This is a genomic window from Streptomyces sp. AM 4-1-1 (genome assembly GCF_029167625.1).
Taxonomy (GTDB): domain Bacteria; phylum Actinomycetota; class Actinomycetes; order Streptomycetales; family Streptomycetaceae; genus Streptomyces.
This window is the reverse complement of sequence record NZ_CP119146.1, coordinates 115,343-228,840: the sequence shown is the minus strand read 5'-3', so window position 1 is coordinate 228,840 and position 113,498 is coordinate 115,343. Positions and strand designations below refer to the sequence as shown.

Sequence of the window (113,498 nt, the reverse complement as noted above, 5' to 3'; positions counted from 1 at the left end):
GACCAAGTCATATTGTCCGGTATGCCCGTTCTCCGGGGTCTGCTCGCCCCAGCCGGACCACCTGAAGCGGCTGCGGAAGTACCCCGACCTCGCGGCGCGCGTGCTACGCCTGGCGTACCTGGCGATGGCCCTGAACGACAACATGTCCCTCTACAAGGACGACACTCTGTTCAGGCGGGTCACCGACAACCAGAATGCCGAGGCGCTCGGCCGGTTCAACGCCCGGCTGGACGAGGAGACGTGGGCGGTCTACCGGCTGCGGCGTGCCTACACCCCCGGCCGCCGGCCCGAGTGCAAGACCGCTCACGGTGACCATTGCGCCAAGCCCGAGTGCCGCGACAGCGGCATCAAGGGCACTGTCTACCGGTCCGTGGAGACCGTCCGCACCGGCAGCCGCACCGAAGTGGGCGCCTTCCTGCACAACGCCGCCACGGCCCTGGACCGCCCGGTCGAGCACTCCACGACAGCCCACGGCGTCGGCATCGACCGTGTCCGCACTCGCGTCCGCCCGGACTCCAAGACGTACGGCACGGTCGAGGACTTCTACGTGACCGCCCCGGCCGGCGTGCAGGACAAGGCCCGCCCCGGTTTCGCCGGGGTGTGGGCCTCGATGACCACCGACCAGTAACCCCACCCTTGCGAGGAGAGATGACCACCCGCACCCTGTCCCCGGCTTCCTACGACAGGCTCACCGCCACGGTCGCACGCGACACCGGAGAGCGGCACACGGCCGCCCTGTGGATCCACGCCGCGGCCCTCGTCCGCCACGCCTACGACCACGGCCTGGCCCCGGCCGACGACCGCCCACCGGGCCCGGACGGCCTGCTGAAGTCCCTGGAGAACCTCGCGAACTGCCACCCTGCCCTGGCCCCGCTCGCCGATCCGGCGGTACTGCCCCTGTGGGAGCAGCCGCTCGGCGCTGCGGCCTGGGCCGCCGTCGAGGAGTTCTGGGACCGGCACCCTGCCCTCGAAGACGAGCGTCGCGTGGACGGCTACGCGCTGGGCGACGCCTACCAGTTGCTATCCGAGGAGGCCCGCAAGGGGCGCGCCCTGTGTCAGACGCCGCCCTGGGTCGCCCGTCTCCTGCTGCGCCTGTCGCTGGAGCCGGCCATGGAGGAATGGGGGCCGGCCGACGTCCGGATGATCGACCCCGCCTGCGGGACCGGGCACCTCGCCGTGGCTGCATTCCACATGGTCCGCGTCCCGCCGGTGCACGGCCGCCGGCCCAGCCCGGTCGGGCACGGGCCACGGGCCGTCGAGCGGGCGCTCGCCGCGGTGTCTGGTGTGGACCTCGACGCGTACGCCGCCGCACTGACCGCCTACCGGCTCCTGGCGTGCTCCGCGCACGTCCTCGGCGTGGGCCTGGACCGCGTCCCGGCGTCGTGGCCCGTCAACGTGGCCGCCGCCGACTCCCTGCTGGACCGCACCGAGCCCCTGCTGGCAGCCGGCGCCTACCACGCGTGCGTGGCCAACCCGCCATACATCACCCCGAAAGACTCCGCCGTCCGCGACCAGGTCCGCGCCGCGTACCCGCAGGTGGCGGCCGGCAAGTACTCGCTGGCCCTTCCCTTCACCGCGCTGATGCTCGAGTACCTGGCCGCCCCGGGAGGCTTCGTGGCGCAGCTGACCGCGAACTCGTTCATGAAAAGGGAGTTCGGCAGGCGATACGTCACCGAGTTCCTTCCTCGCTTCGACGCGCGCTGGATCATCGACACCTCCGGCGCCTACATCCCGGGGCACGGAACACCCACCTGCATCCTCGTGCACCGGGCCCGGCCGCCGGTCGGCGAAACGGTCACGGTGATCCGGGGCAACGGCGGAGAGCCCCACGTTCCCGAGGACCCCGCGCGAGGGCTTGTCTGGAGAGCGATCGAGGACGCGGTCGACAGTCGGCTGGCCTGGGACCGGTTCCAAGCGGGTGCGGACTTCGCCCGGCTCAGCGGGGAACCCACTCCATGAGATGTTGCGTATTCGCATTTCCCTGTGTACTGTGATTCTCGGGTCGGGCCAACTCCCCGCCACATCAACCCACTTGACGAGCGCCGCTCCAGACGTCGCGCCGTCTCAGCGCATCCAGGGGACTGATACTGATGAAGCGGAACAAGCCGCTCATAAAGCGCCGCAAGGCCGGGACGCAGAACGAGCGGCGGAGGCCGTACCGGTGGCAGGAGAGCGCCACTTCCTACTGGGCGCTGGCCGTGCCCCAGGCATTCACCGGGACCGACCAGACCGTCCTCGACATGACCGGAGCGGTGCCCGCGGGCGCAGACGAATCAGACCCCGACGACCCGCGCTACGGCTCCTCGCTGCGCTGGCGGCTCGACCGCGACGGCCAGACCCAGTTCGTCTACGGCACACAGGTGTGGGGGCGGTACCGGAGCGAGAGCCCGTCGGCCTACGGCAAGCACATCTCTGAAGGTTTCCGCCGGTCACTCCCCACGTCGTCGGACGTCTACCACGTATTCGTCGCGGCCCGGCCGGGATGCGAACGCGGGACGCGGTGTCCACTCACGCGGCACTGGTACACGGCCATCGAGGCCGACCTGTCGACACATCAGCCGGACCGATGCCCGATGGGCGTCCTGAACGACGGGCCGCCCTGGCGCTTGATCGGCCGTACCGTCCCTGACGGCCGCCACATCTACTGACGTCTCTCGGCACAGTGCTCGGGGCCGCCCTGGCAGCTCCCTAGGCTCCGGTCGGCCCGGTCCCTGGGTCTGACTCCCGCCCACGGTCCACCGTCGCCAAGCCTGCCGTTGAGGCCCCCTCCGGCCGCTCTTTTCTTCCACCACCGCAGAGGCGACGTGCTGCGCCTCGCATTACCCCAGGAGCCTCCATGGGTACCACCCGCACCCGCCTGCCCGGCGTCACCCTCCGCGACGCGGCCCCCGCTGACGCCGACGCCGTCATGCGGCTCCTCGCCGACGTGAACCCCGACGATCCCGACGCGTTCGAGGACGTCCGGCCGAACCTGTCTCTGCCTCAAGAAGGACCCCTCTCCCACTTCCGGGCCCTGATGGTCGTGGCCGAAAGCAATGAAGGCGAGACGCTCGGGGCCCTCCTCGCAGGTCCCCCGCTGTGGCTCTTCGGCCATCCCGGCGTCGACGTGGCGCTGGCGCACCTTCTGGCGGAACGCATCGCGATGATCACCGCGGTTGCCGTGGCCCCCGAGCAGCGCGGGCGAGGCGTCGGGTCCGAACTCGTCCGGCATTCCGTACGTCGCTTCACGCGCGCCGGCTACGGGTTGCTGACGCTGAACTGCTTCCCTGGGCTGGAAAGCTACTACCAGGGACTCGGCTTCTCGATCATGGACGACCTGAACGTGTCCCTCGGCCCCCTGAACGCGGTCGGGCACCGGTGGGGCGACACCCGGGTGGCCGCCCGGCCCCTGGACCGGTACACGACCTTCGCGGACGTCCCTGGCCTCACCTCCCCGGTCGTCTCGGGCATCCTTCCCAACACCCGGATGGCCCGTGGCGCGTACTTCGACGGGGCACAGTTTCGCGCCTGACCCGATCACGGCCCGGGATGCCTGCCCTCCCGGGCCACAGAATTCACGTACGGATGCAGGTGTCGGCCGGGCATCCACAACCAAGGAGGAACTGATGCCGGATGTCGACGGCAAGAGCCGCAGCCCGTGGGGTCGTTGGTCGCTCCGATGGGGCCTACCGAGTGCGGTCGTCGCCCTGGTGAGCGTGTGGGTACTGGAGCCCGCGAGCCTTGTCGGCGCGATCATCGCGGCTGGGGTGGCACTGGGGGCGCTCCTGGTCTTCGTCGGCACGATGCCCCGTCGGCAGCCGCCGACCGAGCGGCGGGCGCGCAGGGGCGCCGGCGAGTAGGAAGGCTCCGGCGCCCCGGTCGGTGCGCTGCACACATGGGAACTCGGTTGGTGGGCCCGGGCAGGTGATTGCCCGGGCCACCGTCCCGAGGCTGGCCGCGGGCGCGTTTACACCACGATGTTGCGTATTCGTGTTTCAGTGTGTAGATTGATTGCATCGCTGGCGGCCTCCGAGGCCACGCAGCACAACCCCCTTACTGCTCTGGAGTGCTCCATGCTTGCTGTCGTCCACGAGGTAGAGGTAGACGCCGCCCTTCTCGCCTACCGGAGGGGCTGGGCCGACGTCTGGCTGACCCTGGTGGACGTCACCACCGACTTGTTGCACCTGGCCAGTCACATGCGCGCCGACGTCGAACGCTGCCTCGACGGCGACGCGAAGGCGCGGCTCGACGAACGGTCCCTGGCCGCCATGCCGAACCTCGACCCGTCCGTCGCCCCGATCCACAACACGGACGACTCCGCTGCCGGGGACCACCTCTTCGACGTGTACGTGCACGCCAGCGACGCCGCCGCCGCCCTCCGCGTGCACATGGCGGACGACCCCTACCCCACCTTCTCGAAGGCGCTGCACGTGCTGCTCAACGATCTGCGCGCCTATGCCCAGAACCTCGGTCTCGACTTCGACGACGTCATGCGCGCGGCATCCCAGGCCCACCGGGTCGACCAGCGCAAGGCCAAGTAGCCGGACACCGCCCTGGCGCCGCAGCCCGCGGTGCCGCCGTCCCACGAACGATCCCGTCAGGAAGGACTTTCACCATGACCACGCCTCTGATCTCCTCCACGGACACGGAATACCCTCCCCGCGGCTCGATACGGATGTACCTCGACCGCGGTGAGCATCCCGCGACCCGGATGCCGCTCCTCGGTGCCGATCTCGACAACCTGCCCGCCGTCTGCGGAGGTTGCGCCAACACGGTGTTGAGGCAGCTCGACGACGGTCGAGAGCGTCTCAAGTGCGGGATTCGGGCTCCCGGAAGGCGCAGGGGCCGCGGCCCCGATCTGCGTGGCTCCATGCCCGCGTGCGTGAGGTACGCCGCGTCCACCGCACCGCGCAACTCCTGACCTGTCTGGCCGCCGCGCCCGGGTTCCCTCCACCGGAACCCACGCCGGTCCCGTACGCCGAGAGGCGGTGGGCTCCGGGCGCGGCAGGTTATTCCGCAACCGCCCTCGGAGACGTGATCATGCTGCCCGGCCTCGCCCAGCACATCGACTTCCAGGCCGCCCACGACGACTACACCCGCGGGTTCCTCGTAGTGAGCAAGGCCGACCACTCCACCATGTACGGCTACGTGTGGGAACACACCCTCTCGGACGGCACCACCACGTGGGTCGCCCAGCCGGACGCGGCCAACGACGCTTCGCGCATCCCCGGGTTCCAGTCCCGGGAGTGGGCCGGTGAGTTCCTGTACGAGCGCGAATGGCCCAAGTTCATCCGTCGCGAAAACGCCGAGGCCGACACCCTCCGGCAGCCGGGGTGCACCGAGCGCGCTCCGTGCGGGACGTGCTCCCTGTGCGAACCCGACCTGGCCTGCCGCGGAATCCTCTGAAAGAGCCGGGTGCCGCTCGAACTGCATCCGTCACCCCAACGTGCAGGTCCGAGGGCCGCGAACGACGCCTTCCGCTCGCGGCCCCGGCCTCGGCTTCCTTTCCTGACCACAACACCCCACCCATGCCCTGGAACCCTCATGTCCGCTGATTCCACTGCCAACCTCGTGACCGAGGCCATCGACCAGGTGCTCACCCACGGGGCACGCAAGTGCACCGATCCGAGCTGCGCCCGGCACGCCGGTACGACCGACTGCCCCCCGATCTCCATCAGCCGTAGCCCCGGCTCCGTCCTCGGTGAAGCGGTCGCCGAGGCCTGGCACGCCGCCGCCGGCGGCAGTCGGCTCGACATCCCCGCAGGGGTCGTCGCTGCCCTCGCCCTGTGGCCCCAGAAGTCCCCCGGTGCCGAGGCCGCCGACACGATCGCCGCATACATCGCCGCGCAGCCCTCGCGCGTGCTGGTCCGAGGCCTGGCCGATAGCGCCAACTTCTACTGGGGCCTTCGCCCCGACCTGTGGACCGCTGCCCGCCCGCTGTTCGACTGGACCAGGGAGGACCTACACGACACCCACCTCGCGGGCGTACGCGCCGTGGCCCGTGCCGCGCTGCGCCACGGAGTCCTTCAGCACACGGGAGACACCGACCCCGCCGAGCGGTCCCGGACCGACCTCATGTCCTGGGTCATCACGAGCCTGCGCCACCACCACTCCCGGCGCAGCCTCGGCGAGTACCACACACCGCCCGACATCAGCGATCTGATGGCCAACGTGCTGGCCGAAGGCAGCACAGGAAAGCGACCCCGTCAACGCGGCGAGTGGGCGCTCGAGCCGACCGCCGGCACCGGAGGACTCTTCCGCTCCGCCGCACAGGACCTGCGCCGCGACGGAGAGGACCCGGCGGAACGCGGCTGGGTCATGCTTGAACTCGACCCCCTGGCCGCCGCCGGAGCCGCCGTCAACACCCTCGTCTGGGAACTGGGCCCCCGTGCGTTCGTCGGCTGTGGAGACGTTCTCGCGCAGCCCGACCTGGCCGAGGAAACCCTCGCTCAGGCGCGCGACATGGCCCGTCACTGCGACGACGTCAAAAAGCTGATCGGCTTCGCGATCGCCACCCGCACCACCAACCAGCTGCTGGACGCCCTTACGGCCAGCAGGTAGCCGCTCCGCCCGTCCCACAACCCCGTGGGCCGGGCTCGGAGGAGGAACCGTGACGGAAACCCACGACCACAGCGAAACCCAGGGCGTAGCCCGGGCGCTGCGCGTCGTCCTGCCCGCTCCCAGTCGTACCCGTGTGTACACGCTGTCCTGCGGATGCCCCGACGCCGAGGGCGATCTCTCCTGGTACATCGACACCGAGGCCCGGTCCTACGAACTCGACCTCTCTTCCGCCGCAGCCGGCGCGAGGCAGGTCCGGCTGACCAGTCGACCGCTCATCGGTGACGGCACCACCTGGAGCGAGGAGTTCCTCATCTGCGACGCCCCGGCCGACTGGGCCCACCCCCTCGCTCGTCTCGTCGCCCGGCTCACCCTCTCCGACCGCAGCCCCCTCTCCCTCGACTGAGCAAAGGACCCCCCGTGTCGAACCGCACCGCCATGACCGGTTGCCTGCCAGCCTTCGGCCGGCACCGCGGCTATCCACCGCGCTACGGGTGGCTGCGCAAGGTCTACGACGCCCTGCTCCAGGACCCAGCCGCCCTGCGCCGCCCCGACGCGACCGTCGTGCTCGGCGTCGGCAAGAGCATGGTCCCTTCCATGGCCTTCTGGTCCCAGGCCTTCGGGCTGGCCGCCCGCAACGGTCAGGACCTGGTCCCCACCGACCGCGCCCGCTGGCTCCTTGAAGACGAGACCGGCGCCGATCCCTACCTTGAACTCGACAGCAGCCTGTGGCTACTGCACTGGTGGTTGGTGAGCGCCGAGCAGTGCCACGTGCCCAGCTGGCGGTATCTCTTCGGATACTCCCCGCTCAGCCGGTCCAACCGCGCGGAGACGCAGGGGCGCCTGGCGGCCGCCGCCGAAGCGGCCGGGCACAGGACCCCGGCCTCGTCGGTACTCGCCTCGGACATCGCCTGCCTGGTAACCATGTACGCTCCCGGCGACCACACCGCCGCGAACATCGAGGACGAGCTCTCCAGCCCTTTCCGCACCCTCCACCTGCTCGATTCCGAGCCTCCCGCCGACCGCACAGCCGACCGAAGCCACCTCGTGGCGCTGCTGCGCACGGCCGGCCGCCACTGCCCCGCGCCCGTTCAGGCATACGCGAGTCTGGACTTCGCGGCCCGGACCGCAGGCCCTGTGGCCGGCTCCATCAGCCTGGCCCGGCTCGCCTCCGACCCCCTCGGGCCAGGCCGACTCCTTCTCACCGGCACCGCCGACCTCCGCCGCGCCCTGCATCAAGTCGCAGATCGGCAAGCGGATCTGGCCGTCGTGCAGTCGGGCGACGGGCAGGAGACGCTCGCCTATTCGTGCTCGCCAGCTCTCCTCGCCGAGGATGTCCTGGCCGACGCCTTCCCCGCGCTGCGGCCGGCCCCCAGCAGTGCTTCGGAGAAGGGGAGTTCTCCAGCCCGGTCCTGATGGACTCCGGCTTACCGCAGGCGTGACCCGGCTCCGGAGAACACAACAAGCAACGTTGCTTATTCATAGTTCTATGTGTACTGTCATCCGTGTTGGTGGCGCTCGCCTCCCGGCTTGAGCGCCCCGCCTTTCCCTACCGACGAGACAGGCCAGGAGACACGCATGCGCATCAAGACCGGCGGGCAGCACCAGGGTTGGACCGTGGTCCACCAGGCGCGGCGCGAGTGGCGCGGCTCCTTCGAGGGCGTGTGGCTCGGTGTTGACGAGTCCACGGGGCACTGGATCGTCGGCCGCCAGCACGACGGGCAGTCGATGGACGACGGCTTCGACGCGGATGGCAACTGGTCCACGTCCCGGCACTTCCGCGACGGCAACGCGTACCTCAACATGCGCCGAGCCCTGGCGGCGTACGACGAGGAGGCCAGGAACGCGAGCGACGTCTGGGACGGAATGTGGGACCAGCGTGCCCACGAGGCCGTCGCCCGGCACCTGGCGCACCGCGTTCCCTTCCCCGCGCCGGTCCAGCTCGCGGCCGGATGGATCGGGCGCGGCCTGACCGGTTTCCACCCCCCGATGGGGTCGACGATCCCGCTCGACGGGCCGGTCGCCAAGTACGAGCTGGTCCGCTACCTCCAGGGCCAGACCCGGTTCGACGAGATCGTGACGGAGCCGGGCTCGGTCTCCGAGCAGGAGGCGTACCAGCTGATCATCAACGCGACGGGGCCAATCCGGTTCGTTTGCCGCGGGGTGACCTTCTACCTGAGCAAGTGAGCCAGGCGGCACGGGCGCGGTGCCGCCGCGAGCACCGCGCCCGTGCCGCCGGACCACAGGCCGCCAGCCACCACGTACACACCGAAGGCGAGGACGCTGCCCCTTGGGGCGGTCGAGACGAAATGGAACACAAGAACATCACCGGCCACGACGGCGCCGTTCACGAGGGCCTGCTCAACAGCCACACCGGCTTCCTGATTGACGTGGCCTGCGACGCGGGCCGGTACTCGGTCGTCCACCACTACGAGAAGCTCGATCCAGCGCGCGTCACCGACGCCCCGCTGTCCTGCCCCGCATGCGTTGCCGCGAACTCCCCCGCCACCGCCCAGCTGCACCGCGGACGTCTGGCCCACCGGTACGCCGAAGACGTCCTCGCCCTCGCTGACAGCCGCAAGCGCCCGCCCGCCCAGGACGACGAAGGGCTGCGGCTGGCCTTCGTGTCACTCGGCAGCGGAGAACCCGCCGCCCCGGAGCCTTTACGAGCTGATCAGGGAGCATGTGAGCGACATGCTGACCGATCGGGCCCTGGCCGTGCCGGAAGGGGTCCCAAGGGTCCTCGTGCCCTACAAGCGGTACACCGGCGGCACGGTCCAAGCCCCCGTCGCCCCTGGGGACCGCCTCATGCACTACAGCGCGGCCGGCGGGTACTTCCAGTACGTCTGGGTCGATGGGCTCGACGATTCTCCGGACGGAATCGTCGTCACGGTCCACGAGAAGGACCGGCGTCCGGTCACGTACTCGGCGTTCGAGCTCGGCCGACGGTACTCGAAGCTCGACTGGGCGCCGCTGCCCTAGCAGGCGTCGCCGAGCATTGATCGAAGCTGACGACCGCGGTCTGCCCGCCACCAGCCCGGGGCAGGCCGGGCACGTCATGTCGCCGCTGCTGCCGCCTCCGGCCCGCAGGCGCGCGCTGGAGTAGCGCCCGTCCCTCGCAGCCAGGGCAGCACCGCATGCTGGGCGCCGCCCGAGACGGGCCCCCGGGCCGCCGCGTTTCACTTCCGGATCCCGGCGAGGCGCCGTCGCCGCCACTCCGCCCGCCACCCGGCGTCTGCAGAGCACTCCGCGATGTCCCCGGCCGGTTCCGGCCTGCTCGCCCGCGGCGCGCCCCGGGATCCCCTCGTTCCCTCACACCACCGCAACGGATACGGCCCCCGACCGTCCCGTCACCGGGCCGCACCCTCGCCCGAATCCGGAAGCGCCCCACACCATGACCACCGACCGCCCGCACGTCGTCTTCCTCGCTCCTTCCGATCCCGCCCGGCCCCAGCCCGGCCGGGCCAACGACGGGGAGGCGGACCGCTCGGAGGACGCGGTCCTGACCGCCTATCTCTTCCACCTGACGGCCAAGGGACACCGTGTCCTGCGGCACCGCGTCGTCACGGATCCCGCTCTGGCGTCCACCGACCTCTTCGACGCGACCGCCGGAGAACTGGTGATGGCCTGCCACCGCTCCCACTATCGCGCGCTCGTCACCGCGTACGGGGTGATCAGCGACTGCGAGCGGCTCTTCTCCCCCGCCCACCGTGCGCTGCTGTTCACCATGGAGCCGGGCCCGGTCGCACGGGAGTTCCTGTCCCACCACAAGATCATCGCGATCTGGCCCGAGGGCGAGACCTTCGTACGCGCGGCCCCGGCAGCCGAGGCATGCGGGGCGTGAACCGCCAGAGCTTCGGGCCGCCGTCGACGAGAGCGGAGGAACGCGCCTGGCGCGCAGCCGGTCTCCTCGTCGACGTCGCCGGGCGCGCACTGCCGGCCACGGTCCGGCCCTGCGCCTTCTGCGACGGCGCGGACATCGGCGACACCTGCCCGGCGTCCCTGACCTGCCCCACGTGCAAAGCCGCGCCCCGACAGCGGTGCCGCCGGCCGAGCGGCCACACCGCCGAGCAGTGGCACATCGGACGCGTCCGCGCCGCGGACCTGGAAGACCAACGCCGCGAGGAAGACGGCGACACCACCCTGCCCGCCCGCTGGGCCGACACCCAGCCGGCGCCGCCCCCCTCACGAGGAACATGATGACCACCGACCACACCCACAACAGCTTTGCGGGCACGTCCCTTTCGCCAGGTGCCCCGGACCGGCCTCGTACGGCCGGAACCTCCACACCCCGCATCACCCCCGCCCAGCGCAGCGCCCTCCTCGCCGGGGCCAAGGACCCTCTCGGGCTGCTGCCCAAGTCCGTCAACCTCCGGACCCTGGCGTCCCTCGCCGATGCCGGCTACGTCGGCCTGGACCAGAGCCGCGACATCCTTCGTGGGCAGGAGGCGACGCGGGACCAGCTGGACGTCTGGGGCGGCGCTCTGACCGAGGCCGGCTGGCAGCGGGCCCGCGCCGAGGGCGCGGGCAGGTTCCGGATCGTTATCGTAGGCTGCGGAAAGGCCAAGCAGGACCGCCGCGTGACCGCCGGTGCGATGTACGTCGGCACCTTCCACGGCTCCTGCCGGGAGACGGCCAAAGCCCTGCTTCAGGACGGCGGCCGCCAGTACATCCTTTCCGCCGCCCACGGGCTTCTGGACCTGACCACGGAGATCGACCCGTACGACATCACCGTGGGCGACCCCGGCAGCGTCAGCGCGGACTTCGTGCAGGCGCAGGTCCGGGAACGCGGCATCGAGTCGGCGGAGGTGACGGTACTGGCCGGCAGCAAGTACGTGGCCCTCGCCCGGCAGTCCTGGCCGGGCCTTGAGGCGCCGCTCGCCGGAGCCGGCGGGATCGGGGAGATGAAGCAACGCCTCTCCCAGATCCGTCTCGCCGCGCGGGCCGAAGCCGGGCAGGAGCGGTGAGCGCGCCGCTCGGGCCCGCTCCGGCGCGGTGGGAAGCCATGGCTGCCGGCGGCGCCGAGGGCTGGGCTCAGCGGTGGAGCGGCGGTGTACCGACGTGGGTGCACACGTCGCAGGGCGGCTTTGACCGGCGCCGCTACGAGGTGGTCGAGCTGGCGGAGGCGCCCGCCCGGGAGTACATCCAGGCGAACCACTACCTGTCGGGGTGGCCGCCGGCGGTCCACCGGTTTGGGCTGGTGGACCTCGAGGCAGCAGGGGGCGACGACGGCCAAGCGGTCGACGGCCACCTGCTGGTGGGTGTCGTGGTCCTGGGTGTTCCGATGAGCCGCCGGGCTCTGACCAGGGTTTTCCCGTCGCTGGAGCCTTATACGGAGGCGTTGGAAATGTCGAGGGTGTGCCTGTCCCCCTCGGTGGCGAGCAACGGGGAGAGTTTCACGGTCGCTGCGGCTCTGCGTCTTGCCGCGGGCCACGGGGTGCGGGGGGTGGTCACCTACGCGGACCCTGTCGCACGGCTTCGGACCTTGCCGGATGGGCGCACCGCCGGCTCGCCCCGAGGGCACCTGGGTGTTATCTACCAGGCCCTTTCCGCAACGTATACGGGCCGCAGCACTGCGAGGACGGTCATCGTGCTGCCGGACGGCCAGGTGCTCCCTAGTGGAGTACGCGCGGGTTCGTCAGAGGCGGTCTGGCCCGGCGAAGCAGCATTTCAGCAGGCAGAGACCCCCTTCGGGGACATTCACTCGTTGGTGTGAGATGTCAGCAGTAACTCGCAGATTCTGCGTGTAGTCCCTGTAATTTTCCGGTTCGTGTCAGATTCCGAAAGTCGCGTGCTGACCCTGGTACGCCCGGGGGCGGACGCCGCCGAGGTGGTGGATCCGGCCGCGGTGTCGGTGGAGTCCGGGCTGGCGGACGTCGTCACCCTGCAGCGCCGCCGGCAGGCCCGCATGTCCGCCGTCGACGAGGAGAGCTTCTTCCTCGACACGCTCTCGGAGTACCAGTGGGCCCGAGACGCGGCTGGGCTGGCGCCGACGACTCTCGACGGCCTGCTCAAGCCGGTGGTGGAGGTCTGCGAGTACTACGGCACCGTGCCATGGCAGCTCTCCCCGCGCGAGGTCGACCGCTACTTCGCCGGACCGGGCAAGCGGGCGACCTCGACGTTGCGCGGCAAGATCGACGCGTACTTCGCGTTCCTCGAGCAGCGGTACGCCGGCGAGATCATGCGGCGCTTCGGCGCCGCCGTCGAGTCGCCGATCGATCCGTTCAACCGGCCGCGGCACCGCGGGGACTTCGGCTTGCGGATCCCGCCGTCGCAGAAGGCGATGCGGGACTTCCTCGGCCGGTGGCGCGAGGACCTGCCCAACGCCCGGAAGTACCTCGTCGCCTGCCGCGACTACGTGATGACCAAGGTCGCCTACCTCTCCGGCGTCCGCGCCGCGGAGCTGTGTGGCGTGTGCATGGGCGACCTGCACTGGGAGCACGGCCAGTGGGGGCGGTTCATCGTCCTGGGAAAGGGCGCGAACGGTTCAGGCCCGCGGCCTCGCGAGGCGTACATGTTCCAGGAGGGCCGGGCCCTCCTGTGGTGGTATATCGAGGAGATCCGGGGCGAGTTCGGCGATGACGTCGATCACCCGCGGGCGCCGCTGTGGCCTTCCGAGCGCAAGCCGACCGCAGTTTCCGCGCTGAACCTGCCGATCGCGCCGGCGATCGTGCCGTCCACGTTCCGCAAGGCGCTGCACACGGCCGCTGCGAGCTACCTGACCGGTCCGGTCGCCGACCTTTTCCCGCACCTGCTGCGTCACGCATGCGCGACCCACAACTACGAGCGCGGGATGACGTTGTGGGAAGTGCAGAAAGTCCTCGGACACGACTGGGCAACCACGACACTTCGGTACATGGCGACCGCGCACGCCGACCCTGAGCACGCGAACCTGACCGCGAGCTCCCGGGCGGCCCAACGACTGGTGATGGATAAGGGGAACCTACGGTGAAGTGGAACCTTCGGATGGTGGCCGCGCAACGGGATCTGTGGCGGCCGACCGAGGTGCTGGCCGCCTTCCAGCAGGTGGGGTTCAACCCGTCGCTGAGCAAGGTCGCGGCCCTGTGGGGCGGGACGCCGGTCACGGTGCGCCTGGAGGACCTGGACATGATGTGTGCCGCGCTGAACTGCACGGTCGCCGACCTGCTCCAGGCCGAGCCGCTCGCCGGCGCCCAGGCGGCACCGGAGTCCGGCCAGCGGGCGGTCGGCGCCGAGGAACAGCATGCGGCGGGCCCGGTCCGGCCGGTGCCGCACAGCCGTCGGGGCGCCGGGCCACGCTCGCTCCCGCCGAACTGAAAGGCCGACCGGTGGCGGTGGAACGGGGAAAGGGGCTGGCGCGGAGTTGCCCGGTGTGCCTGGGGTGGCTGGTGGTGCACTGGTACCGGGTCTGCGACGGGTGCCGACCGTGGAAAAGGAAGCATCCCGAGCTCGGAACGTGCCCGCGATGCCGGCACGAGGCTCACCTCAACCCTGACGGGTTGTGCAAACCGTGTTTGCAGGCGATCCGGGCCGAGGACGACGCCGAGTGGGCCCTGGGTCTGGAGGAAGCACGGCCGCGGCCGGTCCAGCTCATGGTCGGCGGCACGTACGGTGATCGGTCGGCGGACGCCCGGCCGCTGCGCCGGCCCACGAAGACGGGACTCAAGGTGGGGCAGGGGTGGTGGATCAAGCTGCGGAAGCAGCGCGCCGCCCCGGCCGGGCCGCTGGTGCTCCAGGCGCAGGTGTGCGGCCAGCTTGCACTGTTCACGGTGCCCAGGGTGCTGACCGACACCACGGTCAGCGCGATCGTCGGTCGGCCGGTCGCCGGGTGGGAGGAATGCCGCCTGGTGATCGAGGCGATGGCGGCCGAACACGGCCTGTCCGTGGGCTGGCAGCGCGCAATCGCCGAGATGGTCCGCCTCGCGCTGGCCGTTCGGGAGGCGGAGGGCGCCGTACTGCTGCCCGAGCCGATGCTGAGGGACCTGCCGTCCAATGGGGACGCGGTGCGCCTGGTCCTGCTGCGGGCCGGACTGCTGGACCAGGCGCCGGAGCCGATGCGGTTCTCCACCACCAACCAGCCCACCACCACCTACATCACCGCCCCGGCACCGTTGCCGCCGTCCGCAGCGCGGTCATGCCGCGACTGCGATGCCTGGATGGCCAGCGGCAAAAGAGGCTTCCGCTGCAATCCGTGCCGTCACTGGCGCGAGCTGCACCCAGTGGGCCGGTGCGGACGGTGCTTGCGGGAGGAGCTGCCGCTGCGCGGCGGCCGGTGCCGTACCTGCCGCCTCTACCGGCATCTGGACGACGCAGGCCCGGCAGCGGCCGAGGCCACCCAGCTGGTCATCGACCTTCCCCATGGGGCTCCCGGCCAGGCCCAGCTGATCCCGGACGCTGAGTCCGCACAGGTGAATGACGAGGACGAGGCGGTGTCCTCCCTTCATGCCGCCCGCGGGCAGGAGCCGCTCTTCGGCATGCGGCGCGACTGGTCGCCAGTTATGGTCCATCTGCGTCGCCGCAGCTACAGGGACCTGCGGTTGACCAGCGCAGCCCGTGCACTGACCGAGGAACTCGACCGGCTACGTCGCGGCCAGCAGGACCCCGCGTACCGCAAGGACATCCGCACCCTGACGATCCTGGTGTACTGGCTCGGCGCCGAGGCGGTCTTCCAGGAGCGCGACGTCCACGACCTCGCGCGGCTCGACCCCAACCTCGCGGCCAAGCGAGTCTGCCAGTTCCTCGACGCCCGCGGCCTGCTGGCCGAGGACCCCGAACTGCACCGGGACGCCGACCAGGTATGGATTGAAGCCACCATCGGCAAGCTGCCGCCGACGGTCGCCGACGAGGTCCGGCTGTGGGTGCAGGTCCTGCGTGGCCAGGGCCGGCGCGAGCACGAGGCCCGCGGCTACGACGGCATCCGCCGCTATCTCTTCGCCCTCGAGCCGATCCTCACCGCCTGGACCAACAGCAGCGTCACAACGTTGCGGCAGATCACCAGCGACCACGCCACCACCGCCGTCGACGACCTGACCGGGAGCGCCCGCCGCCAGCTCGCCATCAGCCTGCGCAGCCTGTTCAAGGCCCTGCGCCAGGAACGCGTCGTCTTTCGCGACCCCACCCGCACGCTCCCCGTCGGCGACCTCAAGGGCATCCCGAAGTCCGTGCCCTCGGACCTCTTGGCCGGGCTCCTCGACCGCGCCGCGACCCCGCTCGGCCGGCTCGTCGTCGCCCTGACCGCCGTCCACGCCTTGCCCGGCCATGAGATCCCCACGCTGCTGACCGGCGACCTCAACCTCGCCCACGGCACCCTCGAAGCCCGCCGCGGCCTACTGCGCCACACCCTCTACATTGAGGAGTTCACCCACACCCTCGCCTCCGAGTGGCTCACCTACCGCCATCGCCGCTGGCCAGCCTCGACCAATCCCCACCTGCTCGTCAGCCAGCGCACCGCACTCGACCCCGACCACCCCCCGGTCAGCATGAGCATGCTCCACAGGCATCTGCCCAAGGGGTTCACGCTGGACGGCCTGCGCCAGGACCGAATCCTGAACGAGGCGTTCGAGACAGGTGATCCGCTGAAGCTCATGCGCCTGTTCGGCATCACGGAGAAGACCGCCATGCACTACGTGGGCGCGGCTCATCCTGAGAAGACCTCCCAGCTTCCCCGGTGACGGCCGGTGCGAGAACGACAAGAGATGGGTGTGGGTCTCGGCGGAGCCTGGCTTTCCGTGTCCCCCGCGTTGCCGAAACTCGGTCGTTCTTCAGCCAACGCCCTTGCTGGCGGAGGAAGATGAGAACCTGGTGCCAGGTCGAGGGCCGCGCCGTAAGCGCCGAAGGGTCGGGGCTGGGGAAAGAGCAGTGTAATCAGCCCACGTGGCGGCGCGGCGCAGCTCGGGCCCGGCCGCTCAATGTCATTCCTGGGAGTAGCAGTGACCGGAGTGTTAGGCACAGACTCGGCACTCAAGCGAGCTCGGCTGGCTCAGAACCTGACGCAAGAGGAGGCGGCTGATCAGCTGAACGAGATCACGGGTGGTGCGACGGACGCGAGCCTGCTCAGCGCGTGGGAGTCGGGGCGCAAACGCACGGGGGTGAGGAACCGCCGGGCGTTGAGTCAGCTCTACCGGAAACGCTCCGAGGTGCTCTTCGCCCACCAGGACGGGCGCGATACTGCCAGTGCTCTGGAGGCCACCGGAACCGACGTGGTCGTGCGGGTGCTTACCCGGTACACCGATCTCGTCGAGGCAATGGTCGAGGTCGTGGTCGGCGCGCGTGAACACCTGGTGGTCACGGGGTCCCGCAGTCGGGAGAAGGCGTACCTGGCGGCGATCGAGACAGCCGTGGCGCAGCAGCCCGATCTGGTGCACTACCGGGTGCTGTACGGGCCGCCGCGTCACCGCGGGTTGTCCGAGCACCTGGTGCGGCTGCTGGAGCTACGCGACCCCGGCGAGCGTCGTAACGGTGTCAAGACGCTCCACATCGGACTCGTCGAGCCGCTGGAAGCGATGGAACGCTACTTCGTGGCCTCGGAGACCGCGGCCGTGGTCCCGCTGCCGAGTTTCCACGGGGCCGAGGGGTTCGACTGCGGGGTCTTATTGGGTCGCGAGGCCGCGGTGGGACTGGTGCAGCATGGGCGGGAGGCGTGCGCGTCCGCGCGGCCGGTGGAGACGTTGGAGGCCGTTCGCGCGCTGCCGGTCCGGCACGGCGCAACGCCAGGACTGGGAGAAGCGTGAAGAAGGACTTGGTGGCCCGTGCCGCTGCGCGGTCGGCGTCCGTGATCGAGCTGGCCCAGGAGCTGATCCGCAGGCCCAGCCGCGGGGGAATCGACGACTACGCGCCGGTCCTGACCGTTCTGGAGGACTGGCTGAGCAGTCGCGCCCTGCCGCACCGGCGCTTGCACGACGAGGCGGGACAGCTGGTGGGGCTGCTGGTGGAGATCGCTGGAGGCCAGCCGGGCCTGTGGTGGACTCTGGACGCCTGCGTGGACACCGCCTCCTTCGGCGACGAGGAAGCGTGGACGTTCCCGCCGACGGCCGGAGACATCGTCGACGGGTTTCTGCGCGGCCGGGGTTCCGCCGACTCCAAGCTCGCCGCCTCGATGTTCTGCCACATCGCCGCCGATCTGCTGCCCCATGCCGAAACGCTGCGTGGTGGTCTGGCGGTCCTCCTGGACGTCGACGAACACACTGGCGGCTTCGGCGGAGCCCGCGCGTACCTCGCCGACCCGGAGGCCCCCATCCCGGCGGGGGTGATGATCGGCTACCCCGGCCTGGACGATGTCGTCGTCGGGGGCCGGGGCCTGTGGCGCGCGACCCTCACGGTGTTCGCCGACTCCGGGCACTCCGGCTCCAGCCGGAGCGTTCTGAGTGCCGTTTCTCGTGCCGCGCGCCTGGTCCAGCTCCTGGACACCGCCGACCTGCCCGGCCCTCCGGCGGCGGACGCGGCGTTCGGGCTGCCGCCGAAGCTGTCGGTCACCGCGATCCATGGGGGCGAGGGCTTCTCCGTGGCAGCGGACCGATGCGACCTGAACGTCGACGTGCGCACGACCCCGGGCTTCGACGCCCACGATGCCGAGACGCTGGTCCGCAAGGCCACCACTGAGCTCGACGCCGAGCTGCCCGGCCCCGCGGCCACCCGGGTCACACCGGTCGCCAGCTGGCCGCCCTTCCAGTTGCAGCCGCACGAGCAGCCCGCCGCCGCGCTGATGGACGCTGCAGCCTCCTTGGGCCTGGCGGTGCGGGCCAAGACCGCCGGCCCGTCGAACATCGGCAACCTGCTGGCCGGACAAGCAGGTGGCATCCCGTCGACCGCCGGATTCGGGGTCCCGTATGAGGGCCTGCATGGCATCGACGAGCGCGCGAGTCTTGCCGAGCTCCCGCAGGTGTACGCGGTCTACCACCGCGCCGTCCTCGACCTCCTGGAGCCACGCTGACTCCGGCACCTCCTAGTCGAATACCAGTTCCGTTCCAGGTCGGGTTCTACGAAGTCCCCAACTTCTGCTCTGTTGGGTGGGGTTGGCGCGCGGTGTCATAGAGGAGTTCGAGAGGCCGTACGGGAGCTGCCAGACACCCCGGGCGGCCGGCGGACATCCGAAGCGCGACGACTACCGGAGGTACTCCATGGACACCACCGCCACGACCGCCGAGACCGAGACCTACACCGCGCCCGTGCTGAGCGCGCTGGGCACCGTCACCGGCGCCACCCTCGGCTCCGCCGGCAACAACAACGCGGACGACACCCAGTACTGGCAGTAGTACGGCGCCCCCAGCGGGGCGTGATCGGGTGAGCGAGCGCCCGGAGCGTCGGCCGATGGCCGGCGAGCCGGGCGCTCGTTCGGTGAACAGCGGCAGACCAGTACACGGACGAGCGGATCGGGGTGGCCACCATGCGGTTCATTGCCGGAACATTCGATACGGGGCGGGGCAGTTGGGCCGGGAGCGACTGGCGCCCTCGGGAAGCCCAGGACGTTTTCGCCGACGACGCGGCGCGGATCTGGGCGACCGGGTTCGAGCCGGGCGAGGTCCGCCGCGGCTCGGGCCAACGCGGCCAGGCCGAGCTCTTCGCGATCGGATGCTGCCTGGCCACCCGTGAGGAGTTCTCCGCGGCACGCGCGGCCGCCGAGCGCGGTGCCTGGCCGGCGGCTATCCGCCTTCCCGGCTCCTGCCTCACCGTGGTGCGCGACCGTACCGGCCTGCGTATCGCCGGTGACCGGGCGGGGACGGTGACCGTGTACTGGATCCCGGTCCCTGAGGGTGTGCTGTGGGCGACGGCGGCTGCCCCGCTTGCCGCGTTCGCCGAGGCCGAGCCCGACCCGGCCGTGCTGCTGAGTGCGTTCATGGTGCGCGGCGTCGACGTCCTGGCCACCGATAGCCACTTCCGCACGGTGCGCCGCGTCCCGCCCGGACACATCCTCGTCCTGACCCCCGGCCGGCAGCCGCGAACCGAAGCCGCACCGGCTCTCACGGCCAAGACGTCCTTTGAGGAAGGCGCTACGGCGGTACGCGAGACCATCACCGCCGCCGTCGGCCGGCGGGTAACCAGTTCGGGCCCGATCTCCTCGGATCTCTCCGGCGGCGTCGACAGCGGCACCGTCACCAGCCTGGCCGCCGCCCGCGGGCCGCTGCTGGCCGTCACCTACACCGACGCGCGCATGAGCCAGCAGGACGACATGCGCTACGCCGAGCGCATCGCCCACGACCACCCGCAGATCACCCATACGACGATCGACGGCACCCGGGCCGGCGTGCAGCACTTCGACGGCCTTCAGGACCCGGCGATCCTGCCGTTCACCGACACCCCTTCGTTCACGCTCGGCCTGCTGGCCATCAAAGCCGCGCAACTCGCCCCGGCCACAGCTCACGGATCCCGGGCACACCTGACGGGCCGCGGCGGCGACGATGTCCTGGACGCGGTCCCGACCATGGCCATCGACCAGTACCTGGCCGGGCACCGCAACCAGGCGCTGCGCCGTACCGCGGCGTTCGCCCGCACACGCCGCGCTGCCCTGTGGCCGGTACTCATGCAGGCTGCCCGCACGCAGCGCACCTCCTACCCCCAGGCCCTCGCCGCCCTCGCGGACACGATCAACGCAGGGCCCGAGCGCACCGCCTTGCGCGGTCCCGGGACGTCGGCCGTGCAGATGCTCACCTGGTGCGGAAGCGGCGCCGCGATGACCTGGCTCACCGGCGCCGGCCGGGCGGTGGTCGCCGACCTGGTCACCGCCCGCGCCCAGAGCGCCCGGCCGGACACCACCCCCGGCGCGCTCCACGAGCGGCTCGCCCTGGAACTGATGGGCGACGGCCACGCCACCTTCGACCAGATCAGCCGCCAGCAGTGGGGGCTGCCCGTCCACGCACCGCTCCTGGACGACCTCGTCGTGGACGCCTGCCACGCGATCCCCGGCTACGCCCGCACCCAGCCCGGCGACTTCAAGCCCCTGGCCCGCGCAGCCTTCACCGGCCACGTCCCCGACTACCTGCTGCACCGGCGCACCAAGACCGCGTTCACCAGCAGCCTGTTCGCCGGACTGCGCACCAACGCCCCCGCCCTGCGCCGCATCCTCGACCGCTCTCTCCTGGCCCAGGCCGGCCTGCTCGACGCATCGAAGGCACTGGCCTCCCTGGACAGCGCCGCCCGTGGTGAACCCGCGCCCCTGGCCGCGCTGCACGCCCTGATCGTGACCGAGCTGTGGCTCGCCACGCTGCCCACCGCCCGCACCACGTGGTGGGAGACGACCACCGCCCACGCACATGAGGTCACCCGATGAACGCGCGCAACGGCGTCTACGCGGCGCCCAGCCCTGACGGCATCGCCCTGATGGACATCCGCGCCGGGCGCGGCCAGTGGCGCTTCCTCGACCCGGTCGGCGCCCGCCTGTGGCAGAAGATCACCGACGGCACGCCCCCGGCCGCGGCCGTCGACGACCTCACCGCCTACTGGCACGGCAAAGGCGCCGACCCCGCCCAGGTCCGCACCGACCTCACCGCGCTCGCCGACGACCTGGAACGCGCCGACCTCCTCCACCACGCGGCCCCCGCCGCACAGCCCGACCGCACCGAGGTCCGGTTCACCACTCTCGTCCGCGTCAGCACTGCCCAACAACTGGCCGGACACGCCGGGCTGTTCGTGGCGCTCCTCCTGCTCCGCCTCCTGCCTATCCGCATCGCCGTCGCCGGCGCCCGCGTGGTGACCTTCCTGCCAGGGCGGGCCGCGCTGCCCCAGGAGGCGGAGGCGGCCTTCGCCGCGGTACGCCGGGCCGCCCGCTTCTGGCCCGGCCGCGCCGCCTGCCTGGAGGAATCCCTGGCCGCGCACTTCGCGGCCGCGCTCACCGGACACCGCGTGCGCTGGGTGGTCGGAGCCCGCTTCATCCCTCAAGGGGCCCACGCCTGGATCGAAGCTGGCACCGCGATCATCGGGCAGGACGAGACCGACCGCGTCTGGCCCTACGTCTCCGCTCTACAGGTGGAACGCTCGAACTGAAATTCGCCACCCTTCGCCACCACAACCACCCGTATGGGTGAGGCGTTGCCCAGGATGTGACAGACACCGCGCACCGCAGCGCCACCCGCGAGACCCTCACGCCCCCCGCCCCGGGGCGACGGCTTCGGCTGCCGTGGCCAGGCCGCCGCCCCACCGGTGGTGATCCCATCCCGCAGTACACGGTCAGCGCCGAGCGCCACGACAACGCCCTCGCCGACGACTTCACCACCATCGCCAGGCGCCTGCCCGCCCTGGCCGCGACCGCGCTCCGCCTGGCCTGGGACGCCGACCGGCGCGCCGTCCTGCTCACCGCCATCCTGCAGCTGGCCACCGGCGCCATCACCGCCATCGGCCTCTACGCCACCCGCGGCGCTCTTGCCCCCCTGCTCGCCACCGGGCCGACCGCCGACCGGATCCAGACGGCTTTGCCCTCACTCGCCCTGATCACCGGCGCCGCCGTCGGCCGCTCCCTGGTCGCCGCCACCACCCTGGCCGTCACCGCCCGCATCGGCCCCCGCGTGGACGCGATCGCCGAACTGCGCTACCTGAACGCCGCCACCCGCGTCCCGCTCGCCGCATACGACGACCCGGCCTGGTGCGACCACAGCGAAGCCGCCAACCGGGCCTCCAAGGACGCCCACTTGATGATCGACGCGCTCACCGCCCTGACCGCAGCACTCCTCGGCCTCCTCGCTGCCGCCGGCATCCTCACCGCCCTCCACCCCGTACTTCTCCCGCTCCTACTGCTCGCCGTGATCCCGCGCGGCGCAGCCGCCGTCCGCGGGGCGCGCGCCGCCCACCTCGCCGAGCGGCACACCCTCTCCGACCGCCGCCTGCGCCACAACCTCATCTACTGCACCGCCGGCCGCGCCACCGCCCTCGACGTACGGGCCAACACCATGCGCAGCTGGCTCCTGGGCCAGTTCACCACCGTCACCGACCGGCTCACCGAGCACGCCGCCCGCATCGGCCGCACTACCGCCCGCTACCAGCTCCTCGGCGACACGATGGCCGGAGGCGCCGCCCTCGTCGTCTACGGCGCCCTGCTCGCGCTCGTGCTCGGCGGCCATATCCCGGCGGCCGCAGCGGGCACCGCCTTCATCGCCGTACAGTCCTGCCGCCTGCTCCTTGGCCAACTGGTCACCGGCATCAACTCCACCTACAAGACCGGCCTCTATCTCGGCGACTGGTCCACCTTCCTCACCGACGCCGAACACCGCGCCCAGCTCCCCACCACACCCGTGCCCGTGCCCGACCGCCCGGCCGTCATCGCCGCGCACAACGTCACCTTCCGCTACCCCGGCAGCGAGCTGCCCGTCCTCGAGAACATCAGCGTCACCGTGCGCCGTGGCGAGGTCCTGGCGATCGTGGGCGCGAACGGCGCGGGCAAGTCCACCCTCGCCAAACTCCTCGCCGGCCTCTACAGCCCCACCACTGGCACCGTCACCTGGGACGACGTGGACCTGGCCACAGCCGACCCCGAGCAGGTGTGGTCGCGTCTCGCGCTGCTGCCCCAGGACATCGCCCGCTGGCAGGTATCGGCCCGCGAGAACATCACCCTCGGCCAAGGCGATGGTGATGATGAGACCGTGATGGCCGCGGCCCGCGCCTCCGGAGCCGACGATGTCATCGCCTGCCTGTCCGACGGCCTCGACACCAACCTCGCCCCCTCACAGTGGGGCGGACGCGACCTGTCCGGCGGGCAATGGCAGCGCCTGGCCGGGGCCCGAGCCTTCCACCGCAAGGACGCACCCGTCCTGATCTGCGACGAGCCGACCTCCGCCCTCGACCCCCGCGCGGAAGAAGCCGTCTACGACCGCATCCGCGCACTGAGCGAGCAGCGCACCGTCATCCTGATCACCCACCGCCTCGGCTCCACCCGGGCCGCCGACCGCATCATCGTCCTGGACGGCGGACGCCTCCTGGAGGAGGGCACCCACGACTCGCTCCTCGCAGCCGACGGCGAATACGCCACCCTCTGGCGTACTCAAGCGCGGACCTACGCCGGCCAGCCCCAAGGGTGAGCCCGTCCGTCCGGCGAGAGCCCTCCGGCGAGGGCTCTACGCTGGTCACCGTGGCAGATATCAGGAACACCAAGGCGTTCAAGGCCCTCGCGCCCCAGACGGAGGCCGAACTCCTCACCCGAGGGCTGGACGTCGTCTCCGTAGCGGTGACCAACGTCCTCGCTCACAACGTCACCATGGTCGCGGACCGGCTCGGGATCCAGCCCCGCTCGGCCCTGCGCTACATCGAACCCTCCGCGGTGGCGGATCAGATCGCCAAGGCCAGCGCGGTGGACACCGACGGCGCCCACACGGTCCACGGCGTACGGCCGGTCCGCGTCGACGACCGGACAGCCTTTGTGCCCCGCTGGGTCTGCTCCCGCCCGCTCATGGCCTTGGCCCAGGCAGTCAAGTACGCCTCCAGCAACGGCGATTCCCGCACCGTGCAGCACGCCACGGACCTGATCTTCGAGATCGGCCTCGCGATCGGAGCAGACTCGACGAGCGACAGCACGGGACTTCCGCTCGGCCTGCTCGACGAAGCCGCCAGCATCATCGAACAGGTCGCGGGTCACATCGAGACCGACGGATGGAGCGTGTGTCCCTGCGGTGAGGACCACGGCCAGACCGAAGCCGACACCAAGGTCCCCGGAGTCATGCGCGCCGACGCCGAGCTCATCAGGAAGATCCGGGCCAAGGGCGACGCATAACGGCGCCTACGCCAGACAGACTGCCCGGGTCAGCGGCCGCCGTCGCGGGTGGCGATCATGTCATTGAGGTTGCGGATCTGGCGCTGCTCGGCGTCTTCCACGAGCTCGCACCGCCAGTCGTAGTGCACGCGGTAGAGGGACTCGGTGGCCACCGGCACCGCCGAGCCGTCGAGGGGGACGGTGGCCAGGTGAACGCTCCCGCCGTACAGGGCCACACAGGTCAGGACCGCACGCAGGTACTCGTGCCCGTGCTCCTCCAGGCCCACGGTTCCGTCCTTGTGGGCGTGGGCGACCTCGTGCAGGCCCACCGTGCGCGTCTCGTCGACGTCCGTGAAGGCCGGCGCCGGGTCGAAGACGTGATGCGGGCACTGGCTCACGGAGGTGTCGCGGACGGCGACCGTGATGTTGATATCGGTCCGTGAGCCCGCGGCCCCGGTGGTGTTGATGATGTCGACGAGGCGGTCGCGGGTTGCCGCTGCCTGCGCGTCGATCGTGGTCCACAGCGGGCCGAGACGGTGGCTCTCCAGGTGGAGGTAGAGGCTGATCATCAGCTCCGCCTCGGCCTGGGTCATCGTGACCTCGGGCAGCAGGTCCTCCGGGACGGCGGACGGGCGCAGCGGGGAGGGCCGGAACTTCGGGCTCGCGGTCTCCGTGCAACTCAGCGGCAACCCCTCGATGGAAGGCCGCACCGCCACCACGTCGGCAAGCTCCACCAGCCCGGTCGCAGGGTTCGCCCAGGTGCCGCGCATCGCAGGCCGAGACCGGTCGGCGTAGGTCTCCATGATGTGCATGCGGTACCAGGCCGGTGCGGCGTCGTCCCAGTGCTTCCAGAGGATCTCGACGGTGGCCGGGTCCTCGGGGCTGCACTCACCGAAGACCCACTGCACCTCCTCGAATGCGGCCGACGGATCCTCGGGAGGGACCCACAGGCCGAACTCGTTCCAGGCCCAGGGTGCGTCATACTCCTCGCCACAGGACTGCGCCACCATCTGGAGATAGTTCCGACTCGTCTCCCGCAGGGCGACGGCGTCGTCGCCGGTTTCGGGGAGGCGGGGCTGATTACTCACGGCAGCTCTTCCTGGAGGCGAGGGGACGTGGTCAAAGGACCGCGGCCAGCCTACTGGCGTGAGGCGGTCGATCTGGCCGGACTTCACCACCCGTTCCTATCGAGTGACGGCATCCCAGACGGGCATCTGGAACACCGCGACACCGGGCAAGTCACCGCTCGAACCCGCCGCGGAACGCGGCAGAAAAGAGCCATCCCCGCGCGGGTTCCGCACCAGGGGCGTCCAGGAATCTGCGAACTCGCGCGCTTCGGCCCGGTCTATCGCCAAGTTCGTCACCGGAGACCGTGGTGCTGACGGGTTCGAGCGCCGCATCATGGCGCTGGGCGCCTCGCAGCGCCCTGCGGGGGCCGACCGGCGTGCCTGGCTGCGCACCGCGTTGGAACAGATCGGGGCCAGGCGCCAGAGGCACCCGGGGACATATAGGTATGCCCTGCCCGTTGGCCGTACTCGGGCCGAGCGGTCGAGGGCGGTCTTCGGCATGCCAGCACTCCCCTACCCGAAGTGGGCAGATGCCCGTCGACCCAACTAGAGCATGTTGCGTATTCATGAATCAATATGTAGTGTGGTTGTCGTGATCGAGCGACGTACCGCTCTCACGCACACCACCATCTTGAAACCTCACCCAGAGGAACGACCGTGGACACGTCCATCCCCGACCGCAAGGCTGCTCGCTTCACCGCAGCCGCGGAATCCGGCGTCAACATGAACCCCGCACGCGAGTGCACCCTCGCGGACCGCGCCGCATGGGCCCACGCGGCGCTGGAGGCCTACAACAGGCAGGCCCCCAAAGCCCTGTTGCCCGTTCCCAAGCTGGCCGAGCGCGTACGGCTCGGCGTCCTCGCGGCCGAGGCCATGGCCCAGATCGCCTTCAGCATCCCCGACGACCGGGTCGTTGACGACCAGGAAAGCGCCGATCGCGTGATCGGAGATCTGGTCGCTCAGGTCTTCTGCCTGACGGACGGGCGGGTCACCGCCCATGAGCTCCACCAGGCCGCCGAGGGGCTGCGCAGCGAGGCGTACCCCGTGAAGCTCGATGTCCTGTGCGCCGTCGCCGCCGCCGGGGCCGAACGAGAGGCCGCCATGCTCGCGGCGCTCCTGGACGCGGCCGAGTCCTTCGGGTGCGACGTCCCCGGCATGGTCGACAGCGCTCGCAACTACTTCGAAGACCTCAAGGCAGAGGACGAGGAGGCCGAGGCGGCGCACGCCTGAGCCAGACCCGGGAGCGAGGACTCGGCCCCGGCGGCCGCGCTCGCTCCCGGCTGGGTCGCCACGGAACACACCCGATGAAACTGATCATCCCCGCCTTCGACCAGCACTACCGCGTGTCCGCCACGGACTACAACTGGACCAACCCCGGAGAGATTCTCACCATCGGCACCGACGACGCCTTCGTCGGCCTCGACAGCCGCCGCTACACCACGCACGGCCGCGTCACCGCACTCGATGTCACCCGCGCCGACGTCAATACCAAGATCATCAGCTTCCTCACCCAAGACGGCTTCTACGTGCCCGGACGTGAGCGGCAGAGCACCGAGACCCGCAGGCGCATGGGCGAACTCTTCGGCCTGGCCCGCGGCTTCGAGGTCGGCACCGTCATCGGCCTTCACCGCGGCCGGCCCCGCCGCCACGACGCGCCCCCGAACTGACCCGCTGGGCGCGGCCCATCCGCCAGCGCCCGCCGCCCCCAGGAAGGGCCCCATGGACACCATGCCCCCGAACACCCGTACCCAGCAGCACTGGTACCTCGCCACCCTCGGTCACGAGGCGCTGTTGCGGGAGCTCGCCCCGCTGGATCTCCCCGCCTCCGCCACCCACGATCCGCTCACCCTCGCCGGACGGTGCCTGATCGCCGACCCGATCGGCTACCCCGAAGCCCATCGAGCCGCAGAACGGGTCCTGGCCCCGCTGCGCACCGCCCAGACGTTCACCACCACCGTCCCGGACGAGGACAACGCCCTGGAGCACACCGGCGTCGTGCCGGTCCTTGAGGAGCGTCAGGCCGGAGCTGTCACCGGCTGGTACGCCGAACTCCTTCTCTTCGAGCACAGCTCGCTGCTCGACAAGGCCGCCTACCGCCTGTCCCGGATGCCCGGAGACCCGACCTGGATCATCGACAGCGACTTCCAGCGCAGCGGCCGCCCCGGGATGCTGCGGCCCTTCGGCTCCCGGCGCCCGGGCAGCAAGCGGACCCTCCTGCCGCCGTTCGTCGCCGAGCTCGACCGCCTCATCGCGCAGGGGCCGGAGAGCGCGGCGTGACCCTGTACGGCATCCCGCCCGCCGGACTGCGCCGCGCCATGGCGCCCGAAAGCGGGCGGGACCACGCCCACGCCATCGCAGACACCGCGCACGCCTGGTGGACATCCAACCGCGGGGGCTCCGGCGACCGGGCCATCGCGGTCGGCACCCTGGCTGCGCTCGCCCTCTGCGCGCCCTCACGACCGGACGGCCCCGACTACGGCCCGCTCCTGCTCCCCCTCGACGACGAACAACTCGTCGACACCCTTCGAGCGGGATGGAACTCGTTCTGGACCTACGACCCGGACCTGACCGAGGCCGCCCGCCCGCTCCACGACTGGCTCTCCCGCCCCACCGACAGCGACGTCCGCGGCCTGGCCGACTACGCCCGGATCCTCGTGCGCGCAGGGCTGCTGGAGTACTGCTCCGACACCGCCCGCGCCGAGTCCGACGATGTCCTCGGCCTGCTCATCACCCGGATGCGCAGCTACAGCGAACGGCAGTCGACCGGCGAGTTCTTCACTCCGGCGGCGGCTGCCAACAACGTCGGCGACATCCTTCTCTCCACCGACCGCAGGCCCGGCGATCTGCTCCTCGAACCCGCGGCTGGGACGGGCACGATGACCCGGGCCGCCGCTGCCACGATGCGGTACTTCGGCGCCGACCCCGCCGAGTACCGCTGGTGGCTGAACGACCTCGACCCACTCAACGCCGCGTGCTGCGCCGTGAACGCGCAGCTCTGGAGGCTCGGCCCGCACGTGACCGTCTCCTGCGGCGACGCCCTGAAGCATCCCCGGGTTCTGGAGCAGGCCGTACAAAGGCGCGCCGAGCGGGCGAGCGCCGAGCAGAAGGCCCGGCCGGTGCTGTACCCCACCACGACCCGCCCGCCGTTCTGGCCGTGGCAGTTCGTTCCACCCTCCTGACCCGGCGCGGCGGCCGTGCCGCATCCCGCGGCCGGCCGCCGCTCACCTCCTCATCCCTGCACGAAACGGAGCCCTCTCATGGCCATCAACTCCACACCGCCGCCCGCCATCGCCACCTTGGTCCCCGACTCCGAGGGACACGGGACGGTCCTGCGGATCGTCTACGCCCATCACCTGGACGGCGAGTCCCTGGCCTTCCAGCTCTTCCACCGGTACGCCCACCGCTTGCAGGCCGGCACCCAGCTCCCGGACGAGATCACCCGCGCCGAGGTGATGGCCCTCCTCGGCGAACAGGGCGCGGACTGTGCCGAGGGCTGGCACTCCTCTGCGAACGAGCCCACCGAGGAGGCCTCGGACGAGGCGTGGCAGTGGGTCCGCGCGCAGGTGAACCGCCTGTTCCCCGGCCTGTCCTGGAAGGTCGAGCCCGACCGTGGCATGAACATCCCTGGTGTCGACGCCGACAAGGTCGCAGACATCGTGATCCGGGCGCGCCCCCTGGCATCGGACGTGACCCGCCCCGCGACCATGTTCGATCCCACGCTCACCTACTACGCGGACGGAACGCACGTGGTCATGCGGGCCCGGGGGACGGAACGCTCCGGGCACACCTTCGGCATGGCGGAGGGCGCCGCCCCGTACGCCTTCCAGGCCGTGCGGTGGGATGACGGCGGCGCTGACCTCATCGCCCCGCACGTGCTGCATCGCGTCGAGGGCCAGACCCAGGACGGCGCGGCTTAGGCGACCGCAGGGGCCGGCGTGCGGAGGGCCGCGCCGCCGCTCCTGGGCTTCTCCGGCGACCAGGTTCGCCGAAAGGGAGACACAACGGGGCAGGGTGGTCAGGTACTTGTGACGACCCGACCCAGGAGCGAGTGTTGCGTACTTTTATTTCAGCATGTATTGTAGTTGTCATGAGGGCGGGAAGCCGCCCCACACCAAGCCAATTCCGAAGGAGCCGCTTCGCGCGGCTCGCCCTGGCCGTGGCTCTCCCCTCGGCGGCCGGGGCCGTGAGGCCCGGACCGACACCCCCCGTCCGGTCCGGGCCTCGCCCCCTCACCGAGGCCCCAAGGAGACGACGTGACCATACGGACGAACACGGCCTCAGCCCTGAACAGGGCTCCGGCGTATCGCCTCCAGCTTGTCTTCGATGCCGGGCCCACGATGTCAATGTGGGGACCGCTGCTGCGGGAACTGCGCCAGTCCCTCGCCCGGAGTAGCCCTTTCCAGAGTGTGACGGTGGCCGTTCTCAAGGCCGATGGCACGCTGCGAGGACGACAGGGCGAGGATGACCGACTGGTGACCCTCGTGCTCAGCAACTGCTCCGGCCCTCAGTGGCACCCCGGCCCGGCCGGTGAACGCTGGTACAAGACTCTGCGCAGCTGGGCGCGTGTGCGCCCGGTGGCGGTGGTTCAGCCGCTGCCGGAGCGCATGTGGCAGCGCACGGCGCTGCCCGGGACGCCCGGGAGCATCTACGCCCCGGCCGCCGGAGCCGCCAACTCCGAACTGCGCTTCGCGGCGTACGACAGTGCGCCCGACACGGGGGCGGACAGCATCCCTGTGCCGGTTCTGGAACCCGCCTCTCCTTGGCTGGAGAACTGGTTCGCGCTCCTCGGCGGCGGTATCGAGGTCCCGGCGGCGGTCGCTTTCATTCCGCCCGCACTTCCGGCCGAAGGGACCGCCTCTCTGACGGGGCTCGCTGCTGAGGAACTGGTCCTCCGCTTCCGCGCCACTGCTTCCCCCGAAGCGGTCCGTCTCGCGGGGTACTTGGCGGCAGGCGTCCCCCACTTGCCGGTGATGCAGTTGGTGCACCGCTCGATCGGGACGGCTCCGTGTCCGAGCCACCTGGCCGAGGTGATTCTGAGCGGCCTGCTCCGTGCCGTCCCCGGTCGCCCCGGTACTTACGCATTCCGAGACGACGTTGCCTCCGTGCTGCTGCGCACAGTGCCGCGTTCCTCGCTCGCTCGCACGGTGGCTCTGCTGCGGCAAGCTGAGCCGTCGATGCGGCGCGCCCTGGTGAGCGCGGAGGCTTCGCGACTCGTCGGCTAGGGACGCGGTTTCCGCATCCACTCGTCGGCGTCACCGTTCGCCGCCCTCTTCACCCCTCAGCACTGCCTGGGGCCGAACAATCCTCTGCTACCTCTTCTCTTCACCCGCTGTGTTCGGGGCGCTGGGCGTGAACCGCCCGTCCCGGCATCAAGCCATCCGCTCACCTTCGGTGACCCGCGTTGCCCTACGTGCCCTTGCATCCGGGCGCGCGGCCACTGTCAGACCCTTAAGAGAGGATCACCCTCATGACGACTCTTCCCGCCGCTCAGGCGCAGTCTGCCGTGTCCAACCGCATCGAGTACGAGGCCGCGCTCCAGCTCCTGCGCGAGGCCTCGCAGGCGTACTACGGTGAAGGCGACAGCGTCCTGGACGACGCTTCGTACGATCAGCTCCGACGGTCGGTGCAGGCCTGGGAGGAGGAGAATCCCTCCGAGGTCTCCCCGGACTCCCCCACCGGGCTCGTGGCCGACGGTGCAGCGCCCGTCGGCGACGTCGCGCACACCACTCGTCTCCTGAGCCTGGACAACGTCTTCGACGCCGAGGGCCTGGTGACATGGGGCGCCTCGGTCCAGCGCCGTCTGGGCCGCGCGCCGCAGGGCGGGTTCACTGTGGAGCCGAAGATCGACGGTGCTGCCGTGGCCGCTCGGTATCGCGACGGCCGTCTCGTGCAGATCATCACCCGCGGTGACGGCAGTCACGGCGAGGACATCAGCCACGTCATCGGCCAGATCGACGGCCTCCCCGAGCGTCTGGCCGAGCCGGTCACCGTCGAGGTCCGCGGCGAGGTCGCCTTCACACAGGAGCAGTTCGAGAAGGCGAACGAGGTCCGTGCCGCTCACAATGCGCAGGTCTTCGCCAACCCCCGCAACGGTACGGCCGGGACGCTGAGGGCGAAGGACCGGCCGTACCGGCTCCAGATGACGTTCTGGGCCTACGGCGCGGTCGAACTGGACGGCGTATCGTTCCTGCCCGGCGGAGCCATGCACGCCGAGACCCTGGCCGCCGTGGCCGCAGCCGGCATCCAGACGACCGCGGACTCCCCGGCCGGGCTCCACGTCGTCGCCGACCTGGCCGCAGCACAGGAGCGGGTTGACGCGATCGCCGCCATGCGTGCGGATCTGCCCGTCGGAATCGACGGGGTGGTGATCAAGATGAACGACACGGGAGAACAGACGGCGGCCGGGTTCGGCTCCCGCTTCCCTCACTGGGCCATCGCGGTCAAGCTCCCCGCGGTCGAACGGCAGACCGTCCTGGAGGACGTCGTGTGGGAGGTGGGCCGCACCGGGGTCCTCGCGCCGACCGCGATCCTCACCTCGGTGGAGATCGACGGTTCCAACGTCACCCGGGCCACCCTCCACAACCCCGCCGACATTCGCCGGCGCGACCTCCACCTCGGCGATACCGTGACGGTCTACAAGGCCGGCGACATCATCCCCCGGGTGCAGGGGGCCGTGGTCCAGCTGCGTCCGGAGGGGGCGCGCGAGGTGCCGCTGCCCGAGGTCTGCCCGAACTGTGGTGGCGAGATCAACAAGGCGCAGAAGCGGTGGCGATGCGCAAAGGGCACCGCGTGCGCGCTCCCGGCGTTGATCGAGTACGCCGCGCAGCGCGAGATGCTCGACATCGACGGCCTCGGCAAGACTTACGTGGCGGCCCTGGTCGCGTCCGGCAACGTGGACGACGTTGCCGACCTGTTCACCTTGACGGCCGAGCAGCTCACCGAGGCGTCCAAGAGTGCCAAGCGGGCCGTCAAGCTCGCCGAGCAGATCGAGGCGGCCAAGACACTCCCTCTCAGCCGGGTCTTCTGCGCACTGGGCGTGCTCGGCACCGGGCGCAGCATGTCCCGGCGCATCGCCCGGCACTTCGGGACCATGGACGCCATCCGGCAGGCTGATGCTGCCGCTCTGCAGGGCGTCGAGGGCATCGGCCCCGAGAAGGCCCCGGTCATCGTCGAGCAGGTTGCCGCACTGGCGCCGGTCATCGACAAGCTGATCGCGGCGGGCGTCAACATGACCGAGCCCCAGGGGGCGCCGGCGGCGGAGGGTGCAGGTCCGCTGGCCGGGAAGGTCGTGGTGGTCACCGGCAAGATGAGCGGGCGACTGGAGGCCTACGGGCGGTCCGAGATGAACGCCCTGATCGAGAAGGCCGGCGGCCGCGCGGGCAGCAGCGTCAGTGCGAAGACGTCCATCCTCGTCGCCGCGCCGTCCACCGGAGGCAAGCCCAGCTCGAAGGCAGTCAAGGCGGCCGCGCTCGGCGTCACGGTCCTCACCCCCGAGGACTTCGCCGACCTGGTCGCCGACTACTTGGCCTGACGCAAGGGGCCGGGGCGGGCGTCGCACGGTAGGCGCGATCCCGTCTCGCCCCCTGCGCGGTCCAGCGCATTGAACGGCCGCGTCATGGACGGGTGCTCGCACCCGCCAGGCGCGGGCCCCACTTCACTCGATGTTGCGTATTAGTATTTCAATGTGTACTGTCATGTCATCGCCTGGTGCTCGGCACCCACGACCTCTCCTCAAACACCCCACGTCCAGGTAGGGATGACATGCACTCGAACATGCCCGAGTTGTCGGATTCCGAGCTTCTGGCGATCGCCGCTCGTGCCACCAAGCGGACTCCGGTCAAGCCCAACGACCTCCTGATCCTCACCGAACTCCAGCTGGAGCTGTACCGGGAGCTGCACGCCGCTGCCGGTCAGTTGGTACGGCCGCCGGTCGCGGCAGAAGTCCCACCGGCATCCTCGGCGCGAGTACGGGGCGCCCTCGATCGCATCCTCACCGAAGAAGAGGAGATGGCCGTCTTCCGGCAGGTGTACGACCACCTGGCAAACGCGGCACTGGGCGACCAGCGGGCGGCGGATCAGCTGCTGACACTGTCCGGTGGCCAGCACGGCCCGGGCAGCGCGTTCCTCAAGCGCATACTGCGGTTCGCGGCGGCCGACGCGTACCCGAACACGGTCCAGATGCTCGTTCTCGACTTCCTGAAGACGACGGACCAGCAGACCCTTCGCGCGGTGCTGGCGCAGCTCGCGGGCATGGAATGGGCACTCGATCCGAACGACAGGCACCAGCGGATGATCATCGACCCGCCGGACGCCGTCGTCGATGACGCCGACGCCGAGGTCCGCCGGTTCCGCGAGCTGGGGCTGCGTCCCGGTGACTCCACCCCGGGCCGGAGTCTCGCACGCGCGGACAACGCGGCCTGGGAGACTCCCGACCAGCACCACATCCGTACGTGGCGCCGCCGGTACGTGGAAGCCCACAGGCAGAGTCTCGACTGGGCGCGGGCAAAGGCCGAGGTGTACCGCCGCGAGCGCGAGCGGCTGGCGCCCTACGGACATCCGGACGGCCTGGAGGCGGCCGTGGTGACGCAGCTGCGCCAGGAAGCCGACCGGGCCTCCTCCGCCCGCCTCTTCCAGATCGGCGACTCCCTCGGCCAGATGGCACTGCGCCGCGTGGTGCGGCGGACGGAGAAAAGCACGACCCCGTTCGATCCCGCACACCTTCCCGCCTCGCGCGGCATGCTGTTCCTCGACACCCCCCCTCGCGCTGCCCAACGGCCGACGCATCGTCGGCTACGTGTGGGGCCCGTGGTCGCCCCCGGCGGAAGAAGGCTGGTTCCTTCTGCGTCCCGACCGGCTCCTGGAGCCGGTGGAGCCTCCGTCCGATAACGCCCCCTGGACGTGGGTCACCGCGCTGACGTGCGACGAGTCGCTGCTACAACTGCCCTTCTCGCCGTACGAGACCTTGCTGGCGCGCCCCGGCGAGGTCCTGGAGCCCGAGACCCGGCTTCGCGACCCGCACCACCCTGAGCGGTACCTGAGCGGATCGGGCCGCCAGGGCGGCCAGGAGCTGATGCTCCGCCACGTGCGGGCCCTGTGGGAACTGCTGGCCCAGCACAAGCGGTCCACGGTGCGGGTCCTGGCCCACCAGGTTCACCAGCTCAAGCCCAGCAAGCGCGAGGCCGAACGGCGACGGGGCATCTGCGACTCCGGCCAGGTCGAGAACTGGTGGGTGGACCCGGACGCGGGCGAGCGCTTCCGGGAGGAGCAGCCGAGCCAGGCACGCGATGGCGGAACCGGCCGCACGCTGGCGGTCCGCTACTGGAGGGAGGAGCACGAGCGCCAGCAGTGCCCGAACTCCCACCGGCACGCCCTCCTGGAGACGGAAAAGCCCGGTAGCTGCCCGCACTACGAGATCACCATCCCCGAGCACCCCGTAGGGCCCGCCGACGCTCCATGGTCCGACCGGCTGCGCCGCGCCCGGCTCCGCCCCCCGGCGACGCCCCGGAGCGCCGCGAACGCCTGACAGTCCCCCTTGTGGCCGGGCGGGCCCCGTCCCGCCCGGCCACAGGTTGCACGACCCGTGCACCAAGCCCAGCAGCCCGATCGCCCTCAGCCGAGGAGAGCCATGTCCGAAGACCTCCGTCCCCGCACCTTCCAGCACCGCCGTTGCCAGCCGCTGCACACCGTCTACGGGTTGGTGGCGCTGCTCGCCGGCTGTGGCGTCCTGGTGGAGCAGCCCGTCATGTGGCTGTTCGTCGTCCCGCTCGCTGTTCTTGTCGTCGAAACGCGTCGGCTCGCCCGGCACCGGGCGTGCGCCGTCCTCCGCAGGCGGGACGAGCGCAAGGTAGCCCCGGCTCGCGCCCACTGGGTGTGGGGCGCTGCCGCGGCCGTTCTGGACGCCGCTCTGGTGGCCGGAGCCTTCGCCGTCTGCACCGTGCTGCTGCTCGGCCATGGTGAGGTGCTCGTCCTGCGCGGACGGGCAGCGGACTACCTGGCCCTCGGCGCAGGGGCGGTGTTCGCCGGCGCGCATGCCCTCACGCACCGCATGTCCGCCCGGACCCCGCAGACGCCGCGGCCCGAGGCGTGAGAAGTGCCCCCGTCACTGCGTGCCGGGGCATCGCCCGGCACTCTCTTTCCTCAAGTCCTCGGGGGACCGTCATGCTGCGCTTCGACCCCACACGAGCGGCTCGGCCGTGGTGTCTCTGTTCCGCGTGTGGGTGCTCCCTGCGCGATGCGGGCCCCGGGCGCCGACCGGAGCCCGCGGAGCTGGCCGGCGCATTGGAGGAGATGTTCGCCGGCGTCGGTCTGGATCCGGCCGGGCTGCCTGCACAGGTCGAGCCGCCCGGCACGGGAGAGGTGATCACGGTCTTCGGTCTGCGATGCGACCGCATCGACGGCTGCTGATCGCCGGTGTTGTTCCCGGGCGAACACGCCACTGCCGCTGTCGAACTGGACGGCGAATAACGCGACTTCTCCCGGTGGATCGACACCTTTCACGCCGAGAACGCGGACGCAGCCGCCAGGGCCGCGCGAGCGCAGATCGAAGGCGGGGCCACCAACTCACAGGTGTTGCCTATTGGCGTTTCGATATGTACAGTCATGCATGTCGGCGCCCCACGCTATCGGGTTCGGGATCGTCAACAGTCACCCCTCCGCTCAGGCAGTGTGAGCCAGGACGGCTTCAACCCACCACACCCAGGAGGTCTTTCATGGCAGGCGTCGAAGACACCTTGAGCGAGATGATCCGAGAGAGCCCCTGTTCAGTACTCAATCGCACCCAGGCCCTCCACCACGTCCTGGTGGTACTCGGCAGCGGATACGACTGGCGGGGCGGCGAGGTCGTGCGACGACACGGCCGGGACAGACGCGACTGCCGCAGCACGCACGAGCAGTTCAAGCTCCCCGCCGATCACGTCACCCTCTTGCGCGAACACGGGAGGGCAGTTGAGCAGCAGTACGTCGACGGAACCTGTCCCGCCGAACACCTTCGTACACATGCCGCAGAGCTGGCCCGCACACCCGGCCCGCTCGAACAAGACCCGTACCCGGCCAGTCCCGGCGCTCCGCTGTTCAACGTTCCGGCGGACGCCGCTGCCGACTGGGTCGAGGCCGCCCGCGAGATCGCCGCCGCCGTTGTCCCCCTCTGGGAGACGCCGTCCGACTACGAGGTGGCCGTCCACGCCTCCCTCACTCCCGAGCAACGGGCTTGGGTCGACGGCCAGCGCTCGCGTGCACTCGCCCTCCTTGAGCGCCGCTTCGGCCCCGAGGCGCTCCCCGCAAGCAGAAGCTGACCCTCGGCCAGCGGCGGAAATCCGTGAACCCTCACTAGTTGCTTATTCAGTTTTCAATGTGTAATATGACTATTCGTCGGGTTCGGCGGCGCCGCCCCCAGACCTGACCCACTCCCCTTCCTCCCACCAGCTCAGGAGACGGCTGTGCCCACCCGCATCATGACCCGCACCCCCGAGCGCCGCGTGCCCAACCAGCGCGGCCTCCAGACCCGCCAGAAGCTGCTGGACGCAACGATCGAGCTTCTCGCCACTCGGCCCTACCGCGACATCAAGGTGATGGACATCGCCCACGTGGTGGGCACGTCGCCCGCGACGTTCTACCAGTACTTCGCCGACATCGAGGGCGTCGTCCTCGAAGCGTCCCGACTCCTGGTCGAGGAGACGAACGCGGCGCTCGCCGGTTTCGAGGACGGCGCCTGGTCCTCGGACGGACTGCCCGGCGCCACTCGGCTCGTCGACGCCGTACTCGACGGCTGGAGCGGTCACCTCCCGGTCATGCGCGTGCTGACCGCCGTCGCGGCCGAGCGGGACCCCCGCTTCGTCAAGGCGTACTTCGCGGCCACCAGGCCCCTCGTCCGGGCCCTGACGGCGGCCGCGCCTAGCGGCGAGGGCAAGGAACTGGTCCACGCCCTCGTGTCCGGCCTGACAGCCGCCGCCGGACACGAGAACGCCGGAAGCGTCCAGGGACTGACCAAGCGCCAGCGACGCCGCGGGCTCGCCCGCCTCGTCCACGCTGCCGTGACCACCACCGGCGCCTAGAGCCGCGCTCCCCCACCAGCCCGGCCGCAACCCCAGGGGGAACACCGTGATCCAGCCAGCCTCTCTCGCCATCGGCTTCGGCCTCGGCATTCTCAGCGTCCTGATCCGCGCCCTTGCTCTGCGCATCTGGCCGCGACGCTGCCCACTTCCCCTCTCGGTCGCCTCACCGAGCCCCGAACTCGTCACCGCCCTGTCTGCGGCCGTCGCCGAGCGCTACCCGAAGCACGGCGGGTTCGACTACGCCGCCATCAGCGTCTTCGAGCACGACGCACCGGGAAACACGGTGCACCTCTACCCCTCGCGCGGCCCCCACCGGGGCGCCATACGCCTGGATCCCAGCGATCCGAGCACCCCTGACGGCAGGGCCGCCCAACTGATGGCCGAGATGAGCCTGCCTCACGTCGGCGTCCTGGTCATCCCGCTCGGCCCCCGCTGAAACGGCCCGCGCCGCCCCACCTCCGAGGTGGCGCCCGGCCGGCCCTCGTGCCTGCCAGCCTTCGCAACCCGCCCCCTTCCCCTCACCGATCCCCGACCCGTCAGCGAGAAACCGTGACCAACCCTTCCCCCCAGCTGTTCAAGTACGGACGCTGGCTGTTCGACATCGACGGAGCCATGCGCCTCCTGGAGGAACGCCCCCGCGCCGCAGAGCAGACCCCCGTGGACGACTGGTCGGCCGCCTACCATCTGAGCTTGCTCAGGCCGGACTACGACGGCCCGGCCTGGTGCCCTGTCTTCGGCCCGGACCAGTCCCACTTCAGCGCCGAACACGCGATGGGCACTGACATCAGCCAGCCGGTGATCATCGCCACCTTGGAGTTCGACAGCGGCCCGGCTCGCCTGCTGATCGACGGAGTGCACCGCATGTACCGGGCGATGGTCAAAGGCCGCCCAACGCTCCCCGCGCACGTCCTGACCGTCGCCGAGACCGCGACGATCCGCGTGCACTGACGCCGCCCTCCTCACCCTCGGGAGTTCCCCTTGACCTCCATCGGCACCGCCCGTCATTTCCAGCCCCACGGCGCCCCCGGCCACGTATGCCGCGATCACAACCGGGCGGTCCTGGCCCCGGCCGTCGCCGTCGAGGCCCTCCGCCAGGGCCTCGGGCCCGACCTGACCGACGCCCAGCTCGACCAGTGCGCCGAGATCGCCGAGCGCAACCCGCTGTCCGAAACCTCCCGCGCTGCCGTCCGTGCCGCGCTGGAGCCCGCACTGTCCGTGCGCAACTCCCCGGCGACCGTGCACCATCGGCTGCTCAACCTCTCGCCCGGGCACCCGCTGCGCGTCCGCGTCGGCGACACCGAGTACTTCCTGGTCCCCATCCCCATCACGCTGTGACCCGCCGCCCGCACAGTCGGCGGGCGGCCCGAATCAGACACCTCCAGAAAACGCGTCCGGCCCCGGCCGGACGCGTTTTGGCATGATCCCCCTCGACCGAGATCCGGTACCTGACCTAGGGGGAACCATGTTCACCATGCGCCTGCGCCACGCCCTTCCGACCGTGCTCCTGGCCGGCGCGGTCCTGGTCTCCGGCTGCGCCGACTCCGACAGCGGCCCTAAGCCCGACGGCAAGCCGACGAAGAGCGCCCCGGGTGTCCGGCCTTCGCCCTCCACGGTGCTGCCGGACAGCATCGCGAAGCCGGGAACCGCGCTGCCGCTCGGCGACGGGGCGTGGACGGTGACCCTGCAGGGCTTCGAGCGGCTGCCGGCCGGCGCTGTGCCCGGCGTGCCGGCCGACGCGAGCGCGTACACGGCGCGGGTGACCGTGGCCAACCAGCGGGCACAGGTCGCGACCGCGCCGCGGACCGCCGTCACCGCCCGCTACGGAGCTCTCGGCCGCACCGCTGCCGAGGCCACCGACAGCAGCGCATCCTCTTCCAGGGACGAGCCGCAACAGGTGCGCCCCAACGGGTCCGTCGACAGGGACGTGCAACTGGTGCTTCCCGACCAGGCCCAAGGCCTGCCGGTCACGGTGACCCTGGAAGCGACCGAGGAGGGGCTGGCCGAGCCGGAGCCGCTGTTCTTCGAAGGCGCTCTGCCGGGCACCGCCGCCTCCCCGGCCATCCAGGCGCCGCAGGGTGCGCCGACCGGTCAGTCGGTCACGCCGCTCGGGCAGTGGAACGGCCAGGTGCGCGTGAGCAAGGTGACGGTGAGCCGTGAGGGTGCCTCACGCACCGGCAGCGTGGAGCTCAGCGTGGTCAACCGCTCCGGCGACCCGATGCCGGGCCTGGGCACCACCCTGCGGATCCTGACCGGCCAGGACCTGCACCTGGCCGCCACCGTCCGTCCGGTGTACGGCTACCGCGACGCCGCGATCGCCCCGTACCGCAGCGCCACGCAGACCGTCTCCTTCCGTGTCCCGGAGTCGGCCGTCGGCGGCCCGGTGACGGTCGAGGCAGTCGACGCGGGCGGCTCCAAGGCCACCTTCGAGGGCACGCTCGGCTGAAGGAACCCAGAAAATTTCGGGCGGACTGTCACACCGTCGGACCTCGCCACACCTGTAGCAGGTGAACAGTGCCCTCTCCGACCCGAACAGGACTCCTTTACATGGCCCCTCGCCTTCTGGCCGCCGGCCTCGTGCTCGCCGGCGCACTTGCCGCCTCCGCCTGCGGACCGCTCACTCCCCCCGGCTCCTCCGCCGATGCCGCCCCCGCTCGCGGCCCGGCCGGAGATGGAACCGCGCTGGCCCATCTGAACAACCTGACGGTCCAGGCGCGGACCTCGCTCGCCGACTACAGCCGCGACGCCTTCGGACCGGCATGGAGCGATGCGGGCACAGTCGAGATGTCGGGGAACTCCTGTCCGACGCGTCAGGACGTCCTGGCCCGCGACCTGGACGACATCGTTCGGGCCGAGGACGGCTGCACCGTCATGTCCGGCGTTCTTCGCGACCGGTATACGGGCCGGACGATCGATTTCAAGCGCGGCCCTCGCACGTCCATGGCCGTGCAGATCGACCACGTCGTCCCCCTGGCGCTCGGGTGGCAGTCGGGGGCCCGGGAGCTGACCGCCGAGCAGAGGCTGAACTACGCGAACGACCTGGAGAATTTGGTTGCTACCGACGGTCCGACGAACGCCGGCAAGGGCGCCAAAGATGCCGCATCGTGGATGCCTCCGCGCGCCGAGGCGCACTGCTGGTACGCGACCGCGCAGGTCCGCGTGAAGACCAAGTACCGCCTGTCGGTCACGCCGTCGGAGAAGACGGCCCTGCGCACCGCCCTGGAATCCTGTCCGGCCGAGGCGGCCCGCCGATGAAGCCGGCCGCACAGCCGCTGCCCTTCGACGCAGACCGCAATCGGTGGGACCACGCGGTCCGGGAAGCCGCCCGGCTCCACCACGCCGTGCGCGCCGAGCTCGGTGGCCGACTCCCGGACCCGGCCACCGAGAAGGCCGCCGTGGAAGCACTGCTGCTGATACGCGAGCGGACCGGGGGTGGCTGGCTGCGCTGGATGTCAGGGCCGAACCGCACGGGTGCGCTGCGTGAGGCGGGACTCTTCGACCCGGAGCAGCACCGGCTGGGGCGCTGGGCGTGCCGGATGGTGTGGGGGCGTCGCGCTGCCCTGCGCATCTGGACGCTCGGAGGCCTCGACCTCCCCCGCCCTCTCCCGGTCGGCCGGACCGCGCTGTTCACCGCGACCGCCTTCGCCGCTCTGGGCCCGGCGACCTCCCTGCTGCCGGCGGCCACCGGTCTCCTCGCGGCCGGCGCGGTCGGCGTGGCCGCGGCCGTCGGACTGCCCGCGACCACCAGGCGCCTCACCCGACGTCGCGTGCGCGCGGTCGAGACGGGCGAGGCGTACGCGGCGGTCTTCTTCCGGCTGCTGGCTGACGAGCAGCGCTTGCGCATGCTCGCCGAGCGCAGCGAGCGCTATGAACTACTGCGCGTGGCGGCGGTACTGCCGCGGCTGGTGTGGGACGCGGCCGGGCCGGTGCCGCTGGCGGCGGACGACGTGGAAGCCCGCGGCCTTCTCCTCGGATACGCGCAGTCGCTCGCGCTCCTGGTCGACCAGGCCGTCGAGGTCGAACGGCAGGAGGAAGCGGTGGAGTCGGCGATCCGCGACGACCGCGCTGCCGCCGCGCCCGTCAGGCCCGCGCTGCCCGAAGGGCTGCTGCCCCGGCACGTGCTGGACGAGGCACGGCTGGAACTGGAGGAGTTGGAAGCAGGACTGCGCCATGCCCGGGAGGTGCTGGGCGGCGCCCACGACGACGGAGCTCGGACTGCAAGGAGCGGAGAGAGCGATGAGTGAGCACGAGCAGACCGGCCGGCGCGTCCCGTGGCGGGAGGTGAATCCGGAGGCCTACGACGAACTGAAGCGCACCTGGGGGGTGATCGGGCACAGCAGCGTCCTGATGGTGCTCAGCCTGAGCCTGATCGGCACGTCGCTGACGCTGGGCTACCTGCACTGGCCCGGCTGGCTGGAGACCTTCGCGCGTCTGGGGACCAGCGGCGCGGCGGTGGGTTGCGGCGCGGTCGGTCTGTGGCGACTGGTCCGGGCCCTGTTCCGGTCGGTGCGGGCGGTCATCCGCACGCGCCGGCGCGGCGCCGAAGGCAAGGCGCAGGGGGAGACCGTCGAGGAGTCCGTGACCGAGGCCGCCCCGACGGCCGAGTCGTCCTGAGGGAGGGGGCACCGTGTTCCGGTCGGAGAGCTTCGCGGTCGGGTTCCTCATCGGCGCCGTGGCCTGGTGCGTGCCGTACGTGCGTGGCCTGGGCCGGCGCGGGGTCATTCGAGGGCGCGCTCTCGGGCGTCGCAGACGGCCTCCCACTCGGCGAAGGTGGAACACTGCTCGGCGGTGCGCGCGCGGCGGGCCCGGTCCGCCTCCGCGAAAGAGGCAAGAATCCGGTCGCGGATGACGAAGCCGGGGGGATCGGGCTCCGCCACGACGGGCGGCGACAGGCTGGTGAGGCGGGCGCGGACTGCGTCCATGGCCGCCAGGAAGGCCGCGTTGGGCGGAACCCCGCAAGGCGTGTCCTCGCCGATGTCGAGGGCGGCAGGCCCGTCCTGGGTGGCGGTCTCGTTCCAGCGGGCCATGATCACGCTGGCCGGCGAGGCCGGCCGCCGGGGCACGCGCCAGACCGAAAGGTCGGCGGTGATGTCGGCGGCGGAGAGGCCGCTGGTGATCCAGGGCCGCAGGGCGAAGGCGAGGCGGCGCAGGCTCTCGCCCTGGGTCCAGGGCACCCTGGGGCGCACCCAGGCGGCGACCGAGACGGCGTGCGCGGCCTGGCCGGGAGTGGCCCGGTAGGGCTCGGGTACTTCGTGTCGGCGGCGGGGTTGCGGCCGCGAGCCGCGGGTCGCGCTGGTGTTGTTCTTCTTCCCTTTCATCTCAGCTTTAGGAGGTGGGGGGTTGGTCTTACAGGAAGGGGTGTCACGGCGATCGCGGCGGTGGGCAGGGCGGGCGCGTCGGCGGGCGTCGGCGATGGCCATCTGGCGTCCGTGGTCGGTGAATCCGATGTGCCGGGCGTGGTAGCCGTGGCCGGAGACGCGGTGGCCGAGGGCGTCGTCCCAGGCAGGCGGGACGACGGCGGCGTAGATGGTGGCGGTGCCGGCCCATTCGCCGCTTCCGGCGGGACGGGTGTTGGTGCGGCTTCCGTGGACGGTCCAGACGAGGAGACCGAGCTCGCGCAGGACGGCGATGTGCCGCTCGAGGGTGCGTCGGCTGATGCCGAGGCGGCGCCACATGGTGTCGCGGCAGTAGGCGACGTGCCCGTCGGCGTTCAGGCGGGTGGCGAGGTCGCGTGCGACGCGCAGCGTGGTGTCACCGGCCTTGGGGTGCAGGCGTTGGGTGATGGCCCAGGTGGCGGCGCGCAGGAAGTCACCGCGCCGGGTGCGCCGGGACGCAGTGGTGCCGATCTCCTGGTCCGCGTGCGCACAGACCGGGGTGAATCGGCTGTTCGGGGATATTCGGTTTTGTCCGCGCGGAGGGCACGGCGGAGCGGCGGCTGCGTGGACCGGCGCGTGGGCATGCTGCATCATGGGCAGGGCACGCCCTCCTTTCGGGCATGCGCGAGCCCCTCTTCGGTGGGGCCGGGTTCTTCGGGAACCAAGGTGATCCGCCCTGGCAGGGGCGGTGCTGCCCGGTCTTCGGACCGGGTTCTTCACCGGGCGGGCTGGACACTCGCCCGGTGGTGGCAGAGTGCGGCGGGCGGGCCGAGGTGCTGGACACACCGGGGCTTGCTGCCGCGGGGCAGCCCACGGGGGACTGCCTCCTGTCAGGTCATGCGTTCATCGGTCTCCAGGGTGGCGGGCGGTCACGGCGGTCAGTGGCCCATGCCGGCGCCGCCGTCAACGGGCACCACGGCACCGGTGATGTAGGCGGCCTGCTCGGAGGCGAGGAAGGCGACGGCCGCGGCGATCTCCTCGGCGCGGGCGAGTCGGCCGAGCGGGATCTGGGCCTTGAGGTTGTCGAGCTGCTCGTCGCTCAGCTGCTGGCTCATGGACGTTTCGGTGAGGCCGGGGGCGACCACGTTGAAGGTGATGCCGCGGGAGCCGAGTTCGCGGGCCATGGAGCGGGCGAAGCCGACGAGGCCGGCCTTGGAGGCGGCGTAGTTGGCCTGGCCGCTCTCTCCGCGCAGGGCGACGGCGGAGGAGATGTACACCACGCGGCCCTTCTTCGCGCGGAGCATGCCGCGCGAGGCGCGCTTGGTGACGCGGAAGGCACCGGCGAGGTTGGTGTCGACGACGGAGGTGAAGTCGTCCTCGCTCATACGCATCAGGAGCTGGTCCTTGGTGATGCCGGCGTTCGCGACGAGAACCTCGACAGGGCCGTGCTGCTCCTCGGCCTTCTTGAACGCGGCGTCGACCTGGTCGGTGTCGGTGATGTCGCAGCGGACGGCGAGCAGGCCCTCGGGGGGTTCGCCCGAGCGGTAGGTGACGGCGACGCGGTCGCCGGCCTCGGCGAGGTGACGGGCGATGGCGAGGCCTATGCCGCGGTTGCCGCCGGTGATCAGGACTGAACGGGACACGGAATGGCGCCTTTCTGTACTACTCTGTGGGGCTTTGTCGTCAATCAGCTGGCCCGGCGCGCGCCGGAACGGGTGAGGTGTCCGCTCATCGCCGCGGCGGTGTCCATCACGGCGGTCACGTACCGGGCGCGGGTGGCTGCTCTTCGCATGGGCCCGTCCTTGGCCAGCAGCGCCACAGAACCGGCGACGGCCGAGCCGTACCAGACGGGCGCGGCGATCATGGTGCGGCCCGGAAGCGGCGAAGGACTGATCGCGTGACCTTCCTCACGGACGTACGCGGTGTCGATCTTGTTGGCGCCGACGGAGCCGAGACAGGCGAGGATCGCCATCCCGGCGGCATCGGTCTCCAGCGGCGCTGACTCAAGAGAACGCAATGCGATCTGAGGGGATGTGAGGATCTCATCAGCGTGTGGGCCGTATGCCCGTTCTGCGCAGATCCTCATCGGAGTGCCGATCAGGTGCGGTCGGTAAACAAATGCGACCTGGCCTGTTCTCGACTGTAGTGTGACGATCTCGGCCCTCACGGCAGGGGAGGGCGTGCCGGCCTGGAGGGGCTGGGAAGGCGTCGAAGGGGAGGGACTGTGCAGCGCGTCAGTCAGCGCGTATCGAGCGCGCGGCCCCCGCTGTTCGACGGCGCCCTCCCGCATCAAGGCTTGCAGATACCGGTGAGCGGTCGGCGCGGGAAGCTCCGCGGACTCGGCGACCGAGGCCAGAGGGTGTTCACCCGGCCCGAGGCAGACCAGCGCTCTGAGCACCGCCATGGTGCGTGCCACGGTGCCGCCGGTGCGGTCGGGCGGGGTGGCAACGGGATGCAGCAACGCGAACTCCCCCTCGCGGTTGTGGAGGACCTTCGCGTCTCCCACAACGCGGATTCGATCCAGTGGACGATTCTTACCGGCCAAGATCCTGCTCACCAGGCTCTGAATTTTCCGGTCCTCGAATTTCAGGAGCGAGCGCTTCCGGTATATCGCGGAGTCAGCACGGGGATGACGACACGGGGAAAGGTTCGAAGTTGAATCAGAAGGAGGCGTTGCAGCAGCTGCTGCAATGGAAGCGCAAGCAGATAGACCCGGTCGAGCTCGGCTGGCCCAAGCGCACCGGCCGGGGCCGGCGCGCGCGCGGGCTGTCGCAGGCCCAGGTGGCGCAGGCATTGTTCGTCACGGAGAAGACCTACGCCGAGTTCGAGCGCGGAAACACATCCCAGCCGAGCACCTTGTTCCTCGACAACGTGGCCAAGGTGCTGAACATGGAGGAGCGCGAGCGGACCGCGCTCTACGTCTACGCGATCGGCTACGAGCCCCCGTTCCCCATGGATCCGTGCGCGGGGTCGAACGTCGACCCCGCGTGGCAGGTGGCCGTCAACGGTGTGTCCGGGCAGCCCTGTTACATCAACGACGTCGCCTGGAACGTGCTGGCCGCGAACGAGGACTTCAAGCGGATGTTCCCGCAGCCCGAGGGGAAGTCCCCGAAGCTGCCCGAACGCAACCTGATCCGGTGGATGCTCCTGCATGAGGATGCGCGCGAGCATCACCTGGTCGACTGGGACACACGCTGGGCGCCGCAGGTCGCAGCCCAGCTGCGAACGGCGGTGGCCGCTCACCCCGAGAACGAGGACCTCCGGCTGCTCGACAAGGAGGTCAACGACGACGCGGTGGCGGGGCCGATCTACCGCGACCACAGCCTCGCGTACATCCACCCCGACGGCGATGCCCGACCGATGCGGCACGCCGGCTACGCGGCCCCGCGCGGCACCGAGGACCACCGCACCCGGTGTTGCGAGCGGCACGCGCCGTCCCAGCTGGGCACCGTCACTATGTGCGCCGCCCAGCCGTTCGGCAGCCCGGGTGCCCGCTTCTTTCTCCTTCCGTTCACACCCCACCCCTGACGCCCAGCCCGCGGCCGCCCGGCGGAGAAATTTCGTCCGGGCGGCCGCGGCCCGCACAATGCATGCCCATGGCTACCACTGACCTGAAGCAGATCGCGCCCGGCGTCTTCGTCTGGCAGCCCGGGCACGGGGCGACCTGGGGCCTGGCCAACTGCGGTCTTGTCGTCTCCGGGGACCAGGCCCTCGTCATCGACACGCCCTACACACCCGCCCTGACCGATGCCTTCCTCACCGCGGCCCGCACAGCCGCGGGCCCCGGCGTCCCGCTGGACCGGGTCGCCGTCACCCACGCCAACGGCGACCACACCTGGGGCCTTCAGCAACTCCCCGGCGCCGAGGTCTTCGCCACCCACGCCGCACTCGAGCACCAGTGCCTGGAGCCGAAGCCGGAGCAGCTGCAGGCGCTCATCCACGAGACCGACCCCGGTCAGCCGCTCGGCTGGTACTTCCGGGAGCACTTCGGCAGGTTCGACTTCGCGGGCATACAGGTTCTCCCGCCGACCACGACGTTCACCGGGCGCCACGACCTCGGCGTCGGCGACATCCCCGCGGAGCTCCACGAGGTCGGACCGGCCCACACGGTCGGAGACCTCGTCGTCCATCTGCCAGAGCGGCGCGTTGTCTTCGCTGGCGACATCGTCTTCGCGGGAGACCACCCCTCGCACTGGGCCGGCCCCCTGGAGCGCGTCTCTGCCGCCTGCCTGCGGATCCTGGACCTCGACCCCGAGTGGATCGTGCCCGGCCACGGCCCGCTGATGACCCCCGACGGCCTGCGACGCTACATCGCCTACCTCGACGACCTCGCGGACCAGGCATACGTGATGCACGGCCAGGGCCGGACCGCCGTCGAGGCGGCCCGCATCCTGATCAAGGAGAACCGCTACCCCGGCCTCGGCCTTCCCGAGCGGCTCGCGATCACCCTCAGCACCGAGTACCGCCACCTCGACCAGGACTCCACCGCCCCGGACCTGCTGGAGCTGATGGACCACGCGGCGCGCATCGCCTGGGACCGCTCTTCGGCCGGCCCTCTCACACCCTGATCTGCTGCCCGGTGGCCACACCTCGCCAATTCCGGCTGGTGAAACAGCACGGCCCGCTCCGTTCCGATCATTGAAATATGAACCGCTTGGGCGGCGTGGGGCTTGCCCCGCGCCGCCCGAGCCGGTCAACTACCGATGTCGGCGCGCCGTGCATGCACGGGGGAGCGCCCACCCAGGCACCGAGGGCACTCCCACGCCCGTTGACGTGCGCGGTCGAGCAGCACTCCGTTGCTGGACTCGATTCCGGATGCCGCCGCCGGCCCCCCGGTGGCGGCATCCGCTCGAAGCCGCCTCGCCCCAGGGAGATTTCATGAGCCCCGCCATCGCCTTGCCGGTCCCCGCCGCCATCCCCGAGTTCCTTGCCCCCCGCATCGAGAGCCTCCGCCAGATGCTGCGCGCCAGCCGGTGCGACGAAGCCCTGACGGCCGCCCGGACGCTCAGCGAGGAGCTCGCCGAGAGCCACGGCCCCCTGCATAACTACACCCTCCACGCCTTCGAGCTCGTCGCCTTCTGCGCCCAGCTCGCCGGGCATCCCGCCATGGCCACCGACGTCTCGGTGTACGCCGCCGGTGCCTGGCAGCGGGTCCTGGATGCCGAGCACAGCCAGATCCGCCGGCAGGCCCGCAACGGCGCGGCCTCCTGGCTCACCGTCACCAACGCGCACGACGCCGTCAGGACCGGAACGTCTCTCCTGGCGCTGCTGCAGTCGGTCTACGGCAAAAACCACCCCTCCACGCCCTTCGTGGAACGTCGACTTAACGCCATCACCGGCACCGACCAGGAAGCCGCGCGGAACGCTCTGCGCGCCTCGGGACCAGCCTTGCTGATCAAGCCCTAAGACCCTGGCCATAGTCTTTTCGAACCGCCCGCGCCAGCGGCATATACCGGTAGCGCGTCTACCGGAAAAAACGGAGCCTGGCAGCACCTGATCTTTCTGGCCAGAATCAGGCTCGGACTGATCGCGTTGTGGGAGACGCCCAGTCCCAGACCGCGAGGGGGACAGTCGCGTTGAACCAGACCGCCGCCGGCTCCGCAAACAGCCTCGGCCACCCGGCCGCTCCTGCCGCGCGCCTCGGCGCGCCCGGAGCCGTGCCCCTACCCCCCGGGCCGCAGCGCACCGCCTGTCTGCCGACAGGCGTAGGCGTCCGGTGCCCGGCGGAGCCCGGCCTCGCCGCACGTCCGGCCCCTGTCACCCCCGGCTTCGGCCGTGCCCTTGCCTGAGGCCACGCCTCCGTTTCCTACGATCCAAGCCGTCACCACTACTCACAAGGGGGATACGCCAGTGTCGATCTCAAACGCTTCCGGCACGAACCACTGGCTGCGTCGTGCGGTGGTCGCGGCCACGGCTCTCAGCGTCGCGGTCACGGCCGCCGGCTGCGGGAGCGGCGAGAAGGAGAAGCCCGAGGCCTCGAGCAGCCCGAGCGCGAGCAAGAGCGCCGACCCGCAGGCCGCGGCCAAGGCCGACGTCCTGGCTGTCTACCGCAGCTACTGGGACGCGCAGGTCAAGGCGTACGCGAAGGCCAGCCCCGTTGGCACGGACCTGGACAAATACGCCTTCGACAAGGCTCTCGGCAAGGCCGAGTCCGAACTCGTCGCGCTCAAGATCAGCGGCAACGTCATCAAGGGCGAGCCGAAGCTCTCCCCGGAGGTCACGGCGGTCAGCCTGGACGAGTCGCCGAAGAAGGCCACCATCACCGACTGCGTCGACGTCACCAACTGGAAGCTGCTCAAGAAGAAGACGGGCGACGAGGTCAAGCTGCCCAAGGAGCGGCTCACCCGCTTCGTCACCACGATCTCCGCCCGGACCGTCGGCGAGAAGTGGATGATCGTCGAAACCCAGCAGCAGGACCGCACATGCTGACCCGCAGGGCCGCGGCGGTCATATCCGCGCTCGCCGGCATCGTCTACCTCCTCCTCCCCGCTCAGGCGTGGGCGGACGGAGGCGACACGGACGTCGGCTCCTGCAACAGCTCCTGGGTCTGCGCCGGCGTCGAGGTACCCGGCACAGGCAGCGGGGGCGGCGGCAACGGCGGCACGGGCGGGCACGGCGGCGGAGGGGGCGGCGGAGGCGGCAAGGGCGACGGCAAGACGTGTGCCACAGGCGCGACGACCGTTCCAGGAACCGAGGGATGGGAGTGCCACATTCCCGGCGTCGGCACCTGGAGCGAGGCCTACGCCTGTTACATCCGCAAGCTCGACCCGCAGCCCCCGAAGTCCGACCCGATCTGGGACGGCCACACCACCGGCGCCATCTACGGCTTCGCGTGCATGGCGCAGATCCACGCCCGCCCCACACCCACCGACGGTTTCGCCCGCTGGTCCGAAACCGATCCGCTGGGCCAGCAAGGCCCCACGGCAGCCGAACTGGCGCAGCGGGCCTTGAGCATGATGCGCCTGGACGGTGCCAAGGTCGGCAGCGCACCCCCCGCCGGCTCCAAGGGCTTGGTCGGCATGCCGGTATGGCTGTGGACCGAGGAGACACCCAACACCTGGGGCCCGCAGTCCACGACCGCGGCCGCCGGAGGCCTGTCGGTGACCGCGACCGCCCACGTCAAGTCCATCACCTGGTCCATGGGCGACGGCTCGTCCGAGACCTGCACCAAGCCCGGCACTCCGTACCAGCAGTCCTTCGGGAAGAAGGAGTCCCCCGACTGCGGCCACACCTACACCAAGGTGCCCGACGGCGGCTCCTACAAGGTCACCGCGACGACTACCTGGGTGATCGACTGGACCGCCACCAACGGTGAGACGGGCACGCTGCCGAACGAGACGCGCAACGCCGGCACCGCGATCAACATCGGCGAACTCCAAGTCGTCAACTAACGAGGAAGCACAGCAATCATGGCGACGACATTCGCGAAGAAGAACACGGCTGCCCAGCCCGCCGCGGCAGCCCCCGGCGGCCCTGTCCCCATCACCCAGGACGCCCCCCGGCGCCGGCGCCGCCCTGTTGTCGTCGGCGCCGGCCTGGCCCTGGCGGCGGTCGGGGCGCTCCTCGCGGTGTGGCAGGTCGACGAGGCCGGGAACCGGACTCCGGTCATCGCCCTCGCGCACGACGTCAAGGCGGGCGAGAAGGTGAAGAAGAGCGACCTCGTCGTCGCGCAAGTCGCTCCCGATGCCGCCCTCGCGCCGGTCCCGGTCAGCCGCAGCGGTGACATCGTCGGCAAGACCGCCGTCGCCGACCTGCCCAAGGGCACGCTCGTCACCGACTCCTCGGTGCGCGAGGGCAGTCCCGTCGCCAAGGACCGCGACACCGTGGGCATCCTCGCCAAGCCGGGACAGCTCCCGGCGCAGCGACTGCGCGCCGGCGACGCGGTCGCCCTCGTCCACACGCCGCAGGACGACGCCGATGTAGCGAAGGGATCGTCCACGCAGAAGACCGCGGACACCATCAACGCGATCGTCGTGGGCGTCTCGGCGCCGGACGCGAACGGTGCGGTCGTCGTCGACGTGGCGGTCGCGGGCACCGACAGCGCGCCCCTGGCCACCTGGGCCGCCCGGGGCGCGGTGACCGTCGTGCTGAAGGCGGCCAGCTGATGGCGATCATCGCACTGGTGTCGGGCAAGTCCAGCGGGGTCACGTGCTCGGCGCTCGCCCTCACCCTGGCCTCGCCGAAGCCGTCCCTGCTCGTGGAGGCTGACCCGGGCGGCGGCACGGTCCGTGCCGGATACCTGGGCGGCGAGGGCAGCGCAGCCGTCGGTCTGCACCGCCTGGCGGCCGCGGACCGCCAGGGCACCCTCGCCCGTGAGTTCTCCCAGCACTTCGTCAGCCTGGACCGCGACAACAGCGGGCAGCGGCTGCTCCTGCCGGGGCTCACCGATCCCACGCAGGCCGCTTCCCTCAGCCGCACCTGGGACCCGATCTCCCGTCTGTTGAGCGTGATGGACCAGACCGGCCACGACGTGATCATCGACGCCGGCCGCATCCTGACCGAGTCCGAGTCCCGGCTGAGCACGACCCGCTACCCGACGCCTCTGCTGCACCGCGCCGACGTCGTACTCATGGTCGTACGCACCACCCAGGCCTCCATCGCGGCCGCCGCGCCAGCGGTGCGGGTGCTTCGGGAGGAACTGGCTCACCACGGGACGGGTTCCGACGCACTGGGGGTGCTCCTGATCGAGGAGGGCTCCTTCAACTCCAGCCAGGTACAGCAGCACTTGCAGGCACCCGTGGTCGGCATGCTCGCGTGGGACCCCGACAGTGCCGACGTCCTGACGCACGGGGCCTACAAGAAGATGCCGCGGACCTTGCTGCGCTCCGCACGGACCGCCCACCAAACGATCAACGAACTGGTGACCAGGCGCCGTGTGCAGCTGCGGCCTGCCGGATTGCCGACGGTCGCCGGGAGGGCATCATGACCGACATCAGGCCGGAGACCCCGGCCCCCGACTACACGACCCTCTTCACCCAGGCCCTCAGCAAAACCACCCGGCAGAGCGCACCTGTCCTGCGACCGGTGTCCGCCCAGGTCTCTCCCGCCCGGCTGCCCGAGGACCTGCGCGTCTCCGACGCCTCCGGTCCGGCCGCGCTCCCGGTCGGGCATGAGGTGATCGCCGAACTGCGCTCCCGGGCCAGCATGAAGATCGGCGAAGCCGCGGGCGCAGACGCGTCCATGACCGAGCAGGACCGCCGGCAGCGCGGCCAGTCGATCATCAGGCAGGTCGTCTCGGAATGGGCGACGAAGTACGCGGCCAGCGGCACGGACCTGAGCCCTGAGCAGGAAAGGGCTGTGCGAGAGGCCGTCTTCGACGAGCTGTTCCGCGCTGGCCGTCTCCAGCCGCTCCTGGATGACCCGCACGTCGAGAACATCATCATCTACGGCGACAAGGTGCGCGTCGACTACGCCGACCGCCCGACGATGACGTGGGACCCGATCGCGAAGACGGACCGGGACCTGATCAACCTCATCAACCACCTCGCGCGTATGCAGGGACAGGGTGAGCGTGCGCTGACGCCCGCCACGCCGAACCTGAACCTCCGGCTGGCCGACGGCTCCCGCCTTGCCGCCTCGGCGTACGTCACGCCCAGGCCCAGCATCGTCATCCGCCGCCACCGCACCCGCGGCCAGGGCTTGGACGACCTGGTCCGCTGGGGCACCATCGACTCCTGCCTCGCGCACTTCCTGCGCGCTGCGGTCCGGGGGCGCAAGAACGTCATCGTGGTGGGCTCCCAGGGCGTGGGAAAAACTTCACTGCTGCGTGCCATGGCCCGGGAGATCCCGCGCACCGAGCGTGTGGGAACGCTGGAGTCGGAGTACGAACTCCACCTCCACGAGGACCCCGACGGTCCCGAGGTCGTCGCCTACGAGGGACGCGAGTCGAACGGTGAGCGCGGGCCGGACGGACGCCTCCAGGGCGAGCTGAACCTCTCCGACCTCTTCCCGCAGCTGCTGCGCATGTCGCTGCGGCGCGTGATCGTCGGTGAGGTCCGCTCCAAGGAAGTCGTGCCGATGCTGCACGCCATGAACGAAGGCGAGGGCGGGTCGATGGCCACCCTTCACGCCCGCAGCCCTCAGTTGTCGATCGAGCGTCTGGCCACCCTGTGTCTGGAAGCCGGCATCGGCATGACCGAGACGCTGGCCTACCGGCTGATCGCTCAGGCCGTGGACTTCGTCGTCTACGTACGCCTGGTCGACGAGAGCGAACTCGTCGCCCCGGACGGCAAGCCCGGTCGCAAGCACCGCTTCGTCAGTCACGTCATGGAGGTCACGGGCATCGGTGAGGGCGGCCGGCCTTCGTACCAGATGGTCTTCGCCCCGCGCGAGCAGGACGGCCGCCGCGAACCGCGGGCCGTCCCGCACGGGAACATCTCCCAGACCAACCTGGAAGACCTGGTGCGCGCCGGCCTGGACCGAAGTGTGCTGCAGCGCCCGTGGGGCGGCTGGGGCGCGCCGCTGGAGACGGTGGTGCCGCTGTGACGCTCACCCTCAGCTCCCTGCTCGCCGCGCTCGCGGGCCTTGCGGCTGTCGGCGGTCTCGTCGTGGCCGTGGCCGGCGGCGTGGGCTGGGCGCCCTCGACGACGGTCCGGCGCCGCAGCCGTCTGGAGCGCAAGATCCGCGGGTTCTTCGTCAAGGACACCCGTACGCCGACGTCGTGGTGGGCGCGCGGCCAGGTCCGGCTGGCCGGCGCCGTGGTGGCGGGCCTGGGGGTGTGGCTGTTCACCGGGTGGCTGGTCGGCGGCCTGCTCACCGTCGCTGTCGTGACCGGTCTGCCCTGGCTGTTGAACACGTCCGGCTCCGGCAAGTCGCAGATCGAGAAGTTGGAGGCGATCGAGGAGTGGGTGCGGCGCATGTCCGACATCCACACCGTCGGTGTCAGCCTGGAGGCCACCATTCAGCGCAGCCTGGAGACCGTGCCGAAGGCGATCCGCGAGGACGTGCGTCTCCTCGTCTCCCGTCAGCAGGCCGGCTGGGTGCCCGAGCATGCCTACCGGGCCTTCGCCGATGACCTGAACGACGCCATGGTCGACGAGGTCGCCGCCTTGTTGATCCTGCACGTCACGGACCGCGGCAGCGGTCTGAGCAAGGCCCTGCGCGAGCTCGCCGGCGCACTTCAGCACGAGGTCCTCTCACGCCGTGAGGTCGAGGCCGACCGGCAGAAGCCGCGCACCAACGACCGCTGGGTGACGATCTTCTGCCTGGGGATCTTCGGTGTCACCGCGTTCTCCGGCACCTACGTCGAGCCCTACAACACCGTGACGGGGCAGCTCGTCCTCGTCTTCGTCGCCATCGCCTTCGTCCTGGTCAAGGTCTGGATGCGCCGCATGGCGATCATCGAGCCCGCGCCCCGGTTCCTGTCTCCGGCCGACCGATCCGGCGGCCAGATCACTGAGGAGACACCGTGAACCTCTCTCCTTACGCTGTCATCGGCGGCGCCGTCGCAGGTCTCGGCCTGGTGATCGCCGCCCGCGGCGTCCTCCCGGGCCGGCCCGACCTGGGCGACGTCCTTTCGAGGATGGATGCCACCCGGCTGGAGAACCTGGAGCGCAACCGGGACAGCCAGGCCAACTCCCTGATGGAGAAGGCCGGGGTCTTCCTGCTGCGTACCGTCGGGGAGGGCACCCTGCGCCTGCCGCGTCAGCAGTTGGAACTCGTGGGCCGCTCCCCGGCCGCGCATCTGGGCCGCAAGCTCGCCCTCGCTCTGTACGGACTGCTGCTTCCCGTGCTGGTGGTGAGCCTGGCGAACCTGGCCGGCTACCCCTTCCCCGTGGCGATTCCCGCGATCGCCGGGCTGGGGCTCGCGGTCATCTTCTGGTTGCTGCCCGATCTCCAGCTCAAGCAGCAGGCTGTGGAGGCCAAGGAGGACTTTCGGTACGCCGTCAAGGCATACCTGCGCCTGGTCCAGCTCGAGCGTGCCGCGGACGCCGCGCCCACCCAGGCCCTCAAGCGGGCCGCGGAGGTCGGTGAGGGCTGGGTCTTCGCGAAGATCCGCGACACCATCACCCGCGCCGAACTCGAGGGCATCAGCCCGTGGGAGGGCCTCAAGCGTCTCTCTCTCGAACTCGACGTCCCCGAACTCGGAGCGCCGGCCGACATCATCGCCATCGCGGGCGAGGAGGGCGCAGCCGTTGGCGACACCCTGGGCGCGCAGGCCAAGTCGCTCTCAGGGGCCCTGGTCACCGCTGCGAAAGCCCAGGCCAACATGGCCTCGGAAAAAATGGTGATGCCCGTCGCCATGCTCGTGTTGATCATGACCGTCTACATCGGCTACCCCGCGATCTCGCGGATCATGGCCAGCTAACGCCCGCAAGAGATAAGGAAGAACACGATGGGTATCGACCCGAACTTCGCTTTCCTGAAGGCCTTCTTCGCCGCCCGCATCGACCGGCTGCGCGACGCCCGCGACGACCGCGGTGCCATATCCATTGAGACCATGATGATCATCGCCGGTCTCGTGGTCGCCGCCGGTGTGGCCGTCGCCGTGATCGCCACCAAGATCAGCGAGAAGGCGGCCACGATCAAGTGATGCGCCTCCGCAGGACTGTCCGCCGTTGGTCCCGCGCGCTCGCCGAACGCGACGCGCGGGACCGCGGAGCCATGTCCCTGGAGATGCTGATCATCTTTCCCGTCGTGCTGATGGCCATCCTGCTGGTCGTACACGTCGGGCTGTGGTGGCACGCCAAGAACGTGGCGATGTCCGCCGCCCAGCTGGGAGTGGAGTCGGCACGTGTCCGCGGAGCATCAGCGGGCGCCGGAACCACCGAGGCCCGCGAGTTCCTCTCCCGTGCCGGCGGCAGCATCTCGGGCACGTCGGTGAGTGGAAGCAAGGGAGCGACGGTGACGATCCGCGTGACCGGCTACGTCGACACGATGATCCCCGGTCTGAAGCTCAGGATCGACCAGCACGCCGACGCGGCCGCCGAGCGTGTCACGGAGGCCCGGTGACCATCATCCACAGACTCAGGGACGACCGCGGCTCGCTGTCGCTGGAAGCGGTCATCCTGTTTCCCGTCCTCATCATGGTGCTGCTCCTTGTCGTCGCATTCGGCCGGATCGGGTCCGCCAACAACGCCGTCGACACCGCAGCCCGCAACGCGGCGCGCGCCGCGTCGCTGGAACGCACCGGCGGGTCCGCCAGCACTGCCGGATCGCAGATGGCGCGCAGCGTGCTGACCCAACAGGGTCTGCAGTGCACCGCCACGTCCGTCTCCGTGTCCACCGGCGGGTTCGCCGCACCGATCGGTGAACCGGCCAGCACCACGGCCACGGTCACGTGCACCGTGCGGCTCTCCGATATCGGATTGCCCGGCCTGCCCGGTGCCAAGACGATGACCAGCAGCTTCACCTCGTCTATCGACTCCTACCGCCAGCGCGGCTGACAGGACCACCGCATGACACCCGCCCGCTTCGCTCTCACCTCGCGGATCCGTCACGCCCTGCGCGACGACCGCGGTGCGATGAGCCTGTTCGTCCTCGTCACCATCGTGGCGCTCTTCCTTGTGGCCGCGCTCGTCTACGACGGCGCCGGGAAGCTCCGGGCCCTCACCCACGCCGAGGGCGTCGCGCACGAGGCCGCACGAGCCGGCGGTCAGGCCGTCGACGCGGGCAAGGCCATCTCCGGCCAAGGCGTCAGTGTGGACCGCAACGCGGCCGTTGCCGCCGCGCGGACCTACCTCAGCCGCGAGGGCGTCAACGGCTCGGTCCGGGTGAGTGAGGACGGCGGGTCCCTGGAGGTGACCGTGACCGAGACGTACACCGCCCTCTACCTCGGGGGCGCCAGCGGAACAGTCACCGGCACCGGCAGCGCCAACCTCGTCTACCAGGGGTAGGGGTCATGAGAAACCGAAGCACCGCAGCAACGATCGTCCGCGCGCTCCTCGCCCTGGTCGCCCTGGTCGCCCTCGTGGCCGGCGTCCCCGCCGTGCTGTTGGGCATCGGCGTCCTGCCCGACCACGTCCCGGGTGTCGGCGAGATCACCACCGCGCTCACCAGCCCCGACACCGGCCAGCTGTTCCTGGGCGCGGTCACCCTCATCGGCTGGTACGGCTGGATCAGCTTCGTGATCTCCGTCGTGCTGGAGACGGGCGCCGCGCTGCGCCACGTCCGGGCGCCCCGCATCCGCATGCTGGGGGGCTCCCAGCAACTGGCCGGCGCCCTCGTCGGCGGCATCCTCATTCTTCTGCCCGCAGGGACGGCCATGGCCACCCCGGCCACCGCTGCGCCTGCCGCTTCGGCCACCGCGGCCACAGCCTCCGTGAGCGCCGGCACGCAGACCGAGACGCCGGCCCCGGCTTCGTCGACCTATCGCGGGCCGGTCCACCAGGTCCAGGACGGCGACACCCTCTGGGACATCGCGGAGAAGCGCCTGGGCGCCGGAATCGAGTGGCACCGGATCGTCGACGCCAACGACGGCGTACGCCAGGCGGACGGCTCCCTCGTCACCGCCGACACCACCGCCCTGCAGCCCGGCTGGATCCTGCGCCTGCCCGCCGACGCTTCGCCCGCACCGTCCGCCGATCAGGGCGGGGCCCGGACACAGACCGCCGGCTCCAAGGCCGCGTCCGAGACCCACACCGTCCGCGCCGGCGAGACGCTGACCGGCATCGCCGAGGACGAGCTCGGCGATGCCGACGCCTACCCCCGGATCGTCGAGGCGAACAAGGGCGTGGAGCAGGACGACGGGCGCGCCCTCGACGACCCCGACGAGATCTACCCCGGCTGGGAGCTGAAGATCCCCGCCGCGGCCGGCAGCGACCCAAGCGACTCGAAGCCGGACCAGGCGCAGCCGCCGCGTGAGCAGCCCGCCGACCAGGGCAAGGCCGAGGAGCTGCCTGGCGCTGAGCAGACGCAGCCGCCCGCCCAGGAAAAGCCGGGCCCGGGTGCCGACCAGGGGGAGAAGGGCGAGACGGCCCAGACCCCCGGCCAGGGCTCGGACCAGGACATTCAGGACGGTGGACAGCCGAGCGAGCAGCCGCCCGCGCAGGACCCGGCTCCCGACCGCGAGCGGGAGCAGCACGGCACGCCCACCCAGGCGCCTGAGGCACACGACGCCGCGGGGGCCGCCGACAGCGGTGACCAGAGCGTGCAGACGATCGCTGCGGCGGGCAGCATCCTGGCTGCGGCCGTCCTCGCGGTCGTCGCGGCCCGGCGCGCGCGTCAGCAGCGCCGCCGGCGCCCCAAGCGGCGCATCCCGATGCCCTCCGGTGCGACCGCCGACTTCGAGAAGCAGCTGCGCGTGGCGTCCGACATCACTGGCGCCGCGCTCGCCGACCGCGCCCTGCGCACCCTGGCCGCCAACTGCCGTCAGGCCGGCCGGCCTCTGCCCGAGGTCGAGGCGATGCGCATCACTGCGCGCGGCATCGAGCTCCACCTGGCAGCCGTGACCCCGACCGTCGCGCCGTTCACCGAGCACGAGAACAAGCCGACGGTGTGGGTGTGCCCCGCCCGCGGGGCGGCTCTCCTCGACGAGGACGAGGCCGCCGACATCACCGTGCCCTACCCGGCCCTGGTGAGCCTGGGCGAGACCGAGGACGGGGATACGGTCCTGGTCAACCTGGAGGCCATCGGCCTGCTGCGGCTGGGCGGCAGCCCGGCCGACGTCCGCGCGGTCATGCTCGCCCTGGCCGTCGAACTTGCCTCCTCCCGGCTGGCGCCCGACACGCAGGTCGTCCTCGCCGGTGCCGGCAGCGACCTGCACCACCTCTACCCCGACCAGATCGAGCACCACGCTGACCTCGGCCCGGCCACCACCGGCCTCCAGGCGCACGACGCCTTCCAGCGCCAGGCCCTCGTCGACGGCGGGCACGACCACCTGCGGGCCGCCCGGCTGGGTGAGGACGGCGGCGACACCTGGATCCCCCGCATCCTCATCGCCACCGCCCCGCCCACCGGCCCGGCGGCCGCCGAACTCGAGGACCTCCTCGCCTCCCGGCCCCGTACCTCGGTCGCGGTCGTCACCGCCGCGGGCGGCGAACTCGACCTGCCCGGCGCCTGGATCCTGCCCGCCCAGCCCGGCACGCTCGTCGAACTGCCCGACCTGGACCTCGCGGTCAAGCTCCAGCACCTGGATGCCGACTCCTACGACCGGCTCGTCCAGCTGATCGCCACGTCCAGCCGCACCGACGACGTCCCCCCGCCGGCGTGGACGGGACACACCGGACCGGCCGACACCAACGGCCCCCGCTCCACCGTCCCGGTGGGCGAGGACTCTGCGCTCGCTCCGGAGACCAGCGCCGCCCCCGCAGTGACCACCGCGGTCGCCACACAGGGAAGCGGCCTGGCGACCGCTCTGCCGGCCTTCACCGCCTTCTCCCCCGCCCTGACGCCCGACGAGGGCCCGGCCGACAGTGGCAGCGGCGATGGCTGGGAGGAAGAGCAGGAGGGCAGCGCTCTGTCCCCCGCAGTCGCGGGCTACCCCGCTTTCGACAAGCAGCCCGACGAGGACACCGACAGCAACTCCGCGGGCGAGCCCACCGGCTGGGAGGTACCCGAGCCTGCTGAGGACGACGGCGACTCCGAGGAGGCGTCCGCTCTGGGTGCCGAGGTGTGGAACACCACCGAGCAGGACTTCGAAACGGTCCTCGGCGAAGTGCTCGGCGAGCGGGACGACGACTCCCCGGTGCCGCCCGACGACGAAGAGGCCAGCTCCGGTCTGTCCGCCGCCGCGCTCGGCGACAGCCCGGACGAGGAGGGGAGCCCGGAAGACGACTCGGCCCTGGCCGACGAAGAGGACGATGCCGAGTCTGGTCTGACCGCGGCCGCGCTCGCTGTGACCGCGCCAGCCGTGACAACGGCCGAAGCACGGATCATTCCCCGCCCCAGCGCCGCGACCTCCACCGTCCTGGCCGCGCTGGCCACCCCGCCGGCCGAGCCCGAAGGCCCCCAGGTCCAAGTCCTCGGCCCGGTGACACTGACCGGCGCGCAGGGCCGGGTGGGCAGCAACCGGCACAACCACCTTCTGGAGATCGCCGCCTGGCTCGTGCTGCACCCAGGCCTGGGCCGCCAAGACCTCGACAACGCGATCTGGCCCGGGCTGCGCAAGACCTCCAGCACCCGCAACACCGCGATCTCGCGGCTGCGCTCCTGGCTCGGCCCCAACCCCCATCTGCCCGCCGACGACCCCCAGGGCGCCTACCTTCCCGCGGTCACCGAAGGTATCTACCGCCTCGGGCCCGCGGTCACCTCGGACTGGGACCGGTTCAAGGAGCTGTACCAGCAGGGCATGCACCACGACGGGCAGGACGCCGACGTCGCCCTCGCCCATGCCCTGGCCCTCGTGCGCGGCCGCCCCTTCGCGGACGTCGACCCCTCCAAGTACTGCTGGGCGGAGGCCGACATCCAGGAGATGATCAGCGCCATCGTCGATGTCGCCCACGAGCTCGCCGAGCGCCGCCGCCAAGTCCGCGACTACCGGGCGGCGGCCCAGGCCGTCACCAAGGGCATGCTCGTCGACTCCCAGAGCGAGCTGCTCTACCGGGACCTCTTCACCATCTGCCACGAGATGGGCGACCGCGAGGGCCTGGAGCGCGCGGCCGCCCAACTGGCGCGGATCAACATGGAAGAGGGCGTTGATTCTTCGCCCGAGACCGTCGGCTTGCTCCGCACGCTCCTCAAGGGCGAGAGGATCAAGCCCACTCTGGGGTCCGCGGCCTCATGATCCGTCCCAGATTCACTGACCTCCGGTGTCACACCGCACCGCTCGATCACACCTGTAGAGAGCGAGGGGCCTCTTCGGCCGTTCATCCGACGAAGGAGACCGCGCACATGAGCCGCCGGCAGCACGCCTTCATCCCGCCCGCCGGGCCCACCACCCCGGCGGGCCTCACCAGGGAAGGAGGCCGCCGATGACCACCTTCCAGTGGGCGCTGCCCGCCGGCCTCGCCGTGGCCGGAATCGGCGCTGCGGCCGCCGTCGCCATGGTGCTCGGCAACAAGCGCAGAGCCGCCGAGCAGAACGCCACCGCCGAGGAGCGCGCCCAGCTCGCCCTCCAGCGCCGCAACGCCTGGCAGCGCCGCCTCGCCGTGATCGCACTCGGCGTCGGCTGTCTGATGATGTTCGTCCTCGCGGGCATCGCCGCCTGGCTCTCCTTCGGGGCGCAACGCGAGTACGCCCACGCGCACAACGGCGGTGACTGGGACGCGGCGACCGGTTTCGCGCTGCTCCTGGACGCCGGCGCCCTCAGCCTCTCCCTCATCCGCTTCTTCGAAGCCTTGACCCTGCGCTCCAGCGCGATCACGCGGATCCTGCTGATGGGGTTCGTGTCCGCCTCCGCGGCGATGAACCTGCTCCACGCCCCCGGGGCGGGAGCCGGCAGCGCGTTCCTCGCCGTGGTCCCGCCGCTGGTGTACGCGATCCTGCTCGAGATGCTGCTGTACAAGATCGAGCAGGTCATCATGGGCCGGCAGAAGCGCCGCAAGGCCGACCGGGACCGCGCCTACAGCCTGCTGCTGTGGTTGCCCTGGCCGATCGGCGCGCCGGTCAGGATGTGGAAGGCGTGGCGGGCCGAGCTCCTGGGGACCGTCGACAACGTCCGCGTGATCGGCTCCCACCGCCCTCGCCCCTCGGCCCCTGCGGCAGAGGTGACCGTGGAGCGCGCCGCCCCGGCGCCCGTCATGGACCCCGCCACGGCCGCCGCGGTCGGCGCGGCTCCGGTCAACGCGCTGCCGGTCAGCGGCCCGCAGGCCACCGCCGAGAAGGCCGAAGAGCCACCGGCGAGGGTGGCGGTGCCACCCGCCGCCCCGTCATCCGCGCCGCCGCTCGCGCCGCGTGATGAGAAGGAGCCGACCACGCAGGAGGACCGGGAGGCCCCGGAGCCTGCTGCGGTGGACGAACCGCGCTCCCAGGCCGCTGCCGAACCGAAGCCGAAGCCGAAGCCCGAGCCGGTGGCGGAGCCCGAGCCAGAAGCGGAGCAGGACCCGGAGCCTGCCGCAGAGAGCTCCACGGCCGGTCAGTTCGATGAGGAGGAGCCGCTGCCGGGTGAAGGCGAGACCGCCCTCGGCGACGAGGAGGGGGAGGAAGAGCACGAGGGCGAGGAGCCGGACCCCGAGCACGACAACCCGCCGGACAACGAGGAAGACGAAGAGGCACGGGAGCGGCTGAGCATCGACATCGACCTTTCCGTGCTGCCGAAGAACCTCACCCAGCGGCAGCGGGCCGAGCGGATCTACGTCGCCCACCAGGCCGCCGGCGTAGCCCTGCTGCAGGCTGACCTGGGCAAGTGGGCCGGGTACAAGAACCCGAACTCCGGCGGCAACGAGTATCGCCGGCTGGAGAAGGAACACGGCCCCATCCTGGTCCGCGAGGGTGCCACGCACGTCGACCTGAACTGGTCCCACCAACCTGTGGCGGCCTGACTGCCCGGCTTCCGTCTCCCCCGGCCGGTAGTACCGAGCCGGGGGAGAATGCCGTGTCGGACCGTGCGGGTAGCCTCAGGGGCGACACCACACCGGGTACAGATAGGGGGCGGCCGGTGAGCAGCCGCTGGCATCGGGCGATCGCCGAGCTGAGCGCCCAAGGGGACGCGGCCCGGGCCGCCGCCCAACGCGTGCAGGATGTTCCCAGCGGGCAGCGCACGACCGCCGTCGCGATCTCCTACGCGGCCGAGACCGACTATCTATGCAGCGCGAGCACGCTGCTGCGAGCGCACCTCACCGACCGGCGTCCGCCCCGGCGGCTGCCGGTCGCCCGCGTCTGGCCGTGCCTGCGCGATGTGTGGAAGGACCGGGCGCTGGACCGGCTCGGCGGGGTGTGGCAGGCCGTGCCCCGGGACGCCGCCCTGGCACGGATGCGCAGCGCCCCGTCCGATCCTCTCCTCACTGCCGTCATCGACCAAGCCGAGGCACTGCAGGCCAGCCTCCGCGGAGACCGACGGGTGGACCGGCTGTACGAGTCGTACATCCCTGACCGGACGGGCAGTACCGCCGGTCTGCTCGGCGCGGGGCGAACGGCCCCCACACTGCCCGGGTTCCCCGACCCCGGACACCCCCTCAACCGGGTCTTCCCCCGCGGCGGGGCCACGGGCACGCGGATCTCCAGCCCGGCCGGGAGGCTGAGTTCAACCAGCTGAGCACCGACCGGTTTGCTGTGCACGCCAGAGCTCTCGCCTTCGGCGACGCGGTTCTCGCTCTCCTTGTCGAGCACCGCGCGGAGGGCGCCTCGCCGGATCCGGGACGGCTGCGCGGTGCCGGCCGCTGGGTGGGGCGCGAGCAGCATCTGGTGGCGGACCGGCCGAAGTGGCCGGCCAAGCTCAACGGCTACCAGGGCGCGACACTCGCCGGACTCGGCTGGCTGGTACTCGCATGCACCGGGCTGCCGCTCACCTTCGGGCAGCGAGCGGACCTGCTGTCCCACTACACGCTGCTGTTCCTGGCGGCCGGTCTCATCGTCTGCACCGGAACGGCCCTGATCCACCGGCACGGCCCAAGGCTGATCACCGCGCCCGGGCCCCAGGCCCTGTTCCCCGGAATCGTCGCGGCAGTGGTCGCCTTCACGGTGTGGCAGGGCCAAGGGCCCGTCGCCGACTACTACTTCGCCGGCCCGCTACGACCGCTACGACCGCCAGTACGCGAACGGATGCCTCGCTGCCAGCCCTTACCGGCACGACGCCGTCCGGGCCATGGTCGACGACGGCGTGCTGACCGTCACCCCCGTCGAGGGAGGCGCGACGCTGCGCCTGGGACCGGCCGAGGACGGCGGTACGCACCCGCTGCGCCCGCTCGACCGGGCGACCCGGGCGGTGCTCGACGAGTACGGGTGCTGACCCTGCCCGGCCGGGCGCCGGATGCGGTAGGAGCAGGTCACCCGGCCCCTCATCGGGTGGGGTCGGTAGCGCACCGTTTTCGGGGTGGTGAGGTTCAGCCGTAGCCCTGGCCCAGTTCCAGGGCGGGGATGAGTATCTCGGCGGCCAGGCAGTCATGGCACGCCTTGGCTCCGGGCCGCATCAGAGCATCCAGTGCTTCGAGGGTGCCGATCTCGCGTCCGCCTCCGGCTGCTGCCGGGCAGACGGCGTCGTGGACGACCGTGCCGCGGCGGCCGGCGGGCCGGACGATCCAGCCGGTCGGCCTGGGCGGAGGCATGGTCCTGGGGTCTCGGTGGTTCGGGACATTCGACAGGTCGACTCCGTCGATCGGCCTCAGCTGCCGGTCGGTGACCCACACCGTGTACTCGGCAGCTTCGACCCCGTCCTGCGTGGCCACCCACGAGGGCACGCCGATGCGGTAGCGCCACGGGGGTCCCTGGGCGCTTTTGAACCTCTCGTACAGACGTACCTCCACGGTCTGCTCGTCGGGTAGGACGAGCAGTATCCGGGCAGGTAGAGGTCCGGGGCGGTTGTTCACCGGGCTCAGGCGGCGGGGGTCTGCTCCAGCGTCCGGGCCTGCCGCCGCAGGCCCTCAAGGTGGGCTCTGCCGACGGTTCCCGCCCAGTAGGGGTGGAACAGGACCCGGGCTGACAGGTGCAGCAGCTGACGGCGCCGCACGGTGGTGAAGGCGCGGGGGTCGGCCGCGAGCGCCCGGTAGGTGCGGAGAAAGGCGATCTGCGCCTGGACGAGGTCGGGGGGATAGATGTGCTGCTCCATGACGCAATTCAATCAGGTGTTCGAATTCTTCTTCGAGTCGGCGCGGCACCCAAGAGCCGTGGCGTCAGGACTGACCCTTCGCCGCAGGCCAAGGAGCCGTCGTTCCCCAAGGAAGCAGGCCCGCCGCGGCCCCGGCAGCCCTCCCGTCAGCGGGAGGCGTGCGCGTGGAGACCCCGCATTGTGCGCCGCTCGGGGCAAGAGTGCAGGATCCGTGCTCCCCGGAGCGCCGTGCCGGCGACCAGGCGGCCCCGAACACGACGGGCGAGCGGGACGCGCGGGGCGTAGGAGTGGAGGGTGCACCTGTCCCCGCCCATCGAACCGATGCTCGCCCGCTCCGTCACCGCACTGCCGCCTGCGGGGGCCAGGCCCGCGCTGTTCGAGCAGAAAGCCGACGGGTTCCGTGCGCTGGTGTTCGCCGGCCCCAAGCCATTCCTCCAGTCCAGGCGGGGCGCGGATCTGGGTCCCGCGTTCCCGGAACTCGTCGCGGCCGCGGCCGCGCTCGGCGTCGAAGCGGTCCTCGACGCCGAGCTGGTCACGGTGGGAGCGGACGGGCTCGACTTCACCGCGCTGCAGGAACGAGCCCGGCGCCGGGGTGCCACCGCCAGGCGGGCGGCGCTGGAGCGGCCGGCCCACCTGATCGTCTTCGACGTGCTCGAGATGTCCGGTGCTGTTCTCCTCAATGAGCCGCTGTGGCGGCGCAGGGACGCCTTGGCGGACCTCTTCGCCGGACGCCGGCTGAGAGCACCGTGGGCGCTGTGCCCGCAGACCTTGGACCGGGAGCTCGCCCTCGGCTGGCTGGACCCGGCCTGGGGAACGGCCGGGATCGAGGGGGTCATGATCAAGGATCCGGATTCGCGATACCGGCCCGGAGAGCGCGGGTGGATGAAGCTGCGGACCCGCCTCACGACGGAAGGGATCATCGGCGCGGTCACCGGCGCCGTGGCCGCGCCCCGAAGTCTCCTGCTCGGCCGGCTCGACGCGGCGGGCCGGCTCCGCCTGGTCGCCCGCTCCACGCCGCTGCCCCGCAAGGCGGCCGCCGAGCTGGGCGCCGCCCTTCGGCCGGCGGGAGCGGAGCATCCCTGGTGGGGCCGCACCTTCTCGGCCGGGTGGGGAGTGAAGGAGCCGTTGGCCTTCCACCCCGTGGCGCCCGACCTCGTCGCCGAGGTCGAAGCCGACACCGCTCTCGACCTAGGCCGGCACCGTCACCCGGTGCGCTACGTGCGAATCCGGGACGACATGCCCCCCGGCGACGTCCGGGCGTGCCCCCTCCCCCGGCCGGCCGTGACGCCGCGGAACCCATTGCGCGCAAGTATCCGCAAACCCCTGGCTCCGCCGGTCCCCGGCGGGCCAGACTCGCGGCATGTCCGTACGCGTCTTCCGCCACGTCCACCAGGAGCACAGCCACCGGACCCTCGCCGGCACCGCCGAGCCGCCGGCGGCCGAGGCCGCCCGGTGGGACGCCATGCTCCAAGCGGTCGCCATCGCTCGGGGGCTGCCCGCGGACAGAGGGCAGGAGCTGTACGAGGCGTGGGTCGCAGCCGAGCGGCCGGCCGCATGCCCGTGCACGCTGTGCAGTACCGTCTGCCAAGCCTTGGAGACCGAGCGGGCCCGCGAGGCCGCAGGTGCCTACCGGGGAGAGAACGGATTCTGGATCTTCCCCAACGGGCTGCCCGACGGAGAGAAGCTGACGGGGTCCTACCAGGTCGCCGAGGGAGTCTGGGTGAACGCCGACGAGCCGCACCCGGCCTCTCCGGGCGGCACGGGGAGCGACGCGCAGCCTCACACCCCGGTCGACGGATGAGAGTCGGGTCACAGTCGTAGCGTCCGATCCTGGACGCTGGCCCTGCCTCCCACTGGTCATGATCAGAGCCTCACCCGCGACCAGGAGGGGGTACCGCTGTGCCAGTCCTGCGCCAGATCACCACGTGCACCGAGCCGTCGACCGTCGTCATCGAACGCCGCGTCCGCGCACGCGACCGGTCGGTGGACTACCGGCTGGAGGTCTGCCGACGCCACCGCTGGCTGGCGAGTAACTGGACCGGACGGCGCAGCGCCGAGGGGGCCGGCGGACGGTGCGGCACGGTCACCGACTACCGCCCCTACACCCAGATCGTGCAGTCCCACGCCGCCCTGTGGCTGGTGCCGTTGACCACCAACGGTCCCCAGGACCACGACGGCGACCTCGCGGCCGCGCTGCGCGCGGGGCACGAGTTGCTGACCGCGCACCGGGAACCGACCGGCGTGGCGATCGCGCTGGAACACGCGGCGAGGATCGCCGAGGCGGTCACCGCCGGCAGCCTGCCCCTGGCCGACGGGCAGGCCCAGGTCCTGGCGGCACTCAGCACGGCGGAAACCCTCGACGCCGGAGCACGAGGCGCCTGACCTGCTGCCTCACCACGTCCACGGCCCGGCCGCTGTCCGGGCACGCGGAGGAGGAGCAGTCGCGCGGGGGTCGTAGGGTCGAATCCGACCGGCCCGTCACGGGGAGGCCGGCCGTGAACGAGGAGTCCGTCTTGTCCGCCCTCAGTGTTGCCCTGACCGCCGCCGTCGGAGCCCTGGCCGGCGCTGCCGCGCGCCCCGCGGTCTTCGCCCGGTCCGTGCCGGCGCCTACGGCCGCACGCAGCAGCTGTCCGCACTGCGGCAGCGCCGTCCTCGACCGCCGGCTGCCGCTCCTGCCCTTCTCCGGTCGCTGTCCGGCGTGCTCAGAAACGATCGGGCCACGCCCGCTTGCGCCGGAAGCGGCGGCCGCCATCGCGTTCGCCGTCGTCGCGGCGGGCGGGGCGAACGGCTGGTTCGCCGCCGCTCAGTACTGGGTGGCCGCGTGCGGCGTCGCGTTGGCTCTGATCGACCTCGCCGTGCAGCGGCTCCCCGACGTCCTCACCCTTCCCGCCTGCGGCGGGACGCTCATCCTGCTTTCCGCCGCTGCGGTGGCGGGCGAGTCCGGGAGCCTGGGCCGCGCGGCCGCCGCCGCTGCCGTGCTCACCATCGTCTTCCTCCTCATGGCGTTCACCGGCGCGATGGGGCTCGGAGACGTCAAGTTCGCGCCGGCCATCGGTGCGCTCCTGGGCTGGGGCAGTTGGACGATCCTGTTCTGGGGAGCGGCTGCGGGCTTCGTCGTCGGCGCCGTCTCGGAGATGGCGCGGATGATGGCTGGCCGCGCCCGCCGCACGCACGTCTCCTTCGGTCCCTACATGGTCATCGGGGTCCTGGCCGTCTCCGTCGCTGCGGCCTGACCCCCGTCCCGAATTCCCGGAAGTGCCGCTTCCTGTAATTGCTCTTCCTGAATATCGATTACCGGAACGGCTCTCACCTGACCCCACTATTCCGGCGTGCGATCTTCCGCAACGAGCCGAGCCTGGTCAAAATCTTTGCGCAGCACGAAGATCGAACCCGGAAACAGACACATCGCGTTCCGGACCATTCTTCGCCCGCCTTTCGCCGCACCTCATCAGTGCCGAGGCGGAGAGGCCCTGCGCAGGTCCGGCGAGCGAATTCGGGCCGACGACACCAGGAAGAGCCGCACATGCATACCCTCACCCGCCGCGTCGCGACCGTGGCCACCACCGGCGCGCTGCTCCTCGGCGGCGCCGTCGCCACCGCCTCCACCGCGAGCGCAGCGACGGTCGGCAGCGGAGCCTGCACCCACCAGATCAAGCTCAACACCGACGTGTACACCACGGTGAAGTTCCGCACCGGCCCCGGCACCGGCTACACCGCCACCGGCCAGCTCTCCCGGGGTACCGACGTGTACTGGCAGTGCAACAAGGGCGACAACGGCAAGCCCGGCGCCTGGGGTTACGTCACCGTGAAGTCCGGCGCCCACAAGGGCAAGAAGGGCTGGGTCGCCGCCCAGTACATCAACGTGCCCATGCAGCTGGACGTGCGCCGTGAAGCGCCGTGATTTCGAAGGAGGTGCAAGACCTTCTCGATTGCCCTGTCGCAGCAGGGTGATTTGAAGCTGAGGGCAGCCCGACCCGGGAAGTGCCGGGAAGGGTGGGAGCAGCCCTGACAACGACGGGACGAGCTGGAACTACCAGACGGCTCGGGCCCGACTAGTGTCCTGAGTCGTTAGTTCGCGTGCGGTTGTAGAGTGTGGCGATGCCTGGTCCGAAGCCGTTGTCGCTGGAGCTGTCCGATCACGAACGCAGGGTCCTGCGGGGCTGGTTGCGCAAGCAGACTGCGTCGCAGGCACTGGTTCTGCGGTCGAGGATCGTGCTGGCGTGCGCGGAGGACCGGTCGAACGCCCAGGTCGCGGACGACCTGGGTGTCTCGCGGGAGACGGTGCGTAAGTGGCGGTCCCGGTTCGTCGCGGACCGGCTGGAGGGCCTGGTGGACCGGCCGCGTTCGGGTGCACCGCGGAAGATCACGGACGAGCAGGTCGAAGCCATGGTCGCCAGGACGCTCGGCCAGAGCCCACCAACAGGCGATTCGCACTGGTCGACACGTTCGATGGCCCAGGCGCAGGGTATGTCGCAGTCGGCCGTCTCGCGGATCTGGCGGGCCTTCGGCCTCAAGCCCCACATCGTGGAGACGTGGAAGCTGTCGACCGGTCCGCAGTTCGTGACCAAGGTCCGTGACGTGGTGGGCATTTACCTGTCGCCGCCGGAGAACGCGCTGGTCCTGGCGGTGGACGAGAAGTCGCAGATCCAGGCCCTGGACCGAACCCAACCAGTGCTGCCGATGGCCCCGGCCACGCCGGCGAAGATGACCCACGACTACGTCCGGCACGGCACGACCAGCCTGTTCGCCGCCCTCGACATCGCCTCCGGATCAGTCATCGCCCAGCACTACCGCCGCCACCGCCACCAGGAGTTCCTCCGCTTCCTGAAGGTCATCGACGCCGCCGTCCCCAAGGACCTCGAACTTCACCTGGTCCTGGACAACTACGCCACCCACAAGACCGAACCGGTCAAGAAGTGGCTGCTGCGGCATCCCCGCTTCCACCTGCACTTCACCCCCACCTCGGCGTCCTGGCTCAACCTCGTCGAGCGCTGGTTCGCCGAGCTGACCTCCCGCAAACTCCGCCGCTCGGCCCACCGCAGCGTCATCGAACTCGAACGCGACATCCGCCGCTGGATCAACGAGTGGAACAAGAACCCCAAGCCGTTCGTCTGGACGAAGACCGCCGACGACATCCTCGACACACTCGCCGCATACTGCACACGAATTAACGACTCAGGACACTAGACCGCTTTCCGGGCATCCCTCCACGTACCGGCATGGTTCATTCAGAGTTTCGGAGTGCTCCGGCAGGAAAGTTGTAGCTACCAGCCAGTAGGCATCTAATGTTCCGCCCAGCACACCAACTTGTTGACCCGCTCGTGGACGAGCACACTCAGGAGCGGACCGCATGCTCGCGATGCGACCAGCCACACCGGACGACCAACCCCGCCTCGCCGAGATGATCCAGGCCCGCTCCGACTGGATGAAGGACAAGCAGCTCCCGAACTGGCACAGCTGGGGAAAGCACGTCCACGAGCTGGCCAGCAACTGCACACGGCGCCCGAGCGAAATGTGGGTCCTCACCGGACACGACGACCACATCCTGGGCTGCACCACGATCCTTCGCACCGCCGCGCCCTGGACCTGGACTACGACCGAGGCCGCCGACAGCGCCTACTACCTCAACGGCACCGTCACAGACCCTGCCGAACGCCATCGCAAGCTCGGCGCAGTCATCGCCCACTGGGTCGTCGACCGCGCTGCGCGCGAAGGCATCAGCCGCGTACGTCGAGACTGCACCTCCCCCGCTCTCGCCGAGTACTACCAGCAGCAGAATTTCCAACTTATCCGCCAGGTGTCAGCTCCCGGGGGGCACACTTCGTACGCTCTAGAACGCAAGGCAGCACGAGTCCCTGAGATCGCCAGCTGGGTTTCCTCATCAGGAGTTTCGACTCCAGAGCCAGCGAGAAGGTCATCGAGGATGCCTCTCACGGAGAATGCGCGGCCAATTGCGGTGGAAGCAGCGCAATGACTCTCGCGATCACTGCGCGGGACAGGCGACGCATCCGCAATAGTCTGACGACGAGGCTGGGCGCGCGCAGCTTAACCTGGCGTCGTGCAGCCACGAGAGCAGAGCTTTGTCCCGTACCGGTCGATTCAGGTCTCCCTGGGCAGGCTCTAGGCGGAGCCACCTGGCGCAACTCCGGGGTAGAGAGCCACTGTCGTCCTCGGTCTGGTCAGGCCCGGCAACCCACCGGCAGGCAAATCGTGGTTTGAGCGGGGCGAACCCTGACGCTTGAGGCCGTCGCGGGTAGGATTCGATCATTCATGGGTACGGCTGCACGAGAACGGTCCGGTTCCCCCCGCATCTGCCGTGGGGGGAACCGGACCGTTCGTCGTAGGTGAGATCAGATGTCGTAGTGGCCGGCCTGGACGTCGTTGATGAAGCTGGCGAACATGGACGGCTCGAACTGCAGGGCCGGACCGTCCTCGATCTTCGAGTCGCGGACCCCGACGACGCCAGCGGTCGCAACGAGGTTGGCGATCTCGACGCAGTTGTTTCCGTCGTTGCTGTACGACGACTTGAACCATGCCCCCTTGGGCGCGAGGTCAAGAGCGTTCTTGCTGATGGTCATGTGTTAGATCTCTCGGGCTAGTCGTTGCAGGAACTTCGGCGTCTCCGCGACCGGGAGAGCGCCATCCCGCAGGGCGTCGAACCTGCGGGAATACGTCCAGACCTCGGTGTCCTTGTCCGTGAGGTTGGACCCGCCGTCGGCCATATCCATTTGAACGACGGTCGGAATCGGATCGGCGAACTCCATGAGCGAGAAGTCGTAGGAGAACCGATACGTGGGGGTGCCCTGCGGAACTACCTGCAGGGTTACGTTCTCGAGTGTGGACAGCTCTGCCAGCCGCTCGATCTGCTTCCGCATGATGTCGCGGCTGCCTCGGACTCGTCGGAGCGCAGCCTCGTCGAGGAGAGCACGCATCTCGACTGGATTCTCCCGGGTCAGGATCTCCTGACGCTCCATGCGCAGAGCGATCCCCTTCTCCACGAATTCCGTTGTGCGCTCCTCAACCGTCTTCCCGGCTTCGAAGATGGCGCGGGCGTAGTCCTTGGTCTGAAACAGACCGAAGATCACGTCTGGTTGCCATGCTCGGATGGTTTTGGCGCCGTCCTCCAAGCCGACGTACATCGCGAGGCCGGACGGCATCGTTCGGGAGTAGATCGACCACCAGCCGCGGTTCAAGCTGTCGCGGTGAATGTCGACCAGGAATTCCACATCGTCTTTATCGGTGATGCCGTAGCGCTGGAGCAGCGCGACGAGATCTGCGGCTTTACGAAAGGCCGAGGTACCGCGCTCGACCCTGTACAGCTGGGAGTCGGATACGTCGAGCCCTTTGACGGCATCCTTCAAGTTCGTGATGCCGGCCTGCTTGCGCAGCCGCTCCAGCTCTCGGCCGAGCTGCACGCGCCTGACAGTGGGTCCTGTGGGGGCCGCCAAGTCCTTGCCTCCTGCTTCTGCGAGTCCGATCGGGCCTGCCCGGAGTCCGGCGTGATCAGTCGAGAGTCCCCCCAGACTGGCAGAGAGTCCCCCCAACTTGGCGCAGAGTCCGTTGGATTCGGGTTCGAGTCCTGAGTCTGGCACCTGGAGTCCTGCTTGCAAAGCTTCAGCCTGAGTGGCATATGCCAACTCATCTGAATTCTTCACTTGGGCTTGCAATGCAACTGTCGCATGGAGCACGGTGGTTACGCCACGGAGAACAGCCAACACCGACTGTGCTCGGGTGGAGCCTCGCACCCAGGCTCCGACTCTCCCGGTGAGCCCTCGCCCTGCGATGAGCGGCGGCCCACTCCCGGCTCGGATGGAGACCCCCATGTCATCCCGCACAGCGCCGCTGCCTGACACGACGTGGATGGACCTCGACAACACGCGTCAGCGCCGGTGGCAGCCGACGCTCAGGCCGGCGGCGAACCGCAGCCTGTACCTCCAGCGGTTGCGGGTCTCCAACAACCGCCACTGGTGGGACACCCTGCCAGCCCCAGAGAGCCGCCGCAGGACGCGCTACGTCACATACGCGTTGAACTGCGCGAACGGCAGCGCTGATGAGGACCTGAGCGTCCTGCGCCAGTGCGTCGAAGACGCGGAGGGCGCGGTCGGCTACTACGTGACTGACTCGTACGGAACGAACGACCCGACCGACCGCCCGGGCTGGCTTGAGGCGTGCCGCCTGCTGCAGCTCGGCTTCGTCGACGGCATCGCGGTCATGAACCGAGACGTGATCAGCCCTTCGGACGACTTCTACGAAGTCGTCGTTCAGTGGATCGGCGGGAGGCCCGCGCTGCTGATGCTCGTCCGCCCCGAGGGGGGCGACTCGCGCCTGACCCCTGTCACGGCCACGATCAGGGGGGCCTTGTGAGCACGCCTCGCGGGGTTGCGCACCCGCCCACCGGGAGCCCGCACCTGGCCCCGTCTGCGATCGACGTTCTGGACGCACTCCCCAGGGCGCAGGCAGACAGCCCTACTGGCAGGCGGTGCGGAGGAGGTACTCGCGTTCGGCAAGGTCCGGGCCCGCGTGCCCTGGCTTCTGTCCTGTTAAGGCCGCTCTGTGGAATCCGCCCAGTAGTTCGTGAGCATTTCGCCGGGCCATGCCGGCTGCCTGACCGGTCCGCGGGGCAGGAACTCCTCGAAGCAGGCGACCAGATCGATGATGGGGGTCCCATCATCGGCGTCGAGGTCCTCGACGTGCAGATCGAGCCCGTCCACCCGCAGCAGCCTGGGGTGAGAGACGGCGATACGGGCGGGGCGCCGGTGGTTGTGGTGCACGAAGGTGCCGGTGGCCAGCCACGCCGGATTGTCCCGCGGGCTCCGAGCGTGCAGGGCAACGTCGTCGGCCGATCCCTCGTGGAAGTGCCAGAGGACCTGAAGGTGGGAGAACTCTTCGATGCCTTGAAGGGTCTCCTGAGGGAAGTCCGGATTCAATCGGATGATCGACACCACTCCCCCCTTGTAGTCATCGAGCCGTCCGGTGTGGCCTCCAACGACTCTGCCGATGACCGGCACGTTGATGATCTGCTGCGACACGAGGATCCCTTCACTCGGGGTGGGGCGGTGTTCCGTTCGGAGCCCGGGCCAGCTTCAGCCGCGTCAGCCTACGCCGAGCGCTGCGCGTGCTCTGGCGTCGAGTTCGGCCGCTGGGCTTCCTCCTCGCCCTCGAAATGGGCTGAGCGACCGCCTCATTTGAACAACTGTTTCTCTGGCTCGGCCCGACTGCACTCCGGTCATGGCGTCCAGCGCCTGGCCCCAGGTGGCGCACGCGGCCTCGAGCTGGCCCTGTTGCACTTGCACGGCGCCCAAGTAGCCCAGCGTCACCGCGTGAGTCCGGGCGAATTGGCCGCGGCGGGTTCGGACGCTGTGGCGGAACTGCTTCTCAGCGCCTGGGAGGTCACCGAGGTCGCGCAGTGCGGCTGCGGTCTCGTGGGCAAGGCTCGCCTCACCGAAGAAGAACACCCGGTGCGGCTCATCCTCCGACGCGTTGGCACGGCCGAGGTCATCCTCGGCCCGCAGCAGCGCGGCGATGGCGGCCTTCTTCTCTCCCGCGGCGGCCAGGCCGCGGGCATGCACCACACCCAGCAAGGACCGCTCCCGCCAGCACGCCTGGGCGTAGCGGCGGCTCGCCAGCGAGGCTTCGGCAAGCCGGACGGCTTGCTGCGGCTTGCCGAGGTCGACTGCTTGATGAGCCATCGCCCGGAGCGCGTGGCCGGCCAGGGGTGCGTCTCCGGCCTCCTCGGCGAGCTTGGTGGCTATCGTGAGCCAGCGCTGGGCGAGTGGATGCTCGCCTCCGTCGAAGGCGGTCCAGCCGGACAGGTAGGCGAGCTCGGCAGCCGCCGAGGTCATGCCGCGTCGGATCTCCTCGGTGGGGAACCGACCGCTCAGCAGTTCCGCGACTTCGGACCGAAGGTAGGCGACGAGGGCCGTGCGCCCGGCACGTCCCCCACGCTTCTGGTCGCGCCTGGAGAAGATGGCGGCCATCTCGCGGACGTCTTCGACGTCCTGAGTCGTCACCGTGTAGTTCGACAGCGGTCTGCGCGTCCGGGCCCGGTCTGCGGCCTGCTCGAACCACTGGTCCTCGGGCAGGGCCAGCGCGGCCACCGAGTAGACCGAGTTGGCCATCAGCTGTCGGCGGTCGATATCCATGTCCGTGCTCCCGAGCGTCACCAGCGTCGTCAGAGTGTCGTCGCTCCACGCAGGCGGCTGCGGCCCGAGCTCGGTGTCTGTCGCCAGCCCGATCTCTTCGAGCGTGACGAGGCGTCCGAGCCCGCGGGAGAGCGTCTCGGCCAAGATAAAGGGTGCGCGGCCCTCCACTGGCGCTCCGGCGATCCAGCGGGCGATGTACGGCTGGGCCACGTTCTGCAGCTCGGTTGCGCCGTGCTCGGCGGCGACCGACCTGAAACGGGCAGCCAGCTGCCGCTGGGACAGGCCCAGTTCATGAATGACGGCTTCCAGCCGCGTGTTGCGCGTGCGCCCCACGGTGCGCCCTTGTCCCCGAGACGATCTTGTATCACGTGTATCGCGCTGCCGAGCCTGGCGGACTACCCGCTGGTCCACGAACGCGGTTCTCTCGTGAAGACGATATTCCTCCAACGCCACCGGGGTGCAGGGGAATCGACGACCTCATCCACTTTGGTCCAGCTGGTGTCCGCAGTTGATCGCACACTGGCAGGCGAGGAGAAGCGGCCGATGAACACGATCTACCTGGCGCGAAGTAAGCCTGGCTCTTCGGCGGTCTCGCACGCCGCTGCAACGGACGGCTTTGCGCGACCGTCGACCAGTTCGGTTCAGGGAGTGCGTGCGATGGGCGAATCCCCCGGTGAGCGCGCTGATGTGGATCTTCCGGAAGGGCTGCCTTTCGAGGCTTCGTTCCTCGCCGACCCGGCGGCCATCTCGCCCGTACGACGACGGCTCCGGGTGTGCCTGGAGGCGGCCGGCCTGGAGGAGATCGCCGCCGACGCGGCCCTGGCCTGCCAGGAACTCATGGCCAACGCTGTCGTGCACGGTTGTCGCAATCTTCCGCCCAGCACCGAGCTCACCGTCACGGCGGCCTGGAGTGACCACCGGTTACGGGTGGCGGTACGCGACCCGTCCGAGGTTGAACCGCGCGAGCAGCGCGAGTCGACCAGTCGTCCGAGCGGTCGTGGCATGCAGCTTGTGAGCGCGCTCTGTGATCGCTGGGGCGTTGAGATCAGCCCCAGCGGTTGTGGGAAGTCCGTCTGGATGGAAATCGCCGGGCACCGGACCCGTCGGCGTGGCGAGGAACGCCTGGCACCAAGTCGACCGGGAGCGTGCGGTGAACGCCGGATCAGTGACGACTGGATTTACGCGCCCGCGGGGCGCGAAGCCCACCCGGTGGTTCCGCTTCGACCGGTGGGCGAAGGGGGAGTGCGTGCCGCGACCAGACACGCTCTTGATCATGGAGCATCTCTTCGGGGTCCGTTCGGAGCATCTCTTCAGCCCTGCCCCAAAGACTCTTCACCTACAGACCCCGTCGCACGATCGTGACGGCCTGAGCGCCTCGCTCACGATCACGGAGAACTGGTCCACAAGCCGCCTATTCATGCCTGCGGGCGAGTTGCCCGGGTCGTGGGAGATGGTGGGCAGGCAAGCGCTGGACAGGACGGCCTCCGCCGTCGCATTCCGCCCCGCCATCCGATCTGGCTCCATCGCTCAGATCGACGTCGCCAGCACCGGGGCTCTCGACCGCTTCCTGCAGTCGGCCCTACGCGGGTTCCTCGTCGGAGTGGACGACCGGGAGAGCACCCCCCAGCTCTTCGTGACCGATACCGCGAACGCCCGTCGTGCTCGCGCCACGTCCCCTGGCCGGAGCGTGCTCGAACTGCCGGCTGCGCACGTGCTGGACGATCTCACCTATCGTCTGCTCTGGTCGCTCGTCCAGTTCGACGACGGTTTGCTCGCAGACGACTCCGCTCTGGCCCAGGAGCACCACGCCCTGGACACCTACCTCGCCCTTCCGCGGTCAGCTCCCAGCCGCATGGCAATGCCCGACCTCACCACAGTAGGCACGCAGTGGCTGGGGTCGAGCTTCTGCGCGCAGCACATCATGCGCCGGCTCGATGGGCCGACGGAGCCTCCGGTCTTCTGGACGCGCGAACAGACCGGTGAACAGGCAGCCGCGTGGCTGTGGTTCCAGCACAAGGTCGACTACCTCAGGACTCTGTCATCGCGTTTTCCGGAAGGCACCGCGCCGATGTCTCGCGCCTTCTGTATCCCGGAGAGCGAGGTCAGCCGAAGCGACCGGTACGAGCGGATCTTGCTGCTTCTGGCGATTTCCCTGATGGAACTGCAAGGTATCCGCGTCGACGTTCTTTCCAACCCCGAATACTCGGAGATGGACGGTTTCGCGCTGATTCCCGGGCAGCGGGCCGCGGTCGCCAACTGGACGCGAACCGAAGCCATCTGGGCCGTGGACACGGTCACACAGCGCCCCGCCCTTCGCGAATACCGCGAAGCAGCTGGCGAAGCGCAGGCCCACAGCGTAATGCGGGGGCCCGATCCACAGACCCGATTGCGTGCTCTGGCCGGATACCTAAAGATCGACTGGGCCTGGCTGATCGGACGGTGCCGTGAGCTGAGGGAATGCGGGACAGCAAGCATCGTGCGCCCCCGAAGCCGACATCTCAGCGTGGAGGCCCTGGACGAGGTGTTCCACTTCTTCGGGTCTCTTGCCCCCGACCGCTGAATGGCACGACGCTGGCCTCGACCTGCGCTTGATCTGCTTCTGTGAAAGGCAATCGCTGTGGACTCCACATCCCAGTCCCCGCTCCCGGGCGTTCTGGTGCTCTCGCTCGGTGGCACGATCGCCATGGCGGCCGACGTGACGGGAAGTGGAGTTGCGCTCCGGCTGACCGCTGAGGATCTCGTCGCTGCGGTGCCTGAACTCGCAGCGGAAGCGCCCCTGGAATTGGTGGACTTCCGGAAGATTCCGGGGGCGTGGCTTGAGGTGGAGGACATCGCCGCCGTCGCCGACCTGCTCAACAAGCGCGCCTCGGACACCGCCGGGTTCGTGATCACCCAAGGCACGGACACCCTTGAGGAGACGGCCTTCCTCCTGGACTTGCTGTACACCGGGGACGCGCCGGTCGTCATCACCGGCGCCATGCGCAACCCGCAGATGGCGGGCGCCGACGGGCCGGCCAATGTCCTCGCCGCAGTACGCACCGCGGCGTGTCCCGATGCTCGCGGCATGGGCGTTCTTGTCGCTTTCGCCGACGAGCTCCACGCGGCCCGCCACGTCCAGAAGACCCACAGCACCAGCACGTCGGCCTTCACTTCGCCCGGCGCAGGGCCGGTCGGACACCTGGTGGAGGGCCGGCCCCGGATCCACTTCGCGGTGCCCCGCCAGGCGCATATCGGCTCGCCCTTGGCGCGCCCCGCTTCCGTCGAGCTGATCGAAGCCACGCTCGGCAGCGAGGGCCTCCTCCTGGACGAGGCTGCGGCCCGGCTCGACGGGCTCGTCGTCGCGGCCTTCGGCGCCGGCCACGTCCCGCGGACATGGGCGCAACGGCTGGGAGACCTCGCTGCCCGCGTCCCTGTTGTCCTCGCCTCTCGCACTGGTGCTGGCAGCGTCCTCAGCCACACCTACGACTTCGGCCCGGGCTCGGAGACCGACCTCCTCGGCCGGGGCCTGATCAACGGTGGCCGACTGGAGCCGCGCAAGGCTCGGCTCCTGCTGCTCGCCCTTCTGCGCTCAGGTGCGGACCCGAGCGCGATCCAGGCTGCCTTCGCGGCCCAGCGCTGACCTTCACGACTCAACGATCGGATTCCCATGCGTGCTGCAGAGATCACCATCGGCCGGAAGTTCGCTGTCGCCTTTGACCACGGCGAGGACTTCTTCCAGGCGCTGGCCGCCTTCTGTCTCGAATCCGGCATCCGCGCCGGCTACGTCACGTTCATCGGCGGCTTCAGCCACGCCCGGCTGGTCGGAACTTGCGAGCCCCTCAAACACCCGGAGCGCCCCCTCTGGGAGGAGATCGAAGTCGAGACCCTGGAGGTCCTCGGCGGTGGAACCCTTGCCTGGGATGCCGAGAACGACCGTGTCGTTCCGCACATCCATGTCTCCGCCGGCCTCAAGTCGGATTCAGCAGACGGGCGGACGAGCCACCTCCTAGGCGCCACCGTCCAGTTCGTCACCGAACTCGTGATCGAAGAATGGACCTCCCCCGCGGTGACCCGCCCGCGCAATCCCGACCTCTACGACGTGCCCCTGATCACCTTTGCGCAGGACTGACCGCGCGCCTGGCGTCCACGTCGTTCTGTGCTGCCGCGCGATCCACGCATCCGGAACCAGCCCTGAAGGAGGAGGCATGGCCACCACACGCTTCACTCTCCTGGTACAGGAGAGGCACTGGGACTCGTACAACAAGTTCTGCATCCACTTCAGCGAAGCAGCGAAACGGGCGGCCGAACGGGAAAACAACCCCCAGCTCGCGCGGGCAGATGTCTCCCGCAGCTCCTTCGACCGGTGGATGGGCCGCAAGGGGACACTCAAGAGCACTCCCCGCCACGACGCCTACCTCGTCCTCAGGCACATGTTCAACATGTCGCCCGAGCGACTGTTCGAGCAAGTTGAACCCGTTGCTCGGCCCTCCGCCGACTTCACCACCGACGCCACAACCCCTCCCACCATGGCCCCCGAGTTCGACGACCCGCTGGCAGTCGTCGCGCAGACGTACAGGCTCACCAGTTCCAACGCCGATGATCCCGTCCTCATGATGGTGACCCAATCGATCGCCAGCATCGTGAGCCGGTACGAGACGCTCGGCCCGCACCAGCTGGCCGGTGAGGCCCGCGTCATCCGCGAGATGCTCCACGGCGTTCTCGGTGGTCAGCAGCCCCCACGCATACGCGCGGAACTCTTCCGCCTCGCCTCCCAGGGAGCTGGGCTCCTGGCGTACATGGCCGTCAACGCCGGCGCGCGGTACGAGGTGGTCAACGCCTACTGCACGGAGGCGGAGTCGCTGGCCCGCGAGATCGGCGAGGTCTCGATGCAGATGTGGGCGTCGGGCACCCGTTCGCTCGGCCTGTACTACCAGAAGCGGTACGCGGAAGCCGACGATGCGGCCTCCGCCGGGATCGCGCTCGATCCCGACAACCCCCAGGCCATCCGGCTGCTCGTCAACGGCCGTTCCCGCGCCCTCGCACGTCTCGGCGACCGCGGCGCAGCCGAGACCACCATCGGACGGGCACTCGATCTGTCAGATCAGCAGCGATCGCTCCCCGACGGCCTGACCTCGTGCATCAGCTTCGACGCTTACTCGATGCCCCGGACGCTCGCGAACGCCATCACGACGCGCCTCTCGCTCGGCGACACCACCGAAGTCGTCGCACACGCCGCCGAGATCGAGTACCTGGTCGAGCACTCCCCTTCGGACTGGAGCCGCGCCCTGGTCGGCCTGGACGTGGCATCAGCCCTGCTGAAGCAGAACTCCCCCGAGGTCGAGCACGCCATGGCCCTGGGCAGTAAGGCACTGCGGGCCGGCATCGGCCGGCCGATCAAATCGGTCTGGGAGAGGGCGAAGGAGTTGTACGTGTGCGCCGAGCGATGGCATGACGAACCCGTTGTAGGGGACTATGCCGACGAGCTGCGGAGCTGGCGGGCGCAGCCCCAGGCAGGACCGCTCGCCGAAATTCAGCACGCCCAGATCACCCCCTGAGAGAACCGAGGAGCCCCGTGACGCCCGAGCTGGCGAGCGACCCCAGCGCCTTCCCTTGTGAGCCGCCGGCTGATCTCGACGATCCAGACGTGATCGTCGGGCACGACTGGCGCGCCTTCCGAAAGGTCAAACGAATGGGCGATCACTGGGACAGGCCGGGATGGTCCGACCACCATCGCTCGTACTACTGGATGCTCACCTTCTCCGAAGCGCCCGAACTCCTCGGCCTGGCAGAACACTGCCAGAAGGCCCTGCATCACCTCGGGATGGATCCCGTCCCGAGTGACGGGCTGCACGTAACGATGCTGCGAGTCGGCCCTACGGACCAGATGTCCGAGGACCAGGTCGAGCAGCTCATTGCCCTGACGCAGAACCTGCCCGCTCGAGCGTTTCGCCTCCTCGCCCATCCGCTGGCGGGCTCACGCGGTGCCGTCCGGTTCAGCCTTACGCCCTGGCGCCCCCTGATAGACCTCCACGCCGCCCTCAGCGCTGTCGGTGATCAGGCCTGCGTTCCTGGTGGCAGTCCTACGAGTGCCTTCCGTCCGCATCTCGGGATCGCCTACAACAACCAGGCACGGTCGGCCGCGCCCGTCATTAATGCAGTGGCGCTGCTGCGCTCACTGCCGCACGCCGCACTGGACGTCACATCGGTGGATCTGGTGGAACTACGCCGGCAGGACAGGGCATACCGATGGCGAACCGTGCACTCGGCCCCCCTGTCCCTTGAAGTTGCCTCCCAGACCAGCTTCCCGACCAAGTGATCACCGGGTCGTCCACGGCGCGGCATTGCCGTCTCGTCCAGGACGCGCAGTCGGCGAATCGTTCGGCTGCGGCTGCACCGCACCCTGCCCCTCCGCTGCGGGCGGCCGGAGTGCTTCGGATGCCCTACGTGCGAACGGGCTGAGGCGTTCGGTGTTGCGACTGCTCTTCCATATCGGTCCGTATCTGGGCATACACCTGATCGATGACCTCAAGCTCGGGAGTTGTGAGGGCGGGTCCTGACAGGCACCCGAAACTCTCTTCCAGTTGCGCCTTGCCGGTGAAACCGACGACAGCTGCGCAGTGGTCCGCTTTCTGCAGGCAAGAAAGCAACGCCAGTCGGGTCAAGGTCCCCGGCTCGTTCCCAAAGTGGACGTGCAGCGTCTGCAGCCCGGCCGTGACTCGCATGGCCTTCTCGGGCGTAAGGCTCGTCAGGCCCGTCGGCCCATTGGCGGAGCCGGGGGGCAGCATGGCGTTCCGGGGGGCCCGGCCTGTGAGTAGGCCGTGGGCCAAGGGGGCTGCGAGAATCACGCCGGCTCCGTGGCGGGCTGTGAAGGCGAACAGGTCCTCGCCGTCCAGGGTGATGACCGGCGTGAGCGCGTTGAAGCGGGTCCAGACGACGTTCGGCCTGATGATCCGGAAGAGGTGCAGGAACCGTGCCGCGCAGGCGTCCCGCTCCACGGCCGTGGCACCGTAGGGAACGTACGGGCCTCTCATCCCGATGGCCCTCACGGCCCCCACGTCACGTAGGCCGCACATTTGCTCGATCGCACTTCCCAGATAGCCGTCTTGAGGGCCGAAGTCCCAAGAGTCGAGCGTGTAGAGATCGAGTTTCTCGGTGTAGAGGTTCTCCAGCGTCTGTTGGAACTGGTGATGGATGTGACGGCCGGCATAGGCGTGCGGGGCCGATCCCCGGATGCGCCCGACCTTGCTGCTGGTAAGAAGCCTCTGGTCCAGGTGCTCCCGGTCCGGGTGCTCCCGAAGGAGCCGTCCCAGCATGCGCTCAGCGTGGCCGGCGCCGTAGCAGTCGGCTGTGTCCAACAGGTTGGCCCCGAGCTCGACGGCGCGGCGCAGGCCGTCGAGAAAGTGTCCGTTGCTCACCTCGACCTGCTGAGGGTCGTCAGATACTGCGACGGCGCCGCAGTTCACGCCGAGCGGGTGAGCGAAGAGCCCTCGTCCCAGGTGACGTTTCGTGGAATCGAAAGCGGTCATCAACGAGAGCCTGCCTGAGTTAGCACGACGATGACGATCTTTCCGTTCTCGGTCTGCTCGACCGACCAGGCACTGGCGAGGTTCTGAACGATGAACAGTCCTCGGCCGTTCACGGCCAAGTCCGTGGGCCGAGTGGACGAGTTGGAGGGGCTGGGGGGCAGCGCGCCCGTGTCAGAGGCGCGGTCGACGACCCCGAGCGCCGAGCCGAGCTCGTAGACCTCGATTCGGAACGAGACCGCACCGCCGGCGTGCTGGATGGCATTGGCGATGAGCTCGCTGGCCACCAGCATCGCGTCATCGGTCCGAGCCTCGTCCGTGTTCAGTATGTCAGCGAGCATGACGCGAGCCATGTGCTGTGGGGCCTCGCGGCCTTCAAGCACGACGTCGCGGTGCTTCAACAGGTCTCCGAGACTGCGGTCGTGGACCAGCTCAGCGGTTGTCGGGGGCACTCTCGTCTCCTCGGGCTCGAGACGCCCTACGGCGTAGCCGGGATCGGCCTGTCTCAACGGTGACGGAAACCCGGCGGCGGCGGTACGCCGAACGGTGGCCACTTCTTCGCCACTTCGTCCTTCTCACCCTCCGCCGTCACCTCCGGCCGGACGGGCAAAACCATCTAAATCTCCTACGGCTCGACGTCGCCGCGCTGGTGAAGTGGCGAAGAAGTGGCCACCGTTTGGCGTACCAGTGCGCAGCGATTCACGGCACCGTGGGGTCATGCCGACAGCTCCCGTTCCGAACTTCGGAAGGTGAGGCGTGGCAGCCCGCCCAGCCCGACAGAGGAGTTCCGCGATGGACCGCACGCCGACAGCCTGTACCGCGAAGGCCGTCCTCGCTGACGGGACAGCGTCGTGAGCCTCCTCCGCCTCCCCCGTAGCGCCGTCCGTAGCCAGCCCTCCGGCCGCAAGGCTCCGTCCCGCTCCATCATCGCGGCTACCCGAGAGACCCTGGCGCTGGTTCTTGACGAGAACGCCCCGCTTCTCGACAGCGACCATGACATCGACGACGTCATCCTCAGGCTGCGTGGCCATCTCATGGAACTCGGACACGCATCACTGGGTCGGTCCCGCCCGGAGCTCGACGCGGCGCTCGCCGCGGCCCGGAAGAGCAGCGAGGCGGATGTGCCGACGCAATACCTGGACATGCGGAAACATCTACGGAAGCTCGCGACTGCGGTGGCCACGGTCGTCGTCGAACTCGCCGTAGCTGATCGGGTGTGCGGCCACTTGGTCGAATGCCCGCCTGCGACGGCCCAGGACTGCGAGGCGGCCAAGATCCGCCTTCACCAACCCGAGATCGGGTGCAGCGAGCTGTGCAACGGCGTGCTGATCTTCGAGGACACCGGGTGTCTCCTGCCGACCGGTGACGTCGTCGAGCCGCGGCGGCCGCTGCCGCGCGAGGCGGTGACGGCGTGACCACTATCCCCACGTCGGGCCCCCAGCCTCTCGGCGTGAAACTTCTCCCCGCGACGGCCGCCTGCGACTACGAGCACTGGCAGGTCAACCCCGGCTTCGCGGCGGCCGTGCTGTTCGTCATCACCGCGGTTCCCGGGCAGTGAGGGCTGCGCCATGACAACTGCCGGCTGGGTCGTGGTCACCGTAATCGTCGGCGCGATGGCCGTCCTGATGGTCCTCGGGCCCCGGCGGCAGGGGCCCGATCGCTCTGGGGAACCGGAATCGAAGGTGGATGAGGAGCATGAGTAGCAGCCCTGACCAGAACGCCCCCCACGGCGCCCCCGAACCGGCCTGCGCGTCGATAGGCAAGTCCCGCACGGTGCAGCTCGTCCGACGCGGCGTGCCGCTCGCTGAACGAGCCGATCTCAGGGATGTCGTCGTGCCCGGCACGGCCGACGCCTTGACGAAGTTCTTCGTCACCGGCCGGGACTGCGAGTGACAGACCGCCGCCCCCCCACCCATCCGTCCACGTCTACCAGCAAGGGAGAGGCATGAGCGCCGGCCGCCGTTTGCGCTTCGTCAGCGCCCAGTCCGCCATGCTGCGGGCCGTCTGCCATCCCGCCACCCATCCACTGCCCGCCGTCCCGGACCTCACCGACCGCTCGGCAGCCGGAGTCATCGCCACCCGCGCATGGGTCGAAGCGACATGGCGCCACGCGGATGTCCAAGAGCCGGTGCGGCATGCCAGCGCCGACCTAGCCCACAGCCTGGACCTGCTCGTGGAAGGCGGTGACTCGACCGCGGACACGATCTTCAGCGTGGCGCTGTCGCTGCTCGCCTACCGCACGCGCCTGCTGTCCCGCGCGGTGCCGTTCGGGCTGTTTGCCGGAATTACCGAGATCGCCTTCGGCTCCGAGCCAGCAGTCCGGTGGGGTGAGAAACACCGGGCGGTTGCCCGCGCGGACGGACGGTGGCTGGCCGAGGTCATCAACACGCTGGAGTCGATCTCGCCCCTGCGGGAGCGGCTGCGGTTGGTCGCGTCGAACACCCTGGTCCAGCGCGGCGACCGGGTCGTTCTTCCTTGGCGGACGCGGCAACCGGATGTGACCGGGACCGAGGTGATGGAAACCTCCGTGCGGCTGGAGCCCGAAGTGCGGGTGCTCGTCGATCTCGCCTCTTCCCCTGTCCCGTACGGCGACCTCCTGGACAAGGCGCAGGCGGAGGCGCCCCGGCACGCTGGCGGGGAAGTACGGGAGTTACTTGACGTGCTCATCGCACGCCGGGTCCTGATCACCTGCCTGCAGCCGCCGGCCACCGAAACCGACGCCCTGGGTTACGTCCTGGACCAACTGGAGCGGGTGAATGCGCACCACGTCCCCGAAGCAGCCAGTCTGATCGCCGAACTGCACCGTACTCACCAGCTGATGCTCGCGCACAACGCCGCGGCGGCCGACGGCGCGCCGCTGCGCAGGGACCTCCGCGAGGTGATGGCCCCGCACTCGACGACGCAGCAGCCCGTGGCCATCGACACCCTGCTGGACGCCGACGTGGTTCTGCCCCGGCAGGTGGCGTGGGAGGCAGAACGGACCGCGGAACTCCTCGCGCGGATCAGCCCGGAGCCGTACGGGACCACCGACTGGAGTGACTACCGAGATCGCTTCCTTGCCGAGTACGGGCCCAGCGTCGCGGTGCCGTTGCTGGAGCTGACCGCCTCCACAGGACTGGGCCTGCCGGACGGATTCCACGGCACACCGACCGTCGGAGCCCGGCAGCAGACCCTGACCACTCGAGACACGGAACTCCTCGTGGCCGCCCAGCAAGCGGCCCTGACTGGCTCCGATCTCGAACTCGACGATGAGCTGGCCGTCCGAGTCGCTGTCGGAGACCCGGACCGGATGACCCCTCCCGCACACCTTGAGATGCTGTTCGAGCTGCACAGTGCCTCGCCCGGCGACCTGGCGGCCGGGCAGTTCGAGCTCGCCGTACGCGGCACGCGAGGGTGGGGCTACTTCACGGGCGGAAGGTTCGCCGCGTTGCTCGCCCAGCAACCGGGCAGCCGCCTGCTCGACACGCTCGCAAACCGGCCGGTGAGCACTGCGGGCGCGCAGCGCGCGCAGCTCTCCTTCCCTGGGCTGATCCCGGGAGGCCTGCACATCACCCGCACTCCCCTCATCTCGCCCGTCGTCATCTCCCTGGCCGAGCACCGGGATCGCTCCGCCGCCGACGCAGACCGGATTGAGCTGTCCGACCTCGCCGTGCTGTGCGACGGACAAGTCCTGCATCTGGTCTCGCGCTCCCGGCGGCAGGTCATCGAGGCCGGGAAGATCCACCCGCTGCAGATCGAATGCCAGACCCCGGCGGTCGTCCGTTTTCTGGAGGAGCTGTCGTGTGGCCAGGCCATGCGGATGGTCGGCCCGCTGGGCACTCTGCGGCCCATGAGCTGGGGAGCGGCCGGCCGTCTGCCCGAACTGCCCCGCCTGAGGGCCGGGCGGTCCGTCCTGAGTCCGGCGATGTGGAGCCTCAACCACGCCGGACTGCCCGGGCCCCGCGCCGTCAGCGCTGAGTGGGAGGACGGCTTTTCCGCCTGGCGGGCCCAGCGCGGCATCCCCGTACCCGACCGGGTGCTCTTGGAGCGCTTCGACGTCCGCATCGCCCTGGACCTCGGCACGCCCAGCGACCTCGCGCTCCTGCGGTCCCAACTGGCCAACATCGAGTCTGGCCCCGTCCACCTCGTCGAAGGGCCAGCGGCTGATGCGTTCGGCTGGTCCGGCGGCCGGGCGACCGAGGTTGTCACCCTCCTGCGATCCGCCGCCCCGCCCCGCCCGGCACCCGATCTGCATGCCGTGCACGAACCGCGCGAGCCTCGCGCGCACCTGCCGGGCGCCTCGCGCTACCTCCATGCCCGCCTGTACGGGCCGCCCCAGGGCCGCGACGACCTGATCGCCGATCACCTGCCCGCGGTGCTGGACGACCTGGGGCATCCGCTGTGGTGGAGCCGGCCCCGCGCCGGACGGGACCCGCACCTGGAACTGACGCTGCGCCTACCCGATGCCGCCGGGGCAGGGGACGCGGTGCGCCACCTCGGCACATGGGCGGGGCAGCTCGTGGAAGCCGGGGCCCTGCGGGAGATCACCTTGGCGCCTTACCGGCCGCACACCGGCCTGTGGGGCGGCGGGGCGCTGCTGGAGGCCGCCGAAGAGGTCGCTGCAGCCGACTCCGCCGCCGTCGCCCGCCACCTTCCCTCACGCCCCGGAACCGACCGGCACCTGCTCGCGGCCACCCACCTCCTCGGCATCGTCCGCGGCTTCTTCGGCGACCGGGAGACCGGGCTGGCCTGGCTGAGAGCGCAGCCGAAACTGTCCGGCCAGCGACTGCCGACCGGCGCCGGACAGGAAGCCGGCCGTCTGATTGACGCCCTGACACCCACCGGGGACACGCAGGACGCCCCACCGTGGATGGTGCGCCACCGTGCGCTCGGCGCTTACGGGCCCCTCGTTCGCCGCACCGGCGTCGTGAACACCGACCACGTGCTGAATGAACTGCTGCATCTGCACTGCCTGCGGATGCTCGGCCCCGACCCGGCCGCCGAGCAGACCGCGCGGAGGATCGCCCGCGGCCACGCCATGGCGGCCCGGGAGACGACGTCCCGCCCGCCTTCCGACCGCCGTCCCTCTCCCCCGGACCAGAGCTCAAGGAACGCGGCGAAGCCGCCCCCGCGATGAACGCCCTCGCCCGCTCCCTGCCCTGCCCGAGCAACCCACCGAGGACCCGATACATGTCCCAGCACTTCCCCGCCGCCTTGACCGCCCACGCGCGCGGTCAGCAGCCGGGCCCGCTGCCCGCGGGCAGCATCCTCCCGGCCTTCCCGCGCCCTCAGCAATTCCCCTCCGCGCGTGCGGCCGCGACGCGGTCGGTGGGGCGGATCGAGGACCAGGCGTTCATCGGGAACATGCGTACCGCAGCGCACGTCGACCGGGACGGCGCCATCACTATGCTGTCACCCGGTAGGTTCGACGCCCCCGCGGTCTTCGCCCGGCTGCTGGGCAGCGAGGAACACGGTCTGTGGCGGGTGGGACCCGCCACAGAGGACAGGCCGGCGCCCGTGGCGGACCGGCGCCGGTACCTGCCGGGCACCCTGGCCGTGGAGTCCACCTGGATCACCAGGGACGGCACGGTGCAGCTGACCGATTTCATGCCGACCGCCGGGCAGGCGCCGCACGTGGTCCGGAACGTGCGGGGCATCAGCGGACGGGTCGCAATGCGGTCCCTGCTGCGGGCCCGCCCCGACTACGGCCGCCACGTCCCGACCGTGAACGCCGACGGGCACCGGGCGAGCGTCGACCTTGAGCCGGGCCGCCTGTGGCTCGACACTCCCGCCCCTACCCAGACCGCCGACGGCGACCTGCTGACGCAGTTCGAGGTGTCCGAGGGCGAGACGCTGTCGCTCAACCTGACATGGTCGCCAGACACCGACGCCCCGCCCCCGCTGCCGGACGCCACCGGACTCCTCAAGGAGACCGTCGACTTCTGGCAAGACTGGATCAGCCAGTCCACCTACACCGGACCGCACCGGGACGCGTTCGAGCGGTCCCTCATCACGCTCAAGGCCCTCACCTACGCACCGACCGGCGCCATCGTGGCGGCGGCGACGACCTCATTGCCCGAGGAGATCGGCGGCATCCGTAACTGGGACTACCGCTACTGCTGGTTGCGGGACAGCGCGTTCATCGTCGAAACGTTCCTGGCCTGCGGATTCATCGACGAGGCGCGGGCCTGGGTCGACTGGTTGCGCACCGCGATCGGCGGCTGCCCCGAGCTGCTCCAGGTGATGTACGGAGTGGGCGGCGAGCGCGACCTACCGGAGACCGTCCTCGACTGGCTCCCCGGCCACAAGGGCTCCGCCCCGGTCCGCACGGGCAACGCCGCGGCGAAGCAGCTCCAGGTCGATGTATACGGCGAGGTCATCAGCGCACTGTACGACGCGCAGGTGCGCGACCCGTCGCTGGCGCCGGCCGTCGGGACGATGATCACCGACTTGGCCGCCTGCCTGGAGAACTTGTGGTCAGAGCCGGACGAGGGGCTCTGGGAAGTGCGTGGCGACCGGCGGCACTTCGTGCACTCCAAGGTGATGGCCTGGGTGGCCTACGACCGTGCGGTCACGCTCATCGACGCCGGTCACGCCCACGGTCCGGTGGAGCGGTGGCGGGGCTTGCGTGAGGAGATCCACGCCCAGGTGTGCCTGCTCGGCTACGACGAGCAGCGCAATACGTTCACCCAGTCCTACGGATCCAAGGAGTTGGACGCGGCGCTGCTGCAGATGGTGACGGTCGGCTTCCTGCCGTCCACCGACAAGCGGATCATCGGCACCGTCGAAGCCGTCCAGCGGGATCTGTCCATCCAGGGCGGCTTCATGCTGCGCTACCACACCCGCGGTGCGGTCCCTGGCCGCGACGGGCTGCCCGGTGACGAGGGCGCGTTCTTGATCTGCTCGGGCTGGCTCATCACGGCGCTGGCCCGGATCGGTCGGGTGGACGAGGCGGAGATCCTCCTCGACGGTCTGCTCAGCACCCGCAACGACCTCGGGTTGATGTCCGAGGAGTGGGACCCGCACCAGCAGCGGCAACTCGGCAACGTCCCGCAAGGCTTCTCGCACTTGGCGCTCATCCTGGCGGCGCTGGCGGTGCATGCCGCGCGGAGCGGCCACGCCCTGGTCGCCGGGACCGCGCGATGAGGGCCCTCGCCGTACGCGCCCCCGCAGCCGACGCCGCCAACCCCGGACTCGTCCCGCCGGCCGCGCATGTGGTCCGGGCCGGGGCGGAGGTCAGCGTGGACGACCTCTTCCCGGACTCGACGACGGCGCGGGCGCCGTTCGAGGTGGCGGTCGGGGATCGCTTCGACACCCTGACAATGCCCCGACGTACCGCTCTGGATCTCATCGCCCGGTTCGGGGAGCGCCGTGCTCACCCGGTCGGTGCCGCCGTGGCCCGGCCGCTCACCGACAAGTGGGTCCTCATCCTCCCGCCCGGATCCGGGGACGGCATGCAGTGGAGCGGGCTGGTCGACCACCGCGACGAGGGCGTCCTCACGGTCCCGCCGCGGGCGGCCGGACCGGCAAACGACTTGAGCTGGGCCCGTCTCGGCAACCGTGAATGCCGGGTCTTCTCCGCGCCGATCTTGCTGCACTTCGCGCTGTTCCCGCAGCACACGGCGGGCCTCGCGAACTGCGGCTCTGTCCGAACCGACCTTACTTCTGTGGGGATTTGATGAGCACGCTGATACAGAACATCGTGCTGCTGGCGGTGCCGACCGGTGCCGCCGCAGGCGCGGGCGCGGTGGCGGTGCACTACCGGCGCCGAGCCGCCGAGCGGCTCGGCGTCATCCGCCAGCTGGAGGGCCGGGTCCGCGACGGTGAGCAGCGTGTGTCGGCCCGGGACGAGGAGGCACGGAATCTTGCCGCGCAGCGGCTGCCGGCGCTCATCGTCGCGCTGAGCCGTGGGGACGGCGGCCGCCATCGTGACGCCGGTCTGCTTCACCCGCAGCTCGCCGACACCGAGACGGGCGCGGCCTACCACGCTGTGCTGGACCAGGTCGCCGTGCTGGCGAACGAGGCCGCCGAACGCGCCGAGGGCGCGGCCAGGGCGGCGGTCGAGGCTGTGGTCCGCTCGATGCAGTCCCTCATCAACGAGCAGCAGGTCGCCGTGACCGCTCTGCAGGATCTCCAGAGCGACGAGAAGACCCTCGCGATCACGATCCCCATCGACCACGCCAGCAGCCAACTCGCCCGCCGTGCCCAGATCGTGGGCATCCTGACAGGCATGTGGCCCGGCCGTCAGCGGGCCGACACCCCCCTGCTGGAAACCATCCGCGGCGGAGTCTCCCGGATCCGCGACTACCCCCGGGTGGAGATCACCGGGGAGCCCACCGCGTACGTGGCCGGTCGCGTTGTCGAGCCGGTGGTCCTTGCCGCCGCAGAGCTGCTCAACAATGCCGCCCAGCACAGCCACCCCGGCACCAAGGTCTACGTCTGGTACCTCGAAGGACACAACGGGATCAGCATCGTCATCGAGGACGCCGGGATCGGTATGGCCCCGGAGGAGCGTGAGCGCGCGGCCCGTCTGCTGTCCGGACAGAACCCGGTGCGGATCACCGAACTGCGGACTCCGCCGCGCTTCGGCTTCCAGGCCATCGGCCTGCTTGCCGCGCGCTACGGCTTCACGGTCTCGGTGGAGCAGCAGTCCGTGCACGGCGGAGTCCGCGCGGTCCTCCACCTGCCGCGAGCCCTCCTGGTCACGGCACCGACCCACGCGCCCGCTCCCGAGCCCGCGGCCGGATATGTGCCGGACGCGTCGGCACCGGGCGGCCACCCGTATCCGGTGGCCGTGGAGGACGGCCTGCCGATGCGCCGGGGCAGGCGCGGGTCCGGGCTCCCGGCCGCCGCGCCTGCCACCAGCGTCCCGCGGCCCGGCGCCGGCCGGGGCCTCGCCGCGTTCGTGCGCGGCACCTCCTCCGCCCGCCCCAACTCCACCAACTCCACCGATCAGGAGCAGATCTCATGAGCGCCTCCCCCGACGTCAGCTGGATCCTCAACGACCTCGTGAACTTCCCCGGCGCCCGCAACGCGGTCGTGCTCTCCTCGGACGGGCTCACGGTCGGCTCATCCGACCAGGTGGACCGTGAGCTGGCGGACAGGGTGTCCGCGATCGCCTCCGGGATGCAGTCCCTCAGCCAGCGCGGCGCGGCGTTCGTCCAGGACGAGCCGACCCCGTGGGAGCAGACGATGGTCAGTTTCACGGGCGGCTTCCTGTTCATCCTCACCGCCGCCGAGGGCGCCTACCTCGTCGCCTCCGCGACCTCGGACGTCGACATCGAGGCGTTCTCGTACCGCATGCGCAAGACCATCGACAGCCTCGGCCCGGCGCTGCGCGTCGCGCCGCGGCACAACCTGGCCAGTCCGGCATGAGCGGGGCACGGCAGGCAGGCGACGACCGGCTGGTGCGGGCCTACGTGGTGACGGGCGGCCGGGCCGCGCCCAGCCGCAATCACTTCGACCACATCACGCTCATCAGCCTGTCGGCCTCCGCCGGCCACCTCAGCCGTGCCCCCCTCAACCCCGAGCACCTCTCGATCCTGCGGGTGCTGGCCGGCGGGGCGCAGGCCGTCGCCGAACTCGGCGCGCTCCTGCGCCTGCCGGTCAGCGTGACCCGCGTCCTGCTGGCCGACCTAATGGAGTGGGGACACATCACCACCCAGCGGCGCATGACCGACACCACCACCGTTGACCGAGCACTGCTGGAGGAAGTCCTTGCCGGCCTTCGCCGAATCTGAGACCGCACCGCCCAGGCTGCGCGGCGACGAGCGCACCGTGAAGGTCCTCGTCTGCGGGCACCTAGGCGCCGGGAAGACCACCTACGTCCACGCCCTGTCGCAGATCGCCCCCGTCAGCACCGAGGAGGTGATGACACGCGCGGGCACGGACGTCGACGACGTCACTCTGCCGGACAAGAAGACCACCACCGTGGCCATGGACTTCGGGCGGCACTCGCTCTCCGAGGACCTGGTCCTCTACCTGTTCGGGGCCCCCGGACAGGAGCGGTTCTTCCCGATCCTCCAGGACCTGGCCATCGGCGCGCTCGGCGCGCTCGTCCTGGTCGACACCCGCCGGCTGGCCGACACCTACCCCATCCTCCAGCTCGTCGAGGACCTCCGGCTGCCGTACGCCATCGCCGTCAACACCTTCGCCGAAGCCCCCGCCGTCACCGACGAGCGGCTGCGCTACGTCATGGACCTGCCTCCCGACACCCCGCTGGTGCGGTGCGACGCCCGCGAGCGCCCCAGCGCCCGCGACGCCCTGATAGCCCTCGTCAGCCACCTGCTGACCCGTACGCCGGAGCCTGCCCGATGACCACACACCCGACATCCGGCACCGGCCAGTGCCCGGCCCACACGTCCGCACCGCCGCCCGAGGTGCCGCTGCCCATCTACGGACCCGCCTTCAACGCTAACCCGGATGCCACCTACCAGCGGCTGCGCGACGTGGCCCCGATCATGCCGGTGGAGATCTCCCCCGGCGTCTACGGATACCTCACCGTCACCTACCGGGCGGCGCTCTACCTCCTGCAGAACACCCCCTCGCGCTTCGGCAAGGACCCCAGGCGCTGGGAAGCCCTGCGCCGCGGGCAGGTCCCGCCCGACAGCCCGGCGCTGATGATGATGCAGCCCCGCGACAACGCCCTGTGGAAGGACGGGCCGGAGCACACCCGGCTACGCCGCGCGATCACCGCCAGCCTCGACGGCGTCGACACCCACGCCCTGGCCGCCACCGTCCGCCAGATCGCCGACCAGCTGCTCAGCGCCTTCGCCGCCGACGGGCAGGCCGACCTGGTGTCGCAGTACGCCGACCCGTTGCCGATGCTCACCATGATCGAAATGTTCGGCTGCCCGCCCGCCCTCGGCCGGCGCATCGTCGTCGCGGTGACCCGCCTGTTCGATGCCGACTCCGACGGCGTGCAGGCCAACGCCGAACTCGAGTCGGCCTGCCTGGAACTGACCCGCCTCAAGCGGGTCCAGCCCGCACGGGACGTCACCACCTACCTGATCGCGGCCGGCTTGAACGACGCCGAGATGGTCCAGACGATCCTCCTGGTCATCGGCGCCGGATCCACCCCCTCCAGCAACCTGATCATGAACTCACTGCGGAGGATCATCACCGACGAGCGGTTCGCTGGCACCGTCCACACCGGCGTCAAGCCCCTCGCCGACGCCCTCGACGAAGTCCTGTGGCACACCCCGCCCGTCTCCAACTACAGCCCCCTGTACGCCATCGGCGAGCAGAGCTACGAAGGCGTCTACCTCCAGGAAGGCTTCCCGATCCTGGTGTCCTTCGCCGCGGCCAACGCCGATCCCGCCCTGCCCTTCGCGGCGGGCGCCCGCGCGGGCAACCGCGGTCACCTCGCGTACTCGGCCGGCGCCCACATGTGCCCGGCCCCCGACCTGGCCCGGATCATCGCCGAGACCGCACTCGAATGCGCCGTCGACCGCCTCGCGGGCCTCGCACTCGCCGTGACCCCCGGCGAACTCACCGCCCGGCCCGCGACCTTCCACGCCGGGCTCACCGCGCTGCCCGTGACCTTCCAGCCCGACACCCACCTGCCCACGACCAGAAGGCGATGACCATGACTGCCAGCACCTCCACCACCCAGTCCCCCGCCGCCGGCTGCCCCTTCCGCCTCGACGCCACCGGCTCCGACATCCACGCCGAGGCCGCCGCTCTGCGCACCCGCGGCCCGGCCACCCGGGTCGTCCTGCCGGGCCTGCCCGACTCCATCCCCACCTGGTCCGTCACCGACCCCGGCCTCATACGCCGCCTGCTCAAACACCCCGACATCTCCAAGGACGCCCACCAGCACTGGCCCGCCTACATCAACCGCACGGTCCCCGCCGACTGGCCACTGCGGATCTGGGTCGACGTCCGCAACGCGCTGAGTGCGTACGGCGACGAGCACCACCGCCTGCGCCGCCCCCTGGCGGCCGCGTTCAGCACCCGCCGGGTCCGCGCCCTGGCCCCGCAGATCGAGGCCATCACCCACACCCTCCTCGACGACCTCCAGCACGCCGGCCCCGAAGAGACCGTCGACCTGCGCGACCGCTTCGCCTGGCGCCTGCCGCTCCTCGTGGTCAACGCGATCCTCGGCGTCCCCGAGGACCTCCACGACGACTTCCGCGACGCGGCCGGCGCCCTGTTCGCCACCGACCTCGCTCCCGAGGAGGCCGAAGCCGCCCCGGTCCGGGTCTACGAGCTCATCGCCGCCCTGGTGGCCCGCAAGCGCGAGCAGCCCGGAGACGACGTCACCTCCGGCCTCATCGCCGCCCACGACAGTGGCCAGCTCAGCGAACAGGAACTCGCCGACAGCCTGGTCCTGCTCATCGGCGCCGGACACGAGACCACCGTCGACCTCCTCGACCACGCCATCACCAACCTCCTGACCCACCCCGACCAGCTCACCCGGGCCACCACCGGGCAAACCGGCTGGGAACCCGTCGTCGAAGAGACCCTGCGCCACCAGGCCCCGATCGCGACGATCATCCTGCGCTTCGCCGTACGCGAGCTGACGGACGACGCCACCGGCATCACCTTCGCCCAGGGCGACGCCCTCGCTATCAACTACGCCGCCGCCGGCCGCGACACCGACCTCCACGGCCCTACCGCCGACCAGTTCGACATCACCCGCCACAGCGCCCGCGACCACCTCGCCTTCGGCCACGCCACCCACCTGTGCCTGGGCGCCGAACTCGCCCGCATCGAGGCCCGGATCGCCCTCGAAGCGCTCTTCACCCGCTTCCCCCACCTCCACCTGGCCGTCACGCCCGACCAGCTCCGGCCCCTGCCCAGCTTCATCTCCAACGGGCACCAGGAGCTCCCCGTCCGCCTCGGCACCCCGTCCGCCTGACTACCCCAACCGACCAGGACCCCCAGATGACCACCGCAGCCCCCATCACTCCGATCACCCCCGCCCAGAAACGGATCGCCGAGCGCCTGGTCCGGGGCCGGACCAACAGCGAGATCGCCGCCGAAGGACACCTGTCTGGCGCCACGGTGACCTCCCACATCCGCGGCATGCGCCGCAGCCTCCGCTGCCCGCCCCGCTCCTCCCGCCCGGTCCTCGCCCACGCCCTGCTCCTGCACCGGCAGGTCCCCGTACCCTCGCTCTCCGTGGTACGGCCGTCCTTCGCGGCCGACGAGGACCAGCGGCGGCTGCTCACGGCACTCGCCGAGCACTCCGCGCTCGCCGACATCGCCAAGGCGGCGAAGATCACCCCGGCCGACGTCAAAGCCTCCACGGAGGACCTCGTACGCGCGGCGGGCGTTGCCAACGCCACGCAGCTCGTCGGCTGGGGCCACGCCCTGGGCCTACTCGGTGCGGACGCAGAAGTTGTCCCGTCCTCGTCCACCGCCGTCGGTGAAGGAGCCGCACGGTGAACACCACCACCGCACCCCCGGCTGGAGACCAGGACGAGCACCGGTCGGCTGGACCGCAGTATGAGATGCGACCGCTGATCACCGACGCCGACCGTGCGACGGCCGCCGCCCTGGTCGATGACCGGGCCCGGCAGTTCGCCGCGTGCGGCATCACGCTGCCCCACCGCCACATCGCCGCCTACCGGGACGCCTGGGCGGAGGGCGTCGGCCTGTACGAGGACGACGCCGCCGGCGAGGAAAGACTCCTGGGCTGCCTGATGCTGCACCGCCGGCACGAACAGCACCCGCGAATCGAGGACGAGGATGGGCCCTGCCTGGGGATCTCGCTCTTCTACACGGCTGTGGGTCTCAGCGAGCGGTACGGCTGGCTGATCACGCTCTGGGCGAGCGACTTCGCCGCCCGGGCCGGGGCGACGCGGGTATACGCCGAGGCGCCGTCCCCGGCGAGCGGCGCTGCCACGGACCCGCTGCTCGACTACCTCCAGTCCCTGGGCTGGCTGGTCACCGGCACGGGCAGTAACCGCGACGGTGAACTGGTGGAACGGCTACGGCTCAATGCGCAGGAACGGGACGGCCTTTCGGGCCTGATCACCTGTGCCGTCCCTCTCGACGCCCCTCGCCCCGCGCACGGGATCGGAGCCCTGCGGTGAATGCCCTCACTCTCGCCGCCCAGGTGCCCGAGATAGCCCCGGTACTGCCGGGCCGCCGTCTGTACCCGCGTGCCGGCGCTCAGCGGCCCGCACCGGCGGAGCCTCCGCCCGTCCCGGCCCTCGGCGTGCTGGAGGCGGAGCGCCTGACGATGAACCGGGTGGTCCTCTCCGTGCCGGGACCGACGGACGTGGTGCTGTACGCCCTGACCGGGCCCGGCCGGGAAGTCCACGACGACCTAGCCGCCGTACGGGGATACGCCGCGGCACACCGTCTGACCGTCCATGGCCCGCCGATCGTGGACGCCCTGGACGCCACCGATGTGCGAACCGGCGGCGACGACCCGCTCCTGCGGCGCGGCTATGCCCGCGCGCTGCGGATGCTGGCCGACCCCGCCAGCCCGGTGCGCGGTGTGATCGCGGTCAGCCGGACCGCGATCACCCTCGCCGACCGCCTCTACCAGGACCAGCTGACCTGGTACGCCGCGCGGCGGGCCGGGCTGTGGCTCGTCCGCGGCGAAACCCAGATCTGACCCCTTACCGGACGCGACGACGAGGTATCTGGCGATGACCGAGCAGGCCCCCGGGACTCCGCTCCGGCCCGCGGTGGTGACCAACACCGTCGGCGGGGACGCCGTCCTGCACACCAGCGTGCAGGCAGGCACGGTCGGCGCCGTCCATTTCCACCAGCCCCGTCACGAGCCGCCGGTGCCACGGCAGTTGCGGCCGGTGGCGCCCGCGTGGACCGACCGGGAACGGGAGCAGGCCCAGCTCACCCGGTGGATCGAGACCCAGCCCAAGTACGCCGTACCCATCGCGGTGCTGACCGGGCCCGCCGGCATCGGCAAGACCGCGCTGGCCGAACGCCTCCTCCACGGGCTGTCCGCCCACTACCCGGGCGGACAGCTCCACGTCGATCTGCGCGGACAGGACCCGGACGGTCCCGCCCACCCCGGGGAGGTCCTCAGCCGACTGCTGCGCTCCATCCTGCCGGGCCCGCTGCCTGCCGGTGCCGAGGAACTCGCGACCTGGTGGCGGTCCGCAACTGCTGCCCGTGACCCGATGTGCCTGCTGCTCGACGGGGTCTCCCACGCCGACGAGATCCACCGTCTACTGCCGGGCGGCAGTGGGCACCTCGTCGTCGCGACCAGCCGTATCCCGCTGCCGGAACTCGCCCGCCATGGCGCGGCCGCCCTCGCCCTGAACCCCCTCGACCGCTCGGCCGCCAGCTCTTACCTGACGCGATGCCTCGGCCCCGAACGCGTCCAGCGGGAACCGGAAGCCGTCACCGAACTCATCGCGCTCACCGCCGGCCTGCCCCTCGCGCTCGCCCTCAGCATCACCCAACTCGCCCGGCACCCGGACCGGCCGCTCAGCGCTGCCACCCGCGCCCTGAGCGAACGCCGCCGCTGGACCGCGAGCACCAGCCCCGCCGCCGACCTCCCCGGAGCGATCGTGACCTCCGCCCTCGATACCGCGTACGCGGACCTCTCCCGCCCCGCCGCCCGCCTGTACCGGAAGCTCGCCCAGTTACCTGTGCAGAGCGTCGACAGTTCCCTCACGGCCGCCGTCGCGCTGCTCGGCCCGGCCGAAGCAGCCGACCTCCTCGAAGAGGTCGCCACCGGCGGCCTTCTCCTCCGGGACGGCACGCACCCCGTACGCGGAGCCGTCTACCGCTACTCTCGCTCCGCTCTTGTCCATGCACGTGACCACGCGGTGCGGGAGGAGACGGACGGAGCGGAGAGCGAAGCCCGGCGGCGGGCGGCCGACTGGTACCTGGCCGCGACCACTGCGGCCGAGCGGCTGGTGACCCCCAGCCACCGCCAGCTCGACCGGACCTACGTCTACCCCGCCGAACACCCGCTCGTCCTTCCCGACCGGGCGGCGGCCCTGTCCTGGCTCGACGCGCAGTCCGCCAACCTCCTGGCCACGATCCGCGCCGCGCACGCGGGCGGCTCGTACGGGCTGGTATGGCAGCTCGTCCACGCCATGTGGCCTTGGTGGCGCGCCGCCCGGATGTACGACGCGTGGGTCGACGTCCACCGCCTCGGCCTGGAGGCCGCACGCCTCTACAACCACGCCCTCGCCGTCCAGGAGATGGCCAACACCCTAGGCATTGGCCTGCGCGGCACGCGCGCCTTCGACGAAGCGGGCCAGTGTTTCACCGACGTTCTGGCCAGCGCCCGCGCCCGCGGCGACGCACGAGGTGAGGCGCAGGCGCTCCACGAACTCGGCGTCACCGCGTACGAGGCCGGACGCCCCGAGGAAGCCGTGGGACACCTGGAACAGGCACGAACTCTGCGCGAGCGCACGGGTGACCCCCGCGGCATCGCCCTGTCCGATGTTCTGCTCGGGCAGGTCCATCTGGGCCGCGGCGACGCCGCGGCAGCCGTCGATACCCTCGCCACTGCCCGGGCAGCCCTGATCGAGGTCGACGACCCGCACGACGCGGCCCGGGCCCTGGCCTGGCTCGGCCGGGCGTACTCGGCCGCCGGGCGCCACGACGAAGCCCGGCAGGCGGGCTCGACGGCGCAGCTCGAGTTCGAGCAGACGGGATCGCGTCAGTGGATGGCCCGGAGCCTGGAACTCCTCGGCGAGAGCGTTGCGACAGCAGGCGCCGAGGACGAAGCCCGCGAGCTCTTCTCCCGCGCGCTGGCGTCGTACGAGCCGCTGAGCGCCACGGACGCCGCACGCGTCCGCGCTCGCCTGTCCTGACGACGGGCCACTGCCTTGACGGCCGACAACCTCCGCGCGTTTGCCTCTTCTGACTCTTGGAGCACCTTCTGTGACACCGGCATCGGACACCAGCAGCCTCTTACGGCGTTCCGGCGGTAGGTCCAAGACGCGGTCCCTAGGGTTTCTGTTGGTCGGCGAGGGCATCGGCTACGCGGGAACCGCCGTCCACAAGGTCGCTGTCCCCGCCCTCGCTGTCCTCTACCTCAACGCCAGCACCGGTCAAGTCGCCCTCCTCGCCTTCGCCGCAACCGTCCCGGCGCTGCTCGTCTCCTTGCCCGCCGGCGTGCTGGTCGACCGACATCCCGCACGCGCCGTCCTGATCACCACCGACCTCGCGGCAGCCGCTGTGGCACTTTTGATCCCGGCCGCCGCCGTCCTCGACATGCTGACGATGCCGCTCCTCTACTCGACCGCACTGGCCCTGGGCTCCCTGTCCGTCCTGCACACGGCCGCCTCGATGGCAGCTATTCCCCTCCTGGCCGGCTCCAGGCAGTTCCACCGGGCCAACTCGCACTTCACCGCTGTGATCACCACGGCCGGCGTCACCGGGAGCGCCCTGGGCACGGTCCTCGTCGCGACAGCCGGGCCCGCCCGGGCCCTGGTCGCCGACGTCCTGTCCTTCGTCATCTCCGCGTGGTGCGCGGTCCGCGCACAGGGCCTTCCCGCGCCCGGCCAGTCGCAGGCGGCCCGGCGGCCGATGCTCGACGAGATCCGAGAGGGCCTTCGCTACTCCGCCGGTAACCGCGTGCTGCGACCGCTGTTCCTGACCCTGATCGGCACCGGCGTCGGCAGCGGTCTGACCACCACCCTGCTGGCCTACCACCTGCTGACCACGGTGAGGGTCGGCACGACCGGTCTCGGCTCGATCATGGCTGCGGGCAGTCTCGGCGGCCTTACCGGAGCCCTCATCGCACCCCGCCTCGTCGGACGTTACGGCTCCGGCACCGTCCTTGCCGTCGGGTTCGTAGTCCACGCCCTGATGCAGATGCCGCCGATCGTCGCCACACCGGGCCCGGTCTGGCTGACCGTCCTCACCCTTGCCGGATTCGGCCATTTCGCCGCGGCGACATGCGTGGGGACCACCCAGCGGACCGTTCAGCAGTGGTACAGCCCGCCACGTCTACGGGCCCGCGTCCAGCAGACCGCGCTGTGGCTGATCAACGGGTTCCGACCCCTCGCCGCCCTCGCGGCCGGCGCTTTCGCCCTCTTCACCAGCGTCCGCGCCGTCATGTTCATCGGCATCCTCGTCCTGTTGCTGTTCGCGGCCACGCTGTGGTGCTCTCCCGTCCGTCGCCTGACGGCGAAGGACGGAGGGATCGCCCAGTGAGGCTGAACGAACGCCCCGCGAGCAGCCCGGCTCTGGAGACATCGAGGCGGACGCCATGACCCACTCAGAGGGGTCACAGACCCGGACCGTCGTGCCCCTCCTCTTTCACCTGCTGGACGCTCCGGAGCTCAACTGCGCTTCACCGACCAAGTTCCGGGTCCTCTGGCCGATCATGGCCGAGGACGCCGCGAAGGCATTACAGGAGCCGCGACTCGCTAGGGTCCGGCCTTCCCCGGCTACCTACAAGAGGTGGCTGGCCGGAACCCACATTCCTCGCGGGGACCTGCGCACCATCCTTGAGGCCTACTTCGGCAAGAAGGCCGAGGCCCTCTTCCAGCTCGTCCCCATACGTGACTTTGTCCACCCCCGTCCGCTTGACCGAAGGACGCGTACCGCGGTCCGAACCCTGGACTACACCTGGCCCACCTCCCGGCACGTCCCCGGTGACCCGGACGCTGGCATCTTCGGGAACTGGGAGCTCGCCGGCGGACGGCACTTCGACGGCACTTCGATCGGCGTGCAGATCTATGAAGCTCAGCCCCGCGGCGACGTCATGAAGATCAGCTCCGCAGACCTCCCCCACCTGGAGACCTTCGTCCGCTCCTCGCGCAGAGGCGTCATCCTGGCCTCCCCCGGTGCCGCAGGCGGGTCCGGCCTGTACGTGATGGACGCCGCGCTCGCCCGCCAGAACCTCGCTGTGGGCCAGGACTCACGTGTACCGCTCGCCTACGAGCTGGACGACCTGGTCTACGCCATCATCTGGGCGCTGCACGTCATGGACGACGGCCTGCTGGCGGACGACAACCCTCTCTTTGACCGTGCCGAACAGCTTCGGCACTACGTCAGGATCAGTAACTCCGCGCCGCCACGATCCGAGATGCCCGACCTGTCCCCCATAGGCGCCGCATGGCTGGGCTCCAGCCTCTGCGCCCAGTTCATCGTCCGCCATCTCGGCGACCTTCCCGAGGTACCTGCGTTCTGGACCCGCGAAGCCACTGGCGAGGAGTGCGCACCCTGGTTGCTGTTCAGGCACAAGCACGACTACCTGCAGAACGTCGCCGATCGCTTCGCGGGACCGGGGAACGCGCTCGGTCGCGCGTTCTGCGTCCCCGAGTCCGTCGTCCGCTCCAGCGAGACATATGAGCGAATTCTCCTGTTCATCACGATCGCCATGATGGAGATGTACGGGGTCAAGGTGTGGCTGACCGCGGAGCCGGAGTACCAGGAGGTCGAGGGGTTCGTCCTGGCGAGCCACCGGGCCATACTCGCGAACTGGGTGCGCGGGGAGTCCGTCTGGCGGGTCGCCACGACCAGCGCGCGCCGGGAGGTCGCCCCCTACCAGGAGGTGATCGGCTACGCACGGGCCCATAGCCTGGTCGACGGGCCGACACCGGCGGCACGGCTCGCGGCCCTGGCCGACTACCTCGACCTGGACTGGACCTGGTTGACCGGCCGGGGCCGGAGCCTGGCTGAGGAGGGGCTCACCGGCATGCTGCGTCCGCGCAGTCGCCTGCTCACCCTCAGCGCGCTCGACCGGACCCTGTGCTTCCTCGGCAGGCTGGGCGGCCCCGCCGACAACCGATAGGCTCAACTCGCCCTGCTCAAGCACCGATTCGAGGACTGCGCGTTGACGAAGCCAAGCTCCCCTCCCACGGTGCTCGTGATCGGCCTCGGCGGCACTATCGCGATGACCCCCACCACCGCGGAGGGCGCGGCGAAGCCCACCCTGAGCGCGGATGACCTGATCGTAGCCGTGCCACAACTGGCCGCCACCGGCATCGTCGTCACGACGCAGTCGTTCACGGCCAAGCCGGGCGCGTCCCTGACGCTCGACGAGATCGAGGACCTCGCCCGGCCAGCTGCGGGCCATGGACAGCCAGGGCGCTTTCGACGGCTTCGTCGTGACCCAGGGCACTGACACCCTGGAGGAGACGTCGTTCCTGCTGAGCCTGCTGTACGGGGGCAAAACGCCGGTGATCGTCACGGGCGCGATGCGCGCCCCCTACCTGGCCGGAGCCGACGGGCCGGCAAACCTGCTCGCCTCGGTCACCGTCGCGGCGAGCCCCCAGACCAGCGACCTGGGCGTCCTGGTCGTCTTTAACGACCAGGTCTTCGACGCCGCGAGGGTCCGGAAGATCCACAGCACCAGCACGAACACGTCTACCGCCGACACCGGCCCCCTGGGCGTCGTGGCCGAAGGCCGCCTTCGACTCCTTGCCGTCCCGACGCACAAGCCGCTGCCCCTCTCCTCGGCGACGGCGCGCCGGGTCCACGTCGGGGTGTATACCGCATCCCTCGGAGACGACGGCAGCCTGCTGGCGCCGCTCCTCGAACAGGTCGACGGCATGGTCGTCGCCGGCTTCGGAGTCGGCCACGTACCCGCCGCCTGGGTGCCCGTCCTCCAAGAGGCCGCCCAGCGGATCCCGGTCGTCCTCGCCTCCCGCACCGGCGGCGGCACCACCCTCACCCAGGCGTACGGCTTCGACGGCTCGGAGAAGGACCTCCTGGAGCGGGGCCTGATCGGTGCCGGCCACCTGGACCCCTACAAGGCCCGCCTGCTGCTGACGGTCCTGTTGCGCAGCGGCGCCGACCGCGGCGCGGTCCTCGCCGCCTTCGCTCCTGCCGGGACGACACCGGAGGGCCGTGGCTGATGCGGCACGCAGAAGTGACGATGGGGCGCAGCTTCGCGCTGGCCTTCGACGACGGCGACGACTTCGTCGCGGAGCTAACCGGCTTAACCGGCTTCTGCCCCGAGATGGGGATCCGGCAAGCGATCATCCCGATGTTCCTCGGCGGGTTCCGGCAGGTGACATTGGTGGGAACGAACGGCCCACTGGAGAACCCGGAGGCACCCGTGTGGGACGAGACGGTGCTGCACACGGTGGAGGCCGTCGGCGCGGCCACCCTTGCCTGGAGCCCGGAGAACGACGCCCTCGCCCCGCACATCCATGTCGCGGTCGGCCGCAAGGACCTTGCCGCCGCCGGGAGCGTGTCGCATCTGCTGCGGGCGCAGGTGCAGTTCATCCAGGAGATGTTCCTCCAGGAGGTCCTCTCCCCCCGGATGGTGCGACCGCTGTGCGGACCGCACGCCGTCCCAACGCTAGGTTTCGTCCCGCGCCCCGAGACCGGGGCCCTGTGATGCCGCCGGGCACGGCCCGGCATCCCGTGAAGCCGGACGTGCCGCCGCACGCCGGTGATGTTCAGCGCCCGGCAGGAGCCAGACCTTGAAGACCTGCGACAACGCCTCCGTTGGCATCGTCATCACCGACCGCCACGGCCGCTACCTCATCTTCGATCGCGCCACCTTCCCCGTCGGCGCGTCACCGGCCGCCGGCCACATTGACGACCACGGCAGCGCCGAGGACGCCGGCCGCGCCGAGGTCGAGGAGGAACTCGGCCTCACCGTCACCAGCCTCACCCGCGTCACCGGCGGCTGGCGGGACAACCGATGCCGCCGACGTCCCGACGCCCGCGGCACCGGCCATGACTGGACCGTCTACCAGGCCACCGTCACCGGCGACCTCACTCCGAGCGCCCGCGAGACCAAGAATGTCCGCTGGATCGCCCCCGACGCCCTGCAGGAGCTGGCAGACCGCACGGTCGCTTACGCGCAGGGACGCGTGACGGACGCCGAGTTCGAGGCCGCGCCCGGCGTCGAACCGGTGTGGATGGAGTGGCTCGCCGACATCGCCGCGATCAAGGTCAGCCCCGACGATCTGCTCCAAGTGGAGCTGCTCACCCGATGATCACCGCCCCGCCCCGGCCCTGACCCTCCGCGACCCCGCCGCTCTCCGGGCGGCGGCCGCGCCGACAGGCGACCCTCAAACGCTGCCGGTGCGGCAGGCCCGGGCAGCCAGGGGAGTCCGCTGTGCAGGACCGCGGGCGAGGTGAGTACGCCGACAGCGAGGGTCCGCGGCTCAGCGAAGAGCGTCGCGCAGGACCTGCTCCAAGGCGGGCAGTTGCTCCAGAATCGTCAGCGCGGCCGCGTGCCGTGCCCGTGCGTAGGACTCAAGCGCAGCGTCGACGAGGTGGGGTCGGTCTACGGGGGCCGACAGGGGGAAAGCCGAGCAGAGCATGGCGGCGCAGCCGACGCGAACCGAGGACAGGAGGTCGGCCGTGGGTGCCGAGGGGTTGGCGTCTCGGTAGGCGAGGGCGAGGTCGGTGTAGCTCGTGAGCCACTTCTCGACGCCGTGGGACTGGAAGCTCTTGGGGTCGCAGCCCAGGCGCATGAGTTCCCAGGCGAGGTAGCCGGGTGCGGGGGGGCCGAAGTCCACGAGCGCGGCAACGGCGTCGTTCCGCAACAGGACGTTCGGGCCGGCCAGATCGCCGTGCATGACTTGGACGGTCAGCGGTGGAAGCCCGACGAGGACGTTCTCGACGTCCCCCAGGACGGCGTGCCGCTCCCGCGCCGCTTGCAGAGCCCATGCCTCGAACTCCCCCAGCCAGGGTTTGCGCTGGAAGGCGAAAATCAGCCTGGCGAAGCGGTCTCGGGCAGTGGCGACGTCGCAGATCGCGGCACCGGGTTCCAGCGCGGGTGCGGCGGCGGGGTGGGTGGCGAGCCGGCGGTGAAGACGGCCCATCGCTTCGCCGACCGCGGGCCAGCGTGCACCGGTCAGGGTGCCCTCGGCGGTCTCGGTGTGCGGCACGTACGACCACAGAGACATCGGAAGCCTCCCATGGGTCGCGATGAGTTCGTGGCCGCGCGTGCGGGTCGCCCGCGCGGTGGCGACGCCCCCGTCGGCGGCGTACTCGGACAGCTCGACCGACGCCAGCTCCAGATCCAAGTTGCTGCCCGTGCGGTAGACCTTGCCGAAGTGCTGACGGCCCGCCTGGTCCACGATGGCGTAGTTGTCCGTCGCGGTGCCTTCCGGGATGCGCGTGATCTCCGCCGGGCGCAGTCCGTACGCGAGCACCAGCGTCTCGGCGATCGCCGCGATCTGCTCCGGCGTGCCGTGGGATGCGATGGACATGATCTCCTCGTTGACATGCACAGCGGGCGTGGTCAGGAATGGGGTAGCGGGCAGCTGTAGCGATCAGGGCGGGCGCAGGCGCAGCGCAGGGCCGGGGCGCCGGTGAGGTGACCGCCTCAACCTCGGTTCCAGCCGCATCCGCAACGGCTGGCAGGCGGCCTGGCCGTTCGGTGAGCCGGGGCTGGCATACCACCGAGGTCCTCCCCGCCGGGCAGCCTTCGTCAACGCGGTCGACTGGTCGTTCTTCGCTCGTTCGGGTGGCGGAAGTCTCCCGTGCTCGTCCCGGCACCGCCACCGGCCGCCGACAGGGGATCGGCTGACGAGGCCGACACTGGGGCCCGACGCCGCGGACAGCGGCTGCTCGGGGCGGCAGCCGGGCAGGCCGTGGCGGCTCTTCGTGGCGCTGGCAGCCAGGGCGGCCTTGGGTCGGCCGAAATTGCGGCCAGGTGGCTGACTGGCGAAGCGCCACCGGGCAGGGATCTCCGTCGCATAGAGTGCGGGCGCGGGTGTGTTCACGGTTCGCCGTAAGGCGACCTTGGACGCCCTCGTACTTGTCGCCGCAGGCATCCCTCGGGCAGCACCACCAGGAGGAACAGTGTCGTCCCCGCAAGTGATCACCCCCGAGGAGAAGCTCGCCGAGGCGAAGGCGCAGCTGAACTTCCCGCAGATCGTCGCGATCTGCGGTTCCACCCGCTTCATGGCCGAGATGGCCGAGGCAGAGGTACGGGAGACCGAGGCCGGGCGGATCGTCGTCAAGCCGGGCTGCGACCTGAAGTCTCCGCAGCCGCTCTGGTCCGACCCGGTCGAGGCCGAAGCGCTGAAGGTTCGGCTGGACGCACTGCACCGATCGAAGATCCTTCTGGCTGATGAGGTGCTCGTGGTCGGCGACTACATCGGTGACAGCACCCGGTCCGAGATCGCCTACGCCCGGTCGCTGGGCCGGCCCGTGCGGTTCACGCACCCCGAAGTCGACCCCGACGCCTGAACGCCCGCCAACACGCCCTCCGCTGCCGCTCCGTCGAAGTTGATCGTCTGACGGGCGGCGCGGCGGCATGGCGAGCAGGCTCAAGGTGCTGCGGGTCGCATCGCGGCCGTGATGGCGGCGGCGAGCTGCTGCGGGTGGTCCAGCAGGTAGAAGTGGCCACCGTCGTACCTCGCGAGTCCGCGGAAGTCGGTCGTGAGCGCCTGCCAGGCGAGGAGTCGGTCCTCGCCGATCAGCGCGTCGCCCCTGCCGGCGAATGCCGTGAGCGGGACGGGCAGCGGCTCGGGGCTGCGGGGTGCGGCCCAGGTGTTCACAAGCTTGAAGTCGGCGCGGAACACCGGGGCGAACTTGCGCCAGACGTCGTTGTCGAGGAGCTGCGGTGGGCTGCCGCCGCCGCTGCGCAGCCAGGCGCGCAGTTCGTCGTCGGCCATCAGGTGAGGGCCGCAGCCGCTGGCGTCGCCTCCCGGAGCACCGTAGGCGGAGACCCCCAGCCAGGTGGGGAGCGCGCCGCGCTCTCGGAGGAGCCGGTGGGTGAGCTGGTAGCCGATCAGGGCGCCCATGCTGTGGCCGAAGAACCCGAAGGGCCGGTCGAGCAGGGGCGCGATGGCGACGTGGAAGTAGTCGACCAGCTGCTCGCAGTCGTCGATCAGCGGAAGGCCCTGGAGGCTGCCGCGGCCGGGCGCCTCCAGCAGGCACAGTTCCCAGTCCTCGGGGAAAAGCTCCGCCCAGCCCCGGTAGAGCAGGTGTGACCCGCCGGCGTGGTGGAGCAGGAACAGGCGCGCCGCTGGGTCGCTCACCGGCCTGGGTCGGATGAGCGGGGAGGGCAAGGTCGCGCGGTTGAGCTTCGAGGTGAGGAAGGCGTGCAGCTCGGCGAGGGTGGTGACGCCGCTGGCCACCACGGCGTTGTCCAGGACGCCGAACGCGCCCTCCACGCGGGTGAAGATCTCCAGCATCATCAGCGAGTCGATGTCGAGCTCGTGGGCGAAGTGCGCATCGTCGGTGACCTCTTCGGGCTCGGTCTCCAGCACGTCGGCTATCAGGGCGCGGAGCTCCTCGATGGTCACGCTCGTGGTGGTCATGGGTGTTGTCCTCGTTCCTGCGTGGACGGGCGAAGGGCTCGCGGCGGGGCCAGCAGCAGGGCGGCAGTCGCGTCGTGGCGGGGGCCTCCGGCGGTGGCCAGGGCGTTGCCGGAGGCGCCGCTGGCCAGGTGGGCGGCCGCGGCGGCGCATTGCAGGACGCCGAGCGCCCCGGACAGCGGACCCAGCTGGGATTCCAGGTCGATCCGGCGCGCGGCTGCGAGCAGGCGGCCCGCCGTGGTGCCGGCGGGTTCCGCCCCGTCCGTGAGCCACAGTCCGACGGGGCCTTCCGCGGGCTCGCCGGTGGAGACCAGCGCCTCGGTGAGGTTCCGGGTCCGTGCGTAGCCGGTGATCGTGGCGCGGGGCCGTGCGCCCCGGGAAGCGGCTGCGTCCGCAGGCTCCAGGACGACGGCGACCGCCGCGTCGGTGGACTGCTCGCCGAGGATCTTCGTCACCACGTGGTTGCCTGGCTCGACGCCGACGACGATGGCGGCCTCGGCGCGGCCGGCGACGATGAGGTTCCGGGCCCAGGCCACGGCGTCCAGACCGCTCGTTGCGCCGTTGCTGACCGTCAGGTTGGGGCCGCCCAGCCGGTAACGGATGGCCACCCAACCGGCGATGACGTTGCTGGACGTCTGCGGCAGCCCCAGGGGGCTGAGGCCCGTGACACCCTCAGCGGCGATGGTGTCGACGGCCCCGCAGACACTGTCCGCATTGCCGAAGTTGGTGCTGACCACGACGGCGGTCCCGCCGGCCGCGCCCGTGAACAGGCCGTCGGCGTCGGCCAGAGCAGCGTCGTGGAGGGCGAACTCGGCGGCGCGAAGGGCGAGCCGGGACGCCCGGTCCTTGTGGCGCAGCTCCCGTCCGACCAGTCCGGTGACCGGGTCGAAGCCGCCCTCCCCCGGCAGTAGTCCGAGGAGGTCGCCGGGCGTTGCGACGCCGGGAAGCGCCAGCCCGACGCCCGTAACGACGACCTCCCGGACATCCGCCCTTCTCCGCGTGCTCGTCGCGGTCATCGGATGGCCTCCACGATCGCGACGGCGTTGATCCCTCCGAAGCCGAACGCGTCGACCTGGGCGAGGCGCAGGTCGGCGGTGGTGGGGCGGCCCTGCACCAGGCCCAGTCCGGCGGCCTCGGGGATCGGGGCGGCCAGGCCCAGGACCGGGGGGACCGTCCCGCTCTTCATGGCGAGCACCGCCATCACGAGGCTGAGCAATCCCGAGCCGCCCATGGTGTGGCCGGTCATCGCCTTGATCGCCGTCATCCGCAGACCGGCGCCCGCGCCCTGGAAGACGTGGCGCAGGACGCTCGACTCCGTCTTGTCGTTGAGGGGGGTGCCGCTGCCGTGCAGCATCACCAGGTCGATGTCGCCCGCCCGCACCCCCGCTCTGGCGTAGGCGTCCCGTACTGCGCGGGTGATGCCGTCGGGGTCGGGCGCGGTGGCGTGGTGGCCGTCGCAGTTCATGGACACGCCGCGCACCCGGGCGTGCACGGGCCCGGTGCCGGTGCCGGTGCGCTGGACGACGACAGCCGCCGCGCCCTCCCCCATCAGCATGCCCTTGTGGGTGGCGTCGAAGGGGCGCAGCGCGTCGGGGAGATCGTTCTGCACCCGGTCGAGGGTGCCGAAGCCGCTCTCGGTGGCGGCATCGGTGCCGGCGACGATGACGGTGTCGGCCAGACCGAGGTCGATCATGTCCGTGGCCATGCCGAGCGCGTACAGCGAGGCGGAGCAGGCGTTGGCGAAGGTGTACGTGGTGCACGCCCCGAACTCTGCCTTCAGCGCGGTACCGAAGTGCAGGTCGTCGACAGCGACTTGCGCGCCGTCGCGCCACCACAGTTCGAGGCTTCGCTGCTCGCGCATGGTCGTGCCGACCAGCACGGGCACCTGGGCCAGGTCCTTGCCCAGGCCCGCGTCGGCGGCCGCCTGGCGGACGACGGTGGTCAACCAGCGGGTGGCACGCCCCGGCAGGTCGACGCCGGCCTCGGGCCGGTCGTCGATCTCGTAGGCGTAGGCCGCCCGGTACTTGGCCGGGTCGAACGCCTTCAACGGCGCGCGGCTCTCCTTGCCCGCGCAGAGCGCGGCGAAGATCTCTTCCGGGGTGGCGCCGATGTTGGCGATGGCCGCCATGCCCGTGATGTCCCACGTCATGCTCGGCTGGCCGCCTTCCTGAGCTCGAAGGCGGCCACCTTGCCGGTCGAGGTGGTGGGGAGCTGGTCGAGGAACTCCAGGCGGCCGGGCCGCTTGTAGGTGGCGAGACCTCCGCGTATCGCGGCGAGCACCGCGCGCCGCACCGCGGTCACCTCGGATCCGGGCGCGGCCACCAGGTACGCCACCGCCTGCTCCAGGCCGTCGGCGTCGCGGCCGCCGACCACCACGCAGTCCTGGACCCCGTCGACGCCGCGAAGGACGCTCTCGATCTCGCTGGGCACGACCTTGTGGCCGCCCAGGTTGAGCACGTCATCGGAACGGCACAGGTGGGTGAACGTGCCGTCCGGCGCACGGCGCACCACGTCGCCGGTGTAGGCGCCGCCGTCGGCGAAGGTGGCCGCCGCTGCTTCCGGTCGGCCGATGTAGCCCAGGGCGACGGTCGGGCCGGCGATGTGCAGCCGTCCCTGCTCGCCGTCGGCGACGGGCCTGCCGTCCGTCGCGCGGACGGTCGCGGTGGTCCCGGGCACCGGCACTCCGAAGGTCCCCGGCCGGTCCTCGCCTGGCGGGGTGCCGACGACGATGTAGAGGACCTCGGTTGCGCCGAGGCCGTTGAGCAGCTCGGCGCCGAAGGCGGTGCGGATCCGCTCACCGAGCGGGCCGGGCAGGTTCTCGCCAGCCGCCACGCACAGCCGCACGGAGTCGACGCTGACGGGGGCGAGCTCGTTTCCGGAGGCGTTCAGCAGGGCCGCGTACAGCCGCGGGACGGAGAACAGGACGGTCGGCCGGTGGTGCTGCAGCGCGGCAGTGAGGGAGTGGACGTCGACGGTGCCGCTGATGAGCGCGACGCGGGCGCCGGCCGCAAGGGGGCATAGGACGGAGCTGCCGAAGCCGAAGCCGAAGCTCATCCGGGCGCTGGACAGCACGGTGTCCTGCTCGGTCAGCGCCAGGACCGTGCCGATGCCGTGGGCCATGGCCGCGATCGCGCCCGACGAGTGCCGCACTCCCTTGGGCATGCCGGTGCTGCCGGAGGTGTACTGCACGAGCGCCTCGCCGCCCGCGCTCCACACGGCCGGGGGTCCGGCCTGTCCGGGCTGGTACGCGGGGCCGACTTCCGCCGTCGCCAGGCCGGTGCGGACGTCCGCACCGGCGAACCGGGTGGCCGTGGCGAACAGCTCCTCCAGGGTGCGCTGCCGCGCGGGGGTCGCGTCCAGGTGCACCATCGCGGCGTCGCAGTCCTCCGCGATGTAGCGCAGCTCGGCGTCGGTCAGGATCGGGCTGATCACCACGGGGACGCAGCCGTGCCACCACAGGCCCAGCACGGCGGTCACGGTCGCCACGGAGTCGTTGGCGACCAGCAGGCCGCGGGTGCCGGCGGGCACGCCCGCGACTCGCAGGGCGCCCGCGTACCCGCGGGCCGCCTCCAGCAGCCCCGCGTAGGTGATCTCCCCGGCCTGGGGGTCGAGGTAGGCAGTCCGGTCACCGTGGCCGGCACGGACGCGGGCCGCCACCAAGAGGTCGATCAGGTCGACGTCCTGGCGGGTCCTCGCCCGCTTCGCGAGCACAGTCACCGCGGCGTCCAGGCTGGTGAAGGCGGCTGCTTCCTGGGCGGACAGAGGTCCGTACTGGCGCTCGACCGCGACCACGACCTCGGTCTTCTCCAGGGAGCTCATGCCGAGGTCCTCGTAGAACAGGGCACCCGGCTTGATGGCGTCCTGGTCAACTTCCAGGACCGAGGCCACGATCCCCCGCAGCCTGTCGCGCACCGTGTCGATCATGTCGATGGGTTCCACCAGCGGATGGTCCTTTCCGTATCTACGTAGCCGAGCAGCGGGATTGGGATGGACGGAGAGCGCGGGCCGAAGGTGTGCCGTCGGGGCGGTGACCACCGGGACGGCAGGGTGTTCTCAGGCCCCCATGCCGACCTCGCAGGGGAAGGAAACGGACACGCCCCGGGGCTCCTCGGTGAAGATGACCCTCGTGCCGAGCGCGGACATGAAGCCGAGCTCGAAGACGGTGCCGCTTCCGACGCGACCGCCCGGGTTGCACACGACGACAGCGTCGGCCTGCCGGAACGCGTCCATGTGCACGTACTTGTGCCGCCAGGTGTCGCGGTGGTTCTTCAGCTGGTCCTGGTAGTCAAAAAGGATGAAGTCGGTGCCCTCGGTCTCCGGCTTGATCCTGGTGCTGCGGGGGCTGAGCACCTCGGTGCCGCTCTCGCGCAGTCGGGCGATGGTGGCCTCGATGAGTTCCAGCGACTGCTGGAAGCTGCCGCAGACGACGGCCGTCCGAAACTCCCGCCGGGCCATGCCTTCCACCATCTCGTCCGAGCCGGAGGCGGACATGGCCGTGTCCCAGTAGAACCGCTCGAGATCGGGCCCCACGATGTTGAAGTACAGGCCCGTGTCGACGTAGACGCTGTTGACCAGCGCGGCCGCCTCCGCCTGCGGCAGCTGCTGGAACACCCCGGTGGCGTGCACCCGCGTGGTCTTGTTGTCGACGGCCTCGGCGTACTGCGTGAGCCCGACGCAGAACTCGCCGACGCGCTCCGCCAGCGCCTCACCGTCGAGGCCGGCTGCGAACGGGAGCGGGTCCTTCGTGAGCAGGTCCAGCGTCCCCCCCTGGTGGCGGTGGACGCTGACGTGTTCCGAGCCGAAGTGGACCAGGATCCTGCCTTCTGACACCACGATGCTGTTCTCCTTCTTCTCGATCCGTCGTGGTGGGTGCCCTCGGCCAGAGGTAGGCCGAGGGCGCCGCTGCTAGTCGCCTTCTCCGCGCAGAGCACGGAGGTATTTCTCGGCGAACTCTTCTTTCCTATCGCCGTTGTACTGCATGATGAATCGCGGGTGCTCCAAGGGAACGATCTCCTTGAAAAAGCCCCGGCCTTCGTTCACCTTCGTGAGGAATTTGAAGTTTCCGCCGCTGCCGATGCTGTAGCACACCGAAGTGTCGGTGCCGAATTCCAGCTGACGCTCCAGGGCACCCACGAGGAATCCTTCCAGGGCTTTCAGAAGTTCATTGTTCTCGTAGTAGTTGGCGTTGGCCTCTCTGCCCTGGGGGGTCGTCTTCACCAGGCCGAGCGGGCACACGAAGCTCATGACGAAGTCGGCGTAGAACCGTGGCCGTCCCCCGTAGCGCGTGATGACGTCGTGCAGGAACCCGGCGGAGGGCCGGCTCACCGCGTAGCCGTCGGAGACATCGACTCCCGTGTCGCTTTCGAGGAGCTTGGCGTCTTCGAACGGGACCCCGGTCACGGCCGTGCCCCGCCGGGCGGGCGAGCTGCCCAGGATCAGCCGGCGGGGCCTGTCATCGTCGTAGTGTCGGCGGTAGAACGCGGTCGTCACCTCGCGGACGCGCTCCTTCTGGGGGCCGCTGAAAGGGTTGACAACCCTGTACCCGGGGGGTAGTTCGAGCGTCGTGTCCGCGAGTCCCTCGTTGAACTGCAGGATGCGATCGGCAACCATCGTTTGCCCGTTCATTGCAGAAGCCCTTCCTTCACGCTGCCCCTCCAGGCCCGTCCGGTCGCCCCGGCCTCCTACGGCCCCTCGCCCGGAACTGACGGGAAGTCGCGACCGCCGACAGGTAGATCTCGGTACTTGTTGGGAGAATTCGAATATCTTTGAATCCAGCGCATTCGAGCTCCGCGCCGATCAGGTTCGCCGTTTCCATTCCACGGTAGAGGTCGACGAAATCAGTTCCGGGAATGATCAACCCTGGCACGACGCAGCCCCGCTGAGTATACAGAAACCCGTTGGCCACGGAGACGATAATCACCGCGCTTGATTTCAGTACTCTGTGCGCTTCCCGGGCCGCTGCGGACGTGTCGAAGAATGATGAATTGTACGTCCTCAAGGAGACATACAGATCGAAATTGTCGTCTGGTATGACGGATAGATCCTCGGCGCTGGAGATGACGATTCTTGAACGAGGAATTCGCCTGCTTATGTTTGCAAGGCCACTTTCCGCGATATCGGCGAAGGTGATATGCGGGCAGTCTGAGAACAAGGCTGTTGCCTCGTGGCCGGCGCCGACGCCGACGTTGAGGACGCTGACTGCGGACAGGGGTCTTGTGGACGACTTCCTGTACACCGACATGAAATCGTCGGCCCACCCCGCGTTGGCGGTGCGAGCGTCGTGCGTGTAGTCGTAGGTGCCGTACTTCGTGTTGAACGCGCTGGCCAGCGCGTCTGCTACGGCGCGATCCGCTTCTTCGTACTCGGCTCCGTACCTCTGGTGGATGAGTGTGGCGAGCGCCGTCCTCCCCCGGTGCGCGTTGACGTCGTCTTTAGTCAGCGCGAACCCCATGGACAACAGCTTGGTGGTGACGGCCTCGCTGATGCGGTGGGTGGAGTAGTGAGGGTTGCACTCGATGCTCTGCCCGCTCGCCGCGTAGAGATCTCGGTTCT

General features: G+C 70.4%; 117 protein-coding genes and 3 pseudogenes (2 of these 120 running past the window's edge). 100 read left to right on the top strand and 20 right to left on the bottom strand.

Features of this window, described 5'->3' with window-relative positions; translation table 11 throughout:
* The 27 genes from PZB75_RS31700 to PZB75_RS31570 all read left to right on the top strand — a co-directional run.
* A protein-coding gene (locus tag PZB75_RS31700) for a hypothetical protein (protein WP_275539142.1) crosses the window boundary here: on the top strand, positions 1 to 628 show its end. The gene continues 734 nt to the left of window position 1, outside the view; the window shows 628 of its 1,362 coding nt (coding positions 735–1,362); its start codon lies beyond the left edge, outside the window; its stop codon occupies positions 626 to 628.
* A gap of 20 nt (positions 629 to 648) precedes the next feature.
* The gene (locus PZB75_RS31695) at positions 649 to 1,959 is read left to right on the top strand and encodes a DNA methylase (RefSeq protein ID WP_275539141.1); all 1,311 of its coding nucleotides are present in this window, start codon (positions 649 to 651) and stop codon (positions 1,957 to 1,959) included.
* A 131-nt stretch (positions 1,960 to 2,090) separates the two neighbouring features.
* Positions 2,091 to 2,648, top strand: coding sequence for a hypothetical protein (locus PZB75_RS31690; protein WP_275539140.1), 558 nt, complete (start codon positions 2,091 to 2,093; stop codon positions 2,646 to 2,648).
* A 188-nt stretch (positions 2,649 to 2,836) separates the two neighbouring features.
* Entirely contained in the window at positions 2,837 to 3,511 is a 675-nt protein-coding gene (locus PZB75_RS31685; RefSeq protein ID WP_275539139.1) for a GNAT family N-acetyltransferase, read from the top strand.
* 94 nt (positions 3,512 to 3,605) lie between these two features.
* A complete protein-coding gene (locus PZB75_RS31680; RefSeq protein WP_275539138.1) occupies positions 3,606 to 3,839 on the top strand; it encodes a hypothetical protein in 234 nt (77 codons plus the stop codon).
* 147 nt (positions 3,840 to 3,986) lie between these two features.
* Positions 3,987 to 4,520 (top strand): hypothetical protein, encoded by a 534-nt coding sequence (locus PZB75_RS31675; protein WP_275539137.1) that lies wholly within the window; start codon positions 3,987 to 3,989, stop codon positions 4,518 to 4,520.
* A gap of 74 nt (positions 4,521 to 4,594) precedes the next feature.
* Positions 4,595 to 4,900 carry a hypothetical protein gene (locus PZB75_RS31670; RefSeq protein ID WP_275539136.1) on the top strand — a complete coding sequence of 102 codons (306 nt, stop codon included), beginning with the start codon at positions 4,595 to 4,597 and terminating at the stop codon, positions 4,898 to 4,900.
* Between the two features lie 119 nt (positions 4,901 to 5,019).
* On the top strand, positions 5,020 to 5,385 hold the full coding sequence (locus PZB75_RS31665; protein WP_275539194.1) for a hypothetical protein: 366 nt from the start codon (positions 5,020 to 5,022) through the stop codon (positions 5,383 to 5,385).
* A gap of 138 nt (positions 5,386 to 5,523) precedes the next feature.
* Positions 5,524 to 6,540, top strand: a complete 1,017-nt coding sequence (locus PZB75_RS31660) for an N-6 DNA methylase (protein WP_275539135.1) — start codon at positions 5,524 to 5,526, stop codon at positions 6,538 to 6,540.
* Positions 6,541 to 6,589: 49 nt separating this feature from the next.
* Complete coding sequence (locus PZB75_RS31655) at positions 6,590 to 6,943, top strand: hypothetical protein (protein ID WP_275539134.1); 354 nt, start codon at positions 6,590 to 6,592, stop codon at positions 6,941 to 6,943.
* Positions 6,944 to 6,957: 14 nt separating this feature from the next.
* Positions 6,958 to 7,953, top strand: coding sequence for a DUF4007 family protein (locus PZB75_RS31650; protein ID WP_275539133.1), 996 nt, complete (start codon positions 6,958 to 6,960; stop codon positions 7,951 to 7,953).
* Between the two features lie 162 nt (positions 7,954 to 8,115).
* Positions 8,116 to 8,724: a hypothetical protein gene (locus PZB75_RS31645; protein ID WP_275539132.1), complete on the top strand. Its 609-nt coding sequence runs from the start codon at positions 8,116 to 8,118 to the stop codon at positions 8,722 to 8,724.
* A gap of 498 nt (positions 8,725 to 9,222) precedes the next feature.
* Positions 9,223 to 9,519: a hypothetical protein gene (locus PZB75_RS31640; protein WP_275539131.1), complete on the top strand. Its 297-nt coding sequence runs from the start codon at positions 9,223 to 9,225 to the stop codon at positions 9,517 to 9,519.
* Between the two features lie 412 nt (positions 9,520 to 9,931).
* Positions 9,932 to 10,381: a hypothetical protein gene (locus tag PZB75_RS31635; RefSeq protein WP_275539130.1), complete on the top strand. Its 450-nt coding sequence runs from the start codon at positions 9,932 to 9,934 to the stop codon at positions 10,379 to 10,381.
* Complete coding sequence (locus PZB75_RS31630; RefSeq protein ID WP_275539129.1) at positions 10,378 to 10,737, top strand: hypothetical protein; 360 nt, start codon at positions 10,378 to 10,380, stop codon at positions 10,735 to 10,737. The genes PZB75_RS31635 and PZB75_RS31630 overlap by 4 nt, the downstream gene beginning before the upstream one ends.
* Positions 10,737 to 11,504, top strand: coding sequence for a DUF6884 domain-containing protein (locus PZB75_RS31625; RefSeq protein ID WP_275539128.1), 768 nt, complete (start codon positions 10,737 to 10,739; stop codon positions 11,502 to 11,504). The genes PZB75_RS31630 and PZB75_RS31625 overlap by 1 nt, the downstream gene beginning before the upstream one ends.
* A complete protein-coding gene (locus tag PZB75_RS31620) occupies positions 11,501 to 12,253 on the top strand; it encodes a hypothetical protein (RefSeq protein ID WP_275539127.1) in 753 nt (250 codons plus the stop codon). Before PZB75_RS31625 ends, PZB75_RS31620 begins: the two co-directional genes overlap by 4 nt.
* A gap of 117 nt (positions 12,254 to 12,370) precedes the next feature.
* Positions 12,371 to 13,489 carry a site-specific integrase gene (locus PZB75_RS31615; protein WP_275539193.1) on the top strand — a complete coding sequence of 373 codons (1,119 nt, stop codon included), beginning with the start codon at positions 12,371 to 12,373 and terminating at the stop codon, positions 13,487 to 13,489.
* Complete coding sequence (locus PZB75_RS31610; RefSeq protein ID WP_275539126.1) at positions 13,486 to 13,833, top strand: helix-turn-helix transcriptional regulator; 348 nt, start codon at positions 13,486 to 13,488, stop codon at positions 13,831 to 13,833. Before PZB75_RS31615 ends, PZB75_RS31610 begins: the two co-directional genes overlap by 4 nt.
* A gap of 197 nt (positions 13,834 to 14,030) precedes the next feature.
* Entirely contained in the window at positions 14,031 to 16,187 is a 2,157-nt protein-coding gene (locus PZB75_RS31605) for a hypothetical protein (RefSeq protein ID WP_343286290.1), read from the top strand.
* A 435-nt stretch (positions 16,188 to 16,622) separates the two neighbouring features.
* Positions 16,623 to 17,246, top strand: a complete 624-nt coding sequence (locus tag PZB75_RS31600) for an XRE family transcriptional regulator (RefSeq protein WP_275539124.1) — start codon at positions 16,623 to 16,625, stop codon at positions 17,244 to 17,246.
* A complete protein-coding gene (locus PZB75_RS31595; RefSeq protein ID WP_275539123.1) occupies positions 17,243 to 18,445 on the top strand; it encodes a M20/M25/M40 family metallo-hydrolase in 1,203 nt (400 codons plus the stop codon). Before PZB75_RS31600 ends, PZB75_RS31595 begins: the two co-directional genes overlap by 4 nt.
* Before the next feature lie 187 nt (positions 18,446 to 18,632).
* Positions 18,633 to 18,767, top strand: a complete 135-nt coding sequence (locus PZB75_RS31590) for a hypothetical protein (RefSeq protein ID WP_268983050.1) — start codon at positions 18,633 to 18,635, stop codon at positions 18,765 to 18,767.
* A gap of 131 nt (positions 18,768 to 18,898) precedes the next feature.
* Positions 18,899 to 20,779 (top strand): asparagine synthase-related protein, encoded by a 1,881-nt coding sequence (locus PZB75_RS31585; RefSeq protein ID WP_275539122.1) that lies wholly within the window; start codon positions 18,899 to 18,901, stop codon positions 20,777 to 20,779.
* The gene (locus PZB75_RS31580) at positions 20,776 to 21,492 is read left to right on the top strand and encodes a lasso peptide biosynthesis B2 protein (RefSeq protein WP_275539121.1); all 717 of its coding nucleotides are present in this window, start codon (positions 20,776 to 20,778) and stop codon (positions 21,490 to 21,492) included. The genes PZB75_RS31585 and PZB75_RS31580 overlap by 4 nt, the downstream gene beginning before the upstream one ends.
* A 56-nt stretch (positions 21,493 to 21,548) precedes the next feature.
* Positions 21,549 to 23,516, top strand: coding sequence for an ABC transporter ATP-binding protein (locus tag PZB75_RS31575; protein WP_275539120.1), 1,968 nt, complete (start codon positions 21,549 to 21,551; stop codon positions 23,514 to 23,516).
* Positions 23,517 to 23,566: 50 nt separating this feature from the next.
* Positions 23,567 to 24,205, top strand: coding sequence for a hypothetical protein (locus tag PZB75_RS31570; protein ID WP_275539119.1), 639 nt, complete (start codon positions 23,567 to 23,569; stop codon positions 24,203 to 24,205).
* Positions 24,206 to 24,234: 29 nt separating this feature from the next.
* Here PZB75_RS31570 and PZB75_RS31565 read toward each other — a convergent pair whose 3' ends face one another.
* Positions 24,235 to 25,272, bottom strand: coding sequence for a hypothetical protein (locus tag PZB75_RS31565; RefSeq protein WP_275539118.1), 1,038 nt, complete (start codon positions 25,270 to 25,272; stop codon positions 24,235 to 24,237).
* A gap of 636 nt (positions 25,273 to 25,908) precedes the next feature.
* On the opposite strand from PZB75_RS31565, the gene PZB75_RS31560 reads away from it, so the two are divergent.
* The 20 genes from PZB75_RS31560 to PZB75_RS31465 all read left to right on the top strand — a co-directional run bounded on the left by PZB75_RS31560 (position 25,909) and on the right by PZB75_RS31465 (position 41,912).
* On the top strand, positions 25,909 to 26,481 hold the full coding sequence (locus PZB75_RS31560) for a hypothetical protein (protein ID WP_275539117.1): 573 nt from the start codon (positions 25,909 to 25,911) through the stop codon (positions 26,479 to 26,481).
* Positions 26,482 to 26,555: 74 nt separating this feature from the next.
* A complete protein-coding gene (locus PZB75_RS31555; RefSeq protein WP_275539116.1) occupies positions 26,556 to 26,918 on the top strand; it encodes a hypothetical protein in 363 nt (120 codons plus the stop codon).
* Positions 26,919 to 26,970: 52 nt separating this feature from the next.
* A complete protein-coding gene (locus tag PZB75_RS31550; protein WP_275539115.1) occupies positions 26,971 to 27,528 on the top strand; it encodes a hypothetical protein in 558 nt (185 codons plus the stop codon).
* Positions 27,525 to 28,430, top strand: coding sequence for a hypothetical protein (locus tag PZB75_RS31545; protein WP_275539114.1), 906 nt, complete (start codon positions 27,525 to 27,527; stop codon positions 28,428 to 28,430). Before PZB75_RS31550 ends, PZB75_RS31545 begins: the two co-directional genes overlap by 4 nt.
* A 78-nt stretch (positions 28,431 to 28,508) precedes the next feature.
* The gene (locus tag PZB75_RS31540; protein ID WP_275539113.1) at positions 28,509 to 29,168 is read left to right on the top strand and encodes a hypothetical protein; all 660 of its coding nucleotides are present in this window, start codon (positions 28,509 to 28,511) and stop codon (positions 29,166 to 29,168) included.
* Between the two features lie 336 nt (positions 29,169 to 29,504).
* Positions 29,505 to 30,473: an SAV_2336 N-terminal domain-related protein gene (locus tag PZB75_RS31535; protein ID WP_275539112.1), complete on the top strand. Its 969-nt coding sequence runs from the start codon at positions 29,505 to 29,507 to the stop codon at positions 30,471 to 30,473.
* A 245-nt stretch (positions 30,474 to 30,718) separates the two neighbouring features.
* Positions 30,719 to 32,782, top strand: a complete 2,064-nt coding sequence (ligA, locus tag PZB75_RS31530; protein ID WP_275539111.1) for an NAD-dependent DNA ligase LigA — start codon at positions 30,719 to 30,721, stop codon at positions 32,780 to 32,782.
* Between the two features lie 230 nt (positions 32,783 to 33,012).
* Entirely contained in the window at positions 33,013 to 34,137 is a 1,125-nt protein-coding gene (locus PZB75_RS31525) for a hypothetical protein (protein ID WP_275539110.1), read from the top strand.
* A complete protein-coding gene (locus PZB75_RS31520; protein ID WP_275539109.1) occupies positions 34,118 to 34,774 on the top strand; it encodes a hypothetical protein in 657 nt (218 codons plus the stop codon). The genes PZB75_RS31525 and PZB75_RS31520 overlap by 20 nt, the downstream gene beginning before the upstream one ends.
* A gap of 102 nt (positions 34,775 to 34,876) precedes the next feature.
* On the top strand, positions 34,877 to 35,338 hold the full coding sequence (locus tag PZB75_RS31515) for a hypothetical protein (RefSeq protein WP_275539108.1): 462 nt from the start codon (positions 34,877 to 34,879) through the stop codon (positions 35,336 to 35,338).
* A gap of 191 nt (positions 35,339 to 35,529) precedes the next feature.
* A complete protein-coding gene (locus PZB75_RS31510; RefSeq protein WP_275539107.1) occupies positions 35,530 to 35,655 on the top strand; it encodes a hypothetical protein in 126 nt (41 codons plus the stop codon).
* 305 nt (positions 35,656 to 35,960) lie between these two features.
* Positions 35,961 to 36,542: a hypothetical protein gene (locus tag PZB75_RS31505; RefSeq protein WP_275539106.1), complete on the top strand. Its 582-nt coding sequence runs from the start codon at positions 35,961 to 35,963 to the stop codon at positions 36,540 to 36,542.
* A 144-nt stretch (positions 36,543 to 36,686) separates the two neighbouring features.
* Positions 36,687 to 37,301, top strand: coding sequence for a TetR family transcriptional regulator (locus PZB75_RS31500; RefSeq protein ID WP_275539105.1), 615 nt, complete (start codon positions 36,687 to 36,689; stop codon positions 37,299 to 37,301).
* A 46-nt stretch (positions 37,302 to 37,347) separates the two neighbouring features.
* Entirely contained in the window at positions 37,348 to 37,737 is a 390-nt protein-coding gene (locus tag PZB75_RS31495) for a hypothetical protein (protein WP_275539104.1), read from the top strand.
* Positions 37,738 to 37,850: 113 nt separating this feature from the next.
* Positions 37,851 to 38,249, top strand: a complete 399-nt coding sequence (locus tag PZB75_RS31490; protein WP_275539103.1) for a hypothetical protein — start codon at positions 37,851 to 37,853, stop codon at positions 38,247 to 38,249.
* A 30-nt stretch (positions 38,250 to 38,279) separates the two neighbouring features.
* On the top strand, positions 38,280 to 38,636 hold the full coding sequence (locus PZB75_RS31485; RefSeq protein WP_275539102.1) for a hypothetical protein: 357 nt from the start codon (positions 38,280 to 38,282) through the stop codon (positions 38,634 to 38,636).
* A 127-nt stretch (positions 38,637 to 38,763) separates the two neighbouring features.
* Positions 38,764 to 39,744 (top strand): hypothetical protein, encoded by a 981-nt coding sequence (locus PZB75_RS31480; protein WP_275539101.1) that lies wholly within the window; start codon positions 38,764 to 38,766, stop codon positions 39,742 to 39,744.
* Between the two features lie 101 nt (positions 39,745 to 39,845).
* Entirely contained in the window at positions 39,846 to 40,553 is a 708-nt protein-coding gene (locus tag PZB75_RS31475) for an HNH endonuclease family protein (protein WP_275539100.1), read from the top strand.
* On the top strand, positions 40,550 to 41,542 hold the full coding sequence (locus PZB75_RS31470; protein WP_275539099.1) for a hypothetical protein: 993 nt from the start codon (positions 40,550 to 40,552) through the stop codon (positions 41,540 to 41,542). The genes PZB75_RS31475 and PZB75_RS31470 overlap by 4 nt, the downstream gene beginning before the upstream one ends.
* Complete coding sequence (locus tag PZB75_RS31465; RefSeq protein WP_275539098.1) at positions 41,535 to 41,912, top strand: hypothetical protein; 378 nt, start codon at positions 41,535 to 41,537, stop codon at positions 41,910 to 41,912. Before PZB75_RS31470 ends, PZB75_RS31465 begins: the two co-directional genes overlap by 8 nt.
* Before the next feature lie 104 nt (positions 41,913 to 42,016).
* Here the strand turns inward: PZB75_RS31465 and PZB75_RS31460 are convergent, their stop codons facing one another.
* From PZB75_RS31460 to PZB75_RS31450, 3 genes are all read right to left on the bottom strand, one after another.
* Positions 42,017 to 43,267, bottom strand: coding sequence for a hypothetical protein (locus PZB75_RS31460; RefSeq protein WP_275539097.1), 1,251 nt, complete (start codon positions 43,265 to 43,267; stop codon positions 42,017 to 42,019).
* 284 nt (positions 43,268 to 43,551) lie between these two features.
* Complete coding sequence (gene fabG / locus PZB75_RS31455; RefSeq protein WP_275539096.1) at positions 43,552 to 44,256, bottom strand: 3-oxoacyl-ACP reductase FabG; 705 nt, start codon at positions 44,254 to 44,256, stop codon at positions 43,552 to 43,554.
* A 44-nt stretch (positions 44,257 to 44,300) separates the two neighbouring features.
* Positions 44,301 to 45,119, bottom strand: a complete 819-nt coding sequence (locus PZB75_RS31450) for a helix-turn-helix domain-containing protein (RefSeq protein ID WP_275539095.1) — start codon at positions 45,117 to 45,119, stop codon at positions 44,301 to 44,303.
* A 149-nt stretch (positions 45,120 to 45,268) separates the two neighbouring features.
* Here PZB75_RS31450 and PZB75_RS31445 point away from each other — a divergent pair, with 149 nt between their 5' ends.
* The 18 genes from PZB75_RS31445 (at position 45,269) to PZB75_RS31360 (ending at position 63,377) form a co-directional block, all read left to right on the top strand.
* Positions 45,269 to 46,141, top strand: coding sequence for a helix-turn-helix domain-containing protein (locus tag PZB75_RS31445; protein ID WP_275539094.1), 873 nt, complete (start codon positions 45,269 to 45,271; stop codon positions 46,139 to 46,141).
* 68 nt (positions 46,142 to 46,209) lie between these two features.
* Entirely contained in the window at positions 46,210 to 47,181 is a 972-nt protein-coding gene (locus tag PZB75_RS31440; RefSeq protein WP_275539093.1) for an MBL fold metallo-hydrolase, read from the top strand.
* Positions 47,182 to 47,491: 310 nt separating this feature from the next.
* Positions 47,492 to 48,019 carry a hypothetical protein gene (locus PZB75_RS31435; RefSeq protein WP_275539092.1) on the top strand — a complete coding sequence of 176 codons (528 nt, stop codon included), beginning with the start codon at positions 47,492 to 47,494 and terminating at the stop codon, positions 48,017 to 48,019.
* 444 nt (positions 48,020 to 48,463) lie between these two features.
* Positions 48,464 to 49,042, top strand: coding sequence for a hypothetical protein (locus PZB75_RS31430; protein WP_275539091.1), 579 nt, complete (start codon positions 48,464 to 48,466; stop codon positions 49,040 to 49,042).
* Positions 49,036 to 50,004, top strand: a complete 969-nt coding sequence (locus tag PZB75_RS31425) for an ATP-binding protein (protein ID WP_275539090.1) — start codon at positions 49,036 to 49,038, stop codon at positions 50,002 to 50,004. The genes PZB75_RS31430 and PZB75_RS31425 overlap by 7 nt, the downstream gene beginning before the upstream one ends.
* An 18-nt stretch (positions 50,005 to 50,022) precedes the next feature.
* The gene (locus PZB75_RS31420) at positions 50,023 to 50,718 is read left to right on the top strand and encodes an SAF domain-containing protein (protein ID WP_275539089.1); all 696 of its coding nucleotides are present in this window, start codon (positions 50,023 to 50,025) and stop codon (positions 50,716 to 50,718) included.
* Complete coding sequence (locus tag PZB75_RS31415) at positions 50,718 to 51,539, top strand: hypothetical protein (protein ID WP_275539088.1); 822 nt, start codon at positions 50,718 to 50,720, stop codon at positions 51,537 to 51,539. The genes PZB75_RS31420 and PZB75_RS31415 overlap by 1 nt, the downstream gene beginning before the upstream one ends.
* Positions 51,536 to 53,098, top strand: coding sequence for a CpaF/VirB11 family protein (locus PZB75_RS31410; RefSeq protein ID WP_275539087.1), 1,563 nt, complete (start codon positions 51,536 to 51,538; stop codon positions 53,096 to 53,098). Before PZB75_RS31415 ends, PZB75_RS31410 begins: the two co-directional genes overlap by 4 nt.
* Entirely contained in the window at positions 53,095 to 54,024 is a 930-nt protein-coding gene (locus PZB75_RS31405; protein ID WP_275539086.1) for a type II secretion system F family protein, read from the top strand. Before PZB75_RS31410 ends, PZB75_RS31405 begins: the two co-directional genes overlap by 4 nt.
* Complete coding sequence (locus PZB75_RS31400) at positions 54,021 to 54,920, top strand: type II secretion system F family protein (RefSeq protein WP_275539085.1); 900 nt, start codon at positions 54,021 to 54,023, stop codon at positions 54,918 to 54,920. Before PZB75_RS31405 ends, PZB75_RS31400 begins: the two co-directional genes overlap by 4 nt.
* Positions 54,921 to 54,947: 27 nt before the next feature.
* Positions 54,948 to 55,145 carry a hypothetical protein gene (locus PZB75_RS31395; RefSeq protein ID WP_047181603.1) on the top strand — a complete coding sequence of 66 codons (198 nt, stop codon included), beginning with the start codon at positions 54,948 to 54,950 and terminating at the stop codon, positions 55,143 to 55,145.
* On the top strand, positions 55,145 to 55,564 hold the full coding sequence (locus PZB75_RS31390) for a TadE/TadG family type IV pilus assembly protein (RefSeq protein ID WP_275539084.1): 420 nt from the start codon (positions 55,145 to 55,147) through the stop codon (positions 55,562 to 55,564). The genes PZB75_RS31395 and PZB75_RS31390 overlap by 1 nt, the downstream gene beginning before the upstream one ends.
* Positions 55,561 to 55,998 (top strand): TadE/TadG family type IV pilus assembly protein, encoded by a 438-nt coding sequence (locus tag PZB75_RS31385; protein ID WP_275539083.1) that lies wholly within the window; start codon positions 55,561 to 55,563, stop codon positions 55,996 to 55,998. Before PZB75_RS31390 ends, PZB75_RS31385 begins: the two co-directional genes overlap by 4 nt.
* Before the next feature lie 12 nt (positions 55,999 to 56,010).
* Complete coding sequence (locus PZB75_RS31380) at positions 56,011 to 56,448, top strand: hypothetical protein (RefSeq protein WP_275539082.1); 438 nt, start codon at positions 56,011 to 56,013, stop codon at positions 56,446 to 56,448.
* A gap of 5 nt (positions 56,449 to 56,453) precedes the next feature.
* Positions 56,454 to 60,275, top strand: a complete 3,822-nt coding sequence (locus tag PZB75_RS31375; protein WP_275539081.1) for a LysM peptidoglycan-binding domain-containing protein — start codon at positions 56,454 to 56,456, stop codon at positions 60,273 to 60,275.
* A 187-nt stretch (positions 60,276 to 60,462) separates the two neighbouring features.
* Positions 60,463 to 61,971, top strand: coding sequence for a DUF2637 domain-containing protein (locus PZB75_RS31370; RefSeq protein ID WP_275539080.1), 1,509 nt, complete (start codon positions 60,463 to 60,465; stop codon positions 61,969 to 61,971).
* Between the two features lie 116 nt (positions 61,972 to 62,087).
* On the top strand, positions 62,088 to 62,684 hold the full coding sequence (locus PZB75_RS31365; RefSeq protein ID WP_275539079.1) for a hypothetical protein: 597 nt from the start codon (positions 62,088 to 62,090) through the stop codon (positions 62,682 to 62,684).
* A 549-nt stretch (positions 62,685 to 63,233) separates the two neighbouring features.
* Positions 63,234 to 63,377, top strand: a complete 144-nt coding sequence (locus PZB75_RS31360) for a hypothetical protein (RefSeq protein WP_275539078.1) — start codon at positions 63,234 to 63,236, stop codon at positions 63,375 to 63,377.
* 94 nt (positions 63,378 to 63,471) lie between these two features.
* Here the strand turns inward: PZB75_RS31360 and PZB75_RS31355 are convergent, their stop codons facing one another.
* Together PZB75_RS31355 and PZB75_RS31350 are read right to left on the bottom strand one after the other, a co-directional pair.
* Positions 63,472 to 63,891: a DUF6233 domain-containing protein gene (locus PZB75_RS31355; protein ID WP_275539077.1), complete on the bottom strand. Its 420-nt coding sequence runs from the start codon at positions 63,889 to 63,891 to the stop codon at positions 63,472 to 63,474.
* A 68-nt stretch (positions 63,892 to 63,959) separates the two neighbouring features.
* Positions 63,960 to 64,193, bottom strand: coding sequence for a hypothetical protein (locus PZB75_RS31350; protein WP_275539076.1), 234 nt, complete (start codon positions 64,191 to 64,193; stop codon positions 63,960 to 63,962).
* 321 nt (positions 64,194 to 64,514) lie between these two features.
* Between PZB75_RS31350 and PZB75_RS32125 the strand changes: the two are divergent.
* The 7 genes and pseudogenes from PZB75_RS32125 to PZB75_RS31315 form a co-directional block, all read left to right on the top strand.
* Positions 64,515 to 65,072, top strand: a pseudogene (locus PZB75_RS32125) (ATP-dependent DNA ligase); the annotation flags it as partial.
* A 481-nt stretch (positions 65,073 to 65,553) separates the two neighbouring features.
* Positions 65,554 to 65,994: a hypothetical protein gene (locus PZB75_RS31340; protein WP_275539196.1), complete on the top strand. Its 441-nt coding sequence runs from the start codon at positions 65,554 to 65,556 to the stop codon at positions 65,992 to 65,994.
* Positions 65,995 to 66,092: 98 nt separating this feature from the next.
* Entirely contained in the window at positions 66,093 to 66,575 is a 483-nt protein-coding gene (locus PZB75_RS31335; RefSeq protein WP_275539075.1) for a hypothetical protein, read from the top strand.
* A 131-nt stretch (positions 66,576 to 66,706) separates the two neighbouring features.
* Positions 66,707 to 67,426: an A24 family peptidase gene (locus tag PZB75_RS31330; protein ID WP_275539074.1), complete on the top strand. Its 720-nt coding sequence runs from the start codon at positions 66,707 to 66,709 to the stop codon at positions 67,424 to 67,426.
* Positions 67,427 to 67,716: 290 nt separating this feature from the next.
* Positions 67,717 to 68,094: an SH3 domain-containing protein gene (locus PZB75_RS31325; protein ID WP_275539073.1), complete on the top strand. Its 378-nt coding sequence runs from the start codon at positions 67,717 to 67,719 to the stop codon at positions 68,092 to 68,094.
* 197 nt (positions 68,095 to 68,291) lie between these two features.
* Positions 68,292 to 69,380, top strand: coding sequence for an IS630 family transposase (locus PZB75_RS31320; RefSeq protein WP_275538967.1), 1,089 nt, complete (start codon positions 68,292 to 68,294; stop codon positions 69,378 to 69,380).
* Positions 69,381 to 69,543: 163 nt separating this feature from the next.
* Positions 69,544 to 70,167 carry a GNAT family N-acetyltransferase gene (locus tag PZB75_RS31315; protein WP_275539072.1) on the top strand — a complete coding sequence of 208 codons (624 nt, stop codon included), beginning with the start codon at positions 69,544 to 69,546 and terminating at the stop codon, positions 70,165 to 70,167.
* Between the two features lie 376 nt (positions 70,168 to 70,543).
* On the opposite strand, the gene PZB75_RS31310 is transcribed toward PZB75_RS31315, so the two are convergent.
* A complete protein-coding gene (locus PZB75_RS31310) occupies positions 70,544 to 70,771 on the bottom strand; it encodes a DUF397 domain-containing protein (RefSeq protein WP_275539071.1) in 228 nt (75 codons plus the stop codon).
* A 3-nt stretch (positions 70,772 to 70,774) separates the two neighbouring features.
* Positions 70,775 to 71,608 carry a helix-turn-helix transcriptional regulator gene (locus tag PZB75_RS31305; RefSeq protein WP_275539070.1) on the bottom strand — a complete coding sequence of 278 codons (834 nt, stop codon included), beginning with the start codon at positions 71,606 to 71,608 and terminating at the stop codon, positions 70,775 to 70,777.
* A 406-nt stretch (positions 71,609 to 72,014) separates the two neighbouring features.
* Between PZB75_RS31305 and PZB75_RS31300 the strand changes: the two genes are divergently transcribed.
* Positions 72,015 to 72,557, top strand: a complete 543-nt coding sequence (locus PZB75_RS31300) for a hypothetical protein (protein ID WP_275539069.1) — start codon at positions 72,015 to 72,017, stop codon at positions 72,555 to 72,557.
* 176 nt (positions 72,558 to 72,733) lie between these two features.
* Here the strand turns inward: PZB75_RS31300 and PZB75_RS31295 are convergent, their stop codons facing one another.
* Positions 72,734 to 73,222 (bottom strand): TrmO family methyltransferase, encoded by a 489-nt coding sequence (locus PZB75_RS31295; RefSeq protein ID WP_275539068.1) that lies wholly within the window; start codon positions 73,220 to 73,222, stop codon positions 72,734 to 72,736.
* 63 nt (positions 73,223 to 73,285) lie between these two features.
* The gene (locus tag PZB75_RS31290; protein ID WP_275539067.1) at positions 73,286 to 74,668 is read right to left on the bottom strand and encodes a Tat pathway signal protein; all 1,383 of its coding nucleotides are present in this window, start codon (positions 74,666 to 74,668) and stop codon (positions 73,286 to 73,288) included.
* Positions 74,669 to 75,608: 940 nt separating this feature from the next.
* On the opposite strand from PZB75_RS31290, the gene PZB75_RS31285 reads away from it, so the two are divergent.
* The 5 genes from PZB75_RS31285 (at position 75,609) to PZB75_RS31265 (ending at position 80,630) form a co-directional block, all read left to right on the top strand.
* A complete protein-coding gene (locus PZB75_RS31285; RefSeq protein WP_275539066.1) occupies positions 75,609 to 76,895 on the top strand; it encodes a transcriptional regulator, XRE family protein in 1,287 nt (428 codons plus the stop codon).
* A 57-nt stretch (positions 76,896 to 76,952) separates the two neighbouring features.
* Positions 76,953 to 77,954 carry an asparaginase gene (locus tag PZB75_RS31280; protein ID WP_275539065.1) on the top strand — a complete coding sequence of 334 codons (1,002 nt, stop codon included), beginning with the start codon at positions 76,953 to 76,955 and terminating at the stop codon, positions 77,952 to 77,954.
* Positions 77,955 to 77,981: 27 nt separating this feature from the next.
* On the top strand, positions 77,982 to 78,443 hold the full coding sequence (locus tag PZB75_RS31275; protein WP_275539064.1) for a PPC domain-containing DNA-binding protein: 462 nt from the start codon (positions 77,982 to 77,984) through the stop codon (positions 78,441 to 78,443).
* A 76-nt stretch (positions 78,444 to 78,519) separates the two neighbouring features.
* Complete coding sequence (locus PZB75_RS31270; RefSeq protein WP_275539063.1) at positions 78,520 to 79,869, top strand: hypothetical protein; 1,350 nt, start codon at positions 78,520 to 78,522, stop codon at positions 79,867 to 79,869.
* A 17-nt stretch (positions 79,870 to 79,886) separates the two neighbouring features.
* Positions 79,887 to 80,630, top strand: coding sequence for a 2'-5' RNA ligase family protein (locus tag PZB75_RS31265; RefSeq protein WP_275539062.1), 744 nt, complete (start codon positions 79,887 to 79,889; stop codon positions 80,628 to 80,630).
* 124 nt (positions 80,631 to 80,754) lie between these two features.
* Here the strand turns inward: PZB75_RS31265 and PZB75_RS31260 are convergent, their stop codons facing one another.
* Positions 80,755 to 81,840 (bottom strand): aldo/keto reductase, encoded by a 1,086-nt coding sequence (locus tag PZB75_RS31260; RefSeq protein WP_275539061.1) that lies wholly within the window; start codon positions 81,838 to 81,840, stop codon positions 80,755 to 80,757.
* Complete coding sequence (locus PZB75_RS31255; RefSeq protein WP_275539060.1) at positions 81,840 to 82,289, bottom strand: ATP-binding protein; 450 nt, start codon at positions 82,287 to 82,289, stop codon at positions 81,840 to 81,842. Before PZB75_RS31255 ends, PZB75_RS31260 begins: the two co-directional genes overlap by 1 nt.
* A 399-nt stretch (positions 82,290 to 82,688) precedes the next feature.
* Between PZB75_RS31255 and PZB75_RS32120 the strand changes: the two are divergent.
* The 21 genes and pseudogenes from PZB75_RS32120 to PZB75_RS31155 all read left to right on the top strand — a co-directional run.
* Positions 82,689 to 83,009, top strand: a pseudogene (locus tag PZB75_RS32120) (DUF6415 family natural product biosynthesis protein); the annotation flags it as partial.
* Positions 83,010 to 83,051: 42 nt separating this feature from the next.
* Positions 83,052 to 83,252: a DUF5999 family protein gene (locus PZB75_RS32115; RefSeq protein WP_343286291.1), complete on the top strand. Its 201-nt coding sequence runs from the start codon at positions 83,052 to 83,054 to the stop codon at positions 83,250 to 83,252.
* Between the two features lie 280 nt (positions 83,253 to 83,532).
* A complete protein-coding gene (locus PZB75_RS31245; RefSeq protein WP_275539058.1) occupies positions 83,533 to 83,730 on the top strand; it encodes a hypothetical protein in 198 nt (65 codons plus the stop codon).
* 52 nt (positions 83,731 to 83,782) lie between these two features.
* On the top strand, positions 83,783 to 86,953 hold the full coding sequence (locus PZB75_RS31240) for a lantibiotic dehydratase (protein ID WP_275539057.1): 3,171 nt from the start codon (positions 83,783 to 83,785) through the stop codon (positions 86,951 to 86,953).
* Between the two features lie 53 nt (positions 86,954 to 87,006).
* On the top strand, positions 87,007 to 88,962 hold the full coding sequence (locus PZB75_RS31235; RefSeq protein WP_275539056.1) for a glycoside hydrolase family 15 protein: 1,956 nt from the start codon (positions 87,007 to 87,009) through the stop codon (positions 88,960 to 88,962).
* Complete coding sequence (locus tag PZB75_RS31230; protein WP_275539055.1) at positions 88,959 to 89,495, top strand: hypothetical protein; 537 nt, start codon at positions 88,959 to 88,961, stop codon at positions 89,493 to 89,495. Before PZB75_RS31235 ends, PZB75_RS31230 begins: the two co-directional genes overlap by 4 nt.
* Complete coding sequence (locus PZB75_RS31225) at positions 89,495 to 90,787, top strand: ATP-binding protein (RefSeq protein WP_275539054.1); 1,293 nt, start codon at positions 89,495 to 89,497, stop codon at positions 90,785 to 90,787. The genes PZB75_RS31230 and PZB75_RS31225 overlap by 1 nt, the downstream gene beginning before the upstream one ends.
* Positions 90,784 to 91,191 (top strand): roadblock/LC7 domain-containing protein, encoded by a 408-nt coding sequence (locus PZB75_RS31220; RefSeq protein ID WP_275539053.1) that lies wholly within the window; start codon positions 90,784 to 90,786, stop codon positions 91,189 to 91,191. Before PZB75_RS31225 ends, PZB75_RS31220 begins: the two co-directional genes overlap by 4 nt.
* On the top strand, positions 91,188 to 91,556 hold the full coding sequence (locus PZB75_RS31215; protein ID WP_275539052.1) for a DUF742 domain-containing protein: 369 nt from the start codon (positions 91,188 to 91,190) through the stop codon (positions 91,554 to 91,556). The genes PZB75_RS31220 and PZB75_RS31215 overlap by 4 nt, the downstream gene beginning before the upstream one ends.
* Positions 91,534 to 92,133, top strand: coding sequence for an ATP/GTP-binding protein (locus PZB75_RS31210; RefSeq protein ID WP_275539051.1), 600 nt, complete (start codon positions 91,534 to 91,536; stop codon positions 92,131 to 92,133). The genes PZB75_RS31215 and PZB75_RS31210 overlap by 23 nt, the downstream gene beginning before the upstream one ends.
* Positions 92,130 to 93,401 (top strand): cytochrome P450, encoded by a 1,272-nt coding sequence (locus tag PZB75_RS31205; protein ID WP_275539050.1) that lies wholly within the window; start codon positions 92,130 to 92,132, stop codon positions 93,399 to 93,401. The genes PZB75_RS31210 and PZB75_RS31205 overlap by 4 nt, the downstream gene beginning before the upstream one ends.
* Positions 93,402 to 93,403: 2 nt before the next feature.
* A complete protein-coding gene (locus PZB75_RS31200; RefSeq protein WP_275539049.1) occupies positions 93,404 to 94,678 on the top strand; it encodes a cytochrome P450 in 1,275 nt (424 codons plus the stop codon).
* A 26-nt stretch (positions 94,679 to 94,704) separates the two neighbouring features.
* A complete protein-coding gene (locus PZB75_RS31195) occupies positions 94,705 to 95,208 on the top strand; it encodes a LuxR C-terminal-related transcriptional regulator (protein ID WP_275539048.1) in 504 nt (167 codons plus the stop codon).
* Positions 95,205 to 95,858: a hypothetical protein gene (locus PZB75_RS31190; RefSeq protein WP_275539047.1), complete on the top strand. Its 654-nt coding sequence runs from the start codon at positions 95,205 to 95,207 to the stop codon at positions 95,856 to 95,858. Before PZB75_RS31195 ends, PZB75_RS31190 begins: the two co-directional genes overlap by 4 nt.
* A complete protein-coding gene (locus PZB75_RS31185) occupies positions 95,855 to 96,388 on the top strand; it encodes a hypothetical protein (protein WP_275539046.1) in 534 nt (177 codons plus the stop codon). Before PZB75_RS31190 ends, PZB75_RS31185 begins: the two co-directional genes overlap by 4 nt.
* 34 nt (positions 96,389 to 96,422) lie before the next feature.
* A complete protein-coding gene (locus PZB75_RS31180) occupies positions 96,423 to 98,570 on the top strand; it encodes a tetratricopeptide repeat protein (protein WP_275539045.1) in 2,148 nt (715 codons plus the stop codon).
* 148 nt (positions 98,571 to 98,718) lie between these two features.
* A complete protein-coding gene (locus PZB75_RS31175; protein WP_275539044.1) occupies positions 98,719 to 99,918 on the top strand; it encodes an MFS transporter in 1,200 nt (399 codons plus the stop codon).
* A 55-nt stretch (positions 99,919 to 99,973) separates the two neighbouring features.
* Entirely contained in the window at positions 99,974 to 101,503 is a 1,530-nt protein-coding gene (locus PZB75_RS31170) for a transcriptional regulator, XRE family protein (protein WP_275539043.1), read from the top strand.
* A gap of 102 nt (positions 101,504 to 101,605) precedes the next feature.
* A pseudogene (locus PZB75_RS31165) lies at positions 101,606 to 102,569 on the top strand (asparaginase).
* A complete protein-coding gene (locus PZB75_RS31160; RefSeq protein WP_275539042.1) occupies positions 102,569 to 103,057 on the top strand; it encodes a DUF296 domain-containing protein in 489 nt (162 codons plus the stop codon). The pseudogene PZB75_RS31165 and the gene PZB75_RS31160 overlap by 1 nt, the downstream one beginning before the upstream one ends.
* An 85-nt stretch (positions 103,058 to 103,142) precedes the next feature.
* Entirely contained in the window at positions 103,143 to 103,664 is a 522-nt protein-coding gene (locus PZB75_RS31155; RefSeq protein ID WP_275539041.1) for an NUDIX hydrolase, read from the top strand.
* Positions 103,665 to 103,835: 171 nt separating this feature from the next.
* On the opposite strand, the gene PZB75_RS31150 is transcribed toward PZB75_RS31155, so the two are convergent.
* Positions 103,836 to 104,888, bottom strand: a complete 1,053-nt coding sequence (locus tag PZB75_RS31150) for a phosphotransferase (RefSeq protein WP_275539040.1) — start codon at positions 104,886 to 104,888, stop codon at positions 103,836 to 103,838.
* A 595-nt stretch (positions 104,889 to 105,483) separates the two neighbouring features.
* Here PZB75_RS31150 and PZB75_RS31145 point away from each other — a divergent pair.
* Complete coding sequence (locus PZB75_RS31145; protein WP_275539039.1) at positions 105,484 to 105,873, top strand: hypothetical protein; 390 nt, start codon at positions 105,484 to 105,486, stop codon at positions 105,871 to 105,873.
* A gap of 80 nt (positions 105,874 to 105,953) precedes the next feature.
* Here the strand turns inward: PZB75_RS31145 and PZB75_RS31140 are convergent, their stop codons facing one another.
* The 7 genes from PZB75_RS31140 to PZB75_RS31110 all read right to left on the bottom strand — a co-directional run.
* A complete protein-coding gene (locus PZB75_RS31140) occupies positions 105,954 to 106,949 on the bottom strand; it encodes an alpha/beta fold hydrolase (RefSeq protein ID WP_275539038.1) in 996 nt (331 codons plus the stop codon).
* Entirely contained in the window at positions 106,946 to 107,962 is a 1,017-nt protein-coding gene (locus PZB75_RS31135) for a beta-ketoacyl synthase N-terminal-like domain-containing protein (protein WP_275539037.1), read from the bottom strand. The genes PZB75_RS31140 and PZB75_RS31135 overlap by 4 nt, the downstream gene beginning before the upstream one ends.
* Positions 107,959 to 109,095, bottom strand: coding sequence for a beta-ketoacyl synthase N-terminal-like domain-containing protein (locus tag PZB75_RS31130; protein WP_275539036.1), 1,137 nt, complete (start codon positions 109,093 to 109,095; stop codon positions 107,959 to 107,961). Before PZB75_RS31130 ends, PZB75_RS31135 begins: the two co-directional genes overlap by 4 nt.
* The gene (locus PZB75_RS31125) at positions 109,092 to 110,885 is read right to left on the bottom strand and encodes an AMP-binding protein (RefSeq protein ID WP_275539035.1); all 1,794 of its coding nucleotides are present in this window, start codon (positions 110,883 to 110,885) and stop codon (positions 109,092 to 109,094) included. The genes PZB75_RS31130 and PZB75_RS31125 overlap by 4 nt, the downstream gene beginning before the upstream one ends.
* A 114-nt stretch (positions 110,886 to 110,999) precedes the next feature.
* Positions 111,000 to 111,776: a nucleoside 2-deoxyribosyltransferase gene (locus PZB75_RS31120; protein ID WP_275539034.1), complete on the bottom strand. Its 777-nt coding sequence runs from the start codon at positions 111,774 to 111,776 to the stop codon at positions 111,000 to 111,002.
* 75 nt (positions 111,777 to 111,851) lie between these two features.
* The gene (locus PZB75_RS31115) at positions 111,852 to 112,571 is read right to left on the bottom strand and encodes a uracil-DNA glycosylase family protein (RefSeq protein ID WP_275539033.1); all 720 of its coding nucleotides are present in this window, start codon (positions 112,569 to 112,571) and stop codon (positions 111,852 to 111,854) included.
* A 16-nt stretch (positions 112,572 to 112,587) separates the two neighbouring features.
* On the bottom strand, positions 112,588 to 113,498 hold the 3' portion of the coding sequence (locus PZB75_RS31110; RefSeq protein WP_275539032.1) for a methyltransferase domain-containing protein. Its footprint extends 379 nt past the window's final position; only the last 911 of its 1,290 coding nucleotides appear in the window; the start codon falls outside the window, past its right edge — the gene reads right to left on this strand; the stop codon is at positions 112,588 to 112,590.

Excerpts from the sequence above, each read along its gene's own strand:
- PZB75_RS31695 (WP_275539141.1), top strand. The coding sequence starts at position 649 with ATGACCACCCGCACCCTGTCCCCGGCTTCCTACGACAGGCTCACCGCC.
- PZB75_RS31690 (WP_275539140.1), top strand. The coding sequence starts at position 2,091 with ATGAAGCGGAACAAGCCGCTCATAAAGCGCCGCAAGGCCGGGACGCAG.
- PZB75_RS31685 (WP_275539139.1), top strand. The coding sequence starts at position 2,837 with ATGGGTACCACCCGCACCCGCCTGCCCGGCGTCACCCTCCGCGACGCG.
- PZB75_RS31680 (WP_275539138.1), top strand. The coding sequence starts at position 3,606 with ATGCCGGATGTCGACGGCAAGAGCCGCAGCCCGTGGGGTCGTTGGTCG.
- PZB75_RS31670 (WP_275539136.1), top strand. The coding sequence starts at position 4,595 with ATGACCACGCCTCTGATCTCCTCCACGGACACGGAATACCCTCCCCGC.
- PZB75_RS31665 (WP_275539194.1), top strand. The coding sequence starts at position 5,020 with ATGCTGCCCGGCCTCGCCCAGCACATCGACTTCCAGGCCGCCCACGAC.
- PZB75_RS31660 (WP_275539135.1), top strand. The coding sequence starts at position 5,524 with ATGTCCGCTGATTCCACTGCCAACCTCGTGACCGAGGCCATCGACCAG.
- PZB75_RS31645 (WP_275539132.1), top strand. The coding sequence starts at position 8,116 with ATGCGCATCAAGACCGGCGGGCAGCACCAGGGTTGGACCGTGGTCCAC.
- PZB75_RS31635 (WP_275539130.1), top strand. The coding sequence starts at position 9,932 with ATGACCACCGACCGCCCGCACGTCGTCTTCCTCGCTCCTTCCGATCCC.
- PZB75_RS31625 (WP_275539128.1), top strand. The coding sequence starts at position 10,737 with ATGACCACCGACCACACCCACAACAGCTTTGCGGGCACGTCCCTTTCG.
- PZB75_RS31590 (WP_268983050.1), top strand. The coding sequence starts at position 18,633 with ATGGACACCACCGCCACGACCGCCGAGACCGAGACCTACACCGCGCCC.
- PZB75_RS31585 (WP_275539122.1), top strand. The coding sequence starts at position 18,899 with ATGCGGTTCATTGCCGGAACATTCGATACGGGGCGGGGCAGTTGGGCC.
- PZB75_RS31580 (WP_275539121.1), top strand. The coding sequence starts at position 20,776 with ATGAACGCGCGCAACGGCGTCTACGCGGCGCCCAGCCCTGACGGCATC.
- PZB75_RS31555 (WP_275539116.1), top strand. The coding sequence starts at position 26,556 with ATGAAACTGATCATCCCCGCCTTCGACCAGCACTACCGCGTGTCCGCC.
- PZB75_RS31550 (WP_275539115.1), top strand. The coding sequence starts at position 26,971 with ATGGACACCATGCCCCCGAACACCCGTACCCAGCAGCACTGGTACCTC.
- PZB75_RS31540 (WP_275539113.1), top strand. The coding sequence starts at position 28,509 with ATGGCCATCAACTCCACACCGCCGCCCGCCATCGCCACCTTGGTCCCC.
- ligA (WP_275539111.1), top strand. The coding sequence starts at position 30,719 with ATGACGACTCTTCCCGCCGCTCAGGCGCAGTCTGCCGTGTCCAACCGC.
- PZB75_RS31525 (WP_275539110.1), top strand. The coding sequence starts at position 33,013 with ATGCACTCGAACATGCCCGAGTTGTCGGATTCCGAGCTTCTGGCGATC.
- PZB75_RS31515 (WP_275539108.1), top strand. The coding sequence starts at position 34,877 with ATGTCCGAAGACCTCCGTCCCCGCACCTTCCAGCACCGCCGTTGCCAG.
- PZB75_RS31505 (WP_275539106.1), top strand. The coding sequence starts at position 35,961 with ATGGCAGGCGTCGAAGACACCTTGAGCGAGATGATCCGAGAGAGCCCC.
- PZB75_RS31480 (WP_275539101.1), top strand. The coding sequence starts at position 38,764 with ATGTTCACCATGCGCCTGCGCCACGCCCTTCCGACCGTGCTCCTGGCC.
- PZB75_RS31475 (WP_275539100.1), top strand. The coding sequence starts at position 39,846 with ATGGCCCCTCGCCTTCTGGCCGCCGGCCTCGTGCTCGCCGGCGCACTT.
- PZB75_RS31470 (WP_275539099.1), top strand. The coding sequence starts at position 40,550 with ATGAAGCCGGCCGCACAGCCGCTGCCCTTCGACGCAGACCGCAATCGG.
- PZB75_RS31465 (WP_275539098.1), top strand. The coding sequence starts at position 41,535 with ATGAGTGAGCACGAGCAGACCGGCCGGCGCGTCCCGTGGCGGGAGGTG.
- PZB75_RS31460 (WP_275539097.1), bottom strand. The coding sequence starts at position 43,267 with ATGATGCAGCATGCCCACGCGCCGGTCCACGCAGCCGCCGCTCCGCCG.
- PZB75_RS31440 (WP_275539093.1), top strand. The coding sequence starts at position 46,210 with ATGGCTACCACTGACCTGAAGCAGATCGCGCCCGGCGTCTTCGTCTGG.
- PZB75_RS31435 (WP_275539092.1), top strand. The coding sequence starts at position 47,492 with ATGAGCCCCGCCATCGCCTTGCCGGTCCCCGCCGCCATCCCCGAGTTC.
- PZB75_RS31425 (WP_275539090.1), top strand. The coding sequence starts at position 49,036 with ATGCTGACCCGCAGGGCCGCGGCGGTCATATCCGCGCTCGCCGGCATC.
- PZB75_RS31420 (WP_275539089.1), top strand. The coding sequence starts at position 50,023 with ATGGCGACGACATTCGCGAAGAAGAACACGGCTGCCCAGCCCGCCGCG.
- PZB75_RS31415 (WP_275539088.1), top strand. The coding sequence starts at position 50,718 with ATGGCGATCATCGCACTGGTGTCGGGCAAGTCCAGCGGGGTCACGTGC.
- PZB75_RS31410 (WP_275539087.1), top strand. The coding sequence starts at position 51,536 with ATGACCGACATCAGGCCGGAGACCCCGGCCCCCGACTACACGACCCTC.
- PZB75_RS31395 (WP_047181603.1), top strand. The coding sequence starts at position 54,948 with ATGGGTATCGACCCGAACTTCGCTTTCCTGAAGGCCTTCTTCGCCGCC.
- PZB75_RS31390 (WP_275539084.1), top strand. The coding sequence starts at position 55,145 with ATGCGCCTCCGCAGGACTGTCCGCCGTTGGTCCCGCGCGCTCGCCGAA.
- PZB75_RS31380 (WP_275539082.1), top strand. The coding sequence starts at position 56,011 with ATGACACCCGCCCGCTTCGCTCTCACCTCGCGGATCCGTCACGCCCTG.
- PZB75_RS31375 (WP_275539081.1), top strand. The coding sequence starts at position 56,454 with ATGAGAAACCGAAGCACCGCAGCAACGATCGTCCGCGCGCTCCTCGCC.
- PZB75_RS31370 (WP_275539080.1), top strand. The coding sequence starts at position 60,463 with ATGACCACCTTCCAGTGGGCGCTGCCCGCCGGCCTCGCCGTGGCCGGA.
- PZB75_RS31360 (WP_275539078.1), top strand. The coding sequence starts at position 63,234 with ATGGTCGACGACGGCGTGCTGACCGTCACCCCCGTCGAGGGAGGCGCG.
- PZB75_RS31350 (WP_275539076.1), bottom strand. The coding sequence starts at position 64,193 with ATGGAGCAGCACATCTATCCCCCCGACCTCGTCCAGGCGCAGATCGCC.
- PZB75_RS31340 (WP_275539196.1), top strand. The coding sequence starts at position 65,554 with ATGTCCGTACGCGTCTTCCGCCACGTCCACCAGGAGCACAGCCACCGG.
- PZB75_RS31325 (WP_275539073.1), top strand. The coding sequence starts at position 67,717 with ATGCATACCCTCACCCGCCGCGTCGCGACCGTGGCCACCACCGGCGCG.
- PZB75_RS31320 (WP_275538967.1), top strand. The coding sequence starts at position 68,292 with ATGCCTGGTCCGAAGCCGTTGTCGCTGGAGCTGTCCGATCACGAACGC.
- PZB75_RS31315 (WP_275539072.1), top strand. The coding sequence starts at position 69,544 with ATGCTCGCGATGCGACCAGCCACACCGGACGACCAACCCCGCCTCGCC.
- PZB75_RS31310 (WP_275539071.1), bottom strand. The coding sequence starts at position 70,771 with ATGACCATCAGCAAGAACGCTCTTGACCTCGCGCCCAAGGGGGCATGG.
- PZB75_RS31300 (WP_275539069.1), top strand. The coding sequence starts at position 72,015 with ATGTCATCCCGCACAGCGCCGCTGCCTGACACGACGTGGATGGACCTC.
- PZB75_RS31285 (WP_275539066.1), top strand. The coding sequence starts at position 75,609 with ATGGAGCATCTCTTCGGGGTCCGTTCGGAGCATCTCTTCAGCCCTGCC.
- PZB75_RS31275 (WP_275539064.1), top strand. The coding sequence starts at position 77,982 with ATGCGTGCTGCAGAGATCACCATCGGCCGGAAGTTCGCTGTCGCCTTT.
- PZB75_RS31270 (WP_275539063.1), top strand. The coding sequence starts at position 78,520 with ATGGCCACCACACGCTTCACTCTCCTGGTACAGGAGAGGCACTGGGAC.
- PZB75_RS31260 (WP_275539061.1), bottom strand. The coding sequence starts at position 81,840 with ATGACCGCTTTCGATTCCACGAAACGTCACCTGGGACGAGGGCTCTTC.
- PZB75_RS31245 (WP_275539058.1), top strand. The coding sequence starts at position 83,533 with ATGAGTAGCAGCCCTGACCAGAACGCCCCCCACGGCGCCCCCGAACCG.
- PZB75_RS31240 (WP_275539057.1), top strand. The coding sequence starts at position 83,783 with ATGAGCGCCGGCCGCCGTTTGCGCTTCGTCAGCGCCCAGTCCGCCATG.
- PZB75_RS31235 (WP_275539056.1), top strand. The coding sequence starts at position 87,007 with ATGTCCCAGCACTTCCCCGCCGCCTTGACCGCCCACGCGCGCGGTCAG.
- PZB75_RS31230 (WP_275539055.1), top strand. The coding sequence starts at position 88,959 with ATGAGGGCCCTCGCCGTACGCGCCCCCGCAGCCGACGCCGCCAACCCC.
- PZB75_RS31225 (WP_275539054.1), top strand. The coding sequence starts at position 89,495 with ATGAGCACGCTGATACAGAACATCGTGCTGCTGGCGGTGCCGACCGGT.
- PZB75_RS31220 (WP_275539053.1), top strand. The coding sequence starts at position 90,784 with ATGAGCGCCTCCCCCGACGTCAGCTGGATCCTCAACGACCTCGTGAAC.
- PZB75_RS31215 (WP_275539052.1), top strand. The coding sequence starts at position 91,188 with ATGAGCGGGGCACGGCAGGCAGGCGACGACCGGCTGGTGCGGGCCTAC.
- PZB75_RS31205 (WP_275539050.1), top strand. The coding sequence starts at position 92,130 with ATGACCACACACCCGACATCCGGCACCGGCCAGTGCCCGGCCCACACG.
- PZB75_RS31200 (WP_275539049.1), top strand. The coding sequence starts at position 93,404 with ATGACTGCCAGCACCTCCACCACCCAGTCCCCCGCCGCCGGCTGCCCC.
- PZB75_RS31195 (WP_275539048.1), top strand. The coding sequence starts at position 94,705 with ATGACCACCGCAGCCCCCATCACTCCGATCACCCCCGCCCAGAAACGG.
- PZB75_RS31180 (WP_275539045.1), top strand. The coding sequence starts at position 96,423 with ATGACCGAGCAGGCCCCCGGGACTCCGCTCCGGCCCGCGGTGGTGACC.
- PZB75_RS31170 (WP_275539043.1), top strand. The coding sequence starts at position 99,974 with ATGACCCACTCAGAGGGGTCACAGACCCGGACCGTCGTGCCCCTCCTC.
- PZB75_RS31160 (WP_275539042.1), top strand. The coding sequence starts at position 102,569 with ATGCGGCACGCAGAAGTGACGATGGGGCGCAGCTTCGCGCTGGCCTTC.
- PZB75_RS31150 (WP_275539040.1), bottom strand. The coding sequence starts at position 104,888 with ATGTCCATCGCATCCCACGGCACGCCGGAGCAGATCGCGGCGATCGCC.
- PZB75_RS31140 (WP_275539038.1), bottom strand. The coding sequence starts at position 106,949 with ATGACCACCACGAGCGTGACCATCGAGGAGCTCCGCGCCCTGATAGCC.
- PZB75_RS31135 (WP_275539037.1), bottom strand. The coding sequence starts at position 107,962 with ATGACCGCGACGAGCACGCGGAGAAGGGCGGATGTCCGGGAGGTCGTC.
- PZB75_RS31130 (WP_275539036.1), bottom strand. The coding sequence starts at position 109,095 with ATGACGTGGGACATCACGGGCATGGCGGCCATCGCCAACATCGGCGCC.
- PZB75_RS31115 (WP_275539033.1), bottom strand. The coding sequence starts at position 112,571 with ATGAACGGGCAAACGATGGTTGCCGATCGCATCCTGCAGTTCAACGAG.